Source organism: Roseateles sp. P5_D6 (genome assembly GCF_054049415.1).
The window spans coordinates 1-115,343 of the sequence record NZ_JBFUMK010000002.1 but is presented as its reverse complement, the minus strand read 5'-3'; the positions used below and the strand labels follow the sequence as shown (position 1 = coordinate 115,343).

Annotated in this window: 92 protein-coding genes, 2 tRNA genes and 1 pseudogene (1 of these 95 running past the window's edge); 52 read left to right on the top strand and 43 right to left on the bottom strand. The window is 66.5% G+C overall.

Annotated elements, in window-relative coordinates; genetic code table 11:
* From ACXJKM_RS02550 to ACXJKM_RS02460, 19 genes are all read left to right on the top strand, one after another.
* Positions 1 to 529, top strand: partial view of a shikimate kinase gene (locus tag ACXJKM_RS02550; RefSeq protein ID WP_056203298.1) — the 3' portion only. The gene continues 65 nt to the left of window position 1, outside the view; the window shows 529 of its 594 coding nt (coding positions 66-594); its start codon lies off the left edge, out of view; the stop codon is at positions 527 to 529.
* Between the two features lie 57 nt (positions 530 to 586).
* Positions 587 to 1,681 carry a 3-dehydroquinate synthase gene (gene aroB, locus ACXJKM_RS02545; RefSeq protein ID WP_056203301.1) on the top strand — a complete coding sequence of 365 codons (1,095 nt, stop codon included), beginning with the start codon at positions 587 to 589 and terminating at the stop codon, positions 1,679 to 1,681.
* 1 nt (position 1,682) lies between these two features.
* Entirely contained in the window at positions 1,683 to 2,819 is a 1,137-nt protein-coding gene (locus ACXJKM_RS02540) for a deoxyguanosinetriphosphate triphosphohydrolase (protein WP_457350039.1), read from the top strand.
* A 79-nt stretch (positions 2,820 to 2,898) separates the two neighbouring features.
* Complete coding sequence (locus ACXJKM_RS02535; protein ID WP_056203306.1) at positions 2,899 to 3,624, top strand: REP-associated tyrosine transposase; 726 nt, start codon at positions 2,899 to 2,901, stop codon at positions 3,622 to 3,624.
* A 129-nt stretch (positions 3,625 to 3,753) separates the two neighbouring features.
* Positions 3,754 to 8,517 (top strand): glutamate synthase-related protein, encoded by a 4,764-nt coding sequence (locus ACXJKM_RS02530; RefSeq protein ID WP_056203634.1) that lies wholly within the window; start codon positions 3,754 to 3,756, stop codon positions 8,515 to 8,517.
* 11 nt (positions 8,518 to 8,528) lie between these two features.
* A complete protein-coding gene (locus ACXJKM_RS02525; protein WP_056203317.1) occupies positions 8,529 to 10,004 on the top strand; it encodes a glutamate synthase subunit beta in 1,476 nt (491 codons plus the stop codon).
* Between the two features lie 242 nt (positions 10,005 to 10,246).
* Positions 10,247 to 10,714, top strand: coding sequence for a type IV pilin protein (locus ACXJKM_RS02520; RefSeq protein WP_457350036.1), 468 nt, complete (start codon positions 10,247 to 10,249; stop codon positions 10,712 to 10,714).
* A gap of 7 nt (positions 10,715 to 10,721) precedes the next feature.
* The gene (locus tag ACXJKM_RS02515) at positions 10,722 to 11,333 is read left to right on the top strand and encodes a GspH/FimT family pseudopilin (protein ID WP_157282067.1); all 612 of its coding nucleotides are present in this window, start codon (positions 10,722 to 10,724) and stop codon (positions 11,331 to 11,333) included.
* A gap of 25 nt (positions 11,334 to 11,358) precedes the next feature.
* Entirely contained in the window at positions 11,359 to 11,766 is a 408-nt protein-coding gene (pilV, locus tag ACXJKM_RS02510; RefSeq protein WP_056203324.1) for a type IV pilus modification protein PilV, read from the top strand.
* A 20-nt stretch (positions 11,767 to 11,786) separates the two neighbouring features.
* The gene (locus ACXJKM_RS02505) at positions 11,787 to 12,872 is read left to right on the top strand and encodes a PilW family protein (RefSeq protein WP_457350033.1); all 1,086 of its coding nucleotides are present in this window, start codon (positions 11,787 to 11,789) and stop codon (positions 12,870 to 12,872) included.
* Between the two features lie 69 nt (positions 12,873 to 12,941).
* Positions 12,942 to 13,541, top strand: a complete 600-nt coding sequence (locus tag ACXJKM_RS02500) for a hypothetical protein (protein ID WP_056203330.1) — start codon at positions 12,942 to 12,944, stop codon at positions 13,539 to 13,541.
* 19 nt (positions 13,542 to 13,560) lie between these two features.
* Positions 13,561 to 17,076: a pilus assembly protein gene (locus ACXJKM_RS02495; RefSeq protein WP_457350031.1), complete on the top strand. Its 3,516-nt coding sequence runs from the start codon at positions 13,561 to 13,563 to the stop codon at positions 17,074 to 17,076.
* Complete coding sequence (locus ACXJKM_RS02490; protein WP_056203336.1) at positions 17,055 to 17,714, top strand: energy transducer TonB; 660 nt, start codon at positions 17,055 to 17,057, stop codon at positions 17,712 to 17,714. The genes ACXJKM_RS02495 and ACXJKM_RS02490 overlap by 22 nt, the downstream gene beginning before the upstream one ends.
* Before the next feature lie 88 nt (positions 17,715 to 17,802).
* Positions 17,803 to 18,606 carry an ABC transporter ATP-binding protein gene (locus ACXJKM_RS02485; RefSeq protein WP_457324266.1) on the top strand — a complete coding sequence of 268 codons (804 nt, stop codon included), beginning with the start codon at positions 17,803 to 17,805 and terminating at the stop codon, positions 18,604 to 18,606.
* Complete coding sequence (gene mlaE / locus ACXJKM_RS02480; RefSeq protein ID WP_457350028.1) at positions 18,603 to 19,382, top strand: lipid asymmetry maintenance ABC transporter permease subunit MlaE; 780 nt, start codon at positions 18,603 to 18,605, stop codon at positions 19,380 to 19,382. Before ACXJKM_RS02485 ends, mlaE begins: the two co-directional genes overlap by 4 nt.
* Before the next feature lie 12 nt (positions 19,383 to 19,394).
* Positions 19,395 to 19,895, top strand: coding sequence for an outer membrane lipid asymmetry maintenance protein MlaD (gene mlaD / locus ACXJKM_RS02475; RefSeq protein WP_457350026.1), 501 nt, complete (start codon positions 19,395 to 19,397; stop codon positions 19,893 to 19,895).
* Positions 19,892 to 20,752 carry an MlaA family lipoprotein gene (locus tag ACXJKM_RS02470; protein WP_235532086.1) on the top strand — a complete coding sequence of 287 codons (861 nt, stop codon included), beginning with the start codon at positions 19,892 to 19,894 and terminating at the stop codon, positions 20,750 to 20,752. Before mlaD ends, ACXJKM_RS02470 begins: the two co-directional genes overlap by 4 nt.
* An 88-nt stretch (positions 20,753 to 20,840) precedes the next feature.
* A complete protein-coding gene (locus ACXJKM_RS02465) occupies positions 20,841 to 21,491 on the top strand; it encodes an MlaC/ttg2D family ABC transporter substrate-binding protein (protein ID WP_056203349.1) in 651 nt (216 codons plus the stop codon).
* Between the two features lie 2 nt (positions 21,492 to 21,493).
* Positions 21,494 to 21,802, top strand: a complete 309-nt coding sequence (locus ACXJKM_RS02460; RefSeq protein WP_056203352.1) for an STAS domain-containing protein — start codon at positions 21,494 to 21,496, stop codon at positions 21,800 to 21,802.
* Here the strand turns inward: ACXJKM_RS02460 and ACXJKM_RS02455 are convergent, their stop codons facing one another.
* Positions 21,803 to 22,663: a MurR/RpiR family transcriptional regulator gene (locus ACXJKM_RS02455; RefSeq protein WP_056203638.1), complete on the bottom strand. Its 861-nt coding sequence runs from the start codon at positions 22,661 to 22,663 to the stop codon at positions 21,803 to 21,805.
* 2 nt (positions 22,664 to 22,665) lie between these two features.
* A complete protein-coding gene (gene zwf, locus ACXJKM_RS02450; RefSeq protein ID WP_457325867.1) occupies positions 22,666 to 24,111 on the bottom strand; it encodes a glucose-6-phosphate dehydrogenase in 1,446 nt (481 codons plus the stop codon).
* A gap of 123 nt (positions 24,112 to 24,234) precedes the next feature.
* On the opposite strand from zwf, the gene tal reads away from it, so the two are divergent.
* Genes tal through ACXJKM_RS02435 form a run of 3 tightly spaced genes read left to right on the top strand, consistent with a single transcriptional unit; the run spans position 24,235 to position 27,429 of the window.
* Positions 24,235 to 25,176, top strand: coding sequence for a transaldolase (gene tal, locus ACXJKM_RS02445; RefSeq protein WP_457350024.1), 942 nt, complete (start codon positions 24,235 to 24,237; stop codon positions 25,174 to 25,176).
* 1 nt (position 25,177) lies between these two features.
* On the top strand, positions 25,178 to 26,812 hold the full coding sequence (gene pgi / locus ACXJKM_RS02440) for a glucose-6-phosphate isomerase (RefSeq protein ID WP_457350022.1): 1,635 nt from the start codon (positions 25,178 to 25,180) through the stop codon (positions 26,810 to 26,812).
* Positions 26,809 to 27,429 (top strand): HAD family hydrolase, encoded by a 621-nt coding sequence (locus ACXJKM_RS02435; protein ID WP_056203360.1) that lies wholly within the window; start codon positions 26,809 to 26,811, stop codon positions 27,427 to 27,429. The genes pgi and ACXJKM_RS02435 overlap by 4 nt, the downstream gene beginning before the upstream one ends.
* Before the next feature lie 8 nt (positions 27,430 to 27,437).
* Here ACXJKM_RS02435 and ACXJKM_RS02430 read toward each other — a convergent pair whose 3' ends face one another.
* From ACXJKM_RS02430 to ACXJKM_RS02395, 8 genes are all read right to left on the bottom strand, one after another.
* On the bottom strand, positions 27,438 to 27,653 hold the full coding sequence (locus ACXJKM_RS02430; RefSeq protein WP_056203363.1) for a DNA gyrase inhibitor YacG: 216 nt from the start codon (positions 27,651 to 27,653) through the stop codon (positions 27,438 to 27,440).
* Positions 27,650 to 28,405, bottom strand: a complete 756-nt coding sequence (gene zapD / locus ACXJKM_RS02425; protein ID WP_056203365.1) for a cell division protein ZapD — start codon at positions 28,403 to 28,405, stop codon at positions 27,650 to 27,652. Before zapD ends, ACXJKM_RS02430 begins: the two co-directional genes overlap by 4 nt.
* A 22-nt stretch (positions 28,406 to 28,427) precedes the next feature.
* The gene (gene coaE / locus ACXJKM_RS02420; RefSeq protein WP_457350406.1) at positions 28,428 to 29,036 is read right to left on the bottom strand and encodes a dephospho-CoA kinase; all 609 of its coding nucleotides are present in this window, start codon (positions 29,034 to 29,036) and stop codon (positions 28,428 to 28,430) included.
* A gap of 4 nt (positions 29,037 to 29,040) precedes the next feature.
* Positions 29,041 to 29,970 (bottom strand): prepilin peptidase, encoded by a 930-nt coding sequence (locus tag ACXJKM_RS02415; protein ID WP_056203370.1) that lies wholly within the window; start codon positions 29,968 to 29,970, stop codon positions 29,041 to 29,043.
* Positions 29,970 to 31,193, bottom strand: a complete 1,224-nt coding sequence (locus ACXJKM_RS02410) for a type II secretion system F family protein (RefSeq protein WP_056203372.1) — start codon at positions 31,191 to 31,193, stop codon at positions 29,970 to 29,972. Before ACXJKM_RS02410 ends, ACXJKM_RS02415 begins: the two co-directional genes overlap by 1 nt.
* A 19-nt stretch (positions 31,194 to 31,212) precedes the next feature.
* Entirely contained in the window at positions 31,213 to 32,880 is a 1,668-nt protein-coding gene (gene pilB, locus ACXJKM_RS02405) for a type IV-A pilus assembly ATPase PilB (protein ID WP_082532993.1), read from the bottom strand.
* Positions 32,881 to 33,093: 213 nt separating this feature from the next.
* Positions 33,094 to 33,170: transfer RNA gene (locus tag ACXJKM_RS02400), tRNA-Pro, on the bottom strand.
* Between the two features lie 20 nt (positions 33,171 to 33,190).
* A complete protein-coding gene (locus ACXJKM_RS02395; protein ID WP_056203374.1) occupies positions 33,191 to 34,120 on the bottom strand; it encodes a polyprenyl synthetase family protein in 930 nt (309 codons plus the stop codon).
* 367 nt (positions 34,121 to 34,487) lie between these two features.
* Here ACXJKM_RS02395 and rplU point away from each other — a divergent pair, with 367 nt between their 5' ends.
* The 4 genes from rplU to proB all read left to right on the top strand — a co-directional run bounded on the left by rplU (position 34,488) and on the right by proB (position 37,474).
* On the top strand, positions 34,488 to 34,799 hold the full coding sequence (gene rplU, locus ACXJKM_RS02390; RefSeq protein WP_056203376.1) for a 50S ribosomal protein L21: 312 nt from the start codon (positions 34,488 to 34,490) through the stop codon (positions 34,797 to 34,799).
* 37 nt (positions 34,800 to 34,836) lie between these two features.
* A complete protein-coding gene (gene rpmA, locus ACXJKM_RS02385; RefSeq protein ID WP_056203384.1) occupies positions 34,837 to 35,100 on the top strand; it encodes a 50S ribosomal protein L27 in 264 nt (87 codons plus the stop codon).
* Positions 35,101 to 35,297: 197 nt separating this feature from the next.
* A complete protein-coding gene (gene cgtA / locus ACXJKM_RS02380) occupies positions 35,298 to 36,362 on the top strand; it encodes an Obg family GTPase CgtA (RefSeq protein ID WP_056203387.1) in 1,065 nt (354 codons plus the stop codon).
* Positions 36,359 to 37,474, top strand: a complete 1,116-nt coding sequence (gene proB, locus ACXJKM_RS02375; RefSeq protein ID WP_056203390.1) for a glutamate 5-kinase — start codon at positions 36,359 to 36,361, stop codon at positions 37,472 to 37,474. The genes cgtA and proB overlap by 4 nt, the downstream gene beginning before the upstream one ends.
* Before the next feature lie 9 nt (positions 37,475 to 37,483).
* Here proB and ACXJKM_RS02370 read toward each other — a convergent pair whose 3' ends face one another.
* Entirely contained in the window at positions 37,484 to 38,086 is a 603-nt protein-coding gene (locus tag ACXJKM_RS02370) for an RNA pyrophosphohydrolase (protein ID WP_457350404.1), read from the bottom strand.
* 167 nt (positions 38,087 to 38,253) lie between these two features.
* On the opposite strand from ACXJKM_RS02370, the gene ACXJKM_RS02365 reads away from it, so the two are divergent.
* The 3 genes from ACXJKM_RS02365 (at position 38,254) to ACXJKM_RS02355 (ending at position 42,826) form a co-directional block, all read left to right on the top strand.
* The gene (locus ACXJKM_RS02365; RefSeq protein ID WP_457350019.1) at positions 38,254 to 39,999 is read left to right on the top strand and encodes a proline--tRNA ligase; all 1,746 of its coding nucleotides are present in this window, start codon (positions 38,254 to 38,256) and stop codon (positions 39,997 to 39,999) included.
* Entirely contained in the window at positions 39,996 to 40,604 is a 609-nt protein-coding gene (locus tag ACXJKM_RS02360; protein WP_457350017.1) for a lytic transglycosylase domain-containing protein, read from the top strand. The genes ACXJKM_RS02365 and ACXJKM_RS02360 overlap by 4 nt, the downstream gene beginning before the upstream one ends.
* Positions 40,605 to 40,687: 83 nt before the next feature.
* Positions 40,688 to 42,826, top strand: a complete 2,139-nt coding sequence (locus ACXJKM_RS02355; RefSeq protein ID WP_457350015.1) for a M3 family metallopeptidase — start codon at positions 40,688 to 40,690, stop codon at positions 42,824 to 42,826.
* A gap of 167 nt (positions 42,827 to 42,993) precedes the next feature.
* On the opposite strand, the gene ACXJKM_RS02350 is transcribed toward ACXJKM_RS02355, so the two are convergent.
* The 6 genes from ACXJKM_RS02350 to hemA form a co-directional block, all read right to left on the bottom strand.
* The gene (locus ACXJKM_RS02350) at positions 42,994 to 43,557 is read right to left on the bottom strand and encodes a UbiX family flavin prenyltransferase (protein WP_457350013.1); all 564 of its coding nucleotides are present in this window, start codon (positions 43,555 to 43,557) and stop codon (positions 42,994 to 42,996) included.
* Positions 43,557 to 43,871, bottom strand: a complete 315-nt coding sequence (gene grxD / locus ACXJKM_RS02345) for a Grx4 family monothiol glutaredoxin (protein WP_056203405.1) — start codon at positions 43,869 to 43,871, stop codon at positions 43,557 to 43,559. Before grxD ends, ACXJKM_RS02350 begins: the two co-directional genes overlap by 1 nt.
* A 56-nt stretch (positions 43,872 to 43,927) precedes the next feature.
* Positions 43,928 to 44,512, bottom strand: a complete 585-nt coding sequence (locus ACXJKM_RS02340) for a hypothetical protein (protein WP_056203407.1) — start codon at positions 44,510 to 44,512, stop codon at positions 43,928 to 43,930.
* 111 nt (positions 44,513 to 44,623) lie between these two features.
* Positions 44,624 to 45,433, bottom strand: coding sequence for a peptide chain release factor N(5)-glutamine methyltransferase (gene prmC, locus ACXJKM_RS02335; protein WP_056203410.1), 810 nt, complete (start codon positions 45,431 to 45,433; stop codon positions 44,624 to 44,626).
* Positions 45,430 to 46,515 (bottom strand): peptide chain release factor 1, encoded by a 1,086-nt coding sequence (prfA, locus tag ACXJKM_RS02330; protein WP_457323378.1) that lies wholly within the window; start codon positions 46,513 to 46,515, stop codon positions 45,430 to 45,432. The genes prmC and prfA overlap by 4 nt, the downstream gene beginning before the upstream one ends.
* A 68-nt stretch (positions 46,516 to 46,583) precedes the next feature.
* A complete protein-coding gene (gene hemA / locus ACXJKM_RS02325; RefSeq protein ID WP_056203417.1) occupies positions 46,584 to 47,846 on the bottom strand; it encodes a glutamyl-tRNA reductase in 1,263 nt (420 codons plus the stop codon).
* Positions 47,847 to 47,901: 55 nt separating this feature from the next.
* Between hemA and ACXJKM_RS02320 the strand changes: the two genes are divergently transcribed.
* A complete protein-coding gene (locus tag ACXJKM_RS02320; protein WP_056203421.1) occupies positions 47,902 to 48,177 on the top strand; it encodes a hypothetical protein in 276 nt (91 codons plus the stop codon).
* On the opposite strand, the gene miaB is transcribed toward ACXJKM_RS02320, so the two are convergent.
* Entirely contained in the window at positions 48,167 to 49,522 is a 1,356-nt protein-coding gene (gene miaB / locus ACXJKM_RS02315) for a tRNA (N6-isopentenyl adenosine(37)-C2)-methylthiotransferase MiaB (protein ID WP_457350010.1), read from the bottom strand. The genes ACXJKM_RS02320 and miaB overlap by 11 nt on opposite strands.
* A complete protein-coding gene (locus tag ACXJKM_RS02310) occupies positions 49,519 to 49,896 on the bottom strand; it encodes a hypothetical protein (RefSeq protein WP_056203424.1) in 378 nt (125 codons plus the stop codon). Before ACXJKM_RS02310 ends, miaB begins: the two co-directional genes overlap by 4 nt.
* 311 nt (positions 49,897 to 50,207) lie before the next feature.
* Here ACXJKM_RS02310 and ACXJKM_RS02305 point away from each other — a divergent pair, with 311 nt between their 5' ends.
* On the top strand, positions 50,208 to 51,029 hold the full coding sequence (locus ACXJKM_RS02305; RefSeq protein WP_200955330.1) for a Crp/Fnr family transcriptional regulator: 822 nt from the start codon (positions 50,208 to 50,210) through the stop codon (positions 51,027 to 51,029).
* Between the two features lie 29 nt (positions 51,030 to 51,058).
* Here the strand turns inward: ACXJKM_RS02305 and pepA are convergent, their stop codons facing one another.
* Entirely contained in the window at positions 51,059 to 51,721 is a 663-nt protein-coding gene (gene pepA, locus ACXJKM_RS02300; RefSeq protein ID WP_457350008.1) for a flocculation-associated PEP-CTERM protein PepA, read from the bottom strand.
* A gap of 263 nt (positions 51,722 to 51,984) precedes the next feature.
* Entirely contained in the window at positions 51,985 to 52,797 is an 813-nt protein-coding gene (locus ACXJKM_RS02295) for a class I SAM-dependent methyltransferase (RefSeq protein WP_457350006.1), read from the bottom strand.
* A 665-nt stretch (positions 52,798 to 53,462) separates the two neighbouring features.
* Here ACXJKM_RS02295 and ACXJKM_RS02290 point away from each other — a divergent pair.
* A pseudogene (locus ACXJKM_RS02290) lies at positions 53,463 to 54,403 on the top strand (IS3 family transposase); the annotation flags it as partial.
* Between the two features lie 282 nt (positions 54,404 to 54,685).
* On the opposite strand, the gene ACXJKM_RS02285 reads toward ACXJKM_RS02290, so the two are convergent.
* Both ACXJKM_RS02285 and ACXJKM_RS02280 read right to left on the bottom strand, forming a co-directional pair.
* Positions 54,686 to 54,762: transfer RNA gene (locus ACXJKM_RS02285), tRNA-Met, on the bottom strand.
* Positions 54,763 to 54,816: 54 nt separating this feature from the next.
* A complete protein-coding gene (locus ACXJKM_RS02280) occupies positions 54,817 to 56,463 on the bottom strand; it encodes a rhamnogalacturonan acetylesterase (protein WP_457350004.1) in 1,647 nt (548 codons plus the stop codon).
* 120 nt (positions 56,464 to 56,583) lie between these two features.
* Between ACXJKM_RS02280 and ACXJKM_RS02275 the strand changes: the two genes are divergently transcribed.
* From ACXJKM_RS02275 to ACXJKM_RS02240, 8 genes are all read left to right on the top strand, one after another.
* Positions 56,584 to 57,936, top strand: coding sequence for a hypothetical protein (locus tag ACXJKM_RS02275; protein ID WP_457350002.1), 1,353 nt, complete (start codon positions 56,584 to 56,586; stop codon positions 57,934 to 57,936).
* A gap of 376 nt (positions 57,937 to 58,312) precedes the next feature.
* Positions 58,313 to 61,459, top strand: a complete 3,147-nt coding sequence (locus ACXJKM_RS02270; RefSeq protein WP_457350000.1) for a TonB-dependent receptor — start codon at positions 58,313 to 58,315, stop codon at positions 61,457 to 61,459.
* A gap of 95 nt (positions 61,460 to 61,554) precedes the next feature.
* Positions 61,555 to 63,387: a rhamnogalacturonan lyase gene (locus tag ACXJKM_RS02265; protein ID WP_457349998.1), complete on the top strand. Its 1,833-nt coding sequence runs from the start codon at positions 61,555 to 61,557 to the stop codon at positions 63,385 to 63,387.
* The gene (locus ACXJKM_RS02260) at positions 63,384 to 64,373 is read left to right on the top strand and encodes a hypothetical protein (RefSeq protein WP_457349996.1); all 990 of its coding nucleotides are present in this window, start codon (positions 63,384 to 63,386) and stop codon (positions 64,371 to 64,373) included. The genes ACXJKM_RS02265 and ACXJKM_RS02260 overlap by 4 nt, the downstream gene beginning before the upstream one ends.
* Positions 64,373 to 66,808, top strand: a complete 2,436-nt coding sequence (locus tag ACXJKM_RS02255) for a glycosyl hydrolase 115 family protein (RefSeq protein ID WP_457349994.1) — start codon at positions 64,373 to 64,375, stop codon at positions 66,806 to 66,808. Before ACXJKM_RS02260 ends, ACXJKM_RS02255 begins: the two co-directional genes overlap by 1 nt.
* A 41-nt stretch (positions 66,809 to 66,849) precedes the next feature.
* The gene (locus tag ACXJKM_RS02250) at positions 66,850 to 67,344 is read left to right on the top strand and encodes a hypothetical protein (protein ID WP_457323306.1); all 495 of its coding nucleotides are present in this window, start codon (positions 66,850 to 66,852) and stop codon (positions 67,342 to 67,344) included.
* A gap of 19 nt (positions 67,345 to 67,363) precedes the next feature.
* Positions 67,364 to 68,335, top strand: coding sequence for a family 43 glycosylhydrolase (locus ACXJKM_RS02245; RefSeq protein WP_457349992.1), 972 nt, complete (start codon positions 67,364 to 67,366; stop codon positions 68,333 to 68,335).
* 9 nt (positions 68,336 to 68,344) lie between these two features.
* Positions 68,345 to 68,857, top strand: coding sequence for a hypothetical protein (locus ACXJKM_RS02240; RefSeq protein WP_457349990.1), 513 nt, complete (start codon positions 68,345 to 68,347; stop codon positions 68,855 to 68,857).
* A gap of 52 nt (positions 68,858 to 68,909) precedes the next feature.
* On the opposite strand, the gene ACXJKM_RS02235 is transcribed toward ACXJKM_RS02240, so the two are convergent.
* The 9 genes from ACXJKM_RS02235 to ACXJKM_RS02195 are packed head-to-tail and all read right to left on the bottom strand — an operon-like array spanning position 68,910 to position 81,527.
* The gene (locus tag ACXJKM_RS02235) at positions 68,910 to 69,776 is read right to left on the bottom strand and encodes a hypothetical protein (RefSeq protein ID WP_457349988.1); all 867 of its coding nucleotides are present in this window, start codon (positions 69,774 to 69,776) and stop codon (positions 68,910 to 68,912) included.
* 32 nt (positions 69,777 to 69,808) lie between these two features.
* The gene (locus tag ACXJKM_RS02230) at positions 69,809 to 70,588 is read right to left on the bottom strand and encodes an alpha/beta hydrolase (RefSeq protein WP_457349986.1); all 780 of its coding nucleotides are present in this window, start codon (positions 70,586 to 70,588) and stop codon (positions 69,809 to 69,811) included.
* Complete coding sequence (locus ACXJKM_RS02225) at positions 70,585 to 71,601, bottom strand: glycoside hydrolase family 43 protein (RefSeq protein WP_457349984.1); 1,017 nt, start codon at positions 71,599 to 71,601, stop codon at positions 70,585 to 70,587. Before ACXJKM_RS02225 ends, ACXJKM_RS02230 begins: the two co-directional genes overlap by 4 nt.
* 3 nt (positions 71,602 to 71,604) lie before the next feature.
* The gene (locus tag ACXJKM_RS02220; protein ID WP_457349982.1) at positions 71,605 to 74,538 is read right to left on the bottom strand and encodes a glycoside hydrolase family 2 protein; all 2,934 of its coding nucleotides are present in this window, start codon (positions 74,536 to 74,538) and stop codon (positions 71,605 to 71,607) included.
* The gene (locus tag ACXJKM_RS02215) at positions 74,535 to 76,367 is read right to left on the bottom strand and encodes a glycoside hydrolase family 2 protein (protein ID WP_457349980.1); all 1,833 of its coding nucleotides are present in this window, start codon (positions 76,365 to 76,367) and stop codon (positions 74,535 to 74,537) included. Before ACXJKM_RS02215 ends, ACXJKM_RS02220 begins: the two co-directional genes overlap by 4 nt.
* A gap of 12 nt (positions 76,368 to 76,379) precedes the next feature.
* Positions 76,380 to 76,706, bottom strand: a complete 327-nt coding sequence (locus tag ACXJKM_RS02210) for an L-rhamnose mutarotase (protein WP_457349978.1) — start codon at positions 76,704 to 76,706, stop codon at positions 76,380 to 76,382.
* Positions 76,707 to 76,717: 11 nt separating this feature from the next.
* Positions 76,718 to 78,085, bottom strand: a complete 1,368-nt coding sequence (locus tag ACXJKM_RS02205; protein WP_457349976.1) for a glycoside hydrolase family 28 protein — start codon at positions 78,083 to 78,085, stop codon at positions 76,718 to 76,720.
* Position 78,086: 1 nt separating this feature from the next.
* Entirely contained in the window at positions 78,087 to 79,385 is a 1,299-nt protein-coding gene (gene rhaI, locus ACXJKM_RS02200; RefSeq protein WP_457349974.1) for an L-rhamnose catabolism isomerase, read from the bottom strand.
* Positions 79,386 to 79,406: 21 nt separating this feature from the next.
* Positions 79,407 to 81,527 (bottom strand): bifunctional rhamnulose-1-phosphate aldolase/short-chain dehydrogenase, encoded by a 2,121-nt coding sequence (locus tag ACXJKM_RS02195; RefSeq protein WP_457349972.1) that lies wholly within the window; start codon positions 81,525 to 81,527, stop codon positions 79,407 to 79,409.
* 239 nt (positions 81,528 to 81,766) lie between these two features.
* Between ACXJKM_RS02195 and ACXJKM_RS02190 the strand changes: the two genes are divergently transcribed.
* Together ACXJKM_RS02190 and ACXJKM_RS02185 are read left to right on the top strand one after the other, a co-directional pair.
* Positions 81,767 to 82,861 (top strand): DeoR/GlpR family DNA-binding transcription regulator, encoded by a 1,095-nt coding sequence (locus ACXJKM_RS02190; RefSeq protein WP_457349970.1) that lies wholly within the window; start codon positions 81,767 to 81,769, stop codon positions 82,859 to 82,861.
* Entirely contained in the window at positions 82,858 to 84,252 is a 1,395-nt protein-coding gene (locus ACXJKM_RS02185) for an FGGY-family carbohydrate kinase (protein WP_457349968.1), read from the top strand. The genes ACXJKM_RS02190 and ACXJKM_RS02185 overlap by 4 nt, the downstream gene beginning before the upstream one ends.
* 70 nt (positions 84,253 to 84,322) lie before the next feature.
* Here ACXJKM_RS02185 and ACXJKM_RS02180 read toward each other — a convergent pair whose 3' ends face one another.
* From ACXJKM_RS02180 to ACXJKM_RS02145, 8 genes are all read right to left on the bottom strand, one after another.
* Positions 84,323 to 84,985 (bottom strand): PEP-CTERM sorting domain-containing protein, encoded by a 663-nt coding sequence (locus ACXJKM_RS02180; protein WP_457349966.1) that lies wholly within the window; start codon positions 84,983 to 84,985, stop codon positions 84,323 to 84,325.
* Between the two features lie 11 nt (positions 84,986 to 84,996).
* Positions 84,997 to 86,823 (bottom strand): rhamnogalacturonan lyase B N-terminal domain-containing protein, encoded by a 1,827-nt coding sequence (locus tag ACXJKM_RS02175; protein WP_457349964.1) that lies wholly within the window; start codon positions 86,821 to 86,823, stop codon positions 84,997 to 84,999.
* A 201-nt stretch (positions 86,824 to 87,024) separates the two neighbouring features.
* Complete coding sequence (locus tag ACXJKM_RS02170; RefSeq protein ID WP_457349962.1) at positions 87,025 to 88,269, bottom strand: serine hydrolase domain-containing protein; 1,245 nt, start codon at positions 88,267 to 88,269, stop codon at positions 87,025 to 87,027.
* 5 nt (positions 88,270 to 88,274) lie between these two features.
* Complete coding sequence (locus ACXJKM_RS02165; protein ID WP_457349961.1) at positions 88,275 to 89,495, bottom strand: rhamnogalacturonan acetylesterase; 1,221 nt, start codon at positions 89,493 to 89,495, stop codon at positions 88,275 to 88,277.
* 79 nt (positions 89,496 to 89,574) lie between these two features.
* Positions 89,575 to 92,301: an exo-rhamnogalacturonan lyase family protein gene (locus tag ACXJKM_RS02160; protein WP_457349959.1), complete on the bottom strand. Its 2,727-nt coding sequence runs from the start codon at positions 92,299 to 92,301 to the stop codon at positions 89,575 to 89,577.
* Positions 92,298 to 93,953: an MFS transporter gene (locus ACXJKM_RS02155; protein WP_457349957.1), complete on the bottom strand. Its 1,656-nt coding sequence runs from the start codon at positions 93,951 to 93,953 to the stop codon at positions 92,298 to 92,300. Before ACXJKM_RS02155 ends, ACXJKM_RS02160 begins: the two co-directional genes overlap by 4 nt.
* A gap of 627 nt (positions 93,954 to 94,580) precedes the next feature.
* A complete protein-coding gene (bglB, locus tag ACXJKM_RS02150; protein WP_457349955.1) occupies positions 94,581 to 95,744 on the bottom strand; it encodes a beta-galactosidase BglB in 1,164 nt (387 codons plus the stop codon).
* Positions 95,745 to 95,764: 20 nt separating this feature from the next.
* Positions 95,765 to 99,658, bottom strand: a complete 3,894-nt coding sequence (locus ACXJKM_RS02145) for a beta-galactosidase (protein WP_457349953.1) — start codon at positions 99,656 to 99,658, stop codon at positions 95,765 to 95,767.
* A gap of 111 nt (positions 99,659 to 99,769) precedes the next feature.
* Between ACXJKM_RS02145 and ftsY the strand changes: the two genes are divergently transcribed.
* The gene (gene ftsY / locus ACXJKM_RS02140) at positions 99,770 to 100,894 is read left to right on the top strand and encodes a signal recognition particle-docking protein FtsY (RefSeq protein ID WP_457349951.1); all 1,125 of its coding nucleotides are present in this window, start codon (positions 99,770 to 99,772) and stop codon (positions 100,892 to 100,894) included.
* On the opposite strand, the gene ACXJKM_RS02135 is transcribed toward ftsY, so the two are convergent.
* Positions 100,857 to 101,768 carry a LysR substrate-binding domain-containing protein gene (locus ACXJKM_RS02135; protein WP_457349949.1) on the bottom strand — a complete coding sequence of 304 codons (912 nt, stop codon included), beginning with the start codon at positions 101,766 to 101,768 and terminating at the stop codon, positions 100,857 to 100,859. The genes ftsY and ACXJKM_RS02135 overlap by 38 nt on opposite strands.
* Before the next feature lie 101 nt (positions 101,769 to 101,869).
* On the opposite strand from ACXJKM_RS02135, the gene ACXJKM_RS02130 reads away from it, so the two are divergent.
* Positions 101,870 to 102,772 (top strand): NAD-dependent epimerase/dehydratase family protein, encoded by a 903-nt coding sequence (locus tag ACXJKM_RS02130; protein WP_457349947.1) that lies wholly within the window; start codon positions 101,870 to 101,872, stop codon positions 102,770 to 102,772.
* A complete protein-coding gene (locus ACXJKM_RS02125) occupies positions 102,769 to 103,380 on the top strand; it encodes a LysE family translocator (protein ID WP_457349945.1) in 612 nt (203 codons plus the stop codon). The genes ACXJKM_RS02130 and ACXJKM_RS02125 overlap by 4 nt, the downstream gene beginning before the upstream one ends.
* Here the strand turns inward: ACXJKM_RS02125 and ACXJKM_RS02120 are convergent.
* Both ACXJKM_RS02120 and ffh read right to left on the bottom strand, forming a co-directional pair.
* Entirely contained in the window at positions 103,377 to 103,907 is a 531-nt protein-coding gene (locus tag ACXJKM_RS02120; protein WP_457349943.1) for a hypothetical protein, read from the bottom strand. The genes ACXJKM_RS02125 and ACXJKM_RS02120 overlap by 4 nt on opposite strands.
* A 147-nt stretch (positions 103,908 to 104,054) precedes the next feature.
* The gene (ffh, locus tag ACXJKM_RS02115; protein ID WP_457349941.1) at positions 104,055 to 105,434 is read right to left on the bottom strand and encodes a signal recognition particle protein; all 1,380 of its coding nucleotides are present in this window, start codon (positions 105,432 to 105,434) and stop codon (positions 104,055 to 104,057) included.
* Positions 105,435 to 105,758: 324 nt separating this feature from the next.
* On the opposite strand from ffh, the gene ACXJKM_RS02110 reads away from it, so the two are divergent.
* The 7 genes from ACXJKM_RS02110 to ACXJKM_RS02080 all read left to right on the top strand — a co-directional run.
* Positions 105,759 to 106,643 (top strand): cytochrome C assembly family protein, encoded by an 885-nt coding sequence (locus ACXJKM_RS02110; protein ID WP_457349939.1) that lies wholly within the window; start codon positions 105,759 to 105,761, stop codon positions 106,641 to 106,643.
* Positions 106,640 to 106,882 carry a PP0621 family protein gene (locus tag ACXJKM_RS02105; protein ID WP_457349937.1) on the top strand — a complete coding sequence of 81 codons (243 nt, stop codon included), beginning with the start codon at positions 106,640 to 106,642 and terminating at the stop codon, positions 106,880 to 106,882. The genes ACXJKM_RS02110 and ACXJKM_RS02105 overlap by 4 nt, the downstream gene beginning before the upstream one ends.
* 2 nt (positions 106,883 to 106,884) lie before the next feature.
* On the top strand, positions 106,885 to 108,567 hold the full coding sequence (locus tag ACXJKM_RS02100) for a sensor histidine kinase (protein ID WP_457349935.1): 1,683 nt from the start codon (positions 106,885 to 106,887) through the stop codon (positions 108,565 to 108,567).
* Positions 108,564 to 110,012: a sigma-54-dependent transcriptional regulator gene (locus ACXJKM_RS02095; protein ID WP_457349934.1), complete on the top strand. Its 1,449-nt coding sequence runs from the start codon at positions 108,564 to 108,566 to the stop codon at positions 110,010 to 110,012. The genes ACXJKM_RS02100 and ACXJKM_RS02095 overlap by 4 nt, the downstream gene beginning before the upstream one ends.
* Positions 110,013 to 110,494: 482 nt before the next feature.
* On the top strand, positions 110,495 to 113,410 hold the full coding sequence (locus ACXJKM_RS02090; RefSeq protein ID WP_056203543.1) for a ribonucleoside-diphosphate reductase subunit alpha: 2,916 nt from the start codon (positions 110,495 to 110,497) through the stop codon (positions 113,408 to 113,410).
* Positions 113,411 to 113,566: 156 nt separating this feature from the next.
* Positions 113,567 to 114,727, top strand: coding sequence for a ribonucleotide-diphosphate reductase subunit beta (locus ACXJKM_RS02085; RefSeq protein ID WP_457323808.1), 1,161 nt, complete (start codon positions 113,567 to 113,569; stop codon positions 114,725 to 114,727).
* A 209-nt stretch (positions 114,728 to 114,936) separates the two neighbouring features.
* On the top strand, positions 114,937 to 115,343 hold a 407-nt coding region (locus tag ACXJKM_RS02080; protein ID WP_457349932.1), incomplete at its 3' end, for a hypothetical protein.

Sequence of the window (115,343 nt, the reverse complement as noted above, 5' to 3'; positions counted from 1 at the left end):
TGGCAAGTCCACCGTCGGCAAACAACTGGCACGCCAAATTGGCGTGCCTTTTGTCGATTCGGACCATGAAATCGAGCAGCGCATCGGCGGCAGCATCAAGCTGTTCTTCGAGCGCCATGGTGAGGACGCTTTTCGGGACCTTGAGACCGAGGTCATCGCCGAGCTGATCGCACGTCCCGGCGACCGCGTGCTGGCCACCGGCGGCGGCGCGGTGCTGAGAGAGCGCAATCGCGAACTGCTGCATGGCGGTGCGACGGTGCTCTACCTTCGCTCCACGCCCGAGGACCTGTTCCGGCGTCTGCGCCATGACACGACGCGGCCGCTGCTACAGGTGCGCGACCCGCTGGCCAAGCTGCGCGAACTCCACCACCAGCGCGACCCGCTCTACCGCCGCTGCGCGCACTATGTGCTGGAAAGCGCGCGACCTTCGGTGCATGCCCTCGTCAACATGGCGCTGATGCAGCTGGAGCTGGCGGGCCTACTGGACCCGACCCGCGTCGCGGCCACCGTGGGGGCCGAACCGCTTTGACGGCGCCTTGACGGGAGGCGGAGGGCCGCTTGCGAGGTGCCTCTTACACTTGGCCGCATGCCTGCCACCGATACCGTCCGCATTCAGCTCCCTGACGACCGCAACTACGAGATCCGCATCGGTTCAGGCCTGCTGGACGCGCCTGCCAGCTGGCAGCAACTGCCCAAGGCAGCGACGGCTGTCATTGTCAGCAACGAGACCGTGGCGCCGCTGTACGCCGCTCGCCTGCGTGAACGCCTGCTGGCGGTCTACGGTCGCGTCGATATGGTCGTATTGTCGGATGGCGAGCAACACAAGGATTGGGACAGCCTGAACCGCATCTGCGACCACCTGCTCGGCCAGGCCCTGGACCGCAAGACCGTGTTGTTCGCGCTGGGCGGCGGCGTTATCGGTGACATGACCGGTTTCGCGGCGGCCATCTACATGCGCGGCGTGCCCTTCGTACAGGTGCCTACCACATTGCTGGCTCAGGTCGACTCGTCGGTGGGCGGCAAGACGGCGATCAACCATCCGTTGGGCAAGAACATGCTCGGCGCCTTCTACCAGCCCGCGCGCGTCATCGCCGACCTGGACACCCTGGACAGCCTGCCGGACCGCGAATTGCGCGCTGGCCTGGCCGAGGTGATCAAGTACGGCCCGATCGCTGACGCCGGTTTCCTGTGCTGGATCGAGGACAACCTCGACGCGATGCTGGCGCGTGACAAGGCCGTGCTCGGCTATGCGGTGCGGCGCAGTTGCGAGATCAAGGCCGACGTGGTGGGCCAGGACGAGCGCGAGCAGGGCCTGCGCGCCATCCTGAACTTCGGCCACACCATCGGCCATGCCATCGAAGCGGGCCTCGGCTATGGTGCGTGGCTGCATGGCGAAGCCGTCGCCTGCGGCATGGTGCTGGCGGCCGACCTGTCGCAGCGCATGGGGCTGATGCCGGCCGGCTTCGTCGAGCGCCTGCGCAGCCTGATCGAGAGGGCAGGGCTGCCGGTGCAACCACCCAAGCTGGGCGCCGAACGCTATCTGTCGCTGATGCGCGTGGACAAGAAGGCCGAGGCGGGTGAGATCCGCTTCGTCCTCATCGAGGCGCTCGGCCGAGCCGGCCTGCACTCGGTGCCAGACGCACGCATCGTGGAAACACTGGCAGCGTACGGAGCGGCCTGAGATGTCGACGCCGCGTCCGGCCTACGCCGCTGACCCGGCGCGCAGCCGCGGCCGCCGCCTGCCCGAGCCAGCCGCACCCACGCGCAGCGAATTTCAGCGCGACCGCGACCGCATCATCCACAGCACGGCGTTTCGCCGCCTCGTCTACAAGACCCAGGTCTTCCTCAACCACGAGGGCGATCTGTTCCGGACGCGGCTGACACATTCTCTGGAAGTGGCCCAGCTCGGCCGGTCCATCGCACGCAGCCTGGGCCTGGACGAAGACCTGGTCGAGGCCGTGGCCCTGGCCCATGACCTCGGCCACACGCCGTTCGGCCATGCGGGCCAGGACGTGCTGGACGAGTGCATGCGCGCCCATGGCGGCTTCGAGCACAACCTGCAATCACTGCGTGTCGTCGATCAACTGGAGCAGCGCTATCCGGATTTCGACGGCCTCAACCTGTGCTTCGAGACGCGCGAGGGCATCCTCAAGCACTGCTCGCGACGGCATGCCGAACTCATCGAGGCCGTTGAACCTGACGGCATCGCGACCCGCTTCCTGCATGGCGGCCAGCCCAGCCTGGAGGCCCAGCTCTGCAATCTGGCCGACGAGGTGGCCTACAACGCGCACGACGTTGACGATGGCGTGCGCTCGGGCCTGATCGAGCTGGAGCAACTGCTGGATGTCGAGCTGGTGCGGGAGCATTGGCGGGCGTCGCTGGATGCGCATCCGGGCCTGGCCGGCAAGCGCCTGCTGTTCGAGACCATCCGCCGCATGCTGTCGGCTCAGGTCTACGACATCATCGACGCCACGCGTGCGGCGCTGGACGAAGCGGCACCCAGCGACGTCGATGCTGTGCGCCGGGCCGACAAGCCCTTGCTGCGCTTCAGCCCGGAGATGCGCATCAAGAGCACGGCGCTCAAGCGCTTCCTCTTCGCCAACCTCTACCGCCACCCGCAGGTGCAATCCACGCGCAGCCGCGCCGAGCAGGTGCTGCGCGACCTCTTTGCGGCCTATTCGTCCGATGCGACGCAGATGCCGGCGGACTTCGCCGAGCGCGCCGATCGTGAACGAGCCTGTGCTGACTACATTGCCGGCATGACCGACCGGTTCGCCATTCGCGAGCATCAGCGGTTGACGGGCAAGACGCTTTTCTGACGTCACTCCACAAAATGGGGTCGGAGTCGATTATTCTGGCTGCTCCTGCCGAGGCCGTTGTGCCGACAAGGATGCATTCATGGCCCGTCTACCTCGATTGATCCTGCCGGGTCAGCCTCACCACGTCATCCTGCGCGGCAACAACCGCCAGGCCATCTTCTTCAGCGATCACGACCGCCAGCAGATGCTGGTCACATTGACCGAGGTCGCGGCTCAGTATGGGGTGGCCGTCCATGCCTACGTGCTGATGGACAACCACCTTCACCTGCTGCTGACGCCGCCCGCTGCGGACGCTCTCAGTCGCATGATGCAAGCGCTCGGCCGCCGCTACGTGGCCTGGTTCAACACCCGTCATCAGCGCAGCGGCACGCTCTGGGAAGGTCGGTTCAGGGCAGGCTTGGTCGAGGGCGAACGGCATCTGCTGGCCTGCATCCGCTACATCGAATTGAATCCGGTGCGTGCAGGGCTGTGCCAGGACGCGGCGCAATGGCCCTGGTCCAGCGCCGCTCACCACCTCGGCCTGAACCGCAGCGCGCTGGTCACGGAGCATGAACTGTATTGGTCACTGGGCAACACACCCTTCGAGCGCGAGCATGCCTATCGCGAGTTGATGGACCAGGGTGTCACCCTGCAGGAGCAAGCGCAGTTCACTGAGGCCGTGTTGCGGGGGCGGCCAGTGGGCGGCGCAACATTCCTGAAGGCGCTGGGCGACACCCACCCGAAAGTCGCACTCAAACGGCCGCGCGGACGGCCGCGCAAAACGCCACTGGCATCGTCGGAAACCAAGCCAACCGGAGTGGCGTGACTATGGCCCCATTTATTTAACTTCACCACGTCGATGGGTAATTAATTGACTCTGACCCTAATTTAATCAAGTTGCCGCAAATGCTGCACTGCATTACGCTCCCGCCCTGTTGTGTTCCAGGAGGGCGCTATGAGCCACGCCGCGCAGATTCAAGCCGAGATCCAAGACCTAGCCGAGCACGGGCTCTACCGGCCGGGCAATGAGAAAGACGCCTGCGGCCTCGGGTTCGTGGCACACATCAAAGGCCACAAGGCGCACCACATCGTCCAGCAGGGCCTGAAGATCCTCGAGAACCTGGACCACCGCGGTGCAGTGGGTGCCGACAAGCTGATGGGCGACGGTGCCGGCATCCTGATCCAGATCCCGGACGAGTACTACCGCGCCGAGATGGCCAAGCAGGGCATCAACCTGCCGCCGCCCGGCGAGTACGGCGTCGGCATGATCTTCCTGCCCAAGGAAGCTGCCTCCCGCCTGGCCTGCGAACAGGAATTGGCCCGTGCCATCAAGGCCGAAGGCCAGGTGCTGATCGGCTGGCGCGACGTGCCGGTGGACCGTGACATGCCCATGTCGCCCACGGTGCGCGAGAAGGAGCCGGTGATCCGCCAGATCTTCATCGGCCGTGGCACTGACATCATCGTCCCCGACGCGCTGGAGCGGAAGCTCTACGTCATCCGCAAGACGGCCTCCAGCGCCATCCAGGCCTTGAAGCTCACGCACAGCCGCGAGTACTACGTGCCCAGCATGAGCTGCCGCACGGTCATCTACAAGGGTCTGCTGCTGGCCGACCAGGTCGGCAAGTACTACCTGGACCTGGCCGACCCGCGCGTCGTCTCGGCCATCGCGCTAGTGCACCAGCGCTTCTCGACCAACACCTTCCCCGAGTGGCCGCTGGCCCACCCCTACCGCATGGTCTGCCACAACGGCGAGATCAACACGGTCAAGGGCAACTTCAACTGGATGCGCGCCCGCGAAGGCGTCATGAAGTCGCCGGTGCTGGGCGACGACCTGAAGAAGCTCTACCCCATCAGCTTCGAGCACCAGTCCGACACGGCCACCTTTGACAACGCCATCGAGCTGCTGACGATGAGCGGCTACCCGCTCGCCCACGCGGCCATGATGATGATCCCGGAAGCCTGGGAGCAGCACGAAGGCATGGACGAGCGCCGCCGTGCCTTCTACGAATACCACGCCGCCATGATGGAGCCGTGGGACGGCCCTGCCGCTATGGCCTTCACCGACGGCCGCCAGGTCTGTGCCGCGCTGGACAGAAACGGTCTGCGGCCTGCTCGTTATTGCATCACCGACGACGACCTCGTCGTCATGGCCTCCGAGTCCGGCGTGCTGCCCATCCCCGAGGCCAAGATCGTCAAGAAGTGGCGCCTGCAGCCCGGCAAGATGTTCCTCATCGACCTGGAGCAGGGCCGCATCGTCGACGACGAGGAACTGAAGAACCAGTTCGCCAACGCACGCCCGTACCGCCAGTGGATCGAGAACGTTCGCGTCAAGCTGGACGACATCGCCGTGCCCGACACGGCCCGCCCCGGCTTCACGACGACGTTGCTGGACCGCCAGCAGGCCTTCGGCACCACGCAGGAAGACATCAAGTTCCTGCTCGCTCCCATGGCCGCCAATGGCGAGGAGGGCATCGGCTCCATGGGCAACGACTCGCCGCTCGCGGTGCTGTCGGGCAAGAACAAGCCGCTCTACAACTACTTCAAGCAGCTCTTTGCCCAGGTCACGAACCCGCCGATCGACCCGATCCGCGAGAACATCGTGATGTCGCTGAACAGCTTCATCGGCCCGAAGCCGAACCTGCTGGACATCAACGCCATCAACCCGCCGATGCGCCTGGAAGTCAGCCAGCCCATCCTCGACTTCGACGACATGGCGCGCCTGCGCGGCATCGAGAAACCCACCAACGGCAAGTTCAAGCCCAGTGAGCTGGACATCACTTACCCGCGTGACTGGGGCCGCGCCGGCGTGGAAGCGCAGCTCGCCTCGCTGTGCGCCTCGGCGGTTGACGCCATCAAGACCGGTCACAACATCCTCATCATCACGGACCGCCATCTGAGCCAGGACCGCATCGCGATTCCAGCGCTGCTGGCCCTGTCCGCCGTCCACCACCACCTGGTGCGTGAAGGCCTGCGCACGACGGCCGGCCTGGTTGTCGAGACCGGCACCGCCCGCGAGGTGCACCACTTCGCCGTGCTGGCCGGGTATGGCGCCGAAGCCGTCCACCCCTACCTCGCGCTGGAAACGCTCGAGGCCATGAAGGACGAGCTGCCGCCCAAGCTGACCGCCGAACAGGCCCGCTACAACTACATCAAGGCCGTGGGCAAGGGTCTGTCCAAGATCATGTCCAAGATGGGCATCTCGACCTATATGTCCTACTGCGGCGCGCAGATCTTCGAGGCCATCGGCCTGAAGCCTGACTTCGTCGAGAAGTACTTCCGCGGCACCGCCACGCAGGTCGGCGGCATCGGCGTGTTCGAGGTGGCCGAAGAGGCCATCCGCATGCACGAGGCGGCCTTCAGCGACGACCCACTGCTGGACAGCATGCTGGAGACCGGTGGCGAGTACGCCTGGCGCACCCGCGGCGAGGAGCATATGTGGACGCCCGACGCCATCGCCAAGCTGCAGCACGCGGCGCGCTCGGGCAAGTTCGAAACCTACAAGGACTACGCCCAGCTCATCAACGATCAGAGCAAGCGCCACATGACGCTGCGCGGCCTGTTCGAGTTCAAGTTCGACCCGACCAAGGCCGTGCCGCTGGAAGAGGTCGAGTCGGCTGCCGACATCGTCAAGCGCTTCGCCACCGGTGCCATGTCGCTGGGCTCCATCTCCACCGAGGCCCACGCCACGCTGGCCGTGGCGATGAACCGCATCGGCGGCAAGAGCAACACGGGTGAGGGCGGCGAAGACCCGGCCCGCTACCGCAATGAGCTCAAGGGCATCAAGATCACCGCTGGTACCAAGATCAGCGACGTGATCGACGGCAAGGTCATCGCCGTCGACTACGAGCTGAAGGAAAACGACAGCCTGCGCTCCAAGATCAAGCAGGTGGCCTCGGGCCGCTTCGGCGTGACGACCGAGTACCTGGTCAGCGCCGACCAGATCCAGATCAAGATGGCCCAGGGCGCCAAGCCCGGCGAGGGCGGCCAGCTGCCCGGCGGCAAGGTGTCCGAGTACATCGGCATGCTGCGCCACTCGGTGCCGGGCGTGGGCCTCATCAGCCCGCCGCCCCACCACGACATCTATTCCATCGAGGACCTGGCCCAGCTCATCCACGACCTGAAGAACGTCAACCCCAAGGCGGACGTGTCGGTCAAGCTGGTGTCCGAAGTCGGCGTGGGCACGGTGGCCACCGGCGTGGCCAAGTGCAAGGCCGACCACATCGTCATCGCCGGCCATGACGGCGGCACGGGCGCCTCGCCGTGGAGTTCCATCAAGCACTGCGGCACGCCCTGGGAGCTGGGCCTGGCCGAAGCGCAGCAGACCCTGGTGCTGAACCGCCTGCGTGGCCGCGTGCGCGTGCAGGCTGACGGCCAGATGAAGACCGGCCGCGACGTCGTCATCGGCGCGCTGCTGGGCGCCGACGAGTTCGGCTTCGCCACCGCACCGCTGGTGGCCGAGGGCTGCATCATGATGCGCAAGTGCCACCTGAACACCTGCCCTGTAGGTGTGGCCACGCAGGACCCGGTGCTGCGCAAGAAGTTCACCGGCCGCCCCGAGCACGTCGTCAACTACTTCTTCTTCGTTGCCGAGGAAGCGCGCCAGATCATGGCCCAGCTGGGCGTGCGCAAGTTCGACGAACTGATTGGTCGCAGTGATTGGCTGGACACCAAGAAGGCCGTCTCGCACTGGAAGGCCAAGGGCCTGGATTTCGCCCGCATCTTCCACCGTCCCAATGTGCCCGCTGACGTGGCCCGCATCCACAACGATGTGCAGGACCATGGCCTGGAGCGCGCACTGGACGTCAAGCTGATCGAGAAGTGCCTGCCCGCCTTCGAGAAGGGCGAGAAGGTGCAGTTCATGCAGGAGGTCAGCAACGTGCGCCGCTCGGTGGGTGCACGCCTGTCCGGCGAGCTGATCCGCCGCAAGCCCGAGGGCCTGCCCGACCACACCATCTTCATCCAGATGGAAGGCACCGGCGGCCAGAGCTTCGGCGCCTTCCTGGCGCATGGCATCACCTTCTACCTGATCGGTGACGCCAACGACTACACCGGCAAGGGCATGTCGGGCGGCCGCATCGTCGTGCGCCCCAGCATCGACTTCCGCGGCGACGCGACCAAGAACATCATCGTCGGCAACACCGCGCTGTATGGCGCGACGCGCGGCGAGGCCTTCTTCCGTGGCGTCGCCGGCGAGCGCTTCGCGGTGCGCCTGTCGGGCGCCACGGCCGTCGTCGAGGGCACGGGCGACCATGGCTGCGAGTACATGACCGGCGGCACCGTCGCCGTGCTCGGCAAGACCGGCCGCAACTTCGCCGCCGGCATGAGCGGCGGCATCGCCTACGTGTTTGATGAGGACGGCCACTTCGCCAAGCGCTGCAACACCAGCATGGTGTCGCTGGAGAAGCTCGCTACGGCGCAGGAGCAGGAAGCCAGCGTCGACAAGGCCATCTGGCACCGCACCAAGGGTGTCGACGGCGTGGACCGCGAGGCCCAGACCGACGAGGCCATCCTGAAGAAGCTGCTGGAAGACCACCACCGCTGGACCGGCAGCCAGCGCGCCCGCGACATCCTCGACCACTGGGCCGAGTCGCGCGGCAAGTTCATCAAGGTGTTCCCGAACGAATACCGCCGCGCGCTGGGCGAGATCAACGCCGCCAAGGAAGCCGCACAAACCATCGCTCAGGCCAAGGCGCCTGAAGCCGTCACCGCCAAGGCCTGAGGAGAGGGAGCATGGGAAAAGTCACCGGCTTCATGGAATACGAGCGTCTGGAAGAGGGCTACGAGCCCGCGCCCGCCCGCGTCAAGAACTACAAGGAATTCGTCATCGGCCTGAACGTCGAGCAGGCGAAGCAGCAGGGCGCGCGCTGCATGGACTGCGGCACGCCGTTCTGCAACAGCGGATGCCCGGTCAACAACGTCATCCCGGACTTCAACGACCTGGTCTACAAGGGCCGGCCGGAGGACTGGAAGAACGCCATCGTCGTGCTGCACAGCACCAACAACTTCCCCGAGTTCACCGGCCGCATCTGCCCCGCGCCCTGCGAGGCGGCCTGCACGCTGAACGTCAATGACGACGCGGTCGGCATCAAGTCCATCGAGCACGCCATCATTGACCGCGCCTGGGCCGAGGGCTGGGTCACGGCCCAGCCGGCCAAGGTGCGGACCGGCAAGAAGGTGGCCGTCGTCGGCGCCGGCCCGGCCGGTCTCGCGGCGGCGCAGCAACTGGCCCGCGTCGGCCATAGCGTCACCGTCTTCGAGAAGAACGACCGAGTCGGCGGCCTGCTGCGCTACGGCATCCCGGACTTCAAGATGGAGAAGTCCCACATCGACCGCCGGGTCGAGCAGATGAAGGCCGAGGGCGTCGAGTTCCGCACCGGCGTGATGGTCGCCGCCCTGCCCGAAGGCAGCAAGGTCACCAACTGGGCCAAGGAAACGATCAGCGCCGGCGAGCTGAAGAGCCAGTTCGACGCCATCGTGCTGACCGGCGGCGCCGAGCAGTCGCGCGACCTGCCCGTGCCGGGCCGGGAGCTGTCCGGCGTGCACTTCGCGATGGAATTCCTGCCGCAGCAGAACAAGATCAACGCCGGCGACAAGCTGAAGAACCAGTTGCGCGCCGACGGCAAGCACGTCATCGTCATCGGTGGCGGCGACACCGGCAGCGATTGCGTCGGAACGAGCAACCGCCACGGCGCCAAGAGCGTCACGCAGTTCGAGCTGTTGCCCCAGCCGCCCGAAGTGGAAGACCGCCCGCTGACCTGGCCCTACTGGCCGATCAAGCTGCGCACCTCGTCCAGCCATGAAGAAGGTTGCGAGCGCGAGTTCGCCATCGCCACCAAGGAATTCATCGGTGAGAAGGGCAAGCTGACTGGCGTCAAGACCGTGCGCCTGCAATGGCAGGGCGGCAAGATGACCGAGGTCGAAGGCAGCGAGCAGATCCTCAAGGCCGACATGGCCTTCCTGGCGATGGGCTTCGTGTCGCCGGTCGCCACCATCCTGGAGGCCTTCGGCGTCGACAAGGATGCGCGTGGCAACGGCAAGGCCTCGACCGAAGGTGCCAGCGCCTACAAGACCAATGTCGACAAGGTCTTCGCCGCCGGCGACATGCGCCGCGGCCAGAGCCTGGTGGTATGGGCCATCCGCGAAGGCCGCCAGGCCGCGCGTGCGGTGGATGAATACCTGATGGGTTCGACGACGCTGCCGCGCTGAGCACGCCGCCTCGCCTCCTGCAACGCGACCTCCGGGTCGCGTTTTTCATGGCGCCGTAGCAATTACTTACGGGGGCATGCCGTTCGTCGCGGCGGCATGGACGCCCGTCGAGAAGCAGTGTCGAGGTGCGCAGTTTTGCACGACATTCACGCCGGCGCTGCCGCAGAATGCCCCGAAACGACCACTTGATGGTCCTTCTACCCGGCGCTCATCGCCTCGTCGCCGCTCCACAGGAACTGCCCATGTCCCAATTCGCGTCTCCTCAGGTTCAACGTGGCTTCACGCTGATCGAGCTCATGATCGCGGTGGCCATTGTGGGCATCCTGGCAGCGGTGGCAGTCCCGCAATACAAGGACTACGTGCGCCGCGGCTCCCTGTCCGAAAGCTTCTCGCAGCTGGCGGACTACCGGGTCAAGATGGAACAGTACTACCAGGACAACCGCAACTACGGGACCACGACCTGCGTCGACGCCGCGGCCGCCCCGAGCTGGAAGACTTTCGTTCCCACCGGCGCCAAGAACTTCACCTATGCCTGCAGCCTGACCAGCTCCGGGCAGGGCTACACCCTCACGGCCACCGGCAAGACGGGCACGGTGTCGCTGGGGCATGTGTACACCATCAACGAAGCCAACGTGCAGGCCACGACCACCTTCAAGGGCGCGGCGATGACCGGCAAGAACTGCTGGCTCGCCAAGGGCAGCGAGTGCTGAGGTGAACATGAAGCGGCCGGCCCTGAGGGGCGTTACCTTGATCGAGCTGGTGGTTGTGGTCGCCTTGATGGCGTTGCTGCTCATGGCCGTGATGCCCAGCGCCAGCGCCTGGATACGCAACACCCAGATCCGCAACGTGGCCACGTCCCTGCAGGCTGGCCTGCAGCGCGCCCGCGCCGAGGCGATGCGGCGCAACACCAATGTGCGCTTCTCGCTCGTCACCCTGAGCAACTCGGCGGTGATGGACAACAGCTGCGCGGTTAAAGAGGACGGCATGTCGTGGGTGGTCAGCCTTGACGACCCGGCAGGCAAGTGCGCGACCGCGGTCAGCGACACGACAGCCCCCCGCATCCTGGACAAGCATGCCACCGGCAGCGGCAGCCAATCGGTCGTGGTGCAGGGGGACGATGCCGCCGGCGGTGACGCTGCGTTCGTCGTGTTCAACGGCTTCGGCCGCCCCGTAGACCTTACCCCTGTGGCCACGCTGACCACGCTGAACATCGACAACAGCGTCCCTGGCGATGACTTCCGCGCGCTGCGCATCGTCGTGGGGACCGGCGGCGCCATCCGCATGTGCGAGCCCAAGGTCACCGCCAGCAGTGATCCGCGCAAATGCTGACCCGCTGCACCATGGAGTCCAAGGCATGAAAGCAAGCTCGAACCTGAAGGCTGGCCGCGGCCAGCACACCGGCTTTGCGATGCTTGAAGCCCTGGTCGCGCTGCTGATCTGCGCGATGGGCGTGCTGGGCGTCGTCGGGCTGCAAGGGGCCATGACGCGCGCACAGACGTCCGCCACCTTCCGGGCCGAGGCGGCCTTCCTCGCCCAGCAGTTGCTCGGCGAGATGTGGACCGACCGCACCGGCCTCAACGCCTACGCCACGGCCAGTTGCGGGGCGGCCTGTCAGGACTGGCAGGCCCGCGTGGCGGCCCGACTCCCCAACGGCGAGTCCACGGTGACCGTGGCGGCCACGGGGGCGGTGTCCATCGAGATCCGCTGGACGGCGGCTGGTGAGTCGACCAATCGATTCACGATGGCCTCGTCCATCAACTGAGGGCCGCTGTCGTGATGGTCTTGAATTCCAAACTGCCCCCCTGCCGGACGGCCGTGCGCGGCGCGACGCTCATCGAGCTGATGATCGGGCTGCTGCTGGGCCTGGTCGTCGTGCTGGTCACCGCCCAGGTGCTGTCCTTCGCCGAAGGGCAGAAGCGCGTGACGACCGGTGGTGCCGATGCCCAGGTCAATGGCGCCCTGGGGCTGTACACGCTGCAGCGCGAAATCCAGATGGCCGGCTACGGCCTCATCGATGATCTGCCCGCGCTCGGCTGCCCGGTCGTTGCCAACCATACGAGTACGGGCGCCTTCAACTGGACGCTCACGCCGGTGGTGATCGCCGCAGGGGCCAATGGCGCTCCGGACAGCGTCACGGTCATGTCGTCCAGCCGTGCCTATGCCGTGCCGGCGATCGTGAGCGTCAATCACCCGATCACCGCGGGTCGATTCACCCTTCGGTCGGCGGTGGGGATCTCGGTGAGCGACATCGTGATCGCCGTGCCCGCCAGCAACTCCGCCACCAACTGGTGCGGCGCCTACCAGGTGACAGAGATCGCCAACAGCAACCAGGTCGTGCATGGCGCGTCGCCCTGGAACAGCGGCGCGCAGGTGGCGCCGGCTGCGGGCTATCTTGCGGGCGATCGGCTGATCAACGCGGGTCAACTGGTGCTGCGCACCTTCGCGGTGGATGCCAACTACAACCTGCAACAGCAGACCCTGGACCTGGCCACGGGCGGGATGCAGTCGCAGGAGCTGTTCCCGCAGATCGTCTACCTGCGCGCCCTGTATGGCAAGGACACCAACGCCGACCGCGTCGTGGACACCTACGACAACGTGACGCCCACCACCAACGCCGGCTGGCGGCAGGTGCTGGCCGTGCGGCTCGCACTCGTCGCTCGCAGCGGCAGCTACCAGAAGGACGAAGTGACCGTGGCCGCGCCGAAGTGGGATGTAGGCAAGGCAACCACCGTCACCGGTGCCACCACGTGCGGCAGCAGCAATTGCCTGGACCTGGTGGTCAGCGGCGTGCCGGACTGGAAGCACTACCGCTACTCGGTGTTCGAGGTGACGGCACCCCTGCGCAACGTGATCTGGGGACAAAATTAAATGACGGACTGCCACGCAACCAGGACAACGGCGACCCGCCGGCAGCGGGGGATCTCGCTGATATTTGCATTGATCGCCCTCGTGGTCATCTCTCTGGCCGCGGTGGCGCTGGTGCGGTCGGTGGACACCAGCTCGCTGGTCATTGGCAACCTCGGGTTCAAGCAAGATGCAACGTCGGCGGCCAGCCAGGCCGCTGAATCGGCCGTGGCCTACCTGAACGCCAATGCCGGCACGAATCTGCACAACGACCGGGCCGCCGCCGGCTACTACGCCAGCAGTCGCGACTCGCTGGACATGACTGGTCAGGGTTCCACCAGCAACGCGCGAGCAGTGGTGGATTGGACCGGCGGCGGCGCCTGCTCGCTTTACGCGGCGGGTAGCTTTGGCACCTGTGTGAGCCCGTCTGCCCAGATCAGCCTCAATGGTGGCGCGAATACGGCGCGCTACATCATCACGCGGCTTTGCGCGGGTGAAGGTGCACCGTCGGCAGTCGACTGCGCAGTGCCCACCGGTTCGGCGCTCACGGGCGGGGGCAACAAGGGCGTGCAGAGCTACAAGGACGGCAAGGCACAGACCATCGTCACGAATTCCCAGTACTACCGCATCGTCGTGCGCGCCACCAGTGCGCGCGGCACCGTCTCGTTCACCGAAACCATGGTCCAGCTGTAAGCCACGCAGGAGATCAAGCATGAAAACGACCTCTTTTCTCCCTGGGTTGCGGTGGATGGTTGGGGGCCTGCCCCTGCTCCTGGCCGCGTTGACGGCCAGCGCCGCCGGGCTCGCCGATCTGGCCGACCGGCCGCTGGCCAGCACGACCAATGGCACGCTGGTGCGCGCCAACCTGATGTTCGTGCTCGACGACTCGGGCTCCATGAGTAACAACTACCTGCCCGACGACGCGCCGACCGGCGACGTGTGCTTCGGCTGGGTCGGTGCCAACAAGATCTTCTACGATCCCAACCGCAGCTATCCGGCGCCCTTGAGATCCAATGGCACGTCGATGACGGACGCCACTTTCACGGCCGCCTGGAACGACGGCTACGTGAGCGGCTCGAGCACCGTCAACCTGAGCAACGACAACCCGGAAACGCCCAGTGTCGTCGGGGCGACCGTCGGCAACCCCGATCAGTCGGCCACCTCCGCGGTGTGCGGCGCCAGAAACGATCCCGCTTGTAGCATTCCCGGCAGCGGCTCCACGTCGAACTACGACAGTGCCAGCAACACGACGACCAGCGTCGTGACGTCGTACGCGCGCATCAATGCACCCGGCAAGACCTGCAAGAACAACGTAGCCAATAGCTGCTCCATCCAAAAAACCGTCACCACGACCAAGACCGAGGGTGACTATGGCTCCTTCCTCTGGGCGACGCCCAAGGCCGGGAAAACGGGCAGCAGCTGCTCGGGCCCCGACTTCGACGTCGTGCGCGCCCAGAACGCGACCGCGGCGCAGAAGCAGAACTATGCCAACTGGTTCTCCTACTACCGCACCCGCATGCTGGCCATGCGGGCCGGTGCCGGCATGGCCTTCGCCAGGATCGACGCCACGCGGTTTCGCGTCGGCTTCTCCAAGATCAGCGAGTACGCCAATAACGGCGCCGACGGCACGGGCTTCCTGAACATCCGTGACTTCGACGGCGGTACGCAGAAGACCGACTTCTTCACCCGCCTGTACGGCACGTCGGGCAACAGCGCCACGCCGCTGCGGCCGGCATTGGCGCGGGCGGGGCGCTATTTCGCCAACAAGCTGAGCGGGCAGAGCGACCCGATGCAGTACGCCTGCCAGCGCAACTACACCATCCTCTCGACGGACGGCTACTGGAACGAGGGCAGCATCACGCACAAGGACCTGGCCGGCACCGTGGGTATCGGCAACACCGATGCGGGCGCGTCGGTGGCGCGGCCGATGCGCGATGAGGGCAACGGCGGCGCCGGCTACGCCGACACGCTGGCCGACGTGGCCCAGTACTACTACGTCAACGACCTGCGCACCTCGGCGCTGGGCAACTGCACGGGCTCGGTCGCCAACCAGGACGTCTGCGCGAACATCGTGCCGGTCGACACCAAGGACAACAACCAGGCCCAGCACATGACCACGTTCGCGATGGGCCTGGGCTTGAGCGGGACCTTGACCTACGACAAGAATTACGAAACCCAGAGGAGCGGCGACTTTTTCGACATCAAGCAGGGCAACAAGGTCTGGCCCGAGCCGAAGTCCAACACGCTGACGGCCGTCGACGATCTCTGGCATGCCGCCGTCAACGGGCGCGGCACCTACTACAGCGCCAACAACGCGTCGGAAATGGCCGCCAGCCTCGTGGATGCGCTGACCCGCATCGACGCGGCCACGGGCAGTTCGGCCGCGGCGGCCACCAGTTCGCTGACACCGTCGGCGGGCGACGACTGGTTGTTCATCCCCCTGTACACCACCAAGACCTGGGACGGCACCGTCAATGCGTTCAAGATCGACACCGGCACCGGCGCCGTGATCAACCCGGGCACGCCGATCTGGTCGGCCGCCGATCGCATCAAGGCCCAGGCCTCGCGCACCATCCTGTTCAACAACGGCAGCAACAGCCTCGTCGATTTCACCGTGGCCAATCTGACCACCGCCGGCAAGATCAGCAAATTTCCGGACCCATGCGTCGGGGCGAGTCAGCTGAGTCAGTGCGCAACGATGGACCCGGGCGCCAAGCTCAAGGCCACGACCGCCAACCTCGTCAGTTACCTGCTTGGCGCCACCACCTACGAACAGTCTGCCAGCGCCGATGCCGACAAGGTGTTCCGCACCCGCGCCGGTCCCTTGGGCGACATCGTCAACGGCGCACCGGTCTACGTGAAGCAGTCGCCCATGAGCTTGAGCGATGCCGGCTACACCGCGTTCGCCGGCACCAAGCGGCCTGGCGTACTTTATGTGGGCGCCAACGACGGCATGCTGCACGCCATCAAAGTGGTGGACAAAGACAACGTGGCAGATGCCACGAGCGGCACCGAGCTGTGGGCCTATGTGCCGTCCATGGTCATGTCGAACATGTACATGCTGGCGGACGCCAACTATGAATCCAACCACCGCTTCTTCGTCGACGGCGCGCCGGTGGTGGGCGATGTGTATGACGGCACGAAGTGGCGCACTATCCTGGTGGGCGGCCTGGGCAAGGGCGGCAAGGGCTACTACGCGCTGGACATTACCGATCCCGTCTCTCCCAAGGCCCTGTGGGAGTACGCCACTGACGGCGACCTGGGCTACAGCTACGGCAACCCCATCATCACCAAGAACAAGGCCGGCAAATGGGTCGTGATGTTCACCTCGGGCTATAACAACGCTTCGGGCGTGGGCTATCTGTACGTGGTGGACGCCGTCACGGGCGCGCTGGTGGATGCAACGAGCAAGATCAAGGCCGGGACCAGTGTCGGCAGCCCCAGCGACCCCAGCAACCTGGGCAAGATCAACGCCTGGGTGGATGACGACAAGCTCGGCGTCGCATCGCGGGTGTATGGCGCCGACATGCTCGGCAACGTCTGGCGCTTCGACTTTGACGACAACTACGGCCCGGCCGGCAAGGAAAGCATGCTGCTGGGCCAGACGGGTAGCAACCAGCCCATCACGACCAAACCTGTGCTGAGCGAGATCATTGATGGCAACTACAAATACCCGATCGTTTCGGTGGCTACGGGACGCTACCTGGGCACCGGGGACGTTGGCGACACCTCGCTGCAGTCCATCTACAGCTTCAAGGACGACCTGGCGGTGTCTGGCCTGGGCGCGCTGCGCAGCAATGCCAACATGGTCCAGCAGACGCTGAAAGCCGACCGCAGCGGCCTGGAGAACGGCGCGACCATCAACTGGGCGACGCAAAAGGGCTGGTACGTCGATCTCAGCCTCAGCGCCGGCGAACGTGTCAGCGTCGACTTCGACCAGCAGCTCAACCAGCTCATCGTCGCCACCAACATTCCGCAGCCGACTGTCTGCTCGCCCGGCGGCACTTCCTGGCTCTACTACCTGGACGTCGGTTCCGGCAAGCCGCTGCTGACCTATTCCAGCACGACGCTGGTGGCGGGTATCACGACCATCGTCAGCTCCACCGGCAAGCTGCTGACCCTGGTGCAGCAGGTCGACGGCAAGAACGTCCCTCGCACAGGTGCTGACCCGATCAACCTGCCGCCGGGCACCCTGCGGCGCACCTCATGGCGCGAGCTGATGAACTGAGAGGCGCAGGCGCCAGCGGCTCGGTACGGGCGCCGTGGTGGTGCCTGGCCGGGGCGGCGCTGGCACACCTCGCGCTGCTCGCCTCCGGGGCGCAGGCGCTGAGCGACTGGAAGCGGGACCAGCTGCTGCCCAAGCCTACCGACGCGCCGGCGGCGCTGAAGGTGCGGTACGTGGCCGCGCCTGCCGTCACGCCGATTGCGGCGGCCGCCGAGCAACCGTCGCCTGCGGCCGCCATCTCTGGCCCGGCGACGGTGCCGTCGCCCCTTCCGCCTGAGATTTCCCGTGAGCCCTCGCCGCAACCCGCGGCGTCTGTCGTTGAGCCGGCCGTCTATGTGCCGCGGGCGCTGCTCAGCGTCGGGCCCGTGGCGCGCACGCCCGTGCTGCTGCAATGGCCTCTCAACTGGCCGGTGCGGCGGTCCTACAACGCCATCCTCAAGCTCTACCTGGACGAGCAGGGGCGGGTCGAGCGCGTCGAGCCCGACGGCGACGCCGTGCTGCCCGAGCCGCTGTTCGAGACGGCGCGGCAGGCTTTCATGGCAACCGATTTCAGCCCCGGTCAGCTGAATGGCCAGGCGGTCAAGTCCTGGATGCGCATCGAGGTGAACTTCGAGTCGGAGAAAGTCGCCGCTCCGCCTTGAAGGCCGGGCGTGCGGGAAGGCTTGGTGTTTCCCCTATCATGGCGCCCTTTCTCCCGCCCCCGGCTTGCAGCCTGCCTGCGTGAATCCCTTGGCAACCGCACCTCTGATTGAACTGCGCAACGTCAGCGTCGGCTACGGCGACCGCGTGGTGCTGGACGGCGTCAACCTGAAGCTGGAGCGCGGCAAGGTGCTGGCGCTGATCGGCACTTCGGGTGGCGGCAAGACCACCGTGCTGCGCCTGCTTGGCCGCCAGCTCAGGCCCATGAGCGGCCAGGTGCTGTTCGACGGCCAGGACCTGGCGCCGCTGGACCTGGACGGCCTGTACGCCGTGCGCCGGCGCATGGGCATGCTGTTCCAGTTCGGCGCGCTGTTCACCGACCTCAGCGTCTTCGAGAACGTGGCCTTCCCGCTGCGCGAGCACACCGACCTGCCCGAGGCCATGATCCGCGACCTGGTGCTGATGAAACTCAATGCCGTCGGCCTGCGCGGTGCGCGTGACCTGCTGCCCAGCGAAGTCTCCGGCGGCATGGCCCGGCGCGTGGCCCTGGCCCGTGCGATCGCGCTGGACCCGGACCTGGTGCTGTACGACGAGCCCTTCGCCGGCCTGGACCCGATCTCGCTGGGCGTGGCTGCCCGGTTGATCCGCGATCTGAACGACGCCCTCGGCCTGACCAGCATCATCGTCTCGCACGACCTGCACGAGACCTTCGAGATCGCCGACGAGGTGGCGATGGTGGCCAATGGCCGCATCGTCGCCCAGGGCACGCCGGACGAGCTGCGCCACAGCGATGACCCGCTGGTGCGGCAGTTCGTGGGTGCCGAGCCTGACGGGCCGGTGCGTTTTCACCAGCCTGCCGTGCCGGTGGCCGAGGACTTCGGGGTGGCGTCATGATGGCGCTGGCCGCCAACCTGGGCTTGAGCGTGCGCATGCTGCTCGCCGATTTGGGTGCCGCCGCGCGCCTGTTCGGCGCACTGCTCGCCTGTTCGCCCCGGGCGCTGATGCGTTTCGTGCTCGTGCGCGAGCAGCTCTTCTATCTGGGCAATCGCTCGCTGCTCATCATCGGCGTGTCGGGCCTGTTCGTTGGCTCCGTGCTGGCCCTGCAGGGCGACTACGCGCTGCAGCGCTACGGCTCCCGGGAAGCGGTGGGCCTACTGACTGCGCTGAGCCTGGTGCGCGAGCTCGGGCCGGTGGTCACGGCGCTGCTGTTCGCGGGCCGCGCCGGGACGTCGCTGACCGCCGAGATCGGCCTGATGAAGGCCGGCGAGCAGCTCACCGCGATGGAGATGATGGCCGTGGACCCGGTGCAGCGTGTGCTGGCGCCGCGCTTCTGGGGTGGGCTGATCGCGATGCCCTTGCTGGCCGCGGTCTTCTCGGCGGTTGGCATCATGGGCGGCTGGCTGGTTGACGTGCCGCTGCTGGGCATCGACCCCGGTGCCTTCTGGTCGCAAATGCAAGGCGGCGTGGATGTGTTCAAGGACGTCGGCAACGGTGTCATCAAGAGCCTGGTGTTCGGCGTGACGGTCACCTTCATCGCGCTGCTTCAGGGCTATGGTTGCCGGCCCACGCCCGAGGGCGTGTCGGCAGCGACCACGCGTACCGTCGTGCTGTCGTCGCTGGCCGTGCTGGCCCTGGACTTCACGCTGACCGCCATGATGTTTTCGATTTAGGGAGAAGGAAGGATGCAATCCTCTCGATATGACGCCTGGGTGGGCCTGTTCGTGCTGATCGGCGGCGCTGCGCTGCTGTTCCTCGCGCTCAAGGCTGGCAACCTGTTGAGCCTCAATTTCGATGCCACCTACCAGGTGTCGGCGCGTTTTGACAACATCGGCGGCCTGAAGCCTAACGCCGCGGTCAAGAGCGCCGGCGTCGTCGTCGGCCGTGTCGAGTCGATCAGCTTCGACGACAAGACCTTCCAGGCCAAGGTGCTGCTCAATATGTACAAGAACACGCAGTTCCCCAAGGACAGTTCGGCCAAGATCCTGACCTCGGGCCTGCTGGGCGAGCAGTACATCGGCCTGGAGCCGGGTGCGGATGAGAAGAACCTCGCCAGCGGCGACATCATCAGGCAGACGCAGAGCGCCGTGGTGCTGGAAAACCTCATTGGCCAGTTCATCAACAGCAAGGCGTCGGACATGGGCAGCGCCGCAGCGGCAGTACCTGCCTCGGGGAGCAAGCCGTGAACCGTATCGTCCGCATGCTGGCCCTGTTTGTCCTGGCCCTGAGCCTGGCGGGTTGCCAGACCGTCAAGGGTGTCGGCACGCGCATCGAGCGGGCTGTCGACAAGGTCATGGGCTCCAAGGGCCAGCGGCTGGATCCCTGGGAATCCTGGAACCGCAAGGTCTTCGCCTTCAATGAGAAGCTGGACGAGAACGTGCTCAAGCCCGTCGCGACCGCCTATACCGAGATCGTGCCTGCGCCCATCCGTACCGGCGTCGACAACTTCTTCGGCAACATCGGCGACGCTTGGTCGGCGATCAATCTGTTCCTGCAGGGTCGTTTCAAGGCCGGTGTGGAGCAGGGCATGCGCTTTGCCGTCAACTCGACGCTCGGCCTGGCTGGCGTGCTGGATATCGCCACCGAAGCGGGCCTGGAGAAGAACAGCCAGGACTTCGGCAAGACGCTGGGCAAATGGGGCATGGGCACGGGTGCCTATATCGTCTGGCCCTTGTTCGGCCCGTCCTCGGTGCGCGACTCGCTGGCCTTGCCGGTGGACTGGCAGGCCTCGCCGGGCGTGATCTTCGACGATGGCCGCAAGAAGGTCGCAATTACCGCGCTGAGCCTCGTCAACACGCGCTCCAACTTCCTGCGTGCCGGTGAAATGCTCGATGGCATTGCGTTGGACAAATACACCTTTTACCGCGACGCCTATCTGCAACGCCGCGGCAGCTTCGATGATGACGACGAGGTCGAGGTGCTCGTGCCGGGCAACGGCGCTTCGGCAGCGACCACCGCAGCTTCAGCGCCCGAGCCTGCGGCGTCCGAACCCGCGGCGAACGTGAAGAAGCCTGCCGAGCCTGCCTCTGCAGCGGCGCGGTGAATCCGCACGCGAACGGTTACGTCCCGAGAGCCAACCAAAATCCGGACTGGCGCGTTGAGCGCCCGTCCCGTTCAGAGAAAGCGAAACCATGACTGTGCTGAAATCCCTGCGCCGCCGCCTGCTCACCGTGGCCACCCTGGCGACCTTGAGCCTTGGCCTCGTGCATGGCGCCCATGCGGCCGATGGCGGCACGCCCGACCAGCTGATCCGCCAGCTGTCCCTGGAAACCATCGAGGCCGTCAAGGCCGACAAGGACATCCAGGCCGGCAATGTCAACAAGATCATCGCCCTGGTCGACGCCAAGGTGATGCCTCACGTCAACTTCCAGCGCATGACGGCATCGGCCGTCGGCCGCTTCTGGCGCCAGGCCACGCCGGAGCAGCAGACCAAGCTGCAGGCCGAGTTCAAGACCCTGCTGGTGCGCACCTATGCCGGCGCGCTGACGCAGGTGAAGGACCAGACCATCGGCCTGAAGCCGCTGCGCGCCCAGCCGACCGACACCGAGGTCGTCGTGAAGACCGAGATCCGTGGCAAGGGCGATGCCATCCAGCTCGACTATCGCCTGGAGAAGGCCGGTGCCGAGTGGAAGATCTATGACGTCAATGTGCTGGGCATCTGGCTGGCGGACCAGTACCGCAACAGCTTCGCCCAGGAGATCGGCGCCAACGGCATCGACGGCCTGATCAAGAGCCTGGCGGACAAGAACGCCAAGGCCGGCGCTCCCGCCGCGAAGGGCTGATCTTGAGCGGCCTGAAGCTGCCCGCACGGCTGCGCACGGACGGCGCCCGCGCCGCCTGGGCGCAGATGTCGCCCGCCCTGCGCGCCGAGGCCGCCCAGGTGCTGGCGGCGGCCGGCCGTGAGGTCAGGCTGTCGGCTGCCGAGTTGAAGGATTTCGATTCCGCGGCGCTGAGCGTATTGCTATCGGCCGGGCGCCAGTGCACCGAGCAGGGCGCAACGCTGAAGCTGGACAACGCGCCCGACAAGCTTCGCGAACTGGCTCGCGTCTACGGCGTGGCCGAACTGCTGTGGCCGCCTGCCGCGGCCGTCTGATCAGCCCGCGTAACGTTTCGCGCGCAGATTCTTCTTGATCTCCTGCAGCATGGGCCGCAGGTGCTGGCCCAGCTTCAGCGCCACGCCCGTGGTCAGGATGTCCACCGCGATCAGATGCAGCAAACGCGACACCATGGGGCTGTAGCGGTCGAAGTCCTCGGGATGGTCCACCGCCAGCAGGATCTGGCTGGGGCCTAGCGCCAGCTGCGCCAACGGCGAAGCGCTGGCCGTGATGATGATGATGGTCGCGCCCTTCTTGCGCGCGATGTCGGCCGCATCCAGCAGGTCGCGGCTGCGCCCCGAATTGCTGATGATGACGGCGCAATCGCCTGGCTGCAGCATGGTCGCACTCATGAGCTGCACATGGCCGTCGCTGGTCGCCGCCGTGTTCACGCCCAGGCGGAAGAACTTGTGCTGGGCGTCCTGGGCGACGATGCCGGAGTTGCCGACGCCGTAGAACTCGATGCGCCGGTTGTGGCGGGCCGAATCGGTCAGCGCGTCGATGGCGCGCTCGAAGGCATGGCTGGCTGCATCGTTGCGGTAATGCAGCAGGGCGGCAACGGCGTTGTCGACCACCTTGACGATGATGTCGCCCGTCTTGTCGTCCTCGTCCACGGCACGGTGCACGAAGGGCACACCTTCGTTGACGCTGCCGGCCAGCTTCAGCTTGAAGTCGGCCAGGCCGTCATAGCCGACGCTGCGGCAAAAGCGCACCACCGTCGGCTTGGACACATGCGACCGGTCGGCCAACTCGCTGACCGGCAGGCTGGCGAAGCTGCGGGCATCAAGCAGCAACAGCTTGGCAACCCGTTGCTCGGCCGGCGGCAGGGCCGGCAGGGCGGCCTTCACGCGCTCAAGAATGCTCATTGTTCTTCCGCCCAACTGAAACCATCACGCGCGACCAGTGCGCTGGCGGCGGCCGGGCCCCAGGAGCCTGCCGAATAGGGGCGCGGCCCGCTCGCGTCGGCCTCCCACGCGTCAAGGATGGGCTCGACCCAGCGCCAAGCCTGCTCTTGCTCATCGCTGCGCACGAAGAGGTTGAGGCGGCCGGCGATCGCATCCAGCAGCAGGCGCTCGTAGGCGCCGACGCGCTGCGTCGCAAAGGCCTTGTCGAAGTCCAGGTCCAGCGACACCGGCGTCAACTGTTCGCCGTGGCCGGCGCCCTTCTGGGCCAGCAGTTGCAACTCCAGGCCGTCCTCGGGCTGCAGCTTGATGACCAGGCGGTTGGGCTGGCTTGCGCCGGGGAAGATCTTGTGCGGCACGGGGCGGAAGTTGACGACGATCTGCGCGTCGCGTTCGGCCAGGCGCTTGCCGGTGCGCAGGTAGAAGGGCACGCCGGCCCAGCGCCAGTTGTTGACCTCGGTGCGCAGCGCGACGAAGGTTTCGCAGGCACTGTCGGGCGGCACCTTGACCTCTTCCAGATAGCCGGGCACGGCCTTGCCTTCGATGCTGCCGGCGCGGTACTGGCCGCGCACGACGTCGCGGGCGACGCTGTCGGGCGTGAAGGGCTTCAGCGAACGCAGCACCTTGAGCTTCTCGTCGCGGATGGCGTCGGCGTCGTTGCGCGCCGGCGGCTCCATCGCGATCATGGTCAGCAGTTGCAGCGCATGGTTCTGGATCATGTCGCGCAGCGCGCCGGTGCCGTCGTAGAAGGCGCCGCGTGTGCCCACACCCAGGCGCTCGGCCAGCGTGATCTGGATGTTGGCGATGCTCTCGCGGCGCCACAGCGGCTCGAACAGCGCGTTGCCGAAGCGCAGCGCCATCAGGTTCTGCACCGAGGGCTTGCCGAGGTAGTGGTCGATGCGGAAGGCCTGCGCTTCGGCGAAGACGCTGCGCACCGCGCGGTTGATCTCCTGGGCGCTGGCCAGGTCATGGCCCAGCGGCTTCTCCAGCACCACGCGCACCTTGTCGTGGTTCAGGCCCACGGCGCCGAGTTGCTGGCAGATGCCGGTGAACAGGTGCGGGCTGGTGGCGAGATAAAGGACGACGGTGTCGGCGTTGCGCGCGTCCAGCCATTCCTTGAGCCCGGCGTAGTGATCGGGCTGGGACAAGTCCATGCGGCGGTAGTGGATCAGCGCCGCGAAGCGCTCGAACTCCTCGTCGTTGGGACGCTTGGCGCCATCCACTTCGCGGAAGCGCTCCTTCAGCCATTCGCGATAGCGCTCGTCCGTCTGGTCGTCACGCGCGACGGCGAGAATACGGCCGCCTTCGGGCAGCTTGCCGTGCCGGAAGGCCTGGAACAGCGCGGGCATCAGCTTGCGCCATGTCAGGTCGCCGGTACCGCCAAAGAACACGAGATCGAAAGACATCTGCGGGGTCTCCAGGCCAGCGTCTCCCATGGAGCGCTAACCGTTGTGTAACTAAGTTTCGTGAAATACTATGCAGCAGTTTCTTCGTCGGGTCAATCCGTTCGACCCGGATACAGGCAGCCCATGAACCAGCTCGACCAGCTCAAAACCCTCACCACCGTCGTTGCCGATACGGGCAACTTCCTGCAGCTCGCGCAGTTTGCACCGCGAGATGCAACGACCAACCCTTCACTGATCCTGAAGGCGGTGCAGTCGCCCGACTACGCGCCGTTGCTGAAGGAGGCGGTCGAGGCGCATCGCGGCAAGCCCTTGGACGAGATCGTCGACCAGGTGCTGGTGCGCTTCGGTCTCGAGATCCTCAAGGTCGTGCCAGGCCGTGTGTCCACCGAGGTCGATGCGCGCCTGTCCTTCGACAAGGCCGCGTCGCTCGCCCGCGCCCGCCGCATCATCGGCCTGTACGAAGCTGCCGGCATCTCGCGCGAGCGCGTGCTGATCAAGCTGGCCTCGACCTGGGAAGGCATCCAGGCCGCTGCCGAACTGGAGTGCGAAGGCATCCGCTGCAATCTGACGCTGCTGTTCGCCTTCGCCCAGGCCGTGGCCTGCGGTGAAGCCAAGGTCCAGCTGATCTCGCCCTTCGTCGGCCGCATTTATGACTGGTACAAGAAGTCGGCCGGCAGCAGTTGGGATGAGGCGGCGATGGCCGGCGTCAACGACCCCGGCGTGAAGTCGGTGACGCAGATCTACGCCTACTTCAAGCAGCATGGCATCAAGACCGAGGTCATGGGCGCGAGCTTCCGCAACATCGGCCAGATCCAGGCGCTGGCCGGCTGCGACCTGTTGACCATCAGCCCCGATCTGCTCGCCCAACTTCAGGCCACCGACGCCAAGCTGGAGCGCGCGCTCGACCCGGCCAAGGCGGCGGCCGTACCCGCCATCCACCTGGACGAAGCCGCCTTCCGCTTCGCGCTGAATGAGGATGCGATGGCCACCGAGAAGCTGGCCGAGGGCATCCGCCAGTTCGCCGTCGATGCCGGCAAGCTCGACAAGCTCATCGAGGCCGCCTGACATGACGGCGCGCTGCGACCTGTCTCCCGTTTGGGCTGAACTGCAAGCCCATTTCGACCAAGACGGCGCCGCGAGCGGTCGCGGCTTCGATATCCGTGAAGCTTTCAAGGCGGATGCGGACCGCTTCGGCGCGCTGTCGTTTGAAGCGCCCGAGGTGTTCGCCGATCTGTCCAAGAACCGCATCGACATGCCCACGCTGGCCCTGCTGCTGAAGCTGGCGGCCGACTGTGGCCTCGAAGCGCGGCGCGATGCGCTGCTGCGCGGCGACCCGGTCAACCACACCGAAGGCCGCGCGGTGCTTCACACGGCGCTGCGCGCGCCGGCAGGCAGCAAGGCACCGTTCAATGCCGAGGTGCAAGCATCTCTGGATGCGATGCTGGCCTTTGCCGAGCGCGTGCGCCGCGGCGAGCGGGGCGAGATCACCGACGTCGTGCACATCGGCATCGGCGGCAGCGACCTCGGCCCGGCCATGGTCGTGCAGGCGCTGCAGGCCTTTGGTCGTCGCGATCTCAAGCTGCATTTCGTCTCCAACGTCGACGGCCATGACCTGGCGCCCGTGCTGGCCGGCGTTGACGCAAAGCACACGCTGTTCGTCATTGCCTCCAAGACCTTCACGACGCAGGAGACGCTGGCCAATGCGCAAGCTGCCAAGGCCTGGTTCCTGGCCGCCGGTGGAACGGATGTGGCGCGCCACTTCGTCGCGACCAGCAGCAACACTGCCGCCGCTGCCGCCTTCGGCATCGACACCGCCTTTGGTTTCTGGGACTGGGTCGGCGGCCGTTACTCGCTGTGGTCGGTCATCGGCCTGCCCATTGCCATCGCCGTCGGCGCCGACAACTTCCGTGAACTGCTGGCCGGCGCGCATGCGATGGACGAACACTTCGCGTCGGCGCCGCTCGACCGAAATCTGCCGGTGCTGCTGGGCCTGGTCGACGTCTGGTACCGCAATTTCCATGGCTTCACCAGCCGCAGCGTCGCACCGTATCACCAGGGCCTGCGCCGCCTGCCCGCCTATCTGCAGCAGCTGGAGATGGAGAGCAACGGCAAGGGCGTGGACTTGGACGGCAACGCGCTGTCAATCGGGACGTCGCCCGTCGTCTGGGGCGAGGCCGGCACCAACGGCCAGCACGCCTACTTCCAGATGCTGCATCAGGGCACGGACGTCATCCCGGTGGAGTTCATCGCGGTGAAGCGCCCGAATCACGGCGTAAGCGGAGAACTGGCCGAGAAGCTGGCCGACCAGCACCGCAAGCTGCTGGCCAACTGCCTGGCGCAGAGCCAGGCATTGATGCAAGGCAAGACGGCCGCCGAGGCCCTCACCGAGAAGGCGCCGACCGCGTCGGCAACGCTGGACCGTGGCGTCTTGTCCCGGCACCGCAGCTTTCCTGGTAACCGCCCCAGCACGACCCTCGTGCTGGATGCGCTGACGCCGCGTTCGCTCGGCGCGCTGATCGCCCTGTACGAGCACCGCGTCTTCGTGACCGGCGCACTGTGGGGCATCAACAGCTTCGACCAGTGGGGCGTGGAACTGGGCAAGGCACTCTGCAACCAGTTGCTGCCGCGCCTGGACTCCGGCGACACGGCGGGCCTGGACGGCTCGACCGCCGGCCTGTTGAAGCGGCTGGTGGCCGCATGAAGATCGTCTTTGATTTTGGCGGCGTGGTGTTCCGCTGGCATCCGGCCAGCTTCCTCGCGCGCATCTGGCCGCACCGCATCGAGACGCTGGAGCAGGGGGCGGCCGCGGCTGTGGTCTTTTTTCAGAACTATGGTGGCGACTGGGGCCTGTTCGACCAGGGCCTGATCGGCGCCGACGAGGTGGTGCGCCGCATCTCGGCGCGCACCGGCTGGCCGCGGGGCGACGTCGCTGCGGTCGTGCGTGCAGTGCCGGACGAGCTGATGCTGATCCCCGCTACTGCCGTGCTGATCCGCGATCTGCGCGCCGCGGGGCACACGCTGCACTTCCTGTCCAACATGCCCGAGCCGTATGCGGACCATCTCAGCCGCAGCTTTCCACTGAATGAATGGTTCGAGTCGGGCCTGTTCTCGGGCCGTGTCAAGCAGATCAAGCCGAGCGCCGAGATGTTCGCGATGGCCGAGCGTCACTTCAATGCGCCGCCGCAGGACCTGCTTTTCCTGGACGACCACCCGGCCAATGTCGATGCGGCCCTGTCACGCGACTGGCAGGCCTTCCTGTTCACGGATGCCGCCAGCGCGCGGCGTGAGCTGGTGTCGCGGCGTCTGTTGAGCGCTTGAGCGCCTGATCAGTGCACCAGCGGCTCGCCGTCCGGCCCGTATTCATCCGGGTTCTGGGGCGGCGTGGCGGGCACGCGGAACGACTCGCTGGCCCAGGCGCCGAGGTCGATCTGCCGGCAGCGCTCGCTGCAGAAGGGCCGCCATTTGTTGCTGGGTGCGAACACGCTGTCGCCGCCACATTGAGGGCAGCGCACGATGCGCTCGCCTGCGGGGTTCGTCTTCATTGGCACAAGGCGAGTTCGAAGCCGCTGTCTTCCTGTGCCAGCTTGAGCCGGCCTTCCTCGTCCTGGCGCATCAGGCGGATGGAGATCATCAGCCGATGGCCGGAGATTTCGGGGATCAGCCCGAGGCTGGGGTCGATGCGCATGCGCAGCAGCTGGTAGACGCGGCCAGGCGGCAGGCTCTGCTGGAACTGCCCCGCGGTGGCCGCCACCTTGTGCGGGGCTCCAGAGTCGCGCAGCAGGCCGAGCAGCACCTGCAGGGCCTCAGCCAGCGGCATCAGCGTCTGGGCCCAGGTCATCAGATCCTTGCGTCGGCGCACCGGCAGCAACTGCTGCCAGTTGTAATAGGCCGGCAGGTCGAACTCGCAGGTGCCGCCGGGAATGCTGATGCGGCTGCGGATGCTCATCAGCCACTCGTTGCCCGTCAGCGTCGCGCCGGCCTTGCCGGCCAGCGCGTTCAAACGCTGGAAGGCGCCGTCGATGCGGGCGACGACTTCATCCAGGCGTGCTTCGTCAAGGCCGGGGCTGCCGCGGTAACCGATGAATTGCGCCTTGTGCTTCTCGAGTTCCTTGAGCAGATCGCTCTTGAGGTCGGCACGCGAAGCGACGTCCATGATCTCGAACAGCGTGACCAGGGCGAAATGATGGTCCAGCGCGGTCTCGCGCGACATCAGCGTGCCGAGGCGGTCGAACAGATGCTCGAGGCGAAGCATCGTGCGGATGCTTTCGTTGAACGGGTACTCGTACAGGACCAAAGGTGCCTCGGGTGGACTGCGATCAGGGCCGGGCGATTGTTTCACAGCCCCAGCGCTCGGCCAGGCTGAGAACCTCGTTTCTGAGCGCAACAAGCGGTAGGCGATCGTTGTGGAGCACAGCGTCGGCCGCCGCCCTGCGGGCTTCGCGGCTGGCCTGTGCTGCGATGGCGCCCGCAATGCGTTCGCGCGTCCAGCCCGGGCGCTGCAGCACCCGTTCGATCTGGGTTTCGATCGCGCAATCGACGACGAGCACGCGGGCGACGCGCGCCCGCCAGCGACCGGATTCGACCAGCAGAGGCACGTCGAAGACGACAAGGCGGGCCGTCGCGGTCTTAGCCTGCGCCTGTGCTTCAGCGGTGATCAGCGGATGCAGGATGGCCTCGAGCCGGCGCTTGGCCGTCGGGTCAGAGAAGACCAGGGCGCGCATTCGATCGCGGTCCAGGGCCCCATCGGTGCTGATGAAGTCCGCGCCGAACTGCACTGCAATGGCAGGCATGGCCGCACCGCCGGGCGCGGTCAGGGTGCGGGAGATGGCATCCGTATCGATGAGGGCGGCGCCGGCTTCGTGTAGAAAGCCTGCGACCGTGCTCTTGCCGCTGCCGATGCCGCCGGTCAGGCCGACCCTCATCAAGGGTTCATGTCCAGCCGAGCCAGCCCAGCACCGTCGGCTGGCCGGCAAACAGCACCACCAGGCCACCGCCGGCCAGGAAAGGGCCGAAGGGCACGTAGCGGCCCTCACGCAGGCCGGCATTCATCTTCATGATGATGCCGATGACGGCACCGATGGCTGAGGCGCCGAGGACGATGGGCAGCACCATCTGCCAGCCCAGCCAGGCGCCCAGCGCCGCGAGCAGCTTGAAGTCGCCATAGCCCATGCCCTCCTTCTTGGTGAGGAGCTTGAACACCCAGTACACCGACCACAGCGACAGGTAGCCGCTCAAGGCGCCGATCAGGGCCTTGTCCAGCGGAATCGTCCAGCCCATCAGGGCGGCGGCGAGCCCGGCCCAGAGCAGGGGCTGGTTGATCGCATCCGGCAGCAACGTGGTGTCCCAGTCGATCATCGCCAGTGCGATCAGAGCAGCGACGAAGCCGCACCAGAGCAGCGTGGTCGGCTGGGCGCCGAAGCGCCAGGACAGGGCGGCGAAGGCGGCGCCGGTGAGCGCTTCAATGATGGGATAGCGCTTGGAGATCGGCGCCTTGCACGTGGCGCATTTACCGCCCAGGCGAAGCCAGCCAATGACCGGCAGGTTTTCATGCCAGCGCAACTGATGGCCGCAATGCGGGCAGCGTGAACGCGGCGCGGCGATAGTGAATGGAGGCAGGGCTTCGATCTTGGTGCCGTAGACATCCACGGCCTTGGCCAGCTTTTCAGCCTCGGGCAAAGGCACGTCAGCGACGCGCGCCATGGCGGCCGCGTCAGTGAGCTGCGCGGCCGACTCATGCAGCCACTGGCGCTCCAACATCAGCGGCAGGCGGTAAATGACGACGTTGAGAAAACTGCCGATGCAAAGACCGAAGATGCCGAGGATCCAGGGTGACAGCAGCAGGCTGTAGTCCACCGCCATCAGACCACCTGGCCGAGCTTGAAGATCGGCAGGTACATCGACACGACGATGCCGCCAATCAGGCCGCCCAGGATGACGATGATGAAGGGCTCCATCAGGCTGGACAGCGCCTTGACCGCTTCATCCACCTCGTCCTCATAGAACTCCGCGGCCTTGGCCAGCATGTGGTCGAGGGAGCCGGATTCCTCGCCGATGGAAGACATCTGCAACACCATGGTCGGGAAGATGCCCGTCGTCTGCATCGACGTCGTCAGCGCGGCGCCGGTGGAAACGTCGCGTTGGATCTGTTCGGTCGCCTCAGCGAATACCGCATTCCCCGAGGCGCCGCCGACGGAATCGAGCGCCTCGACCAGCGGGACGCCTGCGGCAAACATCGTCGACAGGGTCCGCGTCCAACGCGCGACGGCGGACTTGTACATGAGGTCACCGAAGACGGGGACCTTCAACAGCAGGCGATCCATGCGCTTTTGCATCGGCACGGAGCGCTTCCAGGTCTGCAGGAAGAAATAGATGCCACCGCCAATGCTGCCGAAGATGGCCCACCAGTAGGAGACGAAGAACTTCGACATCGCAATGATCATCAGCGTCGGTGCTGGAAGGTCGGCGCCGAAGGACTTGAACACGTCCTCGAAAGCCGGCACCACAAAGATCATGATGACTGCGACCACGATGAAGGCGACCACCATCACCGCGACGGGGTAGGTCAGTGCCGACTTGATCTTGTTCTTGATGGCAACCGTCTTTTCCTGATAGACCGCCAGCCGGTCCAGCAGGGCCTCCAAGATACCGCCGGTTTCGCCCGCTTCGACGAGGTTGCAGTACAGGGCGTCGAAATATATCGGGTGCTTGCGGAAGGCCGATGACAGGCTCGTGCCGGTCTCCACATCCTGTCGGATGTCGTTCAGCAGCCGTGTGAGGCGCGGGTTGGTCGCGCCGCGGGCGACGATGTCAAAGGACTGCAGCAACGGCACGCCGGCGCGCATCATCGTCGCGAGCTGGCGCGTGAAGATCGCGATGTCCTTCTGCTTGACCGCGCTGCCACCGCTGGAGCGGCGCTTCTTGACCTTGTTGACCAGGATGCCCTGGCGGCGCAAGGTGGCGCTGACCATGGCCTCGCCGCCGGCCCGGAGTTCGCCTCTGACGATCTTGCCATTGCGATCCTTGCCCTCCCACTCGAAGACGAAGTCCTTGACGCCTTTTGCTGCGGCAGTGGCAGTAGCCATGCGCTCTCCTCGAGACTGATTATTCGTTGGTGGCGGACAGCACTTCTTCCAGTGTCGTGACGCCGACGCGCGCCTTCACGAGGCCGGACTGGCGCAGATCGCGCACCCCTTCCTTCTTGGCCTGCTCGGCGATGTCCATCGCCGTTCCCTCAGCCAGGATGATGCGCTGGATCGCCTCCGTGACGGGCATCACTTGGTAAAGCCCGACGCGGCCGCGGTAACCATTTGTGCAGCTGCTGCAGCCGACGGCGCGATAGAGCTTCCAGCTGCCGTCGAAATCTTCCTCGACGAAGCCGGCCTTGATCAGCGCTTCGCGTGGGTAGTCTGCCGGCTGTTTGCAGTTCTCGCACAGCCGGCGCACGAGGCGCTGAGCGGTGATGAGCAGCACGCTGGACGCGATATTGAACGGCGCCACACCCATGTTGAGCAGACGGGTCAACGTTTTGGGCGCGTCATTGGTGTGCAGCGTCGACATGACCATGTGGCCCGTCTGAGCGGCCTTGATCGCGATATCGGCGGTTTCCAGGTCACGGATTTCGCCGACCATGATGATGTCTGGATCCTGGCGCAGGAAGGACTTCAGGGCCGTCGAGAAGTTCAGGCCCGCCTTGTCGTTGACGTTGACCTGGTTGATACCGGGCAAGTTGATTTCGGCCGGGTCTTCCACGGTCGCGATGTTGACGCCAGGCTGGTTCAGGATGTTCAGACAGGTGTAGAGAGACACCGTCTTGCCGGAGCCCGTCGGGCCGGTCACAAGCACCATGCCGTAAGGGCGGTAGATGCAGGCGAGCAGGCGCTCCTTCTCGATCTTCTCGTAGCCCAGCGCTTCAATGCCCAGCTTCGCGGAGGACGAATCCAGGATACGAATGACGATCTTTTCGCCGAACAGCGTAGGCAGCGTGCTGACGCGGAAATCGATGGACTTGCTGCCGAACTTCAGCTTCATGCGCCCGTCCTGGGGCACTCGCTTCTCGGAGATGTCCAGGCGCGAAATCACCTTGATGCGCGAGGCCAGCTTGTCCTTGATCGCGATGGGCGGTTGCGTGATCTCGCGCAACTCGCCGTCGACGCGAAAGCGCACGCGGTAGTGGAACTCGTAGGGCTCGAAGTGCAAATCCGAAGCGCGCAGATTGATCGCGTCGACCAGCATCTTCTGCAGGAAGCGGACGACGGGTGCGTCCTCGACGTCTGCCAGTTCGGCAGCCTCCTGCTGCGGCGTCGCATCCTCTTCGGCGATGTCGAAGTCGAAGTCGCCGCCAGCGATGCTCTCGAGCGATTCCGTCGCGCTGACGCCGCTGCTGGCCAGCATTTTGGCCAGCTTGTCATGCTCGACGATGACCCATTCCGGCTGCAGCTGGGTCGCGAACTTGATGCGTTCAATGACCTCGAGATCCGTGGGATCGGCGCCGCCGACGAAAAGGCGATTGCCGCGCCGCGACAGGGCCACGACCTGGTACTGCTGGGCCAGCTTGGCGTCGATGACGTTCTGCGGCATGCGCTGCGGGTCCATCGCCGACAGATCCAGCAGCGGCAAGGCCAGGGCACTGGACAAGGTGTGCGCCAGATCGACTGGCGAAACCAGGCCGCTTGCGATCACCGCGTTGACGAAACTGGCCTTCTTTTCCCTCGCCTGCTTGACGAGATCTTCGGCGGCCTTGGCCTGCAGCTTGCCGGCGTGCACCAGCATGCGCGCCACCCCCGACAGGGAAGACTGAAGCGGCTCGGCGAGCGTGGTTTCCACAGGCAGTTGCGTCAACGACGGAAAGAGCGAAGTCTGCCAATTGTGCCAGTCGGTAGCCGGGCGCGAGGCAAACGAATTCCAGGGATAACGTCAGGATTTCAGGGTTGCCGGTACTGTGGCCCGGTCGATTTGCGGACCCTCATCCCGAGGGCGAAGACTTGGTCGGGGTGAGAGGATTCGAACCTCCGGCCTCTACGTCCCGAACGTAGCGCTCTACCAGGCTAAGCTACACCCCGATGTCTTCTGCGCGAGCCGCCTAGGAGTGGCGCTCAACCGACTGAATTGCGAATTCTAGCAGAGATTCTGTCCACCTATTTGGAGGCAGGTGGCTGAGACATTCGGCCGCGTGCCGCGCTTCGGTTCGCGCCGCTTCCCGGGTCGATTCGAGGGCGCCGGTTGAGCGCACGATGGCAACGATATCCTGCAGTTTTTCCTGCTCGCCCTCTTCGATGGCATGCCGAAGCAATGCGCGTTGCTCGCCCGTTGCTCGCTCCATCGCGATCAACAGCGGCAGTGTCGTCTTGCCCTCGCGCAGGTCGTCCCCGATGTTCTTGCCGAGCTCCAGGGCGTCTCCTTCGTAATCCAGCACATCGTCGATGAGCTGGAAGGCCGTTCCCAGCGCGCGCCCATAGGCGGCACAGGCTTCCTCGACCTCGGGCGGGGCGTTGGCCAGTACCGCGCCGAGGCGAGCGCTGGCTTCGAAAAGCTTGGCAGTCTTGAACCGGATCACGCGCAGATAGCTCTCCACCGTGATGTCCGGGTCGTGCATGTTCATCAGCTGCAGGACTTCGCCCTCGGCAATGACGTTGGTGGCCTCTGCCAGCACCTCCAGCACCCGCATGCGGTCGACCGACACCATCATCTGGAAGGCGCGCGAATAAAGGAAGTCGCCGACCAGCACGCTCGCAGCGTTGCCGAACAGGGCGTTGGCGGTCGGCTTGCCGCGACGCAGTGAGGACTCGTCAACGACGTCATCGTGCAGCAGCGTCGCCGTATGGATGAACTCGACCACGGCGGCCAACTCAAAGCGCGCCGGCTTGGCAAAACCGAGCGCGTTCGCAAACAGCAGCACGAGCTTGGGGCGCATGCGCTTGCCGCCGGCATGCACGATGTAGTGCGCGATCTGGTCGATCAGCGCCACATCGGAGGACAGGCGCTGCGCGATGACCGCGTCGACCTGGGCCATTTCGTCGGCCAGCAGGGCGAGTACCTCAGCAACTTGGGATGGGGGCGAGGCTGACTCGACGCGCACGTGGACTCTCAGGCAAGGAATGGGGTGATTATAGAAACGGCGTCCATGCGCTTGCGGGCATGGTCGGGCCGCACTGTTGTCGTGAGGCTTGCAGGAGGCCCAGCGCGTGGAGCATTGCCTTTCGATGAAGCGTCAGGGTATACTCGCGGGCTCTTTGCAAGCCGTGTGTCTTTGATGGGTGGCGGGCAATGGGGATCAAAACCGACAAAAAGGCCCGACGAGGGCGGCGGCGCGGGCTGAATGGCTGGCGTCAAGCTGCTGGAGCCGGGTGATTGCACCCCTGAGGTGCGGAAGGATGAATATGTACGCGGTCATCAAAACCGGCGGCAAGCAATACAAGGTTGCTGCCGGCGAAAAGATCAAGGTCGAGTTGCTCGACGTGGAAGTCGGCGCTGAGGTCACTATCGACCAAGTGCTGGCCATCGGCAGCGGCGACGGTCTGACGGTCGGCGCTCCGCTGGTCGCCGGCGCTACTGTCAGCGCCAAGGTTGTCAGCCATGGCAAGCACGACAAGGTTCGCATCTTCAAGATGCGCCGTCGCAAGCACTACAAGAAGAGCCAAGGCCATCGCCAAAACTTCACCGAGCTGGAAATCAGCGCGGTCAACGGCTGATTTCAGTCGTCTTTCGCTAATTTCTAGGAGCTAACTCATGGCACAGAAAAAAGGCGGCGGTTCCACACGGAATGGCCGCGACTCCAAGCCCAAGATGCTGGGCGTCAAGGCTTACGGCGGTGAACTGATCTCCGCAGGTTCGATCATCGTGCGTCAGCGCGGCACCAAGTTCCACGCTGGCGTCAACGTCGGCATGGGCAAGGACCACACGCTGTTCGCGTTGGTCGATGGCCACGTGTCCTTCGCCATCAAGGGCGAGAAGAACCGTCAGACCGTCGTCATCACGCCGCTGGCGGCTTGATGATTGCGTGATCCGGACGGGTCGCCCGCCCGGATACTTCCAAGCCCCGGCTCGCCGGGGCTTTTGTTTTTTAAGGTCCGGCTTGCCGGAGCCTTTGCTTGTTTGATCCGGCTTGCCGGGTTTGTTTTTTGGAAAGCCCGCCGCACTGAATCGCAGCGGGCGCGCCGCAACCCAGCCAGTACGATGGCTGCTCAGCCATGAAATTCGTCGACGAAGCCACCATTGACATCGCAGCCGGCAACGGCGGCGCGGGCTGCGCCAGCTTTCGTCGCGAGAAGTTCATTCCCTTCGGTGGGCCGGACGGCGGTGACGGCGGCAAGGGTGGCAGCGTGTGGGCCGAGGCGGACCGCAACCTGAACACGCTGATCGACTACCGCTACGCACGCCGCCACGAGGCACGCAACGGTGAGGCTGGTCGCGGTTCCGACTGCTTCGGCGCGGCGGCCGACGACATCGTGCTGCGTGTGCCGGTCGGCACCATCATCACGGACCTGGAAACCGAATCCGTCATCGGCGAGTTGATCGAGTCCGGCCAGCGCATTCTGCTCGCCAAGGGCGGCGACGGCGGCTTTGGCAACTTGCATTTCAAGACGTCGACCAACCGTGCGCCGCGCCAGAAAACGCCGGGTTGGCCGGGCGAGGCCAAGAAGCTGCGCCTGGAGCTGCGCGTGCTGGCCGACGTTGGTCTGCTGGGCCAGCCCAACGCCGGCAAGTCGACATTGATCACGGCGATCTCCAACGCCAAGCCCAAGATTGCGGACTATCCGTTCACGACGTTGCATCCCAACCTCGGTGTCGTGCGCGTCGCGCCCGAGAAGAGCTTCGTTGTCGCGGACATTCCAGGCCTCATCGAAGGCGCCTCCGAGGGCGCTGGCCTCGGTCACCAGTTCCTGCGCCATTTGCAACGCACGCGGCTGCTGCTGCATGTCGTCGACCTCGCGCCCTTTGATCCCGAGGTCGATCCGGTCAAGGAAGCCAAGGCTATCGTGGCCGAGCTGAAGAAATACGACCCTCAGCTGCATGCCAAGCCACGCTGGCTGGTGTTGAACAAGCTGGACATGGTTCCAGAGGAAGAGCGTGCCACGCGCGTGAAGGATTTCGTCAAGCGCTATCGCTGGAAGGGCCCGGTCTTCGAGATCTCGGCGCTGACACGCCAGGGCTGCCAGCCGCTGATCCATGCGATCTACGAACACGTTGCTGCCGAGCAGAACGTGCTGGTCGAGCCCGATATCCGTTTCGAGTCCAACAGCCCCGCCGAATGAGTTTGCTGTCCAGCGCGCGCCGTATCGTCGTCAAAGTCGGTTCCAGCCTCGTCACCGACGAGGGTCGCGGCATTGATGCCGAGGCGATCGCGAACTGGAGCCGCCAGCTGGCGGCGTTGGCGAAAGAGGGCCGTGAGCTGATCATGGTGTCCAGCGGCGCCATCGCTGAGGGCATGAAACGTCTCGGTTGGGCGACACGCCCCAAGGAACTGCACGAATTGCAGGCCGCTGCAGCCGTCGGTCAGATGGGCCTGGCGCAGATGTACGAGAGCCAGCTCAGTGCCCAGGGCATGGCCAGTGCCCAGGTGCTGCTGACGCACGCCGACCTGGCGGACCGGGAGCGCTATCTCAATGCGCGCTCGACGCTGCTGACGTTGTTGGCCCATCGCGTGCTGCCCGTCATCAACGAGAACGACACCGTCGTCAACGACGAGATCAAGTTTGGCGACAACGACACGCTGGGGGCGCTGGTCGCCAACCTGGTCGAGGCCGATGCGCTGGTGATCCTGACCGACCAGCGCGGCCTGTATTCGGCCGACCCACGCAAGGACCCGACCGCCCGCTTCATCGATACGGCACAGGCCGGCGATCCGGAGCTGGAGCGCATGGCTGGCGGCGCCGGCTCGAGCATCGGCCGCGGCGGCATGATCACGAAGATCCTCGCGGCCAAGCGCGCAGCTGGCAGTGGCGCCGGCACTGTCATCGCCTGGGGGCGCGAGCCCGATGTGCTGCTGCGCCTGGCGCGCGGCGAGGCCATCGGCACGGCCCTGCTGGCAGCCACGCCCAAGCTGGCGGCCCGCAAGCAGTGGATGGTCGACCACCTGCAGTTGCGTGGCTCGGTCAAGGTGGATGCGGGTGCGGCGATCAAGCTGCGGGACGAAGGAAAAAGTCTGCTGCCCATCGGCGTCGTCGAGGTGCAGGGAGGCTTCCATCGTGGCGATGTCATCGCCGTGCAGACGGCCGAGGGCGTTGAACTCGCGCGTGGCCTGGCCAACTATTCAGCCTCGGAAGCCCGGCTGATTGCGCGCAAGCCCTCGTCGGAGTTCGAGGCCTTGTTGGGCTATGCGGCTGAACCTGAGCTGATCCACCGAGACAACTTGGTTCTCCGTTAAGCGCCAGCGTCAGTTGGGCGGCTCGCCGTCCGGTGGCGTTGCCGTTGCCTCCAGTGGCGCGTCCAGCGGCATTGGCCCGCTGTTGCGCTCCCGGTGCGCGGGCCGCATGCCGGCACGCAGATAGCGGTTGTGATGGTTGATGCGCGGCAGGTAGCGCGCCAGTTCCGTCAGCGCCATCTCGTAAACACCGCGCTTGAACTCGATGACGGCCTCCAGCGGTACCCAGTACTCGTTCCAACGCCAGGCGTCGAACTCCGGGTGATCGGTGGCGCGCAGATTCATGTCGCAGTCGCGCCCCACCATCTGCAGCAGGAACCAGATCTGTTTCTGGCCCCTGTAATGGCCACGCGCATCTCGCCGAATGAAATGCTCGGGCACCTCATAGCGCAGCCAGTCGCGAGTCCTCGCGATGATGCGCACATGCTCTGGCGTGAGCCCCACTTCTTCGTGGAGCTCTCGGAACATCGCCTGCTCAGGCGTTTCACCGTGCTTGATGCCCCCTTGCGGGAACTGCCACGAGTGCGTCCGGATGCGTTTGCCCCAGAAGACCTCGTTGCGTTGGTTGAGCAGGATGATGCCGACGTTGGGGCGGAAGCCTTCACGGTCGAGCATAATCAACCTCAAATCTCTAGTTGGTTCGATTATTGCATCGGGCCGCGATGGTCACAGCGCCCTCGCTAACCCGCAGAGTTCTCCCTGTTTTGTCGTGACTTCGGCCGGGTTTTCACCCGGCCTTCGCATTTGCCAGGCGCTCTCCTGGCCTTTGATCCGGTCTGCCCATGAAAGCCTCCCAGTTCTTCGTCTCCACCCTCAAGGAAGCGCCCGCCGATGCCGAGGTCGTCAGCCACAAGCTGATGATGCGCGCCGGCATGATCAAGCGCCTGGGCGCCGGCATTTACAACTACATGCCGATGGGTCTTCGTGTCATCCGCAAGGTCGAGAAGATCATCCGCGAGGAGATGGACGCTGCCGGCGCCGTCGAATGCCTGATGCCCGTCATCCAGCCTGCCGAGCTGTGGCAGGAGACGGGCCGCTTCGACAAGATGGGCCCCGAGTTGTTGCGCGTGAAGGACCGCCATGGCCGCGACTTCATCGTGCAGCCGACTAGCGAGGAGGTCATCACCGACATTGCCCGCCAGGAGCTGCGCAGCTACCGCCAGCTGCCGAAGAATTTCTATCACATCCAGACCAAGTTCCGCGACGAACGCCGTCCGCGCTTCGGCCTGATGCGCGGACGCGAGTTCACGATGAAGGACGCCTACTCCTTCGACCGTGACGTCGAGGCCGCCGGCCGCAGCTACGACAACATGTACGCGGCCTACGGCAAGATCTTCGACCGCTTCGGCCTGCAGTACCGCGCTGTCGCTGCAGACACCGGTGCCATCGGCGGCGACCGCTCGCATGAGTTCCAGGTCATCGCCGAGACCGGCGAAGACGCCATCGTCTATTGCCCGACCAGCGACTACGCCGCCAACATCGAGCTGGCGGAAGCCGTCGCCCTGCTGCCCGGCCGCGCCGACGCGCTGCAGACGCTCACCAAGACGCCCACGCCGGGCAAGGCTACGTGCGCCGAGGTGGCGCTGCTGCTCGGTCTGCCGCTCGCGCAGACGGTCAAGTCCCTGGTGCTGGCCACCGACGAGCTCGACAAGGACGGCAACATCGTCAAGACCCAGGTCTGGCTGCTGCTGGTGCGCGGCGACCACGACCTGAACGAGGTCAAGGCCGGCAAGGTCGAGGGATTGAAGGGCGGCTTCCGCTTCGCGACCAGCGGCGAGATCGACGCCCACTTCGGCTGCAAGCCCGGCTACCTTGGTCCCATCGGACTGAAGCAGCCGCTGAAGATCGTCGCCGACCGCACGGTCGCCGTCATGAGCGACTTCGTCTGCGGCGCCAACGAGGCTGACTTCCACTTCACCGGCGCCAACTGGGGCCGCGATCTGCCCGAGCCCGACGTCGTTGCAGACATTCGCAACGTCGTTGCCGGCGACCCCTCGCCGGACGGCAAGGGCCTGCTCGCCATCCAGCGCGGCATCGAGGTCGGCCATGTCTTCTATCTCGGCACCAAATACTCGGCCGCGATGAACGCGAACTTCCTGGACGAGAACGGCAAACCCAAGCTGATGGAGATGGGCTGCTACGGCATCGGCGTGACCCGCATCCTGGGTGCCGCCATCGAGCAGAACCATGATGCACGCGGCATCATCTGGCCGGACGCCATCGCTCCCTTCACCGTGGTCATCTGCCCCATCGGCATGGATCGCAGCGAAGACGTGAAGAACGCTGCTGACAGGCTTTATGGCGAGCTGAAGGCGCTGGGCGTCGACGTGCTGCTGGACGACCGCGGTGAGCGCCCCGGCGCGATGTTCGCGGACTGGGAGCTCATCGGCGTGCCGCACCGCGTCGTGCTGGGCGACCGTGGCTTGAAGGAAGGCCAGGTCGAGTACCAGGGTCGTCGCGACGAGGCCGCGACCAAGCTCGCCGTGGGCGATGTGGTCGGCCACCTGAAGGGCCTGCTCAAGCTTTGAAGCGCCGGCTGCTGCTGTCCAGCCTGCTCGCCGCGCCGCTGGCGGCGCGGGCCGGCGCCCAGGTCGAGGAGCCACTGGCTGATTCGATGCGCTCGGCGCTGACCGCCTCCATCGCCCAGGCTGCCCCGCCGCGCCCGAAGTTCGAGGCCAGCCAGGTCGATGAGCGCATGGCCTATCTGCGCTGGCTGGGCGCGATGAGCGAGCGGCTGAAGAAGCGCAAAACCGAGACGCAGATCCGTATCGAGTTCCTCGAGACGGTCTGGTACGAGGCCAAGCGCGCGGGCCTGGAGCCCAGCCTGGTGCTTGGTCTCGTGCAGGTCGAGAGCGGCTTTCGCAAATACGCGATCAGCATCGCCGGTGCGCGCGGCTATATGCAGGTCATGCCCTTCTGGGCCAAGCTGATCGGCGACGGCGATGCCGCGCGCCTCTTTCACATGCAGAGCAATCTGCGTTTCGGCTGCGTCATCTTGCGCCACTACCTGGACCTGGAGAAGGGCGACCTCTTCCTGGCTCTGGGCCGTTACAACGGCAGTCGCGGCCGGCCCGAATATCCGAACGCCGTATTTGCCGCGCGGCGGCAGTGGTTGCTGCCCGGCGAGAAATGACTCAGGGCTTTCCCGGCGTGGCTTGTGGCCGGGAGCGGTCAGGGCGTTAGGCTTTGAGGTTTCGTCCACAAGACAAGCCACCCATGCCCGCTGCCAAACGCTTCGCGCCTCTTCTCCTGACGACATTGCTGGCCACCAGCCTGAGCTGGGCTCAGCAGCCCTCGGACAACCCCCTCTTCGCGCCCAGCCCCTTGCCGCTGCAATACCCGCAGTTCGACAAGGTACGCGACGAGCATTTCGGCCCGGCCCTGGACAAGGGCATGGCTGAGCAACTGGCCGAAATCCAGGCCATCGCCGACAACCCTGCAGCGCCCACCTTCGACAACACCATCGTCGCGTGGGAGAAGAGTGGCCGGTTGCTGAGCCGCACCTCCACGCTGCTGTTCAGCCTGATCGGTGCGGACGCCAACCCCGCCCGCCAGCAGTTGCAGACCGACTACGCCGCCAAGCTCGCCGCCCATCGCGACGCGGTGCTGCTCAACCCCAGGCTGTTCGCCCGCATCGAGACCTTGTACGCGACGCGTGGCAAGGCAGCGCCCAACGCCGAAGGCAAGCGCCTCATCGAGCGCTACCGCCGCGACATGGTGCGCGCCGGTGCGCAGCTGAGCGACGAACAGAAGGTGCGCATGAAGGCCATCAACGCCGAGTTGGCGACGCTGGGCGCGCGTTTCAACAAGGCGGTGCTGGCCGAGGTCAATGACTCGGCTCTCATCGTTGACAGCGCCGAGGATCTTGCCGGGCTCACGCCGGCCCAGGTGGCCGCCGCGGCCGAAGCCGGCAAGAAGAAGAGTCTGGAAGGCAAGTACCTGTTGACGCTGCTGAACACCACCATCCAGCCGCTGGAGACCGAGCTGCAGAACCGTGCACTGCGCGAGCGCCTGCACCGCGCATCCGTCGCGCGCGGCAGCCGCGGCAATGCCAATGACACGACGGGCATCGTGTCCCGCGTGATGACGTTGCGCCAGGAGCGCGCGGCCCTGCTCGGCTATGCGACGCCCGCCGCCTATGTGCTGGAGGAGGAGACGGCCAAGTCCGCCGAAGCCGTCAATGCCATGCTCGGCAAGCTTGGGCCGGCGGCCGTGGCGTCGGCCAAACAGGAGGCTGCCGAGCTGCAAAAGCTCATTGATACCGACCAGGCCGTCAAGAAGCAACCCAGTTTCGCCCTGCAGCCCTGGGACTGGAGCTACTACTCCGAGAAGCTGCGTGCCGCCAAGTACGGCTTCGACGAAAGCCAGCTCAAGCCCTATCTGGAGCTCACCAGCGTGCTGGAGCGCGGCGTGTTCTTCGCGGCCAACCAGCTCTACGGCATCAGCTTCAAGCGCCGCACCGACCTGCCGGTCTACCGCGACGACGTGCGCACCTACGACGTCTTCGACACCAACGGCAAGCAACTCGCCATCTTCATCGCCGACCTCTACGCCCGACCCAGCAAACGCGGCGGTGCATGGATGAACGCCTACGTCAGCCAGAACGCGCTGGAGGGCACGCAGCCGGTCGTTGCCAACCATCTCAACATCCCCAAGCCACCAGCCGGTGAGCCGACTCTGCTGACCTGGGATGAGGTCAACACCTTGTTCCACGAGTTCGGCCACGCGCTGCATGGCATGTTCAACAAGGGCCAATACCCGGGCCTGGGCCGCGTGCCGCGCGACTTCGTTGAATATCCCTCGCAGGTCAACGAGGTCTGGGCCGACTGGCCCAGCGTGCTGGCCAGCTATGCCAAGCACTACCAGACTGGCGAGGCCATGCCGCGTGAACTGCTCGACAAGGTGGCGCGTGCCAAGCGCTTCAACCAGGGCTACACGACACTGTCCTATCTGAGCGCCGCCATCGTCGACCAGCGCCTGCACCAGCTCAAGGCCGGCGAAGTGCCCGCAGCCGACGGCATCATGGCCTTCGAGGCCAAGGTGCTGAAGGACGAAGGCGTTGACTTCGGCCCCGTGCCGCCGCGCTACCGCCTGCCTTACTTCAGCCACATCATGGGCGGCTACTCGGCCGGCTACTACGCCTACATCTGGAGCGAGGTGCTGGACGCAGACACCGTCGAATGGCTGAAGGCCAATGGTGGCTTGAAGCGCGCCAACGGCGATGCACTGCGCGCCAAGCTGCTGTCGCGCGGTGGCAGCGAGGATGCGATGGTGCTGTTCCGCCACCTCGTGGGCCACGAGCCCGACATCAAGCCGCTGCTGGAGCGGCGTGGGTTGGTGGTGCAGAAGCCCTGAGCGGGCCAGGGGAACGCTGAATCGGTCCCGTGATGCAGCGCGCCCTGGTTTGGGATGGACTGCAAGGCGCAAACCACAGCCATAGCGGGCTATGGCGAGGATTTGCAACGCCGCAGGCCGCCCAAAGCAGGGATGCGCTGCGCGCGAGTGACTGGTTTAGCGTTTCCCTAGAGCCCCGCCCAGGACTTGGGCTGCGCTGCCGCGACGCCGGCCAGCTCCAGTACCCGCTCGGCGGTCTCGTTGACCATCTCCTCGATCGTCTTCGGGCGGTGATAGAAGGCCGGCAGCGGCGGGAAGCAGATGCCGCCCATTTCGGTCACCGCGACCATATTGCGCAAATGGGCCAGGTTGAGCGGTGTCTCGCGCACCATCAGGATCAGCCGGCGGCGCTCCTTCAAGGTGACGTCGGCGGCGCGGGTCAGCAGGTTGTCGCCAAGCCCGTGAGCAATCGCCGCGAGCGACTTCATCGAACAGGGCGCCACGATCATGGCGGCGGTCGCGAAGCTGCCGCTGGCGATGCAGGCGCCGATGTCTCCTGGCGCGTAGGCGTGGTCGGCCTCGGCTTCCAGCGTGGAGCGGTCCAGGCCGAGCTCGTGGTGGGCGTTGAGGATGCCGGCGGGCGTGGCGATCAGATGGGTCTCGACGCCCAGCTCACGCGAGCGGCGCAGCAGCCGCAGCGCGTAGGCGGCGCCCGTCGCCCCGGTCAGCCCGACGACGAGCCTTTGGGTCATCAGGCGGCCGTCAATGCCTGCTGCAGCTCACCCGACTCGTACATCTCCATCATGATGTCCGAGCCGCCGAGAAATTCGCCGTTGACGTAGAGCTGGGGGATGGTCGGCCAGTTGGCGTAGTCCTTGATACCCTGGCGCACTTCCTCGTCCTCGAGCACGTTGAAGGTCTTGAGGTCGGTCACGCCGGCGGCCTTCAGGATCTGGATGGCGCGGCCGGAGAAACCGCACATCGGAAACTGGGCGGTGCCCTTCATGAAGAGCACGACGCGATTGGACTTGACCAGGTCGTCGATGCGTTGCTGAACGTCACTCATTGCTGTTCTCGTCAAAAGGCAAAACGGCAATTATCCGGGACGCGCCCGGTTGAGCGTCAGTAGCTGTACGCCAAGCCCAATTGCAGCAAGGGCTTGAAGCGCAAATCGCGCATGGCGTCCTCGAAGCCCTGGGCGCTGCTGCGGCCCAGGCGCAGGCTGCTGCCATAGGAGCCTGACATCAGGCCGAAGTCGGCGCTGAAGGCCAGGCCGCTCTTGTGCACGCGGCCGGTGTAGCCGATGCCGACATAGGAGAGATTGGCGTTGTCCAGCGAATAACCGTCAGGGCCGTTCAGCGACAGGCTGCGCCGCCCTGCGGAGACCGGGCCGCTCCCCAGGGCCAGGCCGCCACTGCTTTGCGACATGGACAGCGGTCCGAGCAACAGGCCGCCGGTGGCACGAAGGCCGCCGCGCAGGCTGGAGAAGCCTGAGCTGGTGAGGTAGTAGTCGCCAAGCAGGTTGGCGCTGAGCACACGGGATCCGCCGAGATGGGGCTGCTGCGCCTCGCTGCCGCTGTCGATGCTGTTCAGCTGCAATCGCGCCTGCCAGCGCGGATTGGCGTTGTCGTCGGCCTGGGCCGAGACGGCATGGATAGCACAAAGGACAGAGAGGCTCAGTACTGCAGCGCTGGCGAGGCGGGCCATGATCGTCTCCTGCGCGGTGCATCGAGTGGCACCGGGATTTGATACTACGCCGGCCAGTCAGTTACGGGAATGAAGAACTGGCAGCAATACATCACACATTTCGGGGAGCTTTCAGCTGGTTGCACGCCAGCAGCCGCCACTGGCCCGCGGCCGACCGCCCAGGTCGCGCCTCAGCGTGGCCTGGGCAAACCCCCGTGCGGCCAGGCGGGCGGCGACCGCTTCGGCCTGGTCCCAGCCGTGTTCCATCAGCAGCCAGCCGCCATCGTTGATGTGTTGCGGTGCAGCATCAATCAGGGTTTGCAGGTCGGCCAGTCCGTCACCTCCAGGCGTCAGGGCCGTGATCGGCTCATGGCGCAGGGCTGGCAGATGCGGGTCGTCGCCGGCGATATAGGGCGGGTTGCTGACGACGAGGTCGAAGCGCCGGTCGGCCAGCGGCGCGAACCAGTTGCCGTGCCGCCAGTCAACGGCCAGACCCAGGCGTTCACCATTGGCGCGAGCAACAGCCAAGGCGTCGGCGCTGAAGTCAACGGCCGTGACCTGGGCGTGCGGGCAGGCGGCCTTGATGGCCAGCGCGATGGCGCCACTGCCGGTGCCGAGGTCGGCGACGCTGGATTGGCCCGGCAGGGCGGCGAGCAGTTCCAGCGCCCAGTCGACCAGGGTTTCGGTGTCCGGCCGAGGGATCAGCGTGGCCGGCGTGACCTGCAGCATCAGACCGTGGAAGGGCTGCCAGCCGGTCAGGTGGGCCAGCGGTTCACCAGCGGCCAGCCTTTGCAGCGCGGCTTCGGCGCCGGGTGCGAGTGCGTCGCCGTGGGTGACAAGCCAGGCGCGGCCCTGGCCGGTCAGGTGGCCGAGCAGCGTCTGCACATCGCCGCGCTCGACGCCGAGCTGGCGGGCGAGGGCGAGCGCCTCATCGACTGTCACGCCCGGCCTTCTTCGAGCTGAGCCAACTGCTCGGCCGCCTGCGCCGCCTGCAGGCCCTGGATGACGTCGCCGAGGTCGCCGTCCATGATCTGGCCCAGCTTGTAGAGGGTCAGGTTGATGCGGTGGTCGGTCAGGCGGCCCTGGGGGAAGTTGTAGGTGCGAATGCGGTCGCTGCGGTCGCCGCTGCCGATCAGCCCCTTGCGCGTGGCAGCCTCCTTGGCGGCGCGCTCGCTGCGTTCCTTCTCCTGGATGCGCGCCTGCAGCACCTGCAGCGCCTTGGCCTTGTTGCTGTGCTGGCTGCGGCCGTCCTGGCATTCGGCCACGATGCCGGTGGGCAGGTGGACGACGCGCACGGCGGAATCGGTCTTGTTGATGTGCTGGCCACCGGCGCCGCTGGCACGGAAAGTGTCGATGCGCAGGTCGGCCGGGTTCAGCGTGATGACCTCGGCCTCGTCGGGCTCGGGCATCACGGCGATCGTGCAGGCGCTGGTGTGGATGCGGCCCTGGGTTTCGGTCGCCGGCACGCGCTGCACGCGGTGGCCGCCGGATTCGAACTTGAGACGACCGTAGACGGCATCGCCCTCGACGCGCACGACCAGTTCCTTGTAGCCGCCGAGGTCGGAGATGTTCTCGGACAGGATTTCGGTGCGCCAGCCCTGGCCTTCGGCGAAGCGCAGATACATGCGCGCCAGGTCGCCGGCGAACAGGGCCGCCTCGTCGCCACCGGCGCCGGCGCGGATTTCGAGGAAGGCGTTGCGCTCGTCGTCCGGATCCTTGGGGATCAGCGCGAGTTGCAACTCTGCGTCGAGCGACGTCAGTGCTGTCTCGTTGGACGCAATTTCCTCGCGGGCCATCTCCGCCATCTCAGCGTCCGCCAGCATGTCGCGTGCCGCGGCGAGATCGGCCTCGTGTTGCAGATAGCGCCGGTAGCGCTCGACCAGGCCAGACACCTCGGCCTGCTCCTTGGTCAGCGCGCGGTAGCGCTTCATGTCCGAGGCGACGCTGCCGTCGGCAAGGATGGTGTCGAGCTCGGCGAGGCGGAAGCCGAGGCGGTCGAACTGCTGGCGCAGGGAGTCTTTCATGGGCACGGAACGGGAATGCGGTCAGGGGCGGCGCAAGCGATGCACCGAGCGGCGGCTTGAGAGCGCCGCTAAGACTGCTTGCCGCGCAGGAAGAGGCGCGACACCGTCTGCGCCAACTGCAGGCGTTGCTCGCCGTCGCTGGCATGCAGCTCGGCCAAGGTTCCATGCAGCAGCTTCTGCGTGATGCCCTTGGACAGCGCATCCAGCACTTCGTCCACGTCGGCGCCCTTGGCCAGCAGCTTGCGGGCGCGGGCGATCTCCAGCGCCCGCCAGTCGTCGGCCTGGGCGTGCAGGGCCTGGATCAGCGGCACGGTGTGGCGCTGGTCCAGCCAGTGCATGAAGCTCTGCACGCCGGTCTCGACGATGGCCTCGGCCTGGGCCACGGCGGCCTGGCGTTTCTCGCCGGCGGTCTGCACCTGGGCGGCGAGCTCGTCGACCGTATAGAGATAGACGTCGTCCAGCTGGGCGACCTCGGGCTCGATGTCGCGCGGCACGGCCAGGTCGACCATGAACATCGGGCGGTGCTTGCGTTTCTTCAGCGCGCGCTCGACGGCGCCCAGGCCGATCAGCGGCAGGCTGGAGGCCGTGCAGGAGACGACGATGTCGAACTCGTGCAGGCGCTCAGGCAGGTCGGCCAGGCGCATGGCCTCGGCGCCGAAATGGGTGGCGAGCTTCTCGCCGCGTTCCAGCGTGCGATTGGCCACGGCCATCTGGCGCGGCGTCTTGGCCGCGAAGTGAGTCGCGGTCAGCTCGATCATCTCGCCGGCGCCGACGAAGAGGACCCGTGTCTTGGCCAGGTCCTCAAAGAGCTGGCCGGCCAGCCGCACGGCAGCAGCGGCCATGCTGATGGAGTGGGCGCCGATCTCGGTGGAGCTGCGCACCTCCTTGGCCACCGAGAAGCTGCGCTGGAAGAGCTGGTGCAGCGTCGTGCCCAGGGCGCCGGCGTTCTCGGCTTCACGCACGGCCTGCTTCATCTGGCCCAGGATCTGTGGCTCGCCCAGCACCATGGAGTCCAGGCCAGCCGCGACGCGGAAAGCATGGCGAGCGGCATCGCTTCCCTGCATCACATAGGCATGCTCGCGCAAGGCGCCGGCCTGCACGCCGCCGGCATCGGCCAGCCAGGCGATGGCGGGTTGCACCAGGGCTGACGGTGCGGCCACATAGACCTCGGTGCGGTTGCAGGTCGACAGGATGGCCGCCTCGGGCGTGCCGGACAGCTTCTGGCGCAGGCCGGTCAGTGAAGGGGCGAGCTGCTCGAGCGTGAACGCAAACCGCCCGCGCAGATCGAGCGGGGCGGTGTTGTGGTTCAGGCCGAGAGCAAAGACGGACATGGGCGTGAATTGTAGGATTCGCGGCTTTTCCGCATCTGACATCGGTCAAGCCCGAATGAGCCCACTTGACGCCTTTTGGCACATCGCGAATCTCTTTGCCCCAGCCTGGGGGCTGGCGGCGCTACTGGCGTTGGCGATCAAGGGCCTGTGGCGGCGGGTGGCGAAGCCTCTGGGCTGGCAAAGGTTGTGGGCCTGGGGAGCGGCGGGCGGCACGGCGGCCACCATCGCCACATTGATCCTGCTGGGCCGCGATGGCCGCATGGCGGGTTACGCCTTGCTGGTGCTTGGCGTCGCCCTGCCGCAGTGGTATTTGCTGAGCTTCAAGCGCTGAGCACGTCCTCGGTCGTGACGACCTCGCCGCGCAGCGAATGCGCGAAGGCCGTCGTGATGCGCACATCGACCAGCTGGTTCATCAGCCGCGGCGAGCCGGGGAAGTTGACGATGCGGTTGCACTCGGTGCGGCCCATCAGCTCCGAGACGTCCTTGCGCGCATTGCCGGTGACAAGCACCTTCTCGACCTTGCCCACCATGCCTTGCGAGATGGTGATGGCATGCGCCTCGATGGCCGCTTGCAGCTCCTGCAGGCGCTTGACCTTGACATCATAGGGCGTCGTGTCTTCCAGCGCCGCAGCCGGCGTGCCGGGGCGGGGGCTGAAGATGAAGCTGAACGAGGCGTCGAAGCCGACGTCGTGCACCAGCTTCATCAGCTTGGCGTGGTCTTCGTCCGTCTCGCCGGGGAAGCCGACGATGAAGTCGCTGGCCAGGCGCAGGTCCGGGCGGATGGCGCGCAGCTTGCGCACGATGCTCTTGAACTCCAGCGCCGTGTAGCCGCGCTTCATCGCCATCAGGATGCGGTCGCTGCCATGCTGGACGGGCAGGTGCAGGTGGTTCACGAGTTGCGGGATCTTGCCGTAGGCCTCGATGAGGCGGGGGCTGAACTCGTTAGGGTGGCTGGTCGTGAAGCGCAGGCGGCGGATGCCGGGGATCTCGGCGGCGTATTCCAGCAGCAGGGCCAGGTCGGCGAACTCAGGCGTATCGCCCATCTTGCCGCGGTAGGCGTTGACGTTCTGCCCCAGCAGGTTGATCTCCATGACGCCCTGGTCAGCCAGGCCGGCGATCTCGGTCAGCACGTCGTCAAACGGGCGCGAGACCTCCTCGCCGCGGGTGTAGGGCACCACGCAGTAGCTGCAGTACTTGGAGCAGCCTTCCATGATGGAGACGAAGGCCGAGGCACCCTCGACCTTGGCCGGCGGCAGGTGGTCGAACTTCTCGATCTCGGGGAAGGAGATGTCCACCTGCGGGCGGCGCTGTTCGCGGCGGGCATCCAGCATGGCGGGCAGGCGGTGCAGGGTCTGCGGGCCGAACACGATGTCCACGTAGGGCGCGCGCTCGATGATGGCCGCGCCTTCCTGCGAGGCGACGCAGCCGCCGACGCCGATCATGACGCCCTTGGCCTTCAGGTGCTTCACGCGGCCGAGGTCGCTGAAGACCTTCTCCTGCGCTTTTTCACGCACCGAGCAGGTGTTGAAGAGGATGAGGTCGGCCTGCTCGACATCGGTCGTCGGTTCGTAGCCTTGGGCGGCGCCCAGCACGTCGGCCATCTTGTCCGAGTCGTACTCGTTCATCTGGCAGCCGAAGGTCTTGATGAAGACCTTTTTTGTCACGACCTCGCTCATGGCTTGCTCCAGGTCTGGTTGCCCGGGTTGAACTGCCAGGTTGCCGACTCGGCCGGCGTCGTCGGCCAGGGTTTGTTGGCGATCTCGGCCGGGTTCAGCAGCCAGACGTCCATGATCAAGCCGCTGTTCTCGACCGTGTAGTGCACGATGAACTTCTGGCCGGTGATGGCGCCTGGCTGCACCAGCAGATTGGTGTCGCCTTTGATGCGGCTGCCGGGTGCCAGGCGCGCGTACTTGCCGTTCAACAGCACGTCAGGGTGCTGGGTGACGACGAGTTCGCCACGCAGGGTCTGAGGCGTGAAGAAGCGGTGCGTCTGGGCCTGGGCGGCCAGACAGCTGACGGCCAGCGCCAGCGGGAGTGCACAGCGGTACATGGTATGTGTCCAGTGGCTGCGGTGGAAATGAAAACGACCCGGGAGTGTCCCGAGCCGTCGGGCTCGGCATGACGAGCCAAGCGCCCGCCATTGTAGCGACGGGACCGGTTGAGCTTGGTGGCGGCTCATGCGCGGCAGTCCCCGGCATGGAAAGGATTCGGCAAATTTTTCAAGCTGGCCGCGTCGGCATCCCTTCGGTGCAAAGACGGGCAGGAAATCCTTGCCGCTGCCTGAGGCGGGAACGGCCTTTGCCAATTGAAATGTTGGCAGCCGCCTGTCCACCGCGCCCAGAGCGCATACACGGCTTGAACATGAAAGATTTACCCACCCTCCATGCCGCCGATGAGAGCTCGACCGCGGGAGTTCACGCCCGAGCCTGGCTGCAGGACGACGTGGAGGAAGGTATCCGGCGCGGAGCGGCGTACGCGGGCGACTGGCGATACAACCGACTGTTGGCAGCGTTGCTGCCGGAGCACCGCCAGAGGTGGCTGGCGCAAGCGGAATGGGTCTACCTGCGCCCCGGCCAGATGCTTCACGAAGCGTCTGCCTTCATCCAGTGGGTGTACTTTCCGATCACCGCGCTGGCGTCGCTCTCGGTGCCTGATCGCGCGGGCGCCTGCGCCGAAGTGGCGACCGTTGGCCGCGAAGGTGTCGTGGGTCTGCCGCTGATCGATGGCAACTACACGCGCAGCCGCGCCGTGGTGCACATGCCGGGCAAGGCGCTGCGCCTGCGTGCCTCTGCCGTGGCCGAGGAGTTCGCGCGCCACGCCACGGTACGCCGGCTGCTGCTGGCCTATTCGCAGGCCCTGGTCGCCGAGATCATGCAGACCGCCTTATGCAGCCGGCATCATGGCCTGGAGCAGCAGCTCGCGCGCCTCATCCTGCTGCGGATGGACCGCCAGCAGTCCGATGAGCTGACCATGACCCAGGAGTCCATGGCCGGCATGCTGGGTGTGCGGCGCGAGAGCGTCACGCTGGCCGCGGCTCGGCTGCAGCAGGGGGGCTATATCCGCTATGCACGGGGCCATATCACGGTACTGAATCGCAGCGGACTAGAGACGCGCACCTGCGACTGCTATCACACCATCCACCGCGAGTTTGAGCGCTTGCTGCGGCCCCGCCCGGTCTACTGACGCCGGGGCCGGCCCCGGCGTCCCTTGCGTCAGCCCTGCTTGCGCTGGCGACGGTAGCCGAGGAAGCCTGCGGCAGCCAGACCGCCCAACAGCATGGCGGTGCTGCTCGGCTCGGGCACCGGCGCAAAGTTCAGCGATCCGCCGCCCTGGCGAATGCGGAAGCCGCCCGCGAACGGCTCGACCTGTGACGGCGTGTTGGAGAAGGCCGTCAGCGCGACCGAATAGAAGGGATCGGGTGAGAAGAACGTCGGCTGGTTCAGCGCCACCGTCAGCATGGCGTTGGCCGAGGGGCTGAAGGTGCCGCCGCCGGTCGGCACCGTCAGCACGCTGCCCGAGATCAAGGCACCGCTGGCCAGGGCCACCTCACCGCTGGCTGTTTCGGTGGGCGTGTTGCCACTGAAGCCGAAGGTCGCTGTGCCGTTGTAGCCGTACAGCGTGTAGGTCAAGGTCGTGAAGTTGCCGAAATTGAACGTCGTGGTCGGATCGTTCGTCGTCGTGCCGGTACCGGTGAAGGCGAGATACAGCCCGTAGTCGGTGTTCAAGCCGGTGGGTGTGAGGGCGTTGCCGCCGAGCTGGAAGCCGGTGACGGGCAGATAGCCGGTCTCGGTGAAGTTGCCCAGTGCGTCGATGGTGACGGTGGAATAGTCCGAGATCAGTACAGCAGTCGCATGGAGCGGCGTCTGCGCGCGCACTCACACATGTCCCCCCAACACCACCCCCAATACCTTGAGCCAACGACTCAACGACTTCGGGCATGAAGGAAACCCCCCCCACCAGCGCGCTTGCATCCCGGCTGTTAGCTCCTCTAGCGAAGGAACCAAGCCGTTCCGCGGCCATGCTTGAGGCATTGATCTGGTCCCACGCGCCAAGCAGGAGCGGACCTCCTTCGTTGGCCGTCGGGACCATGCTGCACTGTCTGCAACGACGGCGGCACTTGAGCCTCAACCGCCAAGCGTCACGCTTTTTCGAGAAGGTAGGCGACGGATGCGGGGGGCAGTTTCTCCACGAACGTCGTTCGGTGATAAGGCGTCCGCCATGACAACAAGTTGCATACCAATTGGTCGAGTTTCACAGTGAAATAATTGTTGTAAGCATCAACACCAATTTTTGTTGCAATTATTGGGATGGGCCGGAAATCATAAAAAGACCGGCGCGCGACCTTGAAACCAGCCTCGTCAATTATCTTATCAAATATGTCGATTGGAATTCCCCGCTCGTTAGCAGTGAGGCCGGCCCTCGGCCTCCTCCAGTCGCCCATTGAAACAATTGGCTCTCGAATACAGAAAGAGCCGCCGACAGATAGGCATCGGTAAATCTCCTTCATTACGTGCGTAACATTGGGCACGTGGTGCATTACTCCGAAGCACGTAATTAAGTCGAAACGGTTGCTCTCAAAGGGAAAATCCCCAGATACGTTCGGCTTTACATAGGTTGTAGGTGTTTGGCCAATCGTCGAGTCCATAGCGAACGCGTCGGATGGCTCAAGAATCATTATGCTTTGCAAGCGGTCAGCTATCGGAATCAATTCGTCGCCGTAGGCACTACCAATGCCGAGCGCTTCTTTGAATCTCTTCCCTCTGAGAAATTTGTAGAACAGCTCATTATTTAATGCGTGATACTCATAACGATAGTTCGATTTGTCCTTTGCGCCAAGATTTGCATACCCATCTTCCTCGCTTTTGAACCAATCCATTATCTGTGGAGGCGTCAAATCATCTCCGTAGAGCCTTTTGCCAGAAATATATAGCTCAAATTTTCCGTCATCCATCAAGCTTCTCCTAACTGCCATAGCGAAGAATTACCATTGGTATATTGACATTGACATGATTTCAGCCAAGAGTTCGCCTCACACTTATAAAAAAACGCCTCGCGGGTGAATTGAAGCACCTCTAGCACACCGACATTGCTGCCGCCATGGCTTACAACTAACTAGCTCTTTGCTCGCCGCGATCGGTGGTATTGATGCTCCCCACATCATTCACTACGACATCTGAGTGCGCCTAACCGGAATTGTGCTCAGGCATATTCGTCCACCCGTCGTTTCCAAGGTTGCCCTCTGACGACCCAGTGCCAGGATTTCCGGCCACAGTGCAGCGCCATGCCTTAGGCAGTCCTACCGCCGAAGCCAGCTGGATAACACGGTCACCGACCGCCCAAAGTCCAGAACCGGTCGGAGCTGCTGTGCCGTGCTGACTGATTACCCCGCCTGTTCCCGGATCGTGTTCCACTACGCAGCCCAACTCATTCGTTTCGTCAACGACTGTCCCAAGATTTCCTGAGGCAGCCCCTGTGAAGGCGATCGACTGGAGATTACGACGGATCGGCCTGCGTTTCTCCACGAGCGTTATTAGTTACACAGCCGCTGCGCATCGACCTGTGCTGGTCTAATTTCCACGGACACCTCGATAGGTGGAATTCACCTGGACGAGGGACATGAGCAAGAGACAACGAAGGTACTTCGACGCGGCATTCAAGCTGCAGGTCGTGCAGATGATTCGCGAGCATGGCCTGGGCGTGAGCGAGGTCTGCCGCGACATGAAGCTGGGCGAGCCTCGCCATGAGGCGGTGGCAAGATCAGGCCCAGCTCGACGAAGAGGCGGCCGGCCGGCCTGGCATCGGCAAGCCGCTCGCCGCAGAGCAGCAGCGCATCCGTCAGCTTGAAGCCGAGAACAAGCAGCTGCGAGGCGACGTCGACATCCTAAAAAAAGCATCGGCCTTCTTCGCCCGAGAACTGCGCTGAGTCACCGACTCGTCGAGCAGTTGAGCAAGAAGGCCATCACTGTGGGCCGCCGCACGCAACTCAAGGCAGGGTTCGCCGCCAGCGGCCGGGTGTACGGCAGCCGCTGGCTGTGTGCGGCGCTGCGCGCCAAGGGTCCGCGGCTGGGGCGACACGGTGCGTCGGCTGATGCGCGAGCACCGGCTGCACGCGCTGTGGAGGCGCAAGTTCATTCACACCACCGTCAGTGGCCATGTGTTGCCCGTCTCCGACAACGTGCTGGCGAGGCGCTTTGATCCCAGCGGCCCCAACCAGGCCTGGGTGAGCGGCATCACCTACATCCGCACGCGCAGCGGCTGGCTGTACCTGGCGGTAGTGCTGGACCTGTACGCGCGCAAAGTCGTGGGTGGGCGATGGCACCGAGCATGCACGCCGAGTTGGTCTGCGCGGCGTTGCAACTGGCCATCGCGCAACGTCACCCGGCGCCAGGGCTGATCGTGCATTCGGACCGGGGCAGTCAGTACGCCAGTGCGCTGCATCAGGGGCTTCTGGCTCGCTACGGCCTGGTCGGCACATGAGCCGCAAGGGCAACTGCTGGGACAACGCGGTGATGGAGCGCTTCTTCCTGAGCCTCAAGACCGAGCGCGTCTGGCAACGCGCCTGCACTCAAACTGGGCAACCTGCCACCCAATGCCTTCGAGCAGCAATCGGTAGTCAAACAACCTATCGCTGTGTCCGAGAAAACTTGATCAGCACAATACGCCGCCCCGACGACGTACGTCCGGGGAAGTGGGGCCGTCTCGTACGTGCGGGCAGAGGCGCGCTCCATAGGCGCCTTGGGGGTAAGAAGCGCTATAGGCCGCTACTGAAGCTTAGAAAGCAGAAAAGCCACCGCTAGGGTGGCTTTCGTGTCTAAGTGCTTTCGCGCTTGGACTATTTTTGGTGGCGCTTCAGGGACTCGAACCCCGGACCTGTGGATTATGATTCCATCGCTCTAACCAACTGAGCTAAAGCGCCTGAGCCGGCTATTCTAAGCGAAGTTTTTGGAGGCTGGCAAGCTGTCGCGAAAGATCACAGCGTGGGCTCGCGCAGGCAGGCTTGCAGCGGCTTGCCCGGCAGGCGCTTCAGGCCCTCGACGACCCGGGTGGCGTTGAACACGGCGCCGGCATCGTTGGTGTGGGTGCGGGCGTCGGCGAAATAGGCGTCGACGCGCTCGGCACCGATGACGCGATAGGCCTCGGTCACCAGCATCGTCAGGTCGATGAACTGGGCGCCGTTCTCGCGCGCCACCTGCTCGCCCCAGGCGGTGTAGTTCTCGAAGTCGCGCGGCTGGCCCGTCTGCCAGCGGTCCTTGTGCGGGATGGGCGACAGCACGACGACATGGGCTCCCTTGGCCTTCGCATCGTTGATGTAGCGGGCCAGGTACCAGCCGAAGCTCTGCACCATCTCCTTGCTGCCGTCAGGCCGCGTGTCCTCGACCGCCTCCGGGCCGATGCCGGGCACCGAGCCGCGGTTCTTGCCAGCCGGGTCGCCGATGCGGGCGCCGTCGTTGTGGCCGAACTGGATCAGCAGCGTGTCGCCCGCCTTAAGTTGCTCCAGCACCGAGGCCCAGCGCCCTTCGGTGAAGAAGGTGCGGCTGCTGCGGCCGCCGATGGCGTTGTTGACGATGTTGATGCGCTGGGTGTCGAAGAAGGGTGCGAGTCGCTCACCCCAGCCATAGGCGCCGTTCTGGCCGCCGCTGCGCACGGTGGAGTCGCCAATCAGCACGAGGCTGGGCAGCTTGGGATCGCGAGGTGCTTCGACCTTGACCTTGCGAGCGTCGACGACGGGCCGGTCGTCGCTGCCGTCGGGTGCGAAGCGGCGGGTGTAGACGGCGTCCGGCAGCACCTTGTTCTGGATCAGCCCGGCGATGACGAGCTGCGCGTTGACTGCCGCGCCGAGCCAGTTGGTGTGTACGGTCTCCTGCGGCGTGTCGGCAGGGAAGAGCTTCTCGACCGTGGCCTTGCCGAGCGCCTCATAGCGCAACGCGCCCCATTCGTTGAGGTCGATGAAGGCCACGCCCTCCTGCCTGGCCACCTCGGCGGCCCAAGCCGCGAAATTACCGCCGGCGCGCGTCACCTTCACACCATCAGCCTCCCAGCGCTTGCGGATCACGGGCGAGCAGACGACGGGTGTGGCGCCGGCCGCGCGGATCTCGGCGATGTAGCCACGCAGGTAGGCGCCGTAGGTGTAGACCGTCTCCGGCTTGCCGGTCAGCTGGTTGTCGATGTCTTCCTTCTCCGACCCCGTGCCGCGCAACACGCCGCGGGCGCGGCTGTTGTCGTTGACGGGGCTGGCGTCGTTGTGGCCGAACTGCATGACGACCCAGTCGCCTCGCTTGATGAAGGGCTTGGTGCGGTCCCAATGGCCGCTGCTGCGATAGGTGCGGCTGGAGAGGCCGCCCACGGCGCGGTTGACGACGTTGATCTTGTTCGTGTCGAAGTAGGCGGCGATCGGGTTGCCCCAACCCCACTGACCTTCGGCTCCCTTGCCCTGGCCGTCGTCCTGACCGTTGCGCACTGTCGAGTCGCCGATGAGGATCAGCGACGGCAGTTCGGGCTTGGCTGGCTCGGGCAGCTTGACCTGGGCGCGGGCGGGGTCGGTGCTGGCGGTGAAGGTCTGGGCCTGTGTCAGGGGCAAGGCGAACAGTGAGAGCAAGGCGATGAGCGTGCGGATCATGGCGCGCATGCTAGGAGCAGGCCGGGCCAGGACGGCGCAAGTTCTTGAGCGATTGAGGCCCAGCAACATCGCGCAACAGAGCGAGTCCTAGAGTCGCGCCACTTCTACCGGGCACCCATCATGTCGCTTCGCAAGACCTCCCTGCTGCTGTGCCTGCTGTTGGCCACGGCGTCCACCTGGGCACAGATCGGCCAGCGCTTCCCGTCCGAGAAGCGCGTCGTGCCCGACCCCGTCACCGGCGCGCTGCTGACCTTCCTGACCACACAGCCGCGCGGCGACTCCAAGATCTACCCCAGCCATCCGCAGTGGACGGCCGACGGCCAGTGGCTGGTGTTCCGCTCCAACCGCGTCAAGGGCGAAGCCATCGCCGTCAGCGAGGCCAGCGGCGAGATGGTGCAGGTCACCGAGGGCGGCTACGACGGCATGCTCAACCTCGCGCAGTCGGGCGGCAACAAGCTCTACTTCCTGCGGCCCGACAGGAAGGGCGCCCCCAAGGCCATGCAGGCCATCGAGGTCGACCTGGACCGCGTCTTCGCCGACAGCCGCGCCGGCATGATCAAGCCGGCCAGCAGCTACCAGCGCGTCATCGGCACGCTGCCGCCCGAGCTGGAGGCCGTAGGCGACAACGCGCTGGATGCCGACGGCCAGTGGTTCTACTTCCGCATCCAGGGCAAGGCCTACGCCGGTGCCCGCCTGCCCGCTGGTACCAAGATCGAGCCACCTTTCGGCCCGCGCGGCATGGGTGCCGGGCCGCATGCCATCGGCAAGATCAATGTGCAGACGGGCGAGATCCGCCACGTCGTCTCGGTGCCCTTCCAGATCGGCCACATCCAGAGCAACAGCTGGAACCCGGGCGAACTGGTGTTCAGCTGGGAGACGGGCGGCAAGTCACCGCAGCGGACCTGGACGGTCAAGGGCGACGGCACCGGCCTGCGGCCGCTCTACCCCGAAGCACCGTATGAATGGGTCACGCACGAGGCCTTCATCGGCAAGGACGAGGTGGCGCTGGCCATCATGGGCCACCGCGCTATTCCCGGCGTCGTTGATCCGAACCGGCCGGCCGCCACCGACGTGGGCGGCGCCAACCCCGGTCAGGACGCCGCCTGGGGCGATGCCGGCACGCGCGAGAAGCCGACGGGCCTGGCCATCGTCAACCTGCGCACGCGGGAGATGACGATTGCCGGCCAGACGCCCTCGGGCAGCGGCCTGTGGCATGTCCACGGCTCGTCAGACGGGCGCTTTGCGGTTGGCGACGACTTCAGCCGCAGCCTCTACCTGATCGACCGCAAGACGCGCGAAATGATCCTGCTGACCACCGGCCACAAGACCACGGCGCGCGACCACCCGCACCCGACCTTCAGCCCGGACGGCAAGAAGATCCAGATCCAGTCCGCCATGCTCGCCGCCGACGGACGCGAGATGAATATCTGCATCGTGCCGGTACCCCAGGCTTGGCTTGAGCGCAAGCCGTGAGCTTGTACGCTGACGGTTCGACGCCAATATTCAAATATTGATATTCGATTCGTTCGAATGAAACCGCCGCGGGCGGGTTTGTTGATATTGAAAATCAGGCGTCATATTGCCTAACGCTCAAATTGCCGGCACGCGGCTGGCGCATGGCCGCATCACTGGCCATTGGGCCGTTGTGCGCTCAGCCGCTGGGCCGGGTTAATCAGGAATTTGCGCGAATCTGCGCCTTTCAAGGGTTTTTGCGGAGCCGAAGCAATCACGGTCGTGATTCTTTGCCGGCATGTGAACACGGCAGGAAACCGGCCTCTAGACTGTCTTCGGGGCAATAAAGAGAGCCTTTTCGAGTTCTCCCCGGTTGATATTTTCGGAGACAGACAAAATGCTGAAGAAGATTCACGGTGGTTCGCCGGTTTCGCGTTGGACGCCGCTGGCCCTGGCTATCTCGGCGGCCCTGGCCGGCCAGGCGCACGCCCAGCAGCCCGCCGCGCCGGCTGATGCCGCTTCGGCACCTGCGGCCGCCGACAAGGCCAAGGCCCAGCAGCTCGACACGGTCACCGTCACCGGCATCCGCCGCTCCATCCAGAGCGCCATCGACCGCAAGCGCAACGCCTCCACCGTCAGCGACAGCATCGTTGCGGAAGACATCGACCAGTTCCCGGACAAGAACGTCGGTGAGGCGCTGTCGCGCATCACCGGCGTGCAGCTGTCGCGCTCGTTCGGCGAAGGCTCGCAGGTCTCCATCCGCGGCGTTGAGCCCAACCTGAACCGCGTCGAGATCAACGGCATGTCGGTGCTGGGCACCGCCGGCACCGCGGGCCGGGGCGCCGAGCTGCGCGAGCTGGCGTCGGAGCTGATCGCCTCCATCGACGTCATCAAGGGCTCCACCGCCGACCTGACCGAAGGCGGCATCGGCGGCACGGTGCGCATCACGACGCGCAAGCCGCTGGACTTCACCAAGCGCACCATCGCCGGCACGCTGTCGGCCGAGCAGGGCAGCCTGCGCGGCGGCACGCAGCCACGCGGCACGCTGCTGCTGGCCGACAAGTTCCTGGACGGCAAGCTGGGCCTGATGGCCAACCTCGTTTACGACAAGATCTACACGCGCGGCGACTTCTCGCGCAACACGTCCTGGGCCTTCCTGCGCGACTGGGACTTCTCGGCCGACAAGACCCTCACCAGCCTGAACGCCAACGCCGCGGCAGTCACCACTTCGGCCGGCTGCAACAGCCTGGCCGCCGCCGACCAGGCGCCCTGCCGGAGCCAGTGGTTCGACTACTCGCCGCGCATCTCGCGCTACGGCATCTGGACCCGCGACCACGAGCGCAGCTCCGCCGAACTGACCGCTCAATACCAGTTCACCAAGGAACTGGACGCCTACGTGAGCTACCAGGCCAACACGCAGGCGCAGCGGCTCAACGACATGAACTACGGCACCGACTTCTCGGCGGTGACGCGGCTGAACTCGGCGGGCAATGCGCCCGTCTACTCGGCCACCGGCGTTCCGTCGGGAGGCACCTGCGTGGCCGCGCCGGCGGCCGCCACGCCGGCCGGCATGACGGTGGAGAACCACCACGTCACGCAGTTCACGGTGGGCAACTGCCTGAACGTGGCCGGCCAGGGTGGCCAGGGCGCGTTCAGCACGTCGGCACGCGATTTCGCGTTGGACGTCAAGTCCAAGTACACCTCCGCGGGCTTCAAGTTCAAGAACGACAAGTGGCGCGTCGAAGGCCTGCTGGGTGACTCCAAGTCGGACTACAAGAGCGAGAGCAACAACATCGTGCTGACGCAGAACGCGCCCGGCCTGGTCGTCAAGCTCGACGCCAACCACCTGCCGCAGTTCACCTTCCCGACGGCCTACAGCCCCGACAACGCGTCGTCCTATGTCCAGGCCCAGCTGCAGTACCGCCCCTCGGCCACGAAGAACACTGAGCGCCAGGGCAAGCTGGACTTCCAGTACAACTTCGACCACAACTTTTTCCAAAGCCTGTGGTTCGGCGGTCAGATGCGCGAATCCACCTCGCGCCAGTACAACGGCGGCGGCTACCTGGTGCAGAACAACGGCAGCCTCGCCGCCACCAACGAGGCGGTGGACATCAACGCCCGCACGGCCAACGTCAACCAGACCCTCATCTGGGACCCGCTCTACACCGGCGCGGCACAACGCCCGAACGACGCGCAGACCTTCATCAACAGCGGCTTCAAGACGTCTTATGTGACCGGCGCGCGCATGCAGGAGGTCGTCAACACGATCCGCACGAAGTCGCCCGGCACCTTCATGGGCGGCTATGGCGACGTCTCTGGCGTTCCCACCAACTGGACGGCCCCGAGCTACGCGGCCACGGTGGCATCGAACATCTTCGATACCAGCGATTTCTCCCACAAGTACCTGTACGAGACGCCCGGCAGCGACGGCAAAACCTATCCGCAGATCCCGGCCTTCGACATCACCGAGAAGATCAAGTCGGGCTATGCCCGGCTGGATTGGGGTACCGAGATTTTCGGCCTGCCGCTGGACGGCAATGTCGGCGTTCGCTACACCCGCACCGACGTTACATCGACCGGCTTGCAGGTGGATCGCACCTGCGATCCGGCCGCTGTGTCGACCTGCTCAGTCCTTGTGAACAGCAACAAGGTGGTGTCGCTCAGCAACAGCTATAACGACGTGCTGCCCAGCCTGAACGCCACGCTGCAGTTGCTTAACGGCAAGCTGTTGGTGCGCGGCGGTGCGGCCAAGGTGATGGCGCGTCCGGCGATCGACCTGCTGGCGCCCAACGTCACCTGCACGACCGGCAGTGGTAGCCCCGCGCGCCCTGGCGGCGACGGCACCGACGACTGCACGGCCGGCAACCCCGACCTCAAGCCCTACCGCGCCACCAAGTACGACCTGAGCCTGGAGTACTACCCCAGCCGCGACACGCAGGTCAGCCTGGCCACCTTCCGCACCAACATCGGTACCTATGTCCGCACGGGTGTCATGAGCCGTGGCGTCGATTTCTACGGCGACGGCCGCATCTTCGACGTGACGCAGCCCGTCAACGGCGAGGGCGCCAAGACGCAGGGCCTGGAGCTGGCCGGCCGCACGGCGCTGTCCTTCCTGCCGGGCTTGTTCGGCAACTTCGGCGTGGATGCCAACTACACCCACATGACGTTCAGCTACGCCAAGGGCAACGAGCTCATCAGCCCGCTGGACAACTCGGTGCTGCCCTATCCAGGCCTGTCGAAGAACTCCTACAACTTGGGTCTGTGGTACGACGACGGCAACTTCAACGCGCGCCTGGCCTACGCTTATCGCGACAAGTACTACACCGGCGGCAACGACGTGTCGGGCAACCCGAACTTCAGCGACAAGACCGGCTACCTGGACGCCAAGATCCAGTGGAAGGCGACGAAGAACTTCACGCTGGCCCTGGAAGCCAAGAACCTGACCAACCAGGCCGAGCTGACTTATGCCGGCGACCTGGGCCGGCCCAACGAGCTGGCCTGGTCGGGCCGCCGCTACTACGTCACACTGGGCTACAAGCTCTGACCTGAATTGGACTCCCGGGCCGGCATGGCCTCTGTGTTGCGCTGATCGCGCACCGGCCCCCGCCTCCGCTGGGGCCGCTTTTTTTGACCGCCACCATGAGTCTTCTGCGCCATCTCCTCGTCTGCTGCCTGTTGTTGGCCGGCGCAGCTCAAGCACAGCCCAGGCAGATGGAGAGGCTTGATCGCGGCGTCGTTGCGTTGACGACTTCGTCCGGCGTGTTCGTCAGCTGGCGCCTGTTGGGCACCGAGCCGGCCGGCGTGCGTTTCAACGTCTACCGCGACGGCCAGCGCGTCACCCATGAGCCTCAGGCGCTGACCAACCTGGTCGATGCACAAGGCCGCAGCGACAGCCTCTATACCGTGCGCGCCGTTGTGGGCGGCCAGGAGCAGCCTGCGTCCGCCGCCGTCGCGCCGTGGAGCCAGCCCTATCTGCGCGTGCCGCTGCAAAAGCCCGAAGGCGGCGTGACGCCCGACGGCTTGGCCTACCGCTACGAGGCCAACGACGGCGCAGCGGCCGACCTCGACGGCGACGGCCAATACGAACTCGTCGTGAAATGGCAGCCTACCAACGCGCATGACAACTCGCACAAGGGCCACACAGGCCACACGCTGCTGGACGCCTACAAGCTCGACGGCACGCGGCTGTGGCGCATCGACCTTGGCCAGAACATCCGCGCCGGCGCCCACTACACCAGCTTCCTTGCCTACGACTTCGATGGCGACGGCAAGGCCGAAGTGATGATGAAGACGGCCGACGGCACGGTGGATGGCGCGGGCATGGTGATTGGCGACGCCAAGGCCGACTACCGCAACGAGGCGGGCTATGTGCTGGCCGGGCCGGAGTTCCTGACCGTATTCAACGGCCTGACCGGCGCGGCTATGGCCACCGTGAACTACACGCCGCCGCGCGGCGACGTGCAGGCCTGGGGCGACGCCTACGGCAACCGCGTCGACCGCTTCCTGGCCGGTGTGGCCTACCTCGACGGCCAGCGCCCCAGCGCGGTGTTTTCGCGCGGCTACTACACCCGCGCCGTGCTGGCCGCCTGGGACTGGCGCGATGGCAAGCTGACGCAGCGGTGGGTGTTCGACAGCGACGCGGATGCTGCGAGCAAGCCCGCTGCGGGCCAAGGCGCGCATTGGTTTTCGGTGGTCGACGTCAACGGCGACGGCCTGGACGACATCATCTACGGCGCTGCCACCATCTCCGGCACCGGCAAACTGCTCTACAGCACCGGCCTGTGCCACGGCGACGCGCTGCACGTCAGCGCCTTCGACCCGGCGCGCGAGGGCCAGCAAGTTTTCATGGTCCACGAGACTCCGCGCTGCTACGGCGAGCATGGGCTGGAGATGCACGACGCCGCCACCGGCAAGCTGCTGTGGAGCATGTCCGGCAAGAACACCGACGTAGGCCGCGGTGTCTGCTTCGACATCGACCCGGCCTACCCCGGCGCCGAATGCTGGGGCTCTGTCGGCGGCCTGATGAGCGCTGGCGGCAAGCTCATCAGCGAGCAGCACCCCAACCGCTACAACTTCGCCATCTGGTGGGACGGCGACCTGCTGCGCGAGTCACTGGACCATGTCGCCATCGACAAGTGGAACCCCGCCACCTTCAAGTTCGAGAACGTGCTGAACGGCAAGAAGTTTGGTGCGGCGTCCAACAACGGCACCAAGGGCAACCCGGTGTTGTCGGCCGACCTGTTCGGCGACTGGCGCGAGGAAGTCGTCTGGCGCAACGAGGACAGCACGGCCCTGCTGGTCTTCTCGACGGCCGTGCCGACTGAGCACCGCCTCGTCACGCTGATGCACGACCCGCAATACCGCGTGCAGGTGGCCGCGCAGAACGCCGGCTACAACCAGCCGCCGCACACCAGCTTCCACCTCGGCCACGGGATGAAGCCGCCGCGCTACTTGGCCGTCACGACGCCATGAAGTTCATTGCGCTGTTGCTGCTGGCACTGCTTGCCGGCTGCGCTGCTCCCGAACCGGCACCGCGGCCGCTCTACCGAGACCCGGTGCTGGACGGCGCGGCCGATGTCTCCCTCGTCTTCAACCGTGGCCTGAAGCGCTGGGAGATGTTCTACACCAACCGTCGCGCGACGATGCGGCTGGACGACCCCAAGGACGTGACCTGGGTGCACGCCACGCCCATCGGCATCGCGACGACGGACGACGGCAACCGCTGGCGCGCGTCGGGCGAGGCGAAGTTCCCTGCCGAGTGCACCGGCGCCACGCTGTGGGCGCCAGAGATCCAGGACTTCGACGGCGTGTACCACCTGTGGCTCACCATCGTGCCCGGCGTGCACAAGAGCTGGACGGGCGAGCGGCGCATCGAGCACCTCACCAGCACGGACCTGCGCAACTGGACCTGCGCCGGCAAGGCGGAGCTGGGCTCGCCCAAGGTCATCGACGCGTCCGTCATCCGCGCGCCGCAGGGCGGCTGGCGCATGTGGTTCAAGGACGAGCAGGGCGGCAGCAAGCTCAAGGTGGCCGACAGCCCCGACATGAAGACCTGGACCGTGCGCGGCCCGGTCAGCCCGCTGCCCGGTGAAGGGCCGACGGTGTTCCAGTTCGCCGGCAAATGGTGGCTGGTGGCCGATCTGTGGAAGGGGCTGCTGGTGCTGCGCTCCGACGACGCCGAGAACTGGCAGGAGCAGCCCACGCGACTGCTGGCCGGCATCGGCGAGCATCCCACCGACCGCGCCAAGGGCCAGCACCCGGGCGTCACCGTTGTCGACGGCCGGGCTTACCTCTTCTACTTCACGCACCAGAGCGGCGAGCCTGAAGCGAAGGCCGACGACCGCTGGCACCAGCGCACCGTCATCCAGGTCGCGGAGATGAAGCTGCAGGACGGCTGGCTGACCGTGGACCGCAACGCGCCGCCGCCCGATCTGCGGTCTGCATTCAAGGCCCGCTGATGCGCGCGCTGCTGCTGGGTCTGTGGATCGGTCTGGCTGGCACCGCGCAAGCCGGGCTCAACGTTGCAACCAAGGCCACGCCGGGCAGCGTGCCGCTCGACGGCGCCGTCATCGTCGCCGCGCCGGATGCCGATCCGCTCGAAGCTTTTGTTGCCCAGGACCTCGCGGATGACCTGAAGCGCCTCGGCCTGCGCGCCAGCATGGGCAACAACAAAGGCGCCGTGCAGATCTGGGTAGGCGCCGCCGGCCACCACGCGGCCATCGACGCATCAGGTCTGGACCTCAGCAAGCTCAAGGGCTGCTGGGAGTGCTTCCAGATCGCGTTGTTGCGCGACCCCGCACCGGGCGTGAAAGCGGCTCTCGTCATCGCCGGCGCCGACCGCCGCGGCACGGCCTATGGTGTCTACACGCTGAGCCAGGCGCTGGGCGTGTCGCCCTGGCATTGGTGGGCGGACGTCGCGCCGCTCAAGCGCGGGCCATTGCATGTCAGCCTGACCGAGCCGCTGCACGACGGCCCCGCCGTGAAGTACCGCGGCCTGTTCATCAACGACGAGGACTGGGGCCTCTTCCCCTGGGCCTCTCGCACCTTCGAGCCCGAGGCCCGCACCATCGGCCCGCGCACCTACGAGCAGGTCTTCCGCCTGCTGCTGCGCCTCAAGGCCAACACGCTGTGGCCGGCCATGCACCAGGTGTCGGGCGCCTTCAACGCCGATCCGCGCAATGCCGAGCTCGCGCAGCGCTATGGCATCGTCATGGGCTCATCCCACGCGGAGCCGATGCTGCGCAACAACGTCGCCGAGTGGAAGGCGGCGGCCGAGCAGTACAACTACGCAACCCATCCCGAACAGGTGCGCGACTACTGGGCCGAGCGGCTGAAGACGAACGGCCGGTTTGAGAACCTCTACACGCTGGGCATGCGCGGCATCCACGACTCCGGCATGCAGGGCGGCGGCACCGTGGCCGAGAAGCAGGCGCTGTTGAACCACCTGATTGCCGACCAGCGCGAGCTGCTCGCCAAACATGTGGGCGACCCGACGCAGTTGCCGCAGGTCTTTGTGCCCTACAAGGAAGTGCTGCCTTTGCTGCCCGGGCTGGCCCTGCCCGACGACGTGACGCTGGTCTGGCCCGACGACAACTTCGGCTACATCCGCCAGTTCCCCGACGCGGAGCAGACCAAGCGCTCAGGCGGCTCGGGCGTGTACTACCACCTAAGTTATCTCGGCGCGCCGCTGTCCTATCTGTGGCTGTCCACCACGCCGCCCGCACTCGTCGCCGAAGAAATGGGCCGCGCCTTCGATGCCGGCGCGCAGCGGCTGTGGATCGCCAACGCCGGCGACATCAAGCCGCACGAGGTCAACCTCAGCCACTGGTTCGACCTGGCCTGGAACCCGGCCGCCGTGCGGGCGCAGGGCCAGCAGGCCTACCTTCGTGAGCTGGCGCAGCGGCTCTTCGGCGTTGCTGGCATCGCCGCCGAGATCGCCGCGAGTTGGGACGGCTACTACCGCCTCAACTTCGAGCGCCGCCCCGAGCATCTGCAATATCACCTGCCCGGTGAACGCGTGAAGCGCAGTGGCCTGGCGCCGGCCGTCATCGACGAGCGCCTGGATCGCTTCGCCCAGCTGCTTGCCCGCCTGGACGCCGTGCGCCCTCGGATCGCCGCCGCGCAGCGCGACGGTTTCTTCCAACTGGTCGAATACCCGCTGCGCGCTTCGGCCCTGGCCAACGAGCGCTTCTTCGCGTTGGAGCGCTACGCGGCGACGATGGAGCGCGATCCCGCTGGTGCCCGCCGCTTCGCCGCCCAGGCCGTGCGCGCCGATCAGCGCCTCAAGGCCTTGACCGCGCGCTGCAACGGCGGCCGCTGGGCCGGCATCCTGGCCGAGGAACCGGCCGATGGCCTTTGGACCAGCTACCGCCAGCAGGCGCCGTTGCTACCGGCCGCCGGATTGGGTGGCAGCACGGCCGATGCGCTGAGCGACATCGCGAAAGCCGCTGCCGACCTCGCACCCGTGGCCACGGCCGCTGCAGCGCCACCCGCGCTGCGTGTGACCGCCTCGCAGGGCTGGCGCCTCATCCCCGGCCTCGGTCGCGGCGACGGCGTGCTCGCCGCACAGCAGCCCGGCTCGACCTTGGCGCTGCAAGCGCAGGCACCCGCCGGCGCCAGCTGCCTGCGCGTCTACGTGCTCCCCACCTACCCGTTGACCGCAGGCGAGCCCTGGCAGGCTGACGTGGTCGTCGACGGCCAGACCCACCCACTGCGCTGGCCGCGCGGCGTGCAGGACGCCGCCTGGGGGCAGGGCGTGCTGGCCAATCGACTGAGCGCATCCCTGACCCTGCCAGAACGCGCCGCCGGAACGCTGCGGCTGCAACTGGCGGCCGGCCAGCGCGACCTGATGTTCGATGGCGCCGAACTGCTGCCCGGCGCCTGCCGCTCCTGACCGCGAGTCAGAATTCCCAACCTTGTTGACCCCACCTCCCCATGAGAGCACGCATCCCAGTCACGCTGATCCCTTGTCTGCTGGCCCTCACAGGCGCCGCTCATGCGCAGACGACTTGCGTCGCAGATTTCTCGGCGTTCGGCCAGGGGCGGTTTGCCGTCGAGATCAAGGCGAGACCGGACGGACGATTTGATGCGGTGGTCAACGGCAGCACGACGAACGCGGCCACCTCGCCCGTGGACGAAGTCGTCCGCCCCGGCTTGAACCTCGCTGCCGATCCCCATGGCAAGGAGGTTGCGCAGTTCAATGCCGCCGAACGCTCGCTGGTGCACCTGCAGGGTCTTCGCGAATCCCCGAAGACGCGTGACTTCGTCAATCTGCCGTTCTCGCCCGCCGACGTGCGGCGGCTCAGGACGTTCGACCTCATCGGCAAGACGGACAAGTTCGGCGGCCAGGTTCTGATGGAGGCCTTCGACGAGCAGGGTGCCTCGCTCGGCAAGGTGCTCCGCCGCGTGCTCGTCGCAACGTGCCGGTAACCGCTTCTGAGGTGACCTCGTGAAACTTGCTTCGCTCGCCCTTGCCGCCCTGCTCGCCGCCTCGGCCTGCCAAGCCCAGAACCCGCTGGCCCTCGGCAAGGACCTGCGCACCGCCGATCCCTCCGGCCACGTCTGGCCCGACGGCAGGATGTGGCTCTACACCTCGCACGACGAGGAATGCCAGGCCGACTTCCACATGAAGGACTGGACCGCCTTCTCGTCCACCGACCTCGTCAACTGGACGAACCACGGCGCGGTGCTGTCGGTCAAGGACCTGAAGTGGGCTGACGACTACGCCTGGGCGCCCGACGCGGCCTACAAGAACGGCAAGTACTACCTCGTCTTCCCCGCCGGCACCGGCGTCAAGGACCGCCAGAACCCGAAGAACAGCACCAAGTGGATGGGCATCGGCATCGCCGAGAGCGACTCACCCGCCGGCCCCTTCAAGGACATGATCGGCGCGCCGTTGTGGCGCAAGCCCTACGCCAATGACCCGGTGCTGTTCGTCGACGACGACGGCCGCGCCTACCTCTACAGCCGCACATCAGGCGTCAACTACCTGGTGGCGGAGATGGCTGACGACATGCGCAGCATCAAGGGAGAGCTGCAGAAGATGGACATGGGCGGCTACGAGCCGCCGATGGAAGGCCCGTGGGTGTTCAAGCGCAATGGCCTGTACTACTTCACCATGCCCGAGCACAACCGCATCCTGACCTATTACACGGGCACCTCGCCCAAAGGCCCGTGGACCTACCGCGGCGTCATCATGGACGCCGAGGGCGGCAACAACCACCACTCCATCGTCCAGTACAAAGGCCAGTGGCTGCTGTTCTATCACCGCTGGCTGGACGTCTCCGGCGCGGCTTGCGCAAAGAAGCAGCGGCACGTGGCGGCGGAGTACCTGCACTTCAATGACGACGGCACGATCCGCAAGGTCGAGCGCACGGAGCAAGGCGTGGGCGACTTCCCGCAGCGCGCCGCGAAGCGCTGAGGGGGAGCGATGAACGCTGATGAATCGATCAACGCGCTGGCGCGGCAGGCCCGCGCGCATTGGGAGGCCGGGCGCCTCGACGCGGCCGAGGCCTGCTTTGTCCGAGCCATCGCCGCAGCCGGCGGGCAGGCGGGTGTCGCCGACCTGCACGGCCAGCTGGCGGCCGTGATGGACGGTGCCGGCCGTCTGGCCGATGCCGTCGCCCAATCCGAACTGGCGCTGGCGGCAGAACTGGCGCTGGGGCAGGGGGACTCGCAGCCCAGCGTGAAGGTGGCGCGCTACTTTTTGGCGGACCGGCTGCTGCGCCTGGCGGAGACCGGGCGGGCGCTGAAGGTGCTGGCGCCGTCGCTGGCCGCCCTGCCCGATGACTGGCTGCTGAACACCGCGCAGGCCGAGGCGCTGCTGGCCGTCGGCCGCGCCGACGAGGCCAGGGCCGCGGCCCGGCGTGCGCTGGCGAATGCCGGCTCGGACGCCAAGCGTGCCCAGTTGGCCGAACGCCTGCAGGCGGTACTGCGGGATTGATGGCCCGCTCGCTATCGCCGCTGCAGACGGGTCATCCAGAGCAGCAGTACCTTTAGCCAGCGGCTCGTCCGGTGTCTCTTGTGCCTCGCTCGGCCAGGGTGCGCCACACCGTCATGGTGCGAGCCGTGCGGCTTGGCGGCTTGGGGACTCGCCCGGGCGTCAGCAGGTCCATGGCCTGGATGGCGCGAACCAGGAAGGGCAGGGCGAAGAGCAGCGGCATGGCCATCAGGCGGAGCGCCTCGGCCGTTCCCGCCGGGAACTGGAACAGCTGATGGACGGAGAACGGCAGCGTGTGCACGTGCTGGGCGAGCTGCATCGTGACCGCCTTGTGCCAGCCGGCGTCCACGCCGCTCATCTCGCAGCGCTGGCGCCGGCTCAAGTGGAAGTCTGGCGGATCGTTGCGCCGAAGGCGCAGGCGCAGCTCTGCCTGCTGCACGGCCGGCAGCGAGGCCATGTACTCGTGCGCTTCCAGCGCCAGCTGCAGCCGCGCTGCATCGGCCAGGATGCCGGCGACCGCCGGGTTCGTCGAGCCGGTGCCGCCGAGGATCTTCAGGCGGCGCGTGGCGTCATGCAACTCCCAGAGCCGGATGCGGAAGCTGCGCTCGGACTCCGGCACTTGATGACCCGCGATGTACTCAAAGGCGTCATGGGCCTCGATGACGCAGCGCGCCAGGGCGCTCATGGACGGCAGATCCCACAGATCGAGAGGCGGCTGCTGGGTGGGGTCAGGCGCCAGCCGGCGCAAGGCGGTGCCGTGGGACAGCAGCTTGGCGAAGATCTGTTCGCCATAGCTGACATGCACAGCCGAGAGGGGCTGGCCGATCAGGGCCGCGGAAACCGCCTTGCCATGTTCGAGCACGGCGTCGAACTCGCGCAGCTTGGAACGGTAGTCAGCCCAGGTATTGATCTCTTGCAGCATGCTTGCTTTATTGCCCCGACAAGCGCGCAAGGTTAGGCGAAGTTTGGGTTGCCCAGTTTCTCGCCCATCCAGCGGGCTGCCAGCGCTGGCCATTGATCCTGCGTGCCGGCCAGTTCCCGCAGCGCGAAGCCGTGTTCGGCCTGCGGGAAGACATGGGCCTCGACGTCGAGCCGGTGTTGCTGGGCCGCGGCGATCAGGTTGAGTGCATGGGCGACGGGCACGACGGGGTCGTGCAGCGCATAGGCCAGGAACACCGGGCAGCGCGGCAGGCCGTGGGGCTCGCTCGCGATGCCGATGGGCCAGGCGTCGTAGAAGGCTTGCTTTTCGGGCGGCGGAAAGTCGGGTTTGCCGGGCGGGAACTTGTGGTCACGGTGGTTGGCGTTGAGGGGAGCGTAGGCGATGACGGCGCCCGCCGATTCCCGCTGGCAGGCCATGACGCCGGCCAGATGGCCGCCGGAGGAGAGGCCCACGTGCAGCAGCGGCAGCGGCGGCAGCGTGGCGAGGTGATCCAGCGCGAGCAGACCGTCCTGCAGCGCGATGTCGAAGGGGTGGCCGTCCTGACCGGGCAGGCGATGCACCAGCACATGGGCGTCCAGCCCCAGCGTGTTCAGCCACTGCGCGATCTCGACGCCTTCCTTGTCGTGCATCAGCTGCAGGTAGCCGCCGCCGGCATAGACGAGGGCACGGCCGCGCGCCGGTGAGGGCGACGGATAGGCGTGCAGCTCGGCCCGCGTCGGGCGGCGGCAGATGCGGTCGGGCGATTCGCCGTCAAAGACATTCGGCGCGCCGGCTGACAGAGCAATGAGGTTCATCGTTTCTCGGGCAGCGGCAGGCCGAAGTCCGGCATGCCGTCGGCCGTGAACGCCAGCGGCTGTACGCGGGTGGCGCGACCGATGTCCTTCAGCGGGTCGCCGACGATGTCGCGGTAGTTGCGGGCATGGAAGACGTTCAGCACGCTGCCATCCGGCTCGGTGACGAAGCTGTTGTGGCCGGGGCCGTAAATGCCGTTCTCCGGGCTGCTGGTGAACACCGGGCCGGGCGACTTGCGCCAGTTCTTCGCGTCCAACAGGTCGGCGTTCTCGTCGGCCCACAGCAGGCCCAGGCAGTACTCGGCGCCGGTGCCGGCGGCCGAGTAGGTCATGAAGACGCGGCCGCCGTGGATGAGCACAGCCGGCGCCTCGTTGACGAAGTGGCGCACCTTCTCCCAGGCGTAGTCGGGCTGGCTCAGCCGCACCTGCGGGCCTTGCAGTTCGGTCGGGCTCTTCATGCTTGAGATGAAGATGTCGGTGCTGTGGTTCTTCTTCGCCAGGTCGGTCTGGGCCCAGGCCATGTAGCGCCGGCCGCGATGCTCGAAGACAGTCGCGTCCAGCGTGAACGTCTCCCACTGCGTCCTGATCTGGCCGCGCTCGGTCCACTCGCCCTGCATGGGGTCGGCAGAGGCGTTCTCCAGCACCCACAGGCGGATCTTCCACGGCTCCTTCGCTTCACCGGCGCTGAAGTAGATGAACCAGCGGTTGTCGATGAAGTGCAGCTCGGGCGCCCAGACGTGGTGGCTCATCGGGCCCTGCTCGTGCCGGCGCCAGATCACTTTCGGCTCGGCAGTGGCGAGGCCAGCGATGCTGCGCGCGCGGCGCAGCTCCAGCCGGTCGTATTCGGGCACCGTGGCCATCAGGTAGACCCAATCGCCGCGGCGCAGGATCTGCGGGTCGGCGCGCTGGGCGACCAACGGGTTGGGCCAGGATGTGGGCTGGGCGCCGGCGGGCAGGGCCGTGGCGAGCAGTGCAGTGGTCAGCAGCTGGCGGCGGGTGAGGTTTGCAGCAGACATGGTTCAGGGCAGGCGGTAGAACTCGGCCTCGACGATAGACAGCACGCCGCGGCCGAGGCGGCTGGCGCCGGTGTCGACGATTTTCTGGTTGGCGACTTCGGTATTCGCCGTTTCGGTGCCGCCTTCGGCCTCACCGGCCAGCTCGATGCCGACCGTCTGGCCGCGCTGGGGCTTGAGCGGCAGCGTCACATAGCCCAGGCTGCGCTCGGTCAGGCCGCGCCAGACCTCAGTGCCGTCGACACTGACGCGCAGCGGGTAGCGCCGCTCGCGCCAGCCGCCGAGCTTGAGCGTGATCTCGGTCAGCGTGGCCGGCTCGGCCAGCTTGAAGCGGATGGCACCCTTGCCGGACTCGCTGGTCCACGAGGTCGACTCGTCGTCGTCAATGGCCTGGCCGGGTGTGCCGCTGTCGGCCTCGACAGATGCGACGGCAACGGCCAGGCGGCTTGCCGTAAAGGAAGGTGTGGCCGGCGTCGTTCCCCGTGTGGATTGCGGCGCCAGGCCGTCCGCAGGGAAGCGGGTGCTCAAGCCGCCGATGACGGGCACGGGCTGTGAACGCAGTTCCAGCGTGGCCGGAGCCAGGCCGGGCGCCTCGGCGCGCAGCCGGATGACACCCGCGTCGGTCGTGCTGCGCACCAGCACGCGGTTGATGCCGCCTTCCACCGGCAGCTCGCGCGCCAGCACGAAGTTGCCCGGCCCCTGCGCAATGCCGCCACGCCACTCGGCAGGACCGTCCAGCGTGAACTTCACCGTGTCCAGCGCGATGGGGTTGCGTCTGCCGGCAGCGTCCACCACTTCGACCTGCACCAGCGCCAGGTCGGCGCCATCGGCCTGCAGGCCTTGCGGGTGGGTCTGCGCCGTCAGCTTCAGCGCCGCGGGCGCTCCCGCGGTGGTGCGGATGTCTTCGCAGACCTTGTTGCCGGCCTTGTCCAAGCCCACCGCACGCAGCTCTCCGGGCTCGAAGCGCACGCCGTCGAAGCGGAAGACAAAGGGCTCGCTCGCCGCGGTCGCGCCGAGGGGCTTTCCGTTCAACGTCAGCATCACGCGGGCCGCGCTGGAGATGACGGTGACGGTCTTGATCGCGCCGGTCGCGTAGTTCCAGTGGCCCAGCAGATGGGCTCGCGGCTGCTCGATGTCGACCCAACCATGCCACATCACCTGGTGAGCGAAGAAGCCCTCCTTCGGAATGCGCATCGCATCCACCTCGCCGCTGCGGCGGTAGTTCTCAGCGCCGCGGTGGTGGCTGTTGCTGTCGCTGAAGATGATGTTGACGCCGCCCGACGACACGCGCGTGCCGGTGCCCGGGCGCTCGCGCCAGAAGTCCACCCAGCGGCGCACGTCTTCCAGTGCGTGGGAATCCTGGTTGCGGTTGTAGGCCGCAGCGCTTTGGCCCTTGTGCTCGGGGCCGTCGCCGTCGCGATGAAAAGGCGGCGAGAGCTCGTCCCAGAACTTGCGGGCGCCCTCGTCGCGCGAGTACTCCATGGCCCACATCGGCCGCCGCGCGCTCTTGTTGACGTAGAGCATTTCGCCGCCGTACTCGGCCACGTCCTGCAGGGCTTGGGACAGCATCTCGCGGCTGCCAGCGGCGCGGCCACCGTTCGGGTCGAAGCGGTCACGCAATGCGGCCATCTCGCGCATGTGCTCGGCGCTGACGCCGCGGTTGCCCGACTCGTACATGAGGATGCTGGGGCTGTTGCGGAAGTAGACGATGGCGTCGCGCATGGCCTCCATGCGCTGCTCCCAGCGCCGGCCGGTCACGTCGGCCTCGGAGTCGCCCGCGGGCATGGCCTGCATCAGGCCTACGCGGTCCAGCGATTCGACGTCCTGCTTCCACGGCGCGGTGTGCATCCAGCGCACGAAGTTGGCATTGCTGGCCAGCATCTGGCCGTTGCTGTAGTCGCTGAGCCAGGGTGGTACCGACAGGCCGATGGCCGGCCACTCGTTGCTCGTGCGCTGGGCATAGCCCTTGAGCTGGATGACACGGCCGTTGAGCCTGACCATGCCTTGCGTGAACTCGGTCTGGCGAAAGCCCGTGCGCGTGACGACACGGTCAACGGGCTTGCCATCGGTGCTAAGCGTCGTCTCCACGTCGTAGAGGGCGCCGTGGCCCCAGCTCCAGAACTGCAGGCCGGTCACGAGCGCCTTGGCGCTGACGGTGACGGTGGCGCCGGCGGGAATGGTTTGGGTGGGCGCCCTGAACGTCGCGATGACGCGGCCGCCCGGCTCGCGCAGCGTCACCTCATAACCAAAGCGGCGCGGCCGGCCGTGCTCGTTGCGCACCTGGGCTTCGGCCGTGATGGTCGCGCGGCCGGCCTTCTGGTCGAAATCCTTGGCATAGATGTAGACGCCGGTCGTGCCGAGGTTGGAGAGCAGTGGCAGCGTCTGGTAGAGCCTGTCGGTGAGGTGCAGCCGCAGGTTCTTGGGCAGGCCACCGTAGTTGGCGTTGAAGTTGCGGTCAGCCCACTGATAGCGCTGGTTGGTCGCCTGCTCGCGGTAGTCCCAGCGGTTGTCGGTGCGCACTGCGATGAGGTTGTCGCCGGGTTTCACGGCCTGGCTCAGGTCGAAGCCGAAGGCGGTGACGCCGTTCTCATGCAGGCCGATGCGCTGGCCGTTGACCCAGACCTCGGCGGCCTGGCGGGCGCCTTCGAACTCGATGAAGACCTTGCGGGTGGCAACGTCGGCGGGCAGCGTGAAGCTTTTGCGATACCAGGCGATGCCGGTGCTGTGGTCGACGATGTCCTTGGCGAAGGCATCGTCCTCGTTCCAGGCGCGGGGGAGGGTGACGGGCTTCCAGCTGGCGTCGTCGAATGTCGTGCTTTCGGCGCCCGGCGCGTCGCCGACGTGCAGGCGCCAGCCGGGGTTGAAGTTGTAGGTCTCGCGGGCGGCTTGGGCCGACAGCGCCGCCGCGGCCAAGGCGAGGGCGGCCAGCCATCGCTTCATTTCGCCTGCGCCTTGTAATGCTCGGCCAGCACGTCAAACGCCAGCTTGCGCTGCCCGGTCTCGGAGATCAGGCCCTTGCGGTTCCAGCCGTTCTGATAGACCGGGTGCTCGCGGCGCGGCGAGCGGAAGTCCTTCAGCACCCAGGGCGACAGGCCGCGCAGCGTGGGCACGTTCGCCGCCATGGCCAGCGTGGCGCGGTAGTAGTCGGCCTGGTAGTCCTCGGAGAACTTCGGCTTGAGCGCCGGGTCGCGGAAGCCCGCGAAAGCGTCGGCACCGAACTCGGAGAACAGCAGCGGCTTGTCCGCAGGCACATCCCAGCGCAGCCGGCGCACCGTGTCCAGCGTGTCGTCGCCATACCAGCCGGCATAGGTGTTGACGGCGATGACGTCGAGCTGCGGTAGCAGCGGGTCGGCGATGTGGATGGTGTCGCCCTTGCGCTCGACGAGCAGGGCGGCGCTGACGAGGCGGCTCGGGTCGAGCGCGCGCACGGTTTCGGCCAGCGCGGTGTGGAAGCGCGTGCGGTTCTCGGCCACCGGCGTCTCGTTGCCGATGCTCCACAGGATCAGCGCCGCGCGGTTGCGGTCGCGGTAGATGGTCTCGGCCTGCATGCGGCGGCCCTTGTCGAGCACGGCGGGCGTGTCCCAGTCGATGCTCCAGTAGACGGGGATCTCGCTCCAGACCAGCAGGCCCAGTTCGTCGGCCACGCGCAGCATGGTCTCGTTGTGCGGGTAGTGGGACAGGCGCACATAGTTGCCATGCAGGCCGTTCTTCACCTCGCCGAGCAGGCGGCGCGCGGCGGCCTCGTCGATGCGTCGCGCCGGGTTGGGGCCGAGCTCTTCCTCATGGATGGAGATGCCGCGCAGCGTGATGGGCTGGCCGTTCAAAAGGATGTCGCTGCCGCGCACGGCGATGGTCCGAAAGCCCATGCGGTCGCGCACGTGGTCACCGCCGGCCTCGAACTCGACGTCGTAAAGCGTCGGCGACTCGGGCGACCAGCGCTTCAATGCCGCCGGCGCGGTGGTGTCGAAGCGGGCCTCGCCGTTCGCGTCGGTGCGGGCCCGCAGCGTGAGGTTCAGCGCGCCTATGCGCAGGCTCACGGCCTGGTTGGCCGCCTGCGGGCCGTTGAGTTGCAGGCTGCCGACGATGCGGCCGGCCTGGGTCAGGCGCAGCGTGGCGTCGTCGATGAAGGTGGCGGGCGTCTGGAACAGCTTGACCGGCCGCGTGATGCCGCCGTACAGATCCCAGTCGGTGATCTCGGCCGGAATGGTCTGGGCGTCGTGCTTGGAATCGACGCCGACGACCAGGCGGTTGCCCGTCTCGCGCAGGGCCTGAGTGACCTCGACGACAAAGGGCGTGAAGCCGCCTTCATGCTTGCCGACCTCCTGGCCGTTCAGGAAGATGGTGCTGCGGTAGTTGACGGCCTCGAAGCGCAGGAAGCTGCGCCGACCCGGCTTGACGGGGGCATCGAAGCGGCGCTGGAACCACATCAGGCCATCGAAGTAGCGCAGCTCGGGAACGGCGGAGTTCCAGGCGCCCGGGAGTTCCATCGTCGGCGAGCGGTCGAGGTCGTATTCGAAGAAGCCCGCGCCGCCCTTGGCCTCGGACGCGGCCACGTCGACATCCCGAAAGCGCTGCATGCGCGGCTTGGCGGGCCAGCCGTTGATGTCGGTGAATCCCGTCCGGTAGAGGTCCTTGGAATAGGTCCAGCGGCCCGACAGATCCTGGTCGGCGGCGCGGGCCGTCAGCAGCAGGGATGGGCGCAGCGAGTCGGCGGCGAGCGTCGGTAGGGCGAGGGCCCAGGCCAGGGCGAGGGTGATCCAGGTGCGCATGACGACCCGCCTTCAATTGAAGTGGAAGAGGGGCTGCAGCGGCCACTGGCGCGGCTTGTTGTCGGGCTCGACCTCCATCAGGTCGGCCATGTAGTCCCACCAGCGGCGCATGACGGGCCGCTGGGGCAGGGCGTCGAAGGCGGTGCCTGGCTTGCGCTTGAGCACGGCAAAGAGGGACAGCGTGGCTTCGTCCAGGAAGATCCAGTAGTCATGGATGCCGGCCTCGCGCAGGGCCGCGGCCAGGTCGGGCCAGAGCTCGTCGTGGCGGCGCTTGTACTCCGGCACGACGCCGGGCTTGAGCTGCATCTTGAAAGCCAGGGTCTCGTCGCTCATCGTCATGTCTCCTTGTCTTATTGAACGTCCTGCTCGGCCATCGGCAGGGCCGACACGTCGCGGCGGCGCAGGGCGGGATCATGTCTCCAGCAGGCGCTGCTCAGGCCATCGAGTTCGATGTCTGTGCCAACGGCGATGGGCTCTCCAAGCGACATGCGACTGTCCGCAAAGCGCCAGTCCACGGCGTCCAGCACATGGCCGCCGCGTTGCGCCTCGATGTCCAGCCCCGTGAAGTGGAAGCCCCGCAGCGGCGTCTCGGCATAGGCGTCGACCTCGAAGGCGACTGCCGCGCCGCGCGCCTTGAGGCGCTCGATGCGCACACCGTTCACCTGCACACGGCCCTGCTCGGCGGGCACCGGCGTGGCCAGGTTGAGCCAGTGCGCGGGTGCGCCGGCACGCTCGGCGGCGGGGATGCGGGCGCAGCTGAAGGCGGGGTTCCAGTTCATCGTCACGCGCAGCGCGGTGGGTACGTCGTGCAGAACGAGATCGCTGATCGTCACGCCCTCGATGAAGCCGCCACGGCTGGGCGCGGACTTGAACAGCAGGCCCACCGGCACCGGCGCGTGGACCTCGATGCGCCGCGCCGTGATGCGCTGGAAACCGCCCGAGGTCTCGCTGCCGAAGGTCAAGCCCGCGGCGCCCTCGCGGACGATGCAGTCGCTGATGCTGATGTCTTCGCAGGGCCGCGCGACGCGCAGGCCGTCGGCGTCGCGGCCGGCCTTCAGCACCAGGGCGTCATCGTTGACGGCGATGTCGGCGCGGCGGATCTGCACACGGCGCGAGGAGTCGATGTCGATGCCGTCGGTCGATGGGCCGCGCGCGCCACCGTCGTTGTTGCGAATGGTGATGGCGTCGACGGTCACGTCCTCCGAGTAGCAGAGGTGCAGCGTCCAGAAGCCGGAGCGGCGCAGCAGCAGGCCGTCGCCAATGTGGATGCGAGCCGCCTCGAACACCTGGATCAACCGGGGGCGCCGCGCGTCGTAGTCCGACGCCCAGCGCAGGCTGCGCGGCTCGTACAGGGCGCGCAGGGCCCAGTAGCTGTCCCAGAAGACCTGGCCATCGCCGTCGATGCAGCCTTCGCCGACGAGGCCGACGTCATGCTCGCCGTAGATGTTGACCAGCGCCGCCGGCCAGCGCATCTCGATGCCTGAAACGCGAGTGGCCAGCAGTGGGTAGTCGGCCAGGTTGCGCGAGCCCAGCAGCGTGGCGCCGCGATCCAGGCGCAGCGTCATGCCGCTTTTCAGGAACAGCGAACCCGTCAGGTAGGTGCCGGGCGGGATTCGCAGCGTCGTGCGCTGCAGCGCCGCGGCATCAATGGCGGCCTGCAGCGCCCGCGTGTCGAGCGTGAGGCCGTCACCGCGCGCGCCGAAGTCCTGCGGGCTCACCTCAAACGATGCCCGAGCCGCTGGCGCCTGCCTTCGGCGGGCGCTTGACGGCGGCCTTCTCGCGGTAGCCGCTTGCGCGGTAGGCCGCGACCGGGTCGATCGCGCCGCCGGCACGCAGGCGGGCCATGGCGAGGATGGGGCTGACGTCGGTGCGGAAGGCCTTCTTCAGCGCCTGTGCGGACTGCAGCGCATCGTTGGCTTCCTGGAAGCCGGCCAGCGCCTTGCGGTCCACCAGCGCGGCCTGCACGAAGGCGCGCTGCACTTCCACCGCGCTGCTCATCAGGCTCTCGATGGGGTCGGTCACGTTGTGCGACTGGTCCAGCATGTAGGCGGGCTTGAAGGCGCTGCCGTCGCGCGATGCCGCATCGGCCAGCTCGTTGAAGACGAGGAAGAGCTGGAAGGGGTCGATGGAGCCCGAGTCCAGGTCGTCGTCGCCGTACTTGCTGTCGTTGAAGTGGAAGCCGCCCAGCTTGCCGAACTGCGCCAGGCGGGCCACGATCATCTCGATGTTGGTGTTGGGCGCGTGGTGGCCCAGGTCCACCAGGCACTTGGCCTTCTCGCCCAGCGTTTGCGCGGCGGCGAAGCTGGTGCCCCAGTCGGCGATGACGGTGCAGTAGAACGCTGGCTCGAACAGCTTGTGCTCGATGTACATCAGCCAGTCGTCCGGCAGCGCGGCGTAGATGCCCTTTGCGCTGTCGAGATAGCGCTCCAGCGAACCGCGCAGGTTGTGCTGGCCGGGGAAGTTGGCGCCGTCGCCGACCCACACTGTCAGGCCCTTGGAGCCCAGCGTCTTGCCCAGCTCGATGCAGTCGATGTTGTGCGCCACGGCCTGCTCGCGGGCGGCCTGGCTTTGTGCAGTCAGGCTGCCGTATTTGTAGCTGTGGGCCTGGCCGGGCTGGTCCTGGAAGGTGTTGGAGTTGACGGCGTCAAAGCTCAGGCCCAGGCTGTCGGCCTGCTGGCGCAGGGCCTTGGGGTCGCTCGGCTTGTCCCAGGGGAAGTGCAGCGACACGGTGGGCGTGGCGCGCGTCAGCTGGTGGATGACGGCGCAGTCCTCCAGCTTCTCGGTCACGTCACGCGGCTCGCCCTTGCCGGGGAAGCGCGCGAAGCGCGTGCCGCCCGTGCCCACGCCCCAGCTGGGCAGGGCGACGGCGAAGGTCTGGGCGGTGGCGGTCAAAGCCTCGATGTCGACGCCGCGGCGGGACAGCATGCCGCCCAGCGCGTCGTAGTCGGCCTGCAGCGTGGCGCGCTGGCTGGCGTTGTGCTGCTCGACCTGGGCCGTGTCGATGATGTTGGTTGTCATGGTTGTCTCCTGGCCGCCGTGTCAACGAGTAAATGCGGCGGCGTTGCCCGCGTCAACGTTGAGGACGTTACCCGTGCTCTTGCCGGACTTGTCGCTGGCCATGAAGTAGACCGCTTCGGCGATGTCCTCGGGCAGCACGCTGAGCTTGAGCATGCTGCGCTGGCGGTAGAACTCTTCGATGTTGTCGCTGTCGATCTTGTTGGACGCGGCGCGCTCTTCCTTCCACTTGCCGTCCCAGATGCGCGAGCCGCGGATGACGGCGTCGGGATTGACGACGTTGACGCGCACGCCGATGGGCGCGCCTTCCAGCGCCACACAGCGGGCCAGGTGGATCTCGGCCGCCTTGGCTGTGCAATAGGCCGAGGCGCCGGCGGACGCGACGAGGCCGTTCTTGCTGGCCACGAACACCATGCTGCCGCCGATCTTCTGCTGCTTCATCAGGCGGAAGGCACCGCGGCTGACGAGGAAGTAGCCGGTGACGAGGATGTTCTGGTTGCGGTTCCAGATCTCCAGCGTGGTGTCTTCCAGCGGTGCGGCCGAGGCGATGCCGGCGTTGGAGACGAGGATGTCCAGGCCGCCAAAGCGCAGCGCCGTGGCTGACAGCAGCGCTTCCACTTCGGCCTCGGACGTGATGTCACCGCGCACGGCAGCCACGTTGTCCTTGCCACCGGCCTTCAGCAGGTTCTGGCGGGCTTCTTCCAGCGCCTCGGCGTCGATGTCGGTCAGCATCACGCAGGCGCCTTCCTGCAGCAGCTGGCGCGCCACCGCCTGGCCGATGCCACCGGCGCCGCCGGTGACCAAGGCCACGCGGCCGGCCAGGCTCTTGGGCTTGGGCATGCGCTGCAGCTTGGCTTCTTCAAGCAGCCAGTACTCGATATCAAAGGCTTCCTGCTCGGGCAGGCCGACGTATTTGTCGACGCCGTTCGCACCGCGCATCACGTTGATGGCGTTGACGTAGAACTCGCCGGCGATGCGGGCCGTGGCCTTGTCCTTGGCGAAGGACAGCATGCCCACGCCGGGGATCAGGTAGATGATGGGGTTGGCATCGCGCACGGCCGGGCTGTTGGCGCGCTTGCAGCGCTCGTAATAGGCCACGTAGTCGGCGCGGTAGTCTTCCAGCGCCTTGTCCAGGCCGGCCAGCAGCGCGTCGACGTCGGGCTGGGTCGGGTCGAAGTCCAGCACCAGCGGGCGGATCTTGGTGCGCAGGAAGTGGTCGGGGCAGGACGTGCCCAGAGCGGCCAGGGCGGCCAGGTCCTTGCTGCCGACGAACTCCAGCACCGCGGCGCTGTCGTTGAAGTCGCCCAGCTTGCGTTCGCTGGCGCTGATGCGGCCGCGCAGCGCGGGCATCAGCTTGGCGGCGAGGGCTGCGCGCTCTTCGGCGGGCAGGGTGATGGTCTTGACGCCGCCGAACACCGGCTGCTTGATGTTCTCGGCCAGCCACTGCTCGGCCAGGCGGATCATCTCCAGCGTGATCTCGTAGCAGCTCTTGGCCGTGTCGCCCCAGGTGAACAGGCCGTGGCCTTCCAGGATGATGCCCTTCAGGTTCGGCTGCGACGTGGCCAGGGCTTCGAGTTTGAGGCCCAGGTCGTAGCCGGGGCGCTGCCAGGGCAGCCAGCCCAGCTGGCCGCCGAAGATCACTTCGGTCAGGCGGCGGCTATCGGCACAGGCGGCGATGGCGATGATGGCGTCAGGGTGCATGTGGTCGACATGCGCCTTCGGGATATAGGCGTGCAAAGGCGTATCGATACTCGCCGCTCGCGGATTCAGATTGAAGGTGCAGTGCGGCAGGTAATCCACCATCTCGTCTTCATGTTCCAGGCCGCGATAACGTTGCTTAAGCGCCTGCAGCTTGTCCATATAGAGCGTGGAGAAACCATCCAGCTTGATGGACCCCAAATCGCCGCCCGAGCCCTTGACCCACAGTACCTCGACATCCGCGCCGGTCAGGTGGTCGCGCATCAGAACCTTGGCCGAGGTATTGCCGCCGCCGAAATTCGTCACGCGCAAATCGGAGCCCAACAGATTGGAGCGGTAGAGCAGCAGTTCGGGTTCGCTCAACTTGGCTGCCACGGCATCGTCCCACTTGGAGACGATGGGAGCCGTATCTGAGAATTTGGCGGGAGTTTGGGAATTTGCAGTCATCAGCTTGCCTGTATTCAGTCCGTCATTCATCTCCGTGAGCGCAGCCTGCGACCCGGAGCCCGCCATTCGCGGGATTAGCGGAGCGCAGTGTGGGCCGAAACAGCGCGCCATGGTCGGCGCCGGTGCAGTAAATCAAAAGGATGAGCGAATGCATCGGCCGCGGCACCTCCGCTCACGAAACGCTCATGGCCGTGAGCGTTTGCTGATTGACCTTGTCACGCAGCTGACGTAATCTGCACTTGGAACAGCGTTTCACCCAGGCTTTGATTGCTTCTGAGCGTGAGTGGATTGGGCTGTTGCTGCCGGCGCCTACGCTCACCGGCTGCGATCAAGGAGCCGGCCTCAGCCGGGCCGCCAAGCCAAGCGACGCCTGCCCTTCAGAGGCTGGGTGCCATAAATACGAGACAACGGTCGCCGCCGATTCTCCGGGGCGCCCGATAAAGGTGATCCACATGATCAATCACAAGCGTCACAAGCGTCTGCTCAAACTGCTGGACGAACGCGAGCACGCCAGCGTTCAGCAATTGATGGACTGGTTGTCGGCCTCGGCCGCGACGGTGCGGCGGGATATTTCCTGGCTGGCCGCAAAAAACCAGTTGACCCGCACTCGAGGCGGCGCGCAAAGGTTGGAGCAGAAGAAAAAGTCATACACGCTGTCCAGCGAGACTTTTCAAAACAATGCCCAGCAACATACCGCCGCCAAGCGCGCCATCGCGCGTTATGCCACCTCGATGTGCAATGACGGAGAAACCATCATCATCAATGGCGGTACCACCACCTTCATGATGGCGGAGTTTCTCGTCGAGAAGCGGCTGAAGATTCTCACCAACTCCTTCCTGATGGCCGAGCGCCTGCTCGTCACCAGCGACAACGAGATCATTCTGCCCGGCGGCAAGGTTTACCGCGAGCAGAACGTCATCCTCAGCCCGTTCGAGAACGACGTGGCCCAGCACCACTACGCGGCCAAGATGTTCATGGGCGTCTACGGGCTGTCCATCCTGGGCCTGATGGAGGCCGACCCGCTGCTGATCCAGGCGGAGAAGCGCCTCATCAGCCAGGCGGAGGAGCTGATCGTGCTGGTGGACAGCTCCAAGTTCCAGCGCAAGGCGGGCCTGGTGCTGTGCGGCTTGAACCGCGTGTCCACCGTCATTACCGACACCGGCGCGTCCGACAGCGCCGTGCAACTGCTGGAGCACTACGGCGTGCGTGTCATCACCGTGGAGCCTGAAGCCGTGGACCCTCGCGTGGTGGAGGCTTCGGCGCTGAGCTCGCATGACTATGCGGCCGTGCTGGAGTCGGGCTCCTACCACCGGCACGCGGGGCTGGTGTCTTGAGCCCTGCGGCCGGCGATCTCGTTTCAGGCACCGTCGTCCTCGACATCGGCAAGACCAACGCCAAGCTGACCCTCATCGACGCGGCTGGCAAGACGCTGGCCGAGGCGCGCACGCCCAACACCGTGCGGCGAGACGGGCCTTATCCGCACCACGACACCGAGAGGCTGTGGGGCTGGCTGCTGGGTCAACTGCGCGAGTTGTCGACGCTGGCCCAGATCCGAGCCATCGTGCCGGTCACGCATGGGGCGACAGCGGCGTTGAGCGACGATGCGGGCCTGGTGCTGCCGGTGCCCGATTACGAGCATGTGCCGGGCGATGCCACGGACGCCGCGCGGTATGACACGCTGCGGCCGCCGTTCGACGAGAGCGGTTCGCCGCGGCTGCCGGCCGGCCTCAACCTCGGCCGCCAGCTGGACTGGCTGCAGGCGCGCTTCCCTGAAGAGTTCGCTCGCACCCGGCATGTGCTGATGTACCCGCAGTACTGGGCCTGGCGGCTGTGCGGGGTGGCTGCGAGCGAGGTCACTTCCTTGGGTTGCCATACCGACCTGTGGCGTCCCCGGGTGGGCCGCTGGTCCAGCCTGGTCGAGCGCCTGGGCTGGGAGAAGCTGTTCCCGCCGCGCCGCGATGCCTGGTCGCGCTTGGGCAAGCTGCGGCCCGAGCTGGCCGCGGACACCGGCCTGCCCGGCGACTGCGAGATCGTCTGCGGCATCCACGACAGCAATGCCTCGCTGCTGCGCCATCTGCTGACCCTGCAGCAGAGCGGCCCCTGCACGGTGCTGTCCACCGGCACCTGGGTCATCGCGGCGGCCCTGGGTTCGGCGACCCAACCTCTCGTCGAGGCCCAGGACATGCTGGCCAACTGCGATGTCTTTGGCGACGCAGTGCCCTGCATGCGCTTCATGGGTGGGCGCGAATTCGGTGCCATTGCCGGCGCGCAGCCAGCCAGCTTCGGCCTGGACGAACTGCAGCGCCTCATTGCGCAGTGCACCCTGGCCTTGCCCTGCTTTGCCGAAACCGGCGGGCCGTTCGCCGGCCAATCCGGTCGCGTCACAGGCCCTGCGCCGAGCACGCCCGCCGAGCAGGCCGCGCTGGCCACGCTCTACGTCGTGCTGATGGCCGACCATTGCCTGGCCGCCCTGGGCACCACCGGCCGTGTCGTCGTCGAAGGCGCATTCACGGCCAACCGCTGGTTCGGCCCGCTGCTGGCCGGCCTGGCCGAAGGCCGCGACGTGACCGTGTCGGACGACAGCAGTGGCACGACCTGCGGCGCCTGGCTGCTGGACGCCTGGGGCAGCGCGCCCGAGGCGGCAGCCGCGCCGGTGGCCGCATTGAACCTGCCGGGATGGCGGGCCTACCGCGACGCCTGGCGCACAAGCACCGGCGCGCACTGATCTGCAAGCCACGAAGAAGAAGGGCCGGCCTCCCGCGAGGCCGGCCCTTTGACTTGGGGTCGCGGTGGCGTCAGCCGCGTCGGCGGCGCCTGATGCCGGCCACACCCAGCCCGGCCAGCGAGGCCAGGGCCAGCGAGCCCGGCTCGGGAAGAGTGAAGGCGCGCACGCTGTCGATGGCTGGCACGCTGTAGCCGCTCGTGTCGGTCGCGCTGTCGAAGGCATAGACCCGCACTTCGTCAAAGCCGACGGCGTCACTCAGCCCGAGTACGCCGCCAATGCCCGCCGCGCCCAGGGACACGCGGCCATTGCCGGTCTGCACGCCGTCCAGCCAGGTCTGCCACATCAGGTAGATGTTGGCGTAGCCCGAATCGACGGCGAACTCGATGCCGTTGAGGTCGCGTGCCGCGCTGCGGATGGACAGGTAGGCGTTCATGCCCGCGGTGGCGAAGTAGTTGCCCGCGAAGGACTGGCTGTAGGTCTCGCCGGCGCCCAGGTCCACGCAGTTGCCACCGGCATAGCCGCAGCCGCCGTTGTCATTGGCAAAGCCCGTGTGGCTGAACAGCAGGCCGCCTTCTGACCAGGGGCTGTCGAAGTTGACGTTGGCCTCGAAGTCGGCAGCGGAGGTCAGGTGCGCTGCGCTCGGCGTGGCGCTACCGGCGCCGGTGGTCTGCACGACGGCGGCGCTGACGTGGGCTGCCAGCAAGGCAGAGGCGAGGAGGGTGATGGTTTTCATGGGAAGAGCGTTCATTGCGCGGCAATCAGATCGATGGCATCGAAGGACAGCGCCGGGCTCAGGAAGGCGGCACCGGCGGTGCCGCTGACGGTGTTGATGGTCAGCACGTTGGTGCCGACGACCAGCTGCGCGGCGGGGATGTCGAAGCTGTAGGTGCGGTTGAAGCCGCGGTAGGTGCCCACGGTGAGGTTGCGCGACACCTTGGGCGGTGCGGCGGGAATGGCCGACGTCCAGCTGTTGACCGTGACCTGTGGGCGGGCGCCGGCGAAGTCGGCCGTGGTGCCGAGGCGCAGCCGCAGCGGCACGGTGTTCTGGCCGCGCTTGAGCGTGAAGCGCACCTGCAGGCCGTTGTTGACGTCCTTCCATTGATAGGCCGGCCATTGCGTTGCGGCATTGGATTGGCCGATGACGAAGGGACTGACATTCCACGACGCCATGCGCACGTCGGACGGGTGCATGAAGGTCAGCTTGTCGCCGTTGATGAACTCCTGCGGCGTGCCGTCCCAGTGGCCGATGCGCCACAGCGCCGGCGTGGCCTCGGGGTCGGCCGTGATGGCCACCGGGTTCAGCGCGTACGTGGCATTGGCGGTCACCGTCACCGAGCCGGTCTGCACGGCCAGCTCGCCCTTGTAGACCGTCATCGTGTAGACGCCCGGCAGCATGCCCGTGGCCGTGAAGTGGCCGTCGACGGGGTCGGCGTCGGCCCAGTACTGTGCCTGCGCGTTGGCGAAGCCCACCGTGTAGGGCAGGCCGGCGATGCGGCCCGTGAGGCCGGCGCCGCTGACCGAGCCTCGGCCCACCGGAGGCACGTAGCCCAGCAGGCCCACGTTGCCGTACCAGCTGGTGTCGGGGCGGGCCGTGGGGGCCGTGCCGTCGTTGAAGATCATCGTGTAGGTGTTCAGTACACCCATGCGGAAGGCTTCCGTCTGGGCCTCGCCGTAGTTGACGATGTAGGTCAGCTCGTTGGTCGTGTCGGTGATCTGCTGCAGCAGGCTGCGGTAGAAGGGGCCGCCGGAGCCGCCTTCGTTGTTGTCGCGCCAGAACCAGATGCCCACGCCAGGGCCGGAGCCGCCGACGAACTCCCAGTCCTTCAGCCGGCGGTTGGCGTAGTGCTTGGAGCGCGACTGGCCGTATCGCGCATCGGTGGCCGGGAAGCCGAACACGTCGCTGGCCTCGATGGCGCCGCTGGTGCCGCGCAGGTCCTCGGCCCAGAAGCTCTCGCCGTTGTAGGTGCGCAGGCCGCCGGCCGCGTTGACCGGGCCGCCGTTGGGCAGCTTGGCGATGGGGATGCGGGCGATGAAGCGCACCAGGCCGTGTACGTCCGGCTCTTCGGTGAAGTGCGTGCCCATGTGGATGTTGGACTCGCCCTTCTTCACCAGGTAGTAGTGCGTCAGCACGCCGCCCTTGGTGCTGGTGCTGGTGAGGGTGACGCGGATGTAGTCGCTCGCGTTGACCACGCCGCCGTTGCTGCTGGAAGCCGGCGTCACCGTGCCGTTGGCGCTGACGGCCTCCACCTTCAGGCCCACGGCGCTGACGCCGTTGTAGAGCCAGTCGGCCCCGGAGTTGAGCTGCGTGCCGCGGGCGGGGTCGGCGTACTCCACGCCCTTGTAGACCATGCTGGACAAGTCGCCGATGGCCGTGGTGCTGCTGCTGTCCCAGCCACGCACCTTGAACACCAGGCCGCCATCGGTGTCGATGACGTACTGCGGCCGCGCCGCGTTGTTGTTGTCGTGGACGGTGGTAATGCTGAAGGCGGCCATCGCGGCCGGTGCCGCTGCGGCGAGCAGGCCTGCGGCCAGCCAGTGCGCCATAGGCCGGCGCGAGCTTGTCGTGTTCATGAAGTCTCCTGGTCTTGTGTCGTTGTTCACGGTTTGCGGGCTTGCCCGCAGCCGGAGCGGAATGTAGGCAGCGCCTGACTCCGCGTGTACTCAACCAGATGAGCGTTTGAACAGCGCCGCTCGTGCGCCCGCGACTCTTCGCTCAGATGAGCGCTATCACCGCGTTTGCCATAGCTGCGCGGTATAGCGCGCGCTTGCGGATCACTTGATCAGCGCCTGATACGTCAGCGTGCGCACGCGCAGATGCAGCGTCGAACTTCCCGCGGGCCGCAGCTGCGTCATGAAGAGGATGACGAGGCGCTCCTTCGGGTCCACCGTGTACTGCGGGAAATAGGCGCTGCCCCAGCCAAAGGCGCCTTCGCTGCCCAGTTCCTTGAAGCCGCCGCGTTTCACGTTGACCCAGAAGCCCAGCCCGAAGCCATCGGCATCGCCGCCGGATTTGGAACCGAGATGGTCGGCCGTCATCAGCGCCACGGTGTGGGGCGCGAGGATGCGCACGCCATCCAGCTCGCCCTTGTTCAGCAGCATCTGCAGGAAGCGCGTGTAGTCGCCCGCGGTGCTCAGCATGCCGGCGCCGCCGGACAGCAGCTTGCGCGGGCCGTTGACGAAGTCGCTCTTCGCCGACGTTTCCATCAGCTTGAGCCGGCCGCCTTCCAGCCCGTAGACGTTGGCCAGGCGTTCCAGCTTTTCCGGTGGCAGGAAAAAGCTCGTGTCGGGCATGTGCAGCGGGTTGGTGATGCGCTCCTTGATGAAACGGTCCAGCGGCTGGCCGGAAACGACCTCGACGAGGCGGCCCAGCACGTCGGTGGCGTAGCCGTAGATGAACTGCTCACCCGGCTGGCTCTGCAGCGGCAGCGCGGCGAAGCGGTCGGTCCACTGCGCCAACGTCTCGTCGTTGCCGACGAGGTACCAGTCCTTCATGCCAGCAGCGCTGTAGGCCGCCTGGGCCGGGCCGCTGCCGTAGCTCATGCCGGCCGTGTGCGTCAGCAGGTCGTGGATGGTCAACGCGCGGCGCGGCTTCTCGGTGCCGCCTTGGGCCAAGGCGACCTGCATGTGGGCGAAGGCCGGCAGGTAGCGCGCCACCGGGTCCTTCAGCAGGAAGCGGCCTTCCTCGTAAAGGATCATGGCCGCCACGGTCGTCAGCGCCTTGGTCATGGAGGCGGTGCGGAAGATCGTCTCCGTGCGCATCGGCCTGGCGTTCTCGATGTCGCGCTGGCCATAGGCCTTGAACACGACCGGCTTGCCGTCGCGCAGCACGGCCATCACCCCGCCGGCGAGCTGCTTGTTCCTGATCTGCTCGTCGATGGCTGCGTCGAGCCGCAGCAGGCGTTCCGGCGAGAAGCCTTGTGCGGTGACCGCAGCGGCCTTGGGCGGTGCGGCCGAGGTCGCCGGGGCGTGGGCCAGCGCGGCGCAGGCCAGCGCCAGGGCGGCAAGGGTGGTTCTCATTCGGCTCAATCGCCCAGAGGGCGCTGCTGGGTGAAGCCCGGGCTCGCTGCAACGTGGAACTGCTCCGGTGGCAGCGGCCTGGCGGGGTCAATGGCGCCAAGATCATCGCGCAGCTGTGCGGCCACCGGCACACGGGCTTCCCGCAAACCCAGGGCCACCAAACGAGCCAACTGCATGGCGCCGTAGTTGTTGTGGTGGGTGTTGTCGAGCTTGCCGTTGTTCATCGGATGGGCGGCCTGGGAGCGCTCGGGGCCGAGGGCCGCGTAGAACTGCTGGCTCATCGCGTTGAGGTCGATGAAGGCCAGCTTCATGTCCTGCGCGACCGCGCGCGCCGCGTCGGCGTACTCGGTCAGGCTGGGCCTGAGCTTTCCCTCGGGGTCGAAGTTGCGCCTCTCCATCGACGACACGACGACCGGCACGCCGCCTCGCGCCAGGATGCGCTCGGCATGGGTGCGCAGCTCGGCCTTGTAGGTCTGGGCGTTGCCGCTGCCGTCCTTCTGTTGTTTCTGGTCGTTGTGGCCGAATTGCAGCAGCACGGTGTCGCCCGGTTGCATGACGGACAGGATCTTGTCGATGCGCCGGCGTGCCAGCGAGTCGCGGAAGGTTTCGCCCGACTGCGCATGGTTGGCCACGGCCACGGTGGGCTTGAACAGGGCCGTCAGCATCTGGCCCCAGCTGCTGTAGGGCTCGCGCGACTGGTCGGCCACGGTGGAGTCGCCCAGCAGGAAGACGGTGGGCACCTTGACGGGCTCAATGACGAGACTGCGCAGCGCCGGCCGGCTGCCGTTGATCTCCAGCGTCAGGCGCTGGTCCCAGGCCCAGATCTCATCCTTGCTTTCGCGCGGTTCCTTGAGCTTGACGACGCCTGCTTCCACACCCGGCACGGCGGCGATGCGGGCGGTGCGCACGTTGACGATGAAGCTGCGCGTTTCAGTTGCACCGGCAGCCACCCCCACGCTGTCCAGCATCAGCCGACGCAGCTCGGCTTTGATGGTCGTGTTGCTGGCGGCGGCGGCGCCGAGCGTCGCGGTGACGCGGTAGTTGCCTTCCGCGGGCACGTCCACCGTGAAGAAGCTCGGCTGGCCGGCGGCATTGAGCGCGGCGCCGGGCTCGAAGCCGGCGCCGCGGTCACGGCTGTAGGTGGGCGCGGGCGTCGTGGTGAAGTCGAAGCTGAGCGGTTCGGCCGCGCGTGGCTGGGAAACACAGCCACTGAGGCACAGAGACACAGAGAAGAGCATGGAGAGAAAGGGCAGATTTCCTCTGTGCCTCTGTGTCTCTGTGGCTGTGTTCATCGATGTGGTCATGTCAGTCAGTGAGCTGGTCGCCGATCAGGGCCAGGTTCTGGATGGCGGCCAGTCCCCACTGCGCGGTGTCATTGGTGCTGATCCAGGGCGCTTCGTCCACCGGGTTCAGCGCCAGCGGGCCGGCGATGCGCGTGGTCTTCAGCGTCTTGTGGCCGCGCGGATCGTCGGCCAGGAACTCGCGCCAGGCGCGCTGGGCCAGGGCCTTGTCCTGCTTGCTCTTGGCCGCGTAGGCGCTCAGACGCGAATGGCCCACGCTCAGCACCGTGCCGCCGCCGTGCGGCGCGCCCAGCGCCTTGACCTGCTGGTCGCGCGGCGCGTTGTAGAGCTCGCAATACTGCAGCCAGGCCTGCTTGAACTCGGGCTCATCGATCAGCTCCACCAGTTCGGCCATCATCTCCACAGCACCAAAGACGGCGCTCAGGTGGCTGGCGCTGAGCTTGTCGCCGCTGACGTTGTGAAAGGCGCCTTCGTTCGGCCCCGTGGGCTCGTAGCCACCGCTGCCGGTGAAGAAGCCGTGGGGCATGGCGGCGATGCCCTGCATGCCGCGCAGCAGCTTGTTGCGCCAGCGCACATCGCCGGTGCGCTCCCACTCGGTCAGCACGTTGGCGACGACCGAGCCCCAGTCCGTGCCGAAGCCGATGCGCGCCGGCCAGGGGCCCTTGTCCACGCGGCCGGCGATCTTGCGCACGGGGTCGACCTCATCCATCTTGGTGTCGGCGCTGAGCACCTCGCGCATGACGTCGCCGATGCGCTCGTCGGCCGTCAGGTAGTAGTAGAAGCGGCGGTAGGCCGCCGTGGAGATGCGCGCCTGCTTGGCGCTGCAGCCCCAGTGCTGCACGTTGTGGCGCGTGCCCAGGCCCTGGAAGCGGCCGGCGTGATAGATGTCGACCTCGCTGGTGTGGCGCACCATGGCCTCGGCGAAGCGGAAGATGTCGGCGCGGCCGCTGCGCAGATAGGCGTACCAGAGCCACAGGTCCGGCGACAGCTCTGAGTTGTCCCAGGCAAAGCCGCCGACGTCGTAACGCCATTCGTGACGGTCGCTGTCGTAGGTGTGGCGGATGTCGCCGTAGTCCCAGAAGCCGTACCAGTGCCGCTGCTCGACCTCCTTGGCATAGAAGCCGAACAGGAAATCCAGCTTGTCCTCGATCTTGACGCGCATCGGCGTGCTGCGGTCAGGCAGGCTCCACAGCTTGCCGAACACGCCGGCCTGCAGATAGCGCTGTGGCGAGGCGGCCAGTTGCGGCGGCGTCTGCACGGCGGCGGCCATCTGCACGAGGCGTTCGCGGGTCGGCGTAGCGGCCAGCGCCCACAGCGTGATCTCGCTGCTGCGTGCGATGCCCACCGGCGTGCCGAAGCCCTTCTCGTAGTCCTCGTAGGTCATCTCCAGGCCTTCGAGCTCCTGCTCGTGGGTTTCCTGCCCCAAGCCATCGTGATAGAAGCGCAGGTCCATGGCCGACGCCTCGGGCGAGTGCATCCACAGCGTCACCTGCGCAGCGTCGGTGTGGGCGTTGCGGATGTCCAGCTGCGTCGGGTGGCGCTGCCAGAAGTCGCGCAGGCCGAAGGCCACGCCACCGGTGGCGCCGCCGATATAACCGCTGCCCGGCGCCCGCTTGCCGAAGGCGGCGGGAATCCAGCCATGGCCGGCCTTGGTGCGCTTCTTGATCTGGAAGCCGTCGGCGCTGAGCTGGCTTAAGGAGTAGTCGCCCCAGGCGGGGATGCGATGTTGCAGCTGGCGCACCTGCGTGCCCCATTGCGCCACCGGCGGCGTGGCGCGGCCGGCCAGCTGGGCCTCACGCACGGCAGCACCGGGGTCGCGGCGCAGCCCGGTCAGGTTGCGCACGCCCTCGGCCCACAGGCCACCGGATTCGCCGGCAAAGCGCACATGACGGTCGTAGAGGGCGTCGCGCAGCGGCACCTCGAAGCGCAGGCCGATACCGCGCAGGAAGTCCTTCTGATCGTCGCCATCGAAGACGAAGGTGTGCATGACGCGCAGCGATTCGGCGCCGGCGTAGAAATAGAAGCGCACCGAGAAGGGCAGCCATTCGCGGCCGGCGGCGCTGCGGTGTTGGCCGTCGACCTTGATGACGGCGCGCACCGGGCCGGTCTGCTCGACGGTCAGTTTTGCGATGCGGCTCTGGAAGGCGGTCTGCGTGACGGCGCCCTGCTCGGCATCGGGCTTGTCGTCGGTCTGGGCGATGAGGGTGCAGGAACCCAGCACCTCGCGGCCGTCGCGCTCGATGCCCTGGATGAGCTTGGCGCCCTGGCGTGGCAGCCTGCAGCGGATGACGCCGGTGTCGACCTCGATGAAGTCAGCCTCCTCGCGCACCTTCACGGTGGCACCTGCGGCGGCAGCACCCTTGCCCGGGCGGATGCTGGGCTGGGCACCGGCATCGACGCCGGCTGGCAGCGCATGCGCCGTCCACTTCAGCGAGCCATCGGGCCACCAGGCCAGCGGCCAGGTCTGCAAGGCCAGTGGCTTGCCCTGCGCGTCCAGCGCGTGGAAGGCCTGATCCTTCCTGTGCTGGCCGCGCGGCCAGGGCAGACCCAACGTGGCGCCGAGCGCCAGCGCGGGGGCGGTGCCATCCAGCCAGCGCAAGCCGAGCAGGTCGTCCGACGTGGCGACGGTCGGTGCGGGCGCCGATGCAGCATCGGCGGTGGTGGCCAAGCCGGTCAGACCCAGAGGCAGGGACGCGGTCTTGAAGAAGTTGCGGCGGCTGAAGTCGGTCATGGGCGGGCTTGCAGAGGTTGCAGCGAGGAGTCGGCGGCGTGGCCGCTGCCGCGGCCCCAGAGGCGGTCGTAGGGCCAGCCGGTCAGGTCTTCGACGATGCGGCCGCTTTCCGGCGTCTCGGCTTCGGTGGCGCCGTTGCGCAGGCGATCGACCTCGTTGACGAGGACGGCATGCGTGCTGGCATTGAGGCGGAAGGTCCAGGAGGCGATCAGGCCGAACAGCATCATCAAGAGGGGCCCGCCCACCATCAGCCCGGTGATGGTCTGGATGGCCTCGGGGCTTTGCACGATGACCTCGCCGGGGCGGCTCTTGGGCGAGATGTAGCCGCCCAGGTCGATGATCCAGCCGCTGGCGATGATGGCCGCGCTCTGGGCCATCTTGCGCACCAACGTCATCACGCCGGCAAAGATGCCCTCGCGGCGTTGCCCGGTGACGGCCTCGTCGATGTCGGGCAGGTAGTTGTAGACCGACCAGGGCACGAAGTTCAGCGTGCCGCGGCCCAGGCCCGCGAGGACGATGGGCGCGAAGATCCAGAACACCAGGCTGAAGCTGCCGCTTGCCGGGTTCAGCGCGGTGAAGAGGTTGGTGTCCAGCGCCTTGAAGCCGGCGTCGAAGCCCTCGGGTCGCACCAGGAAGAAGCCCAGGTACAGCAATAGCGCTGCGCCGAACAGGGAGATCGCCAGGCGGTAGGCCAGCACGGGCCCGGTGCGGATGACGATCTGGATGGCCACCATCACCGAGATGAGCTGGGCCACGTACATGACCGTCATCAGCTGCGAGATGATAAGGGTGGCGCCCATCAGCACCGTGGCCACGAAGATGGGGAAGGCAGTGTTGAAGATGTCCTGTGACAGATAGCCGCCCAGGTAGATGGACAGGTGCTGGCGGAAGGCGCGGATCTTCAGCGTCGAGAACAGGTCGCCGAACATCTTGAGCGGCAGGGCCAGTGCGGCCTTCAGCGTCACGCCGCCATAGGTCTGCGACATGACCGCCTGCGCGCGCGTGCCGTAGGGGCGCTCCCACGTCGTCAACACGACGATCGTCACGACGACCGAGAAGATGCAGCCAAAGATGGCCGCCATCCAGAAGAAGGTGTCGGGCGAGTCCTTGCCGCCGAACTGGCTGATCAGCAGCGTGGGCAGGTAGGAGGCCAGGATGGCCGAGCTTTGCGCGACGATCATGCGGGCGCCGGCGAACTTGGCCTTGCGCTTGTAGTCCTTGGTCATCTCGGCCGCCAGCGTTTCCCAGGGGATGAGAAACATCGTGTACAGCAGCTCGAAGAAGATGAAGGCGAACAGGTAGTAGTAGAAGGTGTGGCCGGCGCGGAAGATCAGCGCGAAGCTGGGCAGCAGCGGGATGGTGATCAGCAGGAAGAGCTTGCGCCGGCCAATCTTGCGGCCCACCCAGGTGTGGCGCAGGTTGTCGGAGACGTAGCCGATGAGGGGGCAGGTGATGGCTTCGAGCAGTCTCGGGAGGCCGAGGATCAGTCCCGCGTCGACGGCGCTGAGGCCGCAGAAGGTGGTGAAGAAGTAGAACAGCCAGCCGGTGATGACGGCCTGGGCGCCGGCGCCCAGCATGTCGCCGCTGCCCCAGCCCCAGTAGTTGATCCAGGTGGGTTCTTTGGCGGCTGGGTGGAGGTTTCGGGTTGTCATGTCTGTGCTCTTTGAGCGCTTGTCTCAGCTGCTCTTGTTTTCTGCTGCGAGTGGTGCGGGGATTTCGCCCCCGCAGGCGAGTCACTTTCTGGGCCGCCAGAAAGTAACCAAAGAGCTCCCCCCTGACCGCCCCGCCCTACGCTTCGCTGCGGGTCCCCTGCGGTACTCAGCCCCGAAGCCCCGCGCCGAACTCGCGTCGCTACGCTCTGCTCAAACAGGCGTCGCGAGTCAGTTCTTGAGGTTCGCTGCGCGAACGGGCTTCGGGTCTTCCGTTCCTCGGCGGGGCTAAAAGGGGGCAGACAGAAATACATCCACCACCCGGATTTCGGGTTTGGCTGTTGGGGCTGTTCGGAGCCTCCCCTTCTAAACCGCCGAGAAGCGCAGAAGCCCGAGGCGCGTGCGAAGCACGCTTCGACAACTGACTTAGCGCAGTTGTCTGAACGCAGCGTAGCGAAGTGAGTTCTGCGCGAGCCTCGGGCTTCGAGCATCGCAGGGGACCCCGCAGGGGCGGTTTCGCAGGGGAGAGCTTTTTGCCTACTTTTTGGCGGCGCAAAAAGTAGGTCGGCCGCCGGGACGAACCCCCGGCTGGGCCTAGCCATAAACCCAAAGCAGCGCATAGCAATCGAATCAGATGAAGCGAACCAACAACTCGCCCATCGCCAACAAAGCCATCGCCTGCCCAAACGGCATCGACGTCAGCGGGATGTCCTTGTATTCCTGCAACGTGTTGAACACCGGCGTGCCGAAGCTCACCTGAGTCAGCTCGCCCGCATCGTTGATCTTCGACCGCACCGCCAGCGCCGCCTTCACGCCGAAGGCCTCGTAGTCCTTGGAGATGTAGCCCTTGCGGACCGCCTTCAGGATGCCGTAGGCGAAGCCGGCCGACGCGGCGGCTTCGTCGTAGGACGTCGGGTCGTCCAGCAGCGTGGGCCACAGGCCCGATGGTGACTGGAACTGGGCCAGGGCCTTGACCTGCGCTTCGAGCGTCGTGATCAGGAACTGGCGGAAGGCGTCGCCCTCGGGCAGGTTCAACAGCTCGATGAACTCTGGGATGACGATCGTGACCCACGAATTGCCACGCGCCCACAGCGCATTCGCAAAGTTGTGCCGCCCCTCGAAGGTCCAGCCGTGGAACCACAGCCCCGTCTTGCGGTCGGCCAGGTATTTGATGTGGACGAGGAACTGGCGCTTGGCCTCCTCCACGTAATGAGGCCGGTTCAGCAGCAGGCCGAACTTGGCCAGCGGCAGCACCGACATCATCAGCGTGTCGTCCCACAGCTGCTGATGGTTCACGCTGTTGTAGACGATGTGCTGGAAGCCGCCTTCTTCGGTGCGCGGCAGCTCGTTGTAGACCCACTCGGCCCAGCGATCGATGTAGGGCAGGAAGCGACGCTCGCCGGTGCGGTCGAACAGGTAGGCCAGCGTCAGGAAGGGCGCCACCGTGTTGATATTGCGGCTGGGCATGCCCTCCGCAAAGCGGGCCTCGAACCAGCTCGTCATGATGTTCCAGGCCTTGGGGTCGCCGGTCAGCTCCCAGACCTTGTAGACGCCATAGAGACCCACGCCGTGGGTCCACTCGAAGCCGTTCCAGCCCTTGGTGTCCAACACGCGGCCGTCGTCCAGGCGCAGCAGGAACTTGCCGTCCTTGTCCTCGATGTTGACCAGGTTGTGGATCAGGCGATCGATGGCGCCGCGGATGTCGTCGCGGTCCGCGCCGAGGCCGGCCGTGTGGTGGGCCAGCAGCGGGTGGATGCGCGAGGAGGCGACGGGCTTGAGGATCTGGTTGGGCATGGTCTTGTCTCGATGTGAATTCAACGCTGCAGGTTGCGCGGTTGGGGCACCGGCTCCAACGGTACGCCGCCGCGGGCGACGGCCAGCGGCACCAGGCGCACGGCCTCCAGTGCGTTGGCCGGCTGGCCGTCGGTGGTGACGGCCAATGTCAACGTGTTCTCGCCGTTCGGGTTCAGGATGCCGGGCGGCAGCACGAAGACGCGCTGCGGGCCGATATGGGCGATGAACTGGCCCATATTCCAGCCGTTGACGAAGATCAGCGCGCGGTTCTCGACCTCGGAACGTGGCTTGGTCGTGTCGCCAAAGGCCAGCCCGAGCTGCACATCGTGGCCGGCCGGCAGGTCCAGCTTGAAGTTGGTGCGCAGCCAGTAGCTGCCCGGCGCTGGCGGCGCGGCGCTCACGGTCGTAGCCTCCCAGCCGGGCTGGGGCTTGGTCGGGTCAACGGGCAGATGCCAGCCCATGCGCTCGCCGTGCAGGCCGCCGCTGTTCATCGGGCCGCGCACGAGGTCGGCGATGTCCTCGCCGCCCTTGTTGCCCTGGATCTTCCAGGCGATGGGCGTGCCGAAGCGCTGATCACCTTTGTGCGCGAGGGACGCCGAGATCAGGCCGCGGGCTTCCTTGTGCACGTCGTCGGCAAACAGGTCCCAGTTGTGCGAGTTGTTGCGTACGACGACGGCCAGCACATGCTCGCCGGCAGGCAGATCCTTCAACACCTGCCTGAAGGTGTCGGTCGTCTCGGGGAAAGGGCGGCCTGTGTCGTGCTCCTGCTGGCCGAGGAACTTGCCGTCCAGCCAGACCTGGATGATGCCGGCGCCACCACCGCCGAAGAAGAGTTCAAGCTGCAGCGGCTTGGCATCGCTCGTCGCGAAGCGGCCGCGGTACCAGACGTCGCCATGGTGGAAGCCGTAGTCGCTCATGGCCAGCACGGGCTGGCCCTTGTCGGGCGCGGTGTACACGTTGGCGGCCGACCCGCTGGCGTCGGTCTTGCGCCAGGCACTGTCGTCGAAGCCGGGGGCGGCTTCGAGGGAGTCGAAGCGGCGCGTCCAGGTGAGCTGCGTCAGGTCGGGCAGCTTGACGGCGTCAGGGCCGGGCAGGGCGGTGCGGGCGGCGAGGCTGAAGTCCTGCGCTGCGGTCGCTACGGCTTGGCCGTTGAACGTCAGCGCGTTGATGCCGTCCGGCACCCAAGCGCGCAGCGCGCTCGGCTGTGTCGTATCGCCGCGGAGTTGCAGCTTCTTGCCGTCGACCGCCGCCGTGCGAACGAGGCCCGGGCTGCGCACCAGTACGCTCTGACCACCGGCTTGCAGGCGCCAGAACTCCTGGCCCGTCTTTTCGTCAGCGATCAGCAGCAGCAAGGGGGCACGCCCGGCGCCGCTGATCAGCACTTCGATGAGGCCGGTGTGCTGGTAGTTCAGCCGCAGGTCGCCGCGCTTGGCATCCCAGTTCACCTGGGCCTGGCCGCGCAGCAGCTTCACGGTCGGCCTGGCGGCATAGCGCAGCACGGTCTCGCCGTCGTCGCCGTTGCGGCCGTAGAACAGCGCCACATCACGGGCGCCTTGCTGCAACTGCGCCTGCAGCTCGCTCGTGCTGTAGACCAGGTGCTGGTGTTCCAGTGCGTAGCTGGCCAGCAGCATCTTGGCGTCCTGGCCGGTCAGCGTCAGCTTACCGGCCTGCGGCACCTGGTAGCTGCCGTCACGCGTTTGCAGCTTGAAGCTGAACGCCTCAGTTCCTGTCAGCGCGTTGTGCTGAGCCAGCAGCACATGGCTGCCCAGCGCCTGATTGACGTTGTGATAAAGCCTGACCTTGGCATTGCCCGAATCAAGAGGCTCGCCCTTGTCCATCTGCGCCAGCACGGGCGTGGCCGCCTGCACGAAGCCGCCCATCTGCTTGAGCACCAGCGCCTTGTCGCGCATGACGCGGGCCTCGCTGATGGGCGAGCCGTAGTCGTAGCTGGTGTAGACGATGGGCCCCGGCTGCCAGCCCCAGCTGGTGCCACCATAGGCCATGTAGATGGAATGGATGGTCAGCGCGTTGATGAGGCTGCTACCGTAGAACACGCGCTGGTAGCCCGGTCCCTGGCGCTGGGCGGTGCACTCGTAGGTGCCGTTAGAGCCCCAGTAGTCGAACCAGCCTGCGCCGATCTCGGCGACGAAGCCCGGCGTGTTGGGGGAGGCCAGCGAGCCGACCTTGGGGAAGTTCTTGCCGTAGATGCCCCAGTCCGGCGCCGGTGCCGGCGTGCCGGGTTGGGCGTCCACACCGCAGACGCCGCCGGGATAGCCGTCAAAAGCGTAGAGGTCGGTCGGGCCGGGGTTGGCGAACGGCGCGGTCGAGTTCTTGGGCGTCCAGTCCGGCAGCCGTGAGGCGGCGTTGTGGAACAGCGGCACGGTGATGCCGTCGGCGCGCGCCTTGTCCGCCAGGTGCTGCATGTGGCGGATGTTCTTGGGGTTCACCGCGAACAGCTCGTTTTCCAACTGATAGGCGATGACGGTGCCGCCGCCGTTGGTGATCTGGTGGCGGGCCAGGATGGCGTTGATCTGCGTCATCCATTCATCCGCTGCGGCCTGGTACTCGGCCGCGTCGGTGCGGGCCTCGGCGCGCTGGCGCAGCAGCCAACCCGGGAAGCCGCCGGCCGTCAGCTCGGCGTTCACATAAGGCCCCATGCGGGCGATGACGTAGAGGCCTTCCTCCTCGGCCATCTGGATGGCGCGCTCGATGTTGCGCACGCCGGTGAAGTCGTAGTGGCCCGGCTTGGCCGAGTGATAGCCCCAGCTGAAGTAGAGCGACACGGCGTTGAGGCCCGACGCCTTCATCTTCTGCAGTACGTCGTGCCACAGGCTGGGCGAGGGCAGGCGGAAGGGGTGGAACTCGCCCGCGAAGATCATTTCGCGATGGCCGTCGATGATGAGCGAGTGGCGGTCCCAGGCGATGGCCTTGGGCTTGGCCTTGGGTGCCGTTGCACGCTCCAGTTGCGCGGTCTCTTCGGAGATGACCGTGAAGTGGCGCACGGTGCCCGACACGCCGCCCAGCTCCTTCTTGGCCGTCCAGGTCTGCAGGCCGTCGAAGCTGTCGGAGTACCAGTACCGCTTGGTCGTGTAGTCGTCGAAGTAGATGCGCCAGCCGCCCTTGATGGGTACCAGCGCCTGGCCTTCCGACGGGCCGCCCCAGCCGGCCCAGTCGCCGGTCTTCTGGAAGGTCCACGGTCCGTCCAGCGACGGCGCGGTGGCCAGTTCGATGAACTTGGTCGTCTCGTTCTTCGTGAAGGCGACGTAGCGGCCCTCGTGCTGGATGACGAAGGTGTCGATGTAGTTCTTCTCCAGCCCCTGCATGAGCACGGGGTCGGCGAACTTCGTGAAGCTGGCGTCAAGCGCCTTCACGGTATAGGCACCGAACGGACCTTGCGTGCCGGTCTTGGACAGGCTCATGACCAGCTTCAAGCTGCCGTCGCTGTCGCGGAACCATTCCGGCGCCCAGACATTCGAGACGCCCGGCAGCGTCACCGGCACGTCGGCAACGTGTGTCCAGTTCTTCAGGTCGGCCGACTTGGCGATGCCGAAGGTGGAGCCGCTCCAGTTGGTTGTGTAGGCGATGTAGTACAGCCCGTCCGCCGCGCGGATGATGGACGGGTCGCGCAGCAGCTCCCTGGCCGGCGTGTAGACCTCCGAGCCCAGCGAGGTGAAGTTGACGCCGTCGTTGGAACTGAACAGGCTCAGCGTGTTTTGCGACGTGGCCATGAAGGCCGACATCAGATAGGTTCGCTCGCTTTTTGCCACCGGGGACGTCGCTTGCGCCGGCGTGCTGACGGCGGTGGGCGCCTGCTGGCCCGGCAGGTCCTGCGCCTGGATCGCCCCGCACAGCAACAGCGCGGCCCACCAGCTGGCGGAGCGGGGCGACGGAGCAAACGGCAAGGCAGCGTGCATAGCGGACCGGGAGTGCGGGGAGCCTGATTCAGTGTCACCCGGTTCACCGGCGCCAAAAAATCAAGCGCGTGCGAGAAAGGGGCCTTCGCCTGGGCCGGCGAGAATGCCCCCATGTTCAGTTTCTTCAAGAAGACGGCGCCGGCGCCGGTGCCCGACGAGGCGCCCACCCTGCTGCCCGAGGGCTGGGTCACCAAGCCCGCCAGCCCGCCACCTCCGCCCGCCGCTCCCGAGCCAGTTGCACCACCGGTCGCCGCGCCCCAAGCACCCGTTCCCGCCGCGCCGACTCCCGCGCTGTCCGTCGCCCTGCCGCCGAGGGCGCCCGAACCCGCCGCTGCGCCGCGCCAGAGCTGGATGGAGCGGCTGCGTGCCGGCCTGCGCAAGACGGGCGGCAGCATCGCCGGCGTCTTCACCGGCACCCAGATCGACGACCAGCTTTACGAGGAGCTGGAAGAAGCCCTGTTGATGGCCGATGCCGGCGTCAAGGCCACGCAGTTCCTGCTCGATGACCTGAAGCGTCGCGTGAAGGACGCCCGGGCCAGCGACCCGCAGGCCGTGCGTGGTCTGCTGATCGACGCGCTCACCGAGTTGCTGTCGCCGCTGGAAAGGGGCCTGGAAGTTGGCCGTCACACGCCCACTGTCATGATGGTCGTGGGCGTCAATGGCGCCGGCAAGACGACCAGCATCGGCAAGCTGACCCGCCATCTTGCCGAAGCCGACCAGAAGGTGCTGCTGGCGGCTGCCGACACCTTCCGCGCCGCGGCGCGCGAGCAGTTGGGTGTGTGGGCCGACCGCGCCAAGGTCGAGATCGTCAGCCAGGAGGGCGGCGACCCCGCGGCCGTGTCCTTCGACGCCGTCAATGCCGGACGCGCGCGTGGTGCCGATGTCGTCATCGCCGACACCGCCGGCCGCCTGCCGACGCAGCTCCACCTGATGGAAGAGCTGAAGAAGATCAAGCGCGTCATCAACAAGGCCCAGGAAGGTGCGCCTCATGAGGTGCTGCTGGTGGTGGACGGCAACACCGGCCAGAACGCGCTGAACCAGGTCAAGGCCTTTGACGAAACGCTGGGCCTCACCGGGCTCATCGTCACCAAGCTCGACGGCACCGCCAAGGGTGGCGTGCTGGCGGCAATAGCGCGCGAGCGGCCTGTGCCGGTCTATTTCATCGGCGTGGGCGAGAAGCTGGAAGACCTCGAGACCTTCAGCGCGCGCGAGTTCGCGCGGGCCTTGCTGGAGTAAGCCGCCCGAACTCGGTGCGAATCCAGGCCTCGAACGCGTCGACGGCCGGCGCGCCGACGCGGGCCGCACCACGCAGCAACCGGTAGCCATAGGCCGAAGCCAGCGGCGCGCAGTTGGCGAGCACCAGGCGGCCCTGGGCCAGGTCCTCGGCCGCAAGCGCGAACGGCACAAGGCCCACGCCCAGCCCGGCCACCGCAGCCTGCACCAGCAGCCCGCCATGGCTGTAGCTGCGTGAGAAATCGAGATGCCGCCGCGCGGCCAGCCCCTCGCGCGACAGCAGGCGCTGCCAGGCCTGCAGCCCCCCTTCCTCGTGCAGCAGCGGCTGGCGCAGCAACTCGGCCAGTGGCGCCGGCTTGGGCGTGAGGGCAGGGCTGTAGGCGACGACCTGCTGCTCGGCGTACAGCGGCGGCTCACCCATCTTGTCGAGGGCCTGGTAGCGCAGCGCGATGTCGCAGCCCCCACCGTCGAGGTCGGCGAGCTGGTCGCTGGCCTGCACGCGCACGTCGACCGCCGGATGGGTCGCGGTGAACGCATGCAGCCGCGGAACCAGGAGCTTCATCGTCAGCGAATGCGTGCTGGATACACGCACGGTGTGCGGGTCCTGCGTCTCGCGCAGCGCCAGCACCTGCTCGCGCAGTTCGCCCACCATGCGCGTGACGCTCGCGGCCAGCGCGCGCCCGGCCGGCGTGATGGCGACATGGCGCGCGTGGCGCACGAACAGGGCCAGGCCCAGGGACTGCTCCAGCAGCTTGATCTGCTGGCTCAACGCTGCCGGCGTCTTGTGCAGCTCGGCCGCTGCCGAGCGAAAGCCATCGTGGCGGGCGGCCGCTTCGAAGTCGAGCAGGCCGGACAGGCTGGCAAAAGGCTTGGGCATGGAGCGAGGGCAAGTTTTCCTGATCCTCAGGATAGCTAAATCTCGGTTTCGCTTCTCGCCCCGCAGGGGAAGACTGCTGGCCATCACTCCACGGACGAGTCATGAGTCAAGAAATCCTGGTCATCGGCGGAACCCGATTTTTCGGCATTCCTCTTGTTGAGGCCTTGCTCGCTGCTGGCAACCGCGTGACGATCGCGACGCGCGGCCGCACGCCCGATCCCTTCGGCATGCGCGTGCGCCGCATCGCGGTGGACCGCGGCGACGCGACGGCGATGCAGGCTGCGTTCAGCGATGCGCGCTTTGACGTCGTCTACGACCAGATGTGCTACGGCCCGGATGAAGCCGCACTCGCCGCACGCCTGTTCACCGGCAAGGTCGGCCGCTACCTGATGACGTCGACGCTCGAGGTCTATGACGCGCGGCATGGCCAGCTGGCGCGCGCCTATCGAGAGGAGGATCTCGACCTGGCGCGGTCCGTGGACAAGCCGCCGACGGCCTATGGCGACGGCAAGCGTCGCGCCGAGGTCCAGCTGCTGAGGGCTCGGGAGCTGCCGGTCGCGACGCTTCGGCTGGCCCACGTGCTGGGCGGCGCGGAGGATTTCACCGGCCGGCTGCGCGGCTATGTCGAGCGGGTCCTCCGTGGCGAACCGCTGCTGCATGCGGCGGTGCCGGGCGCGACCTCCTTCATCGATGTGCCTGGCGTGGTGGCGCTGTTGGTCTGGGCTGGCCGCCAGGACTTTCTCGGCCCGCTCAACGTCGCGAGCCGCGGCACGCTGACGGCGCCACAACTGCATGCGCGTATCGCGACAAGATTGGGGCGCGAGGCGCTGATGACGCCGAAAGCTGGTGCCGGTGCGAGCCCTTTCGACTACGCCGCGCTTCACGCGCTGGACACCGGTCGCGCGACGGCGCTGGGCTGGCTGTTTGATCCCCTGGACGACTGGCTGGATGCCCTCATCGACACGCACGCAGCAGCGCTGGCTGGTGAAGGGGTGGGCGCATGAACGGCGTCCAACACCTTGGCGCCTTCCTGCTGGCAGCCTTGCTCGTCATTGTCGTGCCGGGGCCAGCGACGCTCTATGTGCTCGGCCAGGTGCGCACGGCGGCGCCTCGCGCCATGCTGGCCGTTGGCGGCCTGGTGGCCGGCGATCTGTTGCTGATCATGGCGGCTGGCTTGGGGCTGGGCAGCCTCCTGCAGCAATGGCCGGCGGCGTTGGTGGCGTTGCGGATGGTCGGCGCGCTGTACGTCGCATGGCTTGGGCTGACCATGCTGCGCAGCGCTGCGGCGCCTGCCACCATGGAGGAGAAATTCAGCGGGAAGGCCAGCGGCGCTTTCGGTCCGGCCCTGCTGCTGACGCTGCTCAACCCCAAGCCCATCCTGTTCTTCGGCGCCTTCTTTCCGCTCTTCCTGACGATTGACAACACCGACTGGCTGGGCGGCTTCATGCACCTGGGCCTGCTGTTCGAGCTGATCAACATCGGCTGGTTCGCGCTGCTGATCGCAGGTGCCGTCCTGCTGCGCCGTCGTGCCCGCATGCCCGCCGGGCCCTGGTTGAACCGCCTCGGCGGTCTGGGCTTGCTGGGCTGCGCGGCCCTGGTGATGCTCGGCTAATGCGCGTGTGGCGTATCGGCGTAGTAGCCGGATGCGCGCGGCTTGGGGAACAGCGTGTCACGCAGCCGGTCGCTGGACTCGTTCTGCCATTCCCGGTTCCACGGTGTGACCGCCAGCTCGGTGGCGCCCAGCACGCGCAACAGGCGATCCCGTTTTCTGGAATGGCGAGGCTCGTCGGCAACGGGCAGGAGAACGACGGAGCGCGCATAGCCGTGTTCGTCGCAAAGCGCGAAGTCGACGGTCAGCAAGCCCGTGCGCGACAGCCACTCGCGGTAGGAGTATTGCTTCGGCACCCGCACCAGCTTGTGCAGCGGCACATGGGCCAGCAGGAAGCCCTTGGGGTGTTCCAGTGCCAGGGCTTGCGCGATGCATTTGTGGGCATGGCGCTCCGCGCTCACCAGCACCCGCGCAGCGGTGGGCGGCCACTGCATCACGGTGTCGCTGGCGTCCTTGCGAGGCGCTCTGCCTTGCCCGGTGAGGTTGCTCAGCCAGGCGCCAACGGCTCTTGGGAGGTGAAGGTTCAGCATGCGCGCGACGCTAGCGGCCGCGCCGGTTCTTGACCATGCTCCGTTGTCCCTCGACCTTGGGACCAAGTGTGTGGACTTGTGTCCCTGCTGACGACAGGCTGTCTGCGCGCGGATCGAACGAACGATCGAGAGTGCAAGCCTGCGGGTTTACATCCCCGGCAGGCCCTTCATGCCGCCCATGCGCTTCATCATCTTCATCAGGCCGCCGCCCTTCATCTTCTTCATCATCTGCTGCATCTGGTCGAACTGATTCAGCAGGCGATTGACGTCCTGGATCTGCACGCCGGCGCCGGTGGCGATGCGGCGCTTGCGGCTGGCCTTGCTCTTGCCATCCATCAAGAGGGCCGGGTGTGAGCGCTCCTTGGCGCTCATGGAACGCAGGATGCCTTCCATGCGCTTCATGTCGCGCTCGGCGCGGTCCATGTCGGCCTGGCCGGGCTGCTTGTTGCCCATCATGTTCTGCGGCAATTTGTCCATCAGGCCGCCCAGGCCGCCCATCTTCTTCATCTGCGCGATCTGTTGCAGGAAGTCATTCAGGTCGAAGCCGCTGCCGCTCTTGAGCTTGTCGGCCATTGCCTGGGCGCTAGCCATGTCGACGTTGGCCGTGACCTGCTCGACGAGGGCCACGATGTCGCCCATGCCCAGCACGCGGCCGGCGTGGCGGTCGGCGTCGAAGACCTCCAGCCCGTCGATCTTCTCGGACACGCCGGCGAACTTGATCGGCGCACCGGTGATCTGGCGCACCGACAGCGCCGCACCACCGCGGGAGTCGCCGTCGAGCTTGGTCAGCACGACGCCGGTCAGCGGCAGAGCGTCCTTGAAGGCCTTGGCGGTGTTGATCGCATCCTGGCCCTGCATGGCGTCGACGACGAACAGCGTCTCGACCGGGTTCAGCACCGCATGCAGGTCCTTGATCTCGGCCATCAGCGCTTCATCGATGGCCAGGCGGCCGGCGGTGTCCACCAGCAGCACGTCGATGTAGTGGCGCTTGGCGTAGTCCAGCGCGGCCAGCGCGATGTCACGAGGCTTTTGCTCGGGCGTGGACTCGAACCATTCGGCGCCGGCCTGCCTGGTCACCGTCTTCAACTGCTCGATGGCTGCCGGGCGGTAGACGTCGGCGGAGACTGTCAGCACCTTCTTCTTGCGCTTCTCGATCAGGTGCTTGGCGAGCTTGGCCGTCGTCGTCGTCTTGCCGGCGCCCTGCAGGCCGGCCATCAGGATGACGGCGGGCGGCTGGGCGGCGAGGTTGATGTCGGCCACGCCTTCGCCCATGGTCGCGGCGAGTTCCTTGTGCACGACCGAGACCAGCACCTGGCCGGGGTTCAGCGAGCCGACGACCTCCTGGCCGAGTGCCTTCTCCTTCACGCGGGCAATGAAGTCGCGCACCACCGGCAGGGCCACGTCGGCCTCCAGCAGGGCCATGCGCACCTCGCGGAGCATGTCCTGCACGTTGCTCTCGGTGATGCGGGCCTGCCCGCGCATCGTCTTGACGAGGCGACTCAGGCGGTCGGTGAGGTTGGATGCCATGGTGGGGAGGTGGGCTAGGAGGCTGTCGGGCTTTGGGCGGGGTGCACGTTGGATCTGCAAGGGGGCTGAGGCTAGGCGCGACGACGCTGCGGGCTCGTGCCCGCGAGGAGGAGCAACAGCGCATCAGCCCCCTTGCAGACCCAACCCGAAGGGCCGAGGCGATTTGCGGGGCCATGCGTCGTTGCCGACTCGTTGCTGGGCCCCACCCAACGCCTCGTCGACGCCTAGCCTGGCCTCGCAACTCGCCTCGGCGCGCACCCCGCCCAAAGCCCGACAGCCTCCTGGACCGCCAGAACGGCGGCAGGCCAAAAGTACACTGCAGCCATGAGTTTATCGCCCGCCCTTCTTGCCGATGCTGGAGACGCCGCAGCCGGCGCCCAAAGCCTCGGCCCCGGGCCGGCATTGGCCGTCGCCAGCGCGCTGGCGCTGCTGGGATATGTCTGGGTTGGGCTGCTGCGCGCGCGCGCCGGCGACGATGCCTCCGTGCGGCGGCCGCTGCGGTCCGTGCCGCCCATGGCCCTGGCCTGGACGGCCCAGTTCGCCGCCCTCTATATAGATATCAGTGGCTACGGCCTGGCCGAACCGGGTGCGCGCTTCGGTTTCGCGCCGGCGCTGTCGATGACGACCTGGCTGGTGCTGACGGTCTATCTGGTTGAAAGCCGCTTCCTGCCCCTGCACAGCGTGCGGCGCGTGCTGGCCTGGCTGGCGGCGGCGGCCGTGCTGCTGGCTTGGGGCTTCCCCGGCGAGAGCCGGCCGCTGGCCGCGTCGCCCTGGGCGCCGTTGCACTGGGTGCTGGGCCTGGCGTCCTACGGCCTGTTCGGCGTGGCGGTGCTGCATGCGGCGCTGATGAACCGCGCCGAGATGCAGCTGCGCCGCAAGCAGTCGGCACCGGCCGGGCTGCCGCTGCTGCGGCTTGAGCGCCTGACCTTCCAGTTCGTGGCCGCCGGCGTCGGCGTGCTGTCCCTGGCCATCCTGCTGGGATGGTGGTTCACACCGCATTGGCGCTGGGACCACAAGAACCTGCTGGCCGTGCTTGGTTGGCTGGTGCTGACCGGCCTGCTGGTCGGGCGGCGCATCTACGGCTGGCGCGGCCGGCGTGCGACGCGCTGGCTCTACGCCGGCGCGGCCTTGCTGCTGTTGTCCTATGCCGGCTCGCGCTTCGTGCTGGAGGTCATCCTGCAGCGCGGTGTCAACGGAGGCGGCGCATGAAATACCTGCTGCTGCTGGCCCTGCTGGCGGGCCTGTTCTTTGTGTTGGGCATCAAGCGCGGCCGGCCGCGCGAACCCGAGGCGCGCAAGCCCCAGCCGCCAGCGCCGCCGCAAGCCATGCTGCGCTGCGCCGAATGCGGCATGCATCTGCCCGTCGATGAGGCGCTGCCGGGCAAGGGTGGTGTCTTCTGCAGCGCGGCGCATCGCACCAGCTTCGAGGCCCGCGAGGGGCAGGCCTGACGGTGGCCGGCGCCGGCAGCTGGTTCGTCGAGCAGCCGCCGGCGGAGCCGCCGGCCGAGGCCAGCGCTTCGTTCGAGCGTCTATACCGCGCCTTCCTGTCGGCGCGTGCAGCCCTGGGCCTGGCCCTGGTGATGGCCCAACTGATCTCGGTCGTTCTCGGCACGACGCCGGCGCGCTCGACGCTGGCCCTGAGCCTGTCCTATGCCATGGCAGCCCTGGCCCTGTGGCTGGCGCCGCAGCTGCGGCGGGGCGCCTCGGCGCGCAGCCTGGCGCGCATCAGCAGCCCCCATTGGTGGAGCGCCATCGGCGTGGACTTGATCCTGTTCGGCGTGCTGCATGCGCTGGACCCGAGTGGGGTGAACTACGGCGCCCTCTTCGTCATGCCGGTGCTGATGGCGGCCGTGCTGAGCCCGCGCATGCTGGCGCTGGCTACGGCGGCGATGGCAACGCTGGGCCTGCTCGGTGCGGCCGCCTGGTCGCTGCTGGCCGGCCTGGACGTGGGCCTGAAGACGACGCAGGCCGGCTTGGTGGGCAGCGGCCTGTTCGCCGTGAGCCTGCTAGCCGGTGAGCTCAGCGCGCGGCTCGCTCGCGAGGAGAAGGCCGCACGGGGCAGCCTGGCGCTCGCCCGCCAGCAGGAGCTGCTGAACCGCCTGGTCATCGATGAGATGCAGGAGGGCGTGCTCGTCGTCGACCGGCGTGGCCGTATCCGCGCGATGAACCCGGCGGCGCGCAGCCTGTTGGGCGCCGCCAGCGGAGAGCTGAGCTGGCAGTTGCGCGGGCGGGCCGACTGGCAGCCCCTGGTGCTCGCATTGGAGCGAGCCTATGGCGGCAGCGCCGGCGAGGGGGGAGCGGAAGTCGACGTGGCGCTGGCGCTGGACAGCGGCGCCGCGCGCAGCCTGCGCCTGCGCCTGCGCTTCACACGCCAGCGCGAGGGCAGCGAGGAGCTGTGCGTGCTGTTCGTCGAGGACAACCGCGAGCTGCTGGCGCGTACCCGCCAGGAGAAACTGGCCGCCATGGGCCGGGTGTCGGCCGGCATCGCTCACGAGATTCGCAACCCGCTGGCGGCCATCGCCCAGGCCAATGCCTTGCTGGCCGAGGACGTCGCCGGCGGGCGCGCCGAGCAGCTGACCAGGATGGTCGCCTCCAATGTGCAAAGGCTCAAGCGCCTGGTCGACGACGTCAGCGAGCTGGCGCCCGGCATGCAGCCCGACACCCAGCCGCTGGACGTCAGCCTGTTGGTACAGGAGACCTGTGAGGACTGGGCCCAGGTCAATGGCGTCGAGCCCGGTGCCCAGAGTCGCTTCCGGCTGCACATCGCCGCGCCTGGGCTGATGGGGCTGTTCGACGCCGAGCATCTGCGCCGCGTCCTGGTCAATCTGCTCGACAACGCGCACCGCCATGCCGAGCCTGGCGCGGGCGCGATCCAGGCGGCGCTGGACCGCCACGGCGATGCGCTGGACCTCGTCGTGCGCAGCGCGGGCGCGCCGGTGCCGCACGAGATCGAGCGCCATCTGTTCGAGCCTTTCTTCTCGACACGCAGCCGCGGTTCGGGCCTGGGCCTCTACATTTGCCGTGAACTGTGCGAGCGTCATGGCGCCCGCATCGACTACCGCCGCGCCACTGACGCGGCGGCCAACGAGTTCTGCGTTCGACTGCGCACGCCCCCATCTGCATCCTCTGCATGACTACTGCCACGCTCCCGCGCCTGCTGGTCGTCGACGACGAGCCCGATCTGCGCACGCTCTACGAGCTGACGTTGCTGCGTGAAGGCTATGAGATCGACAGTGCGGGCACGGTGGCAGAGGCGCTGGCGCATCTGCAGGCCCAGACCTACAGCGCCGTCATCACCGACATGAAGCTGCCCGACGGCTCGGGCCTGGCATTGCTGCGCTGGCTGGAGCAGGCCGGCCGACCCGAGAAGGCCATCGTCATCACGGCGTTCGGCTCGGCCGAGAACGCGGTGGAGGCCTTGAAGGCCGGCGCCTACGACTACCTGACCAAGCCGGTGGACCTGCGCCAGTTCCGCCTCGTCGTCGGTTCGGCACTGGGCCGCGTGGCGCCCGATCCCAGCCCGGCGGCGCAAGAAAAAAGCGTGGCAATGCCGGCGTCGGCGCTGCGCTTGGTGGGTGAATCACCGGCCATCCGCGCGGTTCGCTCGCTGATCGACAAGGTGGCGCGCAGCATGGCGCCGGTGCTGGTGCAGGGTGAATCCGGGACCGGCAAGGAGCTGGTGGCGCGGGCCATCCACGACCACGGCGTGCGCGCCGGGCAGGGCTTCATCGCCGTCAACTGCGGCGCCATTCCCGAGAACTTGCTGGAGGCCGAGTTCTTCGGCTACCGCAAGGGCGCGTTCACCGGTGCCAACGAGGACCGCGAGGGCTTCTTCCAGGCGGCGGATGGCGGCACGCTCTTCCTCGATGAGATCGGCGACCTGCCCCTGGCGATGCAAAGCAAGCTGCTGCGCGTCATCCAGGAGCGTTCGGTGCGGCCGGTCGGCGCCACCGCCGAGACGCCGATCAATGTGCGCATCCTCAGCGCGACGCACAAGGATCTGTCCGCCGAGGTGGCGGCGGGGCGCTTCCGCCAGGACTTGTTCTACCGCCTCAACGTCATCCAGATCCGCGTGCCGCCGCTGCGCGAGCGCCTGGAGGACCTGGGCCTGATCAGCGCCCGGGTGCTGACCCGCATCGCCCAGGACGCTGGCGTGTCACCAGCGCCACGACTGACGGTGGGTGCGCTGCAGACGCTGTCGCGCTATACCTTTCCCGGCAATGTGCGCGAGCTCGAGAACCTGCTGCACCGCGCGCTGGCGCTGGCGGGCGGTGAGTGGATCGACGCCGACGATCTTGGCCTGCCCGACACGCTGCTGGACGAGGACCGCAGCGAGTCGCAGTTCGCCGCGCTGGACACCCCCCTGGGGGCGGCACCAGTGGCCGAGGGCGTGTCCCTGCCCGAGGAATTGCCGTCGGACCTGGCGCGCTATCTCGACGAGGTCGAGCGCGCCATTCTGCTGCGAGCGCTGGAGCTGCACCGCTTCAACCGCACGGCCGCGGCAGCCAGCCTCGGGCTGTCGCTGCGCCAGATCCGCTACCGCATGGCGCGGCTTGCGATCTCGGCTGGTGACAGCTGAAAGAAAAACCTTCTCGGGATTTGCCCTGCTTGAATCTGCGGCGAGGCTATAGAGCGCTTGCTCGGACGCAGCGCTGGCGCGGCCTTGCGGCCCGCTTCGGCCCGCCAGCCCAGTGTTGATGCGGGTTGCCGGTTGCAAGCCCCGATCTGATCGGCCAAAGGCGCGCGCAGGGCATTTGTCCAGAGAAATCGCGGCCAGGGTTTGACACTAGCGGTAGTGCTTGAGGACGGCGGGGGCCATAGATATAGTGTTCCTTCGTGATATCCTGCTGAGCCAGTCGACCCCATGACCATCCCCTCGGATTCGCTGTTTGCAGTGGCTTGGCCACGGCAGCAAAGCGCCCGGGGACCAAGCCGAAACGCCGGCCTGGCAATGGAGCGGCAGGGACGAAATACCCCACTGAAGCACCGCACGATGCGCTGGCCCGACCTTCGGGTTGATGCCGCGCATTTGCCCGTCATTTCTCGATAAAGGATCCCCTCATGCTGCATGAAGCCGCCACGGGCCAGGCCACCTCCGCCTCGCTGTCGTCGCAGTCCCCGGTCGCGTTTGGATCCGACGCCACCGCCCCCAGCGCCCCTGCGTTGTCCGGCTATCAGGCCTACCAGATCATTCGCCGCAATGGCGCCGTGGTCTCGTTCGAGCCGAGCAAGATCGCCGTTGCGCTGATGAAGGCTTTCCTGGCCGTGCATGGCACCAGCGGCGCAGCCTCGGCCAGCGTGCGTGAGACGGTGGAGCAGCTGACCCAGAACGTCGTGCGCGCCCTGCTGCGCTCGCGTCCGAGTGGCGGTACCTTCCATATTGAAGATGTGCAGGACCAGGTCGAGCTGGGCCTGATGCGCAGCAGCAACCATGAAGTCGCCCGCGCCTACGTGCTGTATCGCGAGCGCCGCACGCAGGAGCGCGCCGCGCAGGGCGAGGCCACGCGCGCCGCCGAGCCGGTGGTGATGGTGGTGGACCGCGGCGAGCGCCGCCCGCTGGACCTGGGTGCGCTGAAGTCGCTGATCGCGTCGGCCTGCGAGAACCTCGGCGCCGACGTCAAGCCAGATCCGGTGCTGGCCGAGACCCAGCGCAATCTGTACGACGGCGTCGCCATCGACGAGGTCTACAAGGCCGCCATCCTGGCCGCGCGCACGCTGATCGAGAAGGACCCGGGCTACAGCCGCGCCACCGCGCGCCTGCTGCTGCACACGATCCGCCGCGAGATCCTCGGTGGCGAGGTGCTGCAGGGTGAGATGACCCAGCGCTACGCCGAGTACTTCCCCGGCTATATCAAGAAGGGCGTGAAGGCCGAACTGCTGGACGAGAAGCTGCAGCAGTACGACCTGGTCAAGCTGGGTGCGGCGCTCAAGCCCGAGCGCGACCTGCAGTTCGACTACCTCGGCCTGCAGACCCTGTACGACCGCTACTTCCTGCACATCGAAGAGCAGCGCATCGAGCTGCCTCAGGCCTTCTTCATGCGCGTGGCCATGGGCCTGGCCCTGGGCGAGATCGACCGCGAAGCCCGCGCCATCGAGTTCTATGAAGTGCTGTCGAGCTTCGACTTCATGTCCAGCACGCCGACGCTGTTCAACGCCGGCACGCGCCGCTCGCAGCTGTCGAGCTGCTACCTGACGACCGTCAGCGACGACCTCGACGGTATCTACGAGGCGCTGAAGGAGAACGCGCTGCTGAGCAAGTTCGCCGGCGGCCTGGGCAATGACTGGACCCCGGTGCGCGCGCTGGGCTCGCACATCAAGGGCACCAACGGCAAGAGCCAGGGCGTCGTGCCCTTCCTGAAGGTGGTCAACGACACGGCCGTCGCCGTGAACCAGGGCGGCAAGCGCAAGGGCGCCGTCTGCGCCTATCTGGAAACCTGGCACCTCGACATCGAGGAGTTCCTGGACCTGCGCAAGAACACCGGCGACGACCGCCGCCGCACGCACGACATGAACACGGCGAACTGGATTCCCGACCTGTTCATGCGCCGTGTGCTCGAAGGCGGTGACTGGACGCTGTTCAGCCCCAGCACCTGCCCGGACCTGCACGACCTGTTCGGCAAGCCTTTCGAAGTGGCCTACACGGCCTACGAGGCCAAGGCCGACCGCGGCGAGATCAAGCTCTTCAAGCGCATGCCGGCCAAGGACCTGTGGCGCAAGATGCTGTCGATGCTGTTCGAGACGGGCCACCCCTGGATCACGTTCAAGGACGCCTGCAATGTGCGCAGCCCGCAGCAGCACGTCGGCGTGGTGCACTCCAGCAACCTGTGCACCGAGATCACGCTGAACACCAACGACAGCGAGATCGCCGTCTGCAACCTCGGCTCCGTCAACCTGGCCCAGCACATCAAGGATGGCCAGATCGACCAGGCCAAGCTGAAGAAGACGACGCGCACCGCGATGCGCATGCTCGACAACGTCATCGACATCAACTACTACGCCGTCAAGAAGGCGCGCGACTCCAACCTGCGCCACCGCCCGGTCGGCCTGGGAATCATGGGCTTCCAGGACGCGCTGTACCAACTGCGCACTCCCTACGCCTCGCAGGCTGCCGTCGACTTCGCCGATCGCTCGATGGAGGCCGTCTGCTATCACGCCTACTGGGCCTCGACCGAACTGGCCGAGGAACGCGGCCGCTACTCCACCTACAAGGGCTCGCTGTGGGATCGCGGCATCCTGCCGATCGACTCGCTGGACCTGCTGGCCGAGGCCCGCGGCGGCTACGTCGACGTCGACCGCTCGACCACGATGGACTGGGACGCCCTGCGCGGCCGCATCGCCAGCTTCGGCATGCGCAACAGCAACTGCGTGGCGATCGCGCCGACGGCGACCATCTCCAACATCATCGGCGTGGACGCCTCCATCGAGCCGTGCTTCGGCAACCTGTCGGTCAAGTCCAACCTGTCGGGCGAATTCACCATCATCAACGAATCGCTGGTGCGCGACCTGAAGGCGCTGGGCCTGTGGGACGACGTGATGGTCATGGACCTCAAGCACTTCGACGGCTCGCTGCGTCGCATCGACCGCGTGCCGGAGGAGATCAAGGCGCTCTACGCGACGGCCTTTGAAGTCGACACCGTGTGGCTGATCGAGGCCGGTGCTCGCCGCCAGAAGTGGATCGACCAGGCGCAGAGCCTGAACATCTACATGGCCGGCGCGTCGGGCAAGAAGCTCGACGAGACCTACAAGCTCGCCTGGCAGCGCGGCCTGAAGACGACCTACTACCTGCGCACGACCAGCGCGACGCAGGCCGAGAAGAGCACGGTGACGCGCTCGGGCCAGCTCAACGCGGTGTCCAACAGCACCGCAGCGATGGCCGCCGCACCGGTCGCGCCGGTTGCCGTCGTCGAGCCCGAACTGCCGGCGACGGACATGAAGTTCTGCTCGATCGACAATCCGGATTGCGAGGCCTGTCAGTAAATTCGGAGCGAGGCCTTCACTTGTCTATACAAGTGAAGGCCTCGGTTTCGATGCCCTCGCGCAACAAACTTTGCGCGAACGATGCAAATAGCTGTAGCTAGTTCTTGTTGATTTGCACAAGCACTGCCGATAATTCGAAGTGATAGGAAGCACACCATGCTGGATTGGGACGAAGACCTGAAGTCCACTGACACACACACCGCGAAGCCTGTCGCGGCACTGCCTTCGGCACCCCTGATGCCTGAAGTTGCTCTCGCTTCCTCTCCTGCTCCCAAGTTGTCCGGCGAACCAACCACCGCGCGTCGCGTGAAGGCTGCCGACAAGCGCATCATCAACGGCCAGACCGACGTCAACCAGCTGGTGCCCTTCAAGTACAAATGGGCCTGGGAGAAGTACCTCGCCACCTGCGCCAACCACTGGATGCCGCAGGAAGTGAACATGAGCCGCGACATCGCGCTCTGGAAAGATCCCAACGGCCTGACCGAAGACGAGCGCCGCATCATCAAGCGCAACCTCGGTTTCTTCGTCACTGCTGACTCGCTGGCCGCGAACAACATCGTGCTGGGCACCTACCGCCACATCACGGCGCCGGAAGCCCGTCAGTTCCTGCTGCGCCAGGCGTTCGAAGAGGCGATCCACACGCACGCCTACCAGTACATCGTGGAGTCGCTGGGTCTGGACGAGAGCGAGATCTTCAACGCCTACAACGAAGTCCAGTCCATTCGCGACAAGGACGAGTTCCTGATCCCCTTCATCGGCGCGATCATGGACCCGCACTTCCACACCGGTACGCCGGAGAACGACCAGACGCTGCTGAAGAGCCTGATCGTCTTCGCCTGCCTGATGGAAGGCCTGTTCTTCTACGTCGGCTTCACGCAGATCCTCGCCATGGGCCGCCAGAACAAGATGACCGGTGCAGCCGAGCAGTACCAGTACATCCTGCGCGACGAGTCGATGCACTGCAACTTCGGCATCGACCTGATCAACCAGATCAAGCTTGAGAACCCGCACCTCTGGACGGCCGAATTCAAGGCCGAGATCAAGGCGCTGTTCCTGAAGGCCGTCGAACTGGAATACCGTTACGCCGAGGACACCATGCCGCGTGGTGTGCTGGGCCTCAATGCCTCGATGTTCAAGGGCTATCTGCGCTTCATCGCCAACCGCCGTGCGGTGCAGATCGGCCTCGAAGCCCTGTTCCCGAACGAAGAGAATCCCTTCCCCTGGATGAGCGAGATGATCGACTTGAAGAAGGAACGCAACTTCTTCGAGACGCGCGTCATCGAGTACCAATCAGGCGGGGCACTGAGCTGGGACTGAAGTCCCAGCCATAACAAGATCAAGACCTGGCCAATGCAGTCACCGAGCGAAACCCGCATCAACACGCTAGACGTGGCGGGGCTGCATGGCGATCCCATTCACCGTATCGAGGCGCTCCTCCTGGGCGACTCTCGGGCGGTGAATAACCGTATCCGCACGGACCGGTCCGTGCGGGACGGTGACTTTTCCACTTGATCAAGGAGAAAACCATGGCAACTGCAAAGACCCCGGCTAAGGCCGCAGCGAAGAAGGCCGCTCCGGCCAAGAAGGCTGCACCCGCCAAGAAGGCCGCTCCGGCCAAGAAGGCCGCTCCGGCCAAGAAGGCTGCGCCCGCCAAGAAGGCCGCTCCGGCCAAGAAGGCTGCGCCCGCCAAGAAGGCCGCTCCGGCCAAGAAGGCTGCGCCCGCCAAGAAGGCCGCTCCGGCCAAGAAGGCTGCACCCGCCAAGAAGGCCGCTCCGGCCAAGAAGGCTGCGCCCGCCAAGAAGGCCGCTCCGGCCAAGAAGGCTGCACCCGCCAAGAAGGCCGCTCCGGCCAAGAAGGCTGCGCCCGCCAAGAAGGCCGCTCCGGCCAAGAAGGCTGCACCCGCCAAGAAGGCCGCTCCGGCCAAGAAGGCTGC

What these genes read in the sequence shown, in the direction of transcription:
- aroB (WP_056203301.1), top strand. Translation starts at nt 587, where the DNA reads ATGCCTGCCACCGATACCGTCCGCATTCAGCTCCCTGACGACCGCAAC.
- ACXJKM_RS02540 (WP_457350039.1), top strand. Translation starts at nt 1,683, where the DNA reads ATGTCGACGCCGCGTCCGGCCTACGCCGCTGACCCGGCGCGCAGCCGC.
- ACXJKM_RS02535 (WP_056203306.1), top strand. Translation starts at nt 2,899, where the DNA reads ATGGCCCGTCTACCTCGATTGATCCTGCCGGGTCAGCCTCACCACGTC.
- ACXJKM_RS02530 (WP_056203634.1), top strand. Translation starts at nt 3,754, where the DNA reads ATGAGCCACGCCGCGCAGATTCAAGCCGAGATCCAAGACCTAGCCGAG.
- ACXJKM_RS02525 (WP_056203317.1), top strand. Translation starts at nt 8,529, where the DNA reads ATGGGAAAAGTCACCGGCTTCATGGAATACGAGCGTCTGGAAGAGGGC.
- ACXJKM_RS02520 (WP_457350036.1), top strand. Translation starts at nt 10,247, where the DNA reads ATGTCCCAATTCGCGTCTCCTCAGGTTCAACGTGGCTTCACGCTGATC.
- ACXJKM_RS02515 (WP_157282067.1), top strand. Translation starts at nt 10,722, where the DNA reads ATGAAGCGGCCGGCCCTGAGGGGCGTTACCTTGATCGAGCTGGTGGTT.
- pilV (WP_056203324.1), top strand. Translation starts at nt 11,359, where the DNA reads ATGAAAGCAAGCTCGAACCTGAAGGCTGGCCGCGGCCAGCACACCGGC.
- ACXJKM_RS02495 (WP_457350031.1), top strand. Translation starts at nt 13,561, where the DNA reads ATGAAAACGACCTCTTTTCTCCCTGGGTTGCGGTGGATGGTTGGGGGC.
- ACXJKM_RS02490 (WP_056203336.1), top strand. Translation starts at nt 17,055, where the DNA reads ATGGCGCGAGCTGATGAACTGAGAGGCGCAGGCGCCAGCGGCTCGGTA.
- mlaE (WP_457350028.1), top strand. Translation starts at nt 18,603, where the DNA reads ATGATGGCGCTGGCCGCCAACCTGGGCTTGAGCGTGCGCATGCTGCTC.
- mlaD (WP_457350026.1), top strand. Translation starts at nt 19,395, where the DNA reads ATGCAATCCTCTCGATATGACGCCTGGGTGGGCCTGTTCGTGCTGATC.
- ACXJKM_RS02465 (WP_056203349.1), top strand. Translation starts at nt 20,841, where the DNA reads ATGACTGTGCTGAAATCCCTGCGCCGCCGCCTGCTCACCGTGGCCACC.
- zwf (WP_457325867.1), bottom strand. Translation starts at nt 24,111, where the DNA reads ATGTCTTTCGATCTCGTGTTCTTTGGCGGTACCGGCGACCTGACATGG.
- tal (WP_457350024.1), top strand. Translation starts at nt 24,235, where the DNA reads ATGAACCAGCTCGACCAGCTCAAAACCCTCACCACCGTCGTTGCCGAT.
- pgi (WP_457350022.1), top strand. Translation starts at nt 25,178, where the DNA reads ATGACGGCGCGCTGCGACCTGTCTCCCGTTTGGGCTGAACTGCAAGCC.
- ACXJKM_RS02435 (WP_056203360.1), top strand. Translation starts at nt 26,809, where the DNA reads ATGAAGATCGTCTTTGATTTTGGCGGCGTGGTGTTCCGCTGGCATCCG.
- ACXJKM_RS02430 (WP_056203363.1), bottom strand. Translation starts at nt 27,653, where the DNA reads ATGAAGACGAACCCCGCAGGCGAGCGCATCGTGCGCTGCCCTCAATGT.
- ACXJKM_RS02415 (WP_056203370.1), bottom strand. Translation starts at nt 29,970, where the DNA reads ATGGCGGTGGACTACAGCCTGCTGCTGTCACCCTGGATCCTCGGCATC.
- ACXJKM_RS02410 (WP_056203372.1), bottom strand. Translation starts at nt 31,193, where the DNA reads ATGGCTACTGCCACTGCCGCAGCAAAAGGCGTCAAGGACTTCGTCTTC.
- pilB (WP_082532993.1), bottom strand. Translation starts at nt 32,880, where the DNA reads ATGCTGGTGCACGCCGGCAAGCTGCAGGCCAAGGCCGCCGAAGATCTC.
- ACXJKM_RS02395 (WP_056203374.1), bottom strand. Translation starts at nt 34,120, where the DNA reads ATGGCCCAGGTCGACGCGGTCATCGCGCAGCGCCTGTCCTCCGATGTG.
- rplU (WP_056203376.1), top strand. Translation starts at nt 34,488, where the DNA reads ATGTACGCGGTCATCAAAACCGGCGGCAAGCAATACAAGGTTGCTGCC.
- rpmA (WP_056203384.1), top strand. Translation starts at nt 34,837, where the DNA reads ATGGCACAGAAAAAAGGCGGCGGTTCCACACGGAATGGCCGCGACTCC.
- cgtA (WP_056203387.1), top strand. Translation starts at nt 35,298, where the DNA reads ATGAAATTCGTCGACGAAGCCACCATTGACATCGCAGCCGGCAACGGC.
- proB (WP_056203390.1), top strand. Translation starts at nt 36,359, where the DNA reads ATGAGTTTGCTGTCCAGCGCGCGCCGTATCGTCGTCAAAGTCGGTTCC.
- ACXJKM_RS02370 (WP_457350404.1), bottom strand. Translation starts at nt 38,086, where the DNA reads ATGCTCGACCGTGAAGGCTTCCGCCCCAACGTCGGCATCATCCTGCTC.
- ACXJKM_RS02365 (WP_457350019.1), top strand. Translation starts at nt 38,254, where the DNA reads ATGAAAGCCTCCCAGTTCTTCGTCTCCACCCTCAAGGAAGCGCCCGCC.
- ACXJKM_RS02355 (WP_457350015.1), top strand. Translation starts at nt 40,688, where the DNA reads ATGCCCGCTGCCAAACGCTTCGCGCCTCTTCTCCTGACGACATTGCTG.
- ACXJKM_RS02350 (WP_457350013.1), bottom strand. Translation starts at nt 43,557, where the DNA reads ATGACCCAAAGGCTCGTCGTCGGGCTGACCGGGGCGACGGGCGCCGCC.
- grxD (WP_056203405.1), bottom strand. Translation starts at nt 43,871, where the DNA reads ATGAGTGACGTTCAGCAACGCATCGACGACCTGGTCAAGTCCAATCGC.
- ACXJKM_RS02340 (WP_056203407.1), bottom strand. Translation starts at nt 44,512, where the DNA reads ATGGCCCGCCTCGCCAGCGCTGCAGTACTGAGCCTCTCTGTCCTTTGT.
- prfA (WP_457323378.1), bottom strand. Translation starts at nt 46,515, where the DNA reads ATGAAAGACTCCCTGCGCCAGCAGTTCGACCGCCTCGGCTTCCGCCTC.
- hemA (WP_056203417.1), bottom strand. Translation starts at nt 47,846, where the DNA reads ATGTCCGTCTTTGCTCTCGGCCTGAACCACAACACCGCCCCGCTCGAT.
- ACXJKM_RS02320 (WP_056203421.1), top strand. Translation starts at nt 47,902, where the DNA reads ATGAGCCCACTTGACGCCTTTTGGCACATCGCGAATCTCTTTGCCCCA.
- miaB (WP_457350010.1), bottom strand. Translation starts at nt 49,522, where the DNA reads ATGAGCGAGGTCGTGACAAAAAAGGTCTTCATCAAGACCTTCGGCTGC.
- ACXJKM_RS02310 (WP_056203424.1), bottom strand. Translation starts at nt 49,896, where the DNA reads ATGTACCGCTGTGCACTCCCGCTGGCGCTGGCCGTCAGCTGTCTGGCC.
- ACXJKM_RS02305 (WP_200955330.1), top strand. Translation starts at nt 50,208, where the DNA reads ATGAAAGATTTACCCACCCTCCATGCCGCCGATGAGAGCTCGACCGCG.
- ACXJKM_RS02295 (WP_457350006.1), bottom strand. Translation starts at nt 52,797, where the DNA reads ATGGATGACGGAAAATTTGAGCTATATATTTCTGGCAAAAGGCTCTAC.
- ACXJKM_RS02280 (WP_457350004.1), bottom strand. Translation starts at nt 56,463, where the DNA reads ATGATCCGCACGCTCATCGCCTTGCTCTCACTGTTCGCCTTGCCCCTG.
- ACXJKM_RS02275 (WP_457350002.1), top strand. Translation starts at nt 56,584, where the DNA reads ATGTCGCTTCGCAAGACCTCCCTGCTGCTGTGCCTGCTGTTGGCCACG.
- ACXJKM_RS02270 (WP_457350000.1), top strand. Translation starts at nt 58,313, where the DNA reads ATGCTGAAGAAGATTCACGGTGGTTCGCCGGTTTCGCGTTGGACGCCG.
- ACXJKM_RS02265 (WP_457349998.1), top strand. Translation starts at nt 61,555, where the DNA reads ATGAGTCTTCTGCGCCATCTCCTCGTCTGCTGCCTGTTGTTGGCCGGC.
- ACXJKM_RS02260 (WP_457349996.1), top strand. Translation starts at nt 63,384, where the DNA reads ATGAAGTTCATTGCGCTGTTGCTGCTGGCACTGCTTGCCGGCTGCGCT.
- ACXJKM_RS02255 (WP_457349994.1), top strand. Translation starts at nt 64,373, where the DNA reads ATGCGCGCGCTGCTGCTGGGTCTGTGGATCGGTCTGGCTGGCACCGCG.
- ACXJKM_RS02250 (WP_457323306.1), top strand. Translation starts at nt 66,850, where the DNA reads ATGAGAGCACGCATCCCAGTCACGCTGATCCCTTGTCTGCTGGCCCTC.
- ACXJKM_RS02240 (WP_457349990.1), top strand. Translation starts at nt 68,345, where the DNA reads ATGAACGCTGATGAATCGATCAACGCGCTGGCGCGGCAGGCCCGCGCG.
- ACXJKM_RS02235 (WP_457349988.1), bottom strand. Translation starts at nt 69,776, where the DNA reads ATGCTGCAAGAGATCAATACCTGGGCTGACTACCGTTCCAAGCTGCGC.
- ACXJKM_RS02230 (WP_457349986.1), bottom strand. Translation starts at nt 70,588, where the DNA reads ATGAACCTCATTGCTCTGTCAGCCGGCGCGCCGAATGTCTTTGACGGC.
- ACXJKM_RS02225 (WP_457349984.1), bottom strand. Translation starts at nt 71,601, where the DNA reads ATGTCTGCTGCAAACCTCACCCGCCGCCAGCTGCTGACCACTGCACTG.
- ACXJKM_RS02220 (WP_457349982.1), bottom strand. Translation starts at nt 74,538, where the DNA reads ATGAAGCGATGGCTGGCCGCCCTCGCCTTGGCCGCGGCGGCGCTGTCG.
- ACXJKM_RS02215 (WP_457349980.1), bottom strand. Translation starts at nt 76,367, where the DNA reads ATGCGCACCTGGATCACCCTCGCCCTGGCCTGGGCCCTCGCCCTACCG.
- ACXJKM_RS02210 (WP_457349978.1), bottom strand. Translation starts at nt 76,706, where the DNA reads ATGACGATGAGCGACGAGACCCTGGCTTTCAAGATGCAGCTCAAGCCC.
- rhaI (WP_457349974.1), bottom strand. Translation starts at nt 79,385, where the DNA reads ATGACAACCAACATCATCGACACGGCCCAGGTCGAGCAGCACAACGCC.
- ACXJKM_RS02195 (WP_457349972.1), bottom strand. Translation starts at nt 81,527, where the DNA reads ATGACTGCAAATTCCCAAACTCCCGCCAAATTCTCAGATACGGCTCCC.
- ACXJKM_RS02180 (WP_457349966.1), bottom strand. Translation starts at nt 84,985, where the DNA reads ATGAAAACCATCACCCTCCTCGCCTCTGCCTTGCTGGCAGCCCACGTC.
- ACXJKM_RS02175 (WP_457349964.1), bottom strand. Translation starts at nt 86,823, where the DNA reads ATGAACACGACAAGCTCGCGCCGGCCTATGGCGCACTGGCTGGCCGCA.
- ACXJKM_RS02170 (WP_457349962.1), bottom strand. Translation starts at nt 88,269, where the DNA reads ATGAGAACCACCCTTGCCGCCCTGGCGCTGGCCTGCGCCGCGCTGGCC.
- ACXJKM_RS02160 (WP_457349959.1), bottom strand. Translation starts at nt 92,301, where the DNA reads ATGACCGACTTCAGCCGCCGCAACTTCTTCAAGACCGCGTCCCTGCCT.
- ACXJKM_RS02155 (WP_457349957.1), bottom strand. Translation starts at nt 93,953, where the DNA reads ATGACAACCCGAAACCTCCACCCAGCCGCCAAAGAACCCACCTGGATC.
- bglB (WP_457349955.1), bottom strand. Translation starts at nt 95,744, where the DNA reads ATGCCCAACCAGATCCTCAAGCCCGTCGCCTCCTCGCGCATCCACCCG.
- ACXJKM_RS02145 (WP_457349953.1), bottom strand. Translation starts at nt 99,658, where the DNA reads ATGCACGCTGCCTTGCCGTTTGCTCCGTCGCCCCGCTCCGCCAGCTGG.
- ftsY (WP_457349951.1), top strand. Translation starts at nt 99,770, where the DNA reads ATGTTCAGTTTCTTCAAGAAGACGGCGCCGGCGCCGGTGCCCGACGAG.
- ACXJKM_RS02135 (WP_457349949.1), bottom strand. Translation starts at nt 101,768, where the DNA reads ATGCCCAAGCCTTTTGCCAGCCTGTCCGGCCTGCTCGACTTCGAAGCG.
- ACXJKM_RS02130 (WP_457349947.1), top strand. Translation starts at nt 101,870, where the DNA reads ATGAGTCAAGAAATCCTGGTCATCGGCGGAACCCGATTTTTCGGCATT.
- ACXJKM_RS02125 (WP_457349945.1), top strand. Translation starts at nt 102,769, where the DNA reads ATGAACGGCGTCCAACACCTTGGCGCCTTCCTGCTGGCAGCCTTGCTC.
- ACXJKM_RS02120 (WP_457349943.1), bottom strand. Translation starts at nt 103,907, where the DNA reads ATGCTGAACCTTCACCTCCCAAGAGCCGTTGGCGCCTGGCTGAGCAAC.
- ffh (WP_457349941.1), bottom strand. Translation starts at nt 105,434, where the DNA reads ATGGCATCCAACCTCACCGACCGCCTGAGTCGCCTCGTCAAGACGATG.
- ACXJKM_RS02110 (WP_457349939.1), top strand. Translation starts at nt 105,759, where the DNA reads ATGAGTTTATCGCCCGCCCTTCTTGCCGATGCTGGAGACGCCGCAGCC.
- ACXJKM_RS02105 (WP_457349937.1), top strand. Translation starts at nt 106,640, where the DNA reads ATGAAATACCTGCTGCTGCTGGCCCTGCTGGCGGGCCTGTTCTTTGTG.
- ACXJKM_RS02095 (WP_457349934.1), top strand. Translation starts at nt 108,564, where the DNA reads ATGACTACTGCCACGCTCCCGCGCCTGCTGGTCGTCGACGACGAGCCC.
- ACXJKM_RS02090 (WP_056203543.1), top strand. Translation starts at nt 110,495, where the DNA reads ATGCTGCATGAAGCCGCCACGGGCCAGGCCACCTCCGCCTCGCTGTCG.
- ACXJKM_RS02085 (WP_457323808.1), top strand. Translation starts at nt 113,567, where the DNA reads ATGCTGGATTGGGACGAAGACCTGAAGTCCACTGACACACACACCGCG.